The following is a 111,508-nucleotide window of genomic DNA, read 5'->3' on the forward strand; positions in this document are numbered from 1 at the left end:
CATTACCGTTGCCACCACCGTTGCCGTGACCGCCGCCATCGCCATTGCCGTGGCCACCACCGTTGCCGTGACCGCCGCCGTCACCATTGCCATGGCCACCACCGTTGCCGTGGCCACCGCCATCGCCGTTGCCATGGCCGCCACCGTCGCCGTGACCGCCGCCGTCACCATTGCCGTGACCACCGCCATCGCCATTGCCATGGCCACCACCGTCGCCGTGACCACCGCCATCGCCATTGCCGTGGCCACCACCGTTGCCGTGGCCGCCGCCATCGCCGTTGCCATGGCCGCCACCGTCGCCGTGACCGCCGCCATCGCCATTGCCGTGGCCGCCACCGTCGCCGTGACCGCCACCGTCGCCGTTGCCGTTGCCATGGCCACCACCGTTGCCGTGACCGCCGCCGTCACCATCGCCATGGCCACCACCGTTGCCGTGACCGCCACCATCACCGTCGCCATGGCCGCCGTTGCCACCGCCGTCACCGTCGCCACCACCACCGCCATGGCCACCATGTCCGCCATGACCTCCGCCGCCTGAAGTCCCACCTCCCGAAGTTCCGCCTCCCGAAGTTCCGCCACCGGAAGTTCCGCCTCCGGAAGTCCCGCCACCGGAAGTCCCGCCACCGGAAGTTCCGCCTCCGGAAGTCCCGCCTCCGGACGTTCCGCCTCCCGAAGTGCCGCCTCCCGAAGTGCCGCCTCCCGAAGAGCTACCACCCGAAGAGCCACCACCCGAAGTGCCGCCACCCGAAGTGCCGCCACCCGAAGTGCCGCCACCCGAAGTGCCGCCACCCGAAGTGCCGCCACCCGAAGTGCCGCCACCGGAAGTGCCGCCACCGGAAGTGCCGCCACCGGAAGTGCCACCACCCGAAGTGCCACCACCCCCGGAAGAACCACCACCCGAGCCCCCGCTGCCAGACGCATTGCCTCCACGGCTCGATCCACCCGTACCACCCGTGCCGCCGGATGTTCCGCTTGTCGTACCGCCGACACCAGCAGGCCCGACGGTACCGTTCCCGTTGCTACCGCTACCGTTGCCATTTCCGCTGCCGGGGCTGCCGCCGCTGCCATTGCCGCCCGAGCCTGCGCCACTTCCGCCAACGCGCCCGCTGGCGAAGACGTGCACCGCGCACGCAGCCGGATTGGCTGCGCAAGGCGAAGCGTCGTCGACCAGCGTCATGATGGCGTCCGCGCTGGCAACTGCACCGGCCGCGGCGTCCGGTGTCGCATCCTGTGCGACGGCATACGAGCAGCAACACGCGAACGCGGCTGCGGCGAACAAGGTTGCGCGATAGCGCCGTCCCGGCGTACGGAACGGTTGTTTCGTCTTGAGCATCATGGCCTCCCCATGCGCGCGATGCCTCGTCGCCGCGCGGCTATCTACGTGTGGTGCAGGGGGCCGGTAAAGGTTCGTAGTCCTGTCGGAAGCCGATCGCTTTCGGGCGGACGCTGGACGCCAGCCGCGAGCGCGGAACGGCACGCGGGCCCGCCGTGCGAATCCCTATCTGCGAGATCCGTGCCACCGGACGCTTGCGCCCGTCGCGCAAGGCGCACGCGAGCGCGCGACGGCGCATGCAACGTCTTGGGGGGAGTTTTGTTTCGGGAATGAAACGTCTGAGCTATGGTCAGCGCGCAGGCGCGTCGGCCGCGCGCTGCCAGCGGTGGAACAGGATCGACGCGATCCAGCAGACGAGGAACAGGGCGACGATGCCATAGCCGATCGAGCCGAAGCGTTCGCCGAGCGCGTCGAGCGCGTCGCGCACGGGGCCTGTCAGCGACAGCTTGTCGGCCAGCAGGCCGGCTGCCTCGATCCCGCCGATCGCCAGCGCGACGGCCGCCGACACGAACGTGATGCTCGCGTTGTAGAGCAGCTTGCGCTGCGGATCGTCCATTGCCCAGCCGTACGCGTGAATCATCAGCACGTTGTCGGTCGAGTCGATCAGCGTCATGCCGGCGGTGAAAAGCGCCGGAAACAGCATGACCGCATAGACCGGCAGCCCCTGGCTCGCCTGTGCAGCGGCGATCGCTAGCAGGCCGATTTCGGTTGCAGTATCGAAACCGAGCCCGAACAGCACGCCGACCGGATACATGTGCCAGCTCTTCGACACGAACCGGAACAGCGGACGCAGCAGCCGGGAGACGAGTCCGGCAGGGCGGTGCACATGCGCGGCATCGTGCGCGTGCCCGTGCCCGTGCGTGCCGCGATAGCGCCGCCACACGTCGCGCAGGATCACGAGGTTCACGCACGCGAGCACGAGCAGGAAGGTGGCCGACACCGCCGTGCCGATCGTGCCGCCGATCTCGCGGAATGCGTCGAACCGGTCGCGCAGCGCGAAGGCGGTCAGCGCGATGCCGAGCGTCGCGGCGATCACGATCGTCGAATGGCCGAGCGAGAAGAACAGGCCGACGCTCACCGGACGCTGGCCTTCCTGCATCAGCTTGCGCGTTGCAACGTCGATCGCGGCGATGTGGTCGGCGTCGACCGCATGACGCAGCCCGAGTCCGTATGCGATCGCCGCGGTGCCGAGCAGCAGCGGATGGTCGCGCAACACGGCGAGCGCCCACAGCCAGACGGCGGCGTTCGCGGCGATCAGGCCGGCATAGAGGATCAGCAGGCGGCGCAGGGCAGGGGTGGGCGGCATCGGGATGGTTCCATCTGACGAATCGCGATCCATTGTGGCACGCGAAAAAAACGCCTGGCGTGCCGATCAAAAGGCCGCGAGCGCCGAATGAAAAAAAGCCCGTCCGGAACCGGACGGGCCTTGCCTGCAAGCAGCAGCGCGCGAGCGCGCCGAGCTTACTTCACTTTCGCGCTGATCACGCCTTCCGACACGTTGGCCGGCGTTTCCGCGTACTGCTTGAACTCCATCGTGTAGGTCGCGCGGCCCTGCGTGGCCGAACGCAGCGACGTCGAATAGCCGAACATTTCCGCGAGCGGCACTTCGGCGCGCACGAGCTTGCCGCCGCCGCCCGCGATGTCTTCCATCCCCTGCACGATGCCGCGACGGCTCGACAGGTCGCCCATCACGTTGCCCATGAATTCCTCGGGCGTCTCTACCTCGACGGCCATCATCGGCTCGAGCAGTACGGGTTTTGCCCGGCGCATCGCCTCCTTGAACGCCATCGAGCCGGCCATCCGGAACGCGTTTTCGTTCGAGTCGACGTCGTGGTACGAGCCGAACGTCAGGTGCACCTTCACGTCGACGACCGGGTAGCCCGCAAGCACGCCGCTCTTCAGCGTCTCGGTGATGCCCTTGTCGACGGCCGGGATGAATTCGCGCGGAATCACGCCACCCTTGATCTCGTCGAGGAACTCATAGCCCTTGCCGGGGTTCGGCTCGAGCGTGATCACCGCGTGGCCGTACTGCCCGCGACCACCCGACTGCTTGACGAACTTGCCCTCGACGTCGGACGCCGTCGTGCGCACCGTCTCGCGATACGCGACCTGCGGCTTGCCGACCGTGGCCTCGACGCCGAATTCACGCTTCATCCGGTCGACCAGGATTTCGAGGTGGAGCTCGCCCATCCCCGAAATGATCGTCTGGCCGGACTCTTCGTCGGTCTGCACGCGGAACGACGGATCTTCCTGCGCGAGGCGGTTCAGCGCGAGGCCCATCTTTTCCTGGTCGGCCTTCGTCTTCGGCTCGACGGCCTGCGAGATCACCGGCTCCGGGAATTCCATCTTCTCGAGAATGATCGGCTTCGCCGGATCGCACAGCGTGTCGCCGGTGGTCGCTTCCTTCAGGCCGACGGCCGCCGCGATGTCGCCTGCGCGCACTTCCTTGATTTCCTTGCGCTCGTTCGCGTGCATCTGCAGGATCCGGCCGAGCCGTTCCTTCTTGTCCTTGGTCGCGTTGAGCACGGTGTCGCCCGATTCGACCACACCCGAATACACGCGGAAGAAGATCAGCTGGCCGACGAACGGGTCGGTCATGATCTTGAACGCGAGCGACGAGAACGGCTCGTCATCGCTCGGATGGCGTTCCGCCGGCTTTTCCGGATCGGCGAAGTCGTGGCCGAGAATTGCCGGCACGTCGACCGGCGACGGCAGGTAGTCGATCACCGCATCGAGCATCGCCTGCACGCCCTTGTTCTTGAACGCGCTGCCGCACAGCATCGGCACGATCTCGTTCGCGATCGTGCGCTTGCGCAGCGCGGCCTTGATCTCGTCCTCGGTCAGCGATTCATGGTCGTGCAGGTACTTCTCGAGCAGTTCCTCGCTCGCTTCCGCCGCGGCCTCGACCATCTTCTCGCGCCATTCGTGGGCGAGATCGACGAGGTTCGCCGGGATGTCCTCGTACGAGAACTTCACGCCCTGGCTTTCGTCGTCCCACACGATCGCCTTCATCTTCACGAGATCGACGACGCCCTGGAAATGATCTTCCGCGCCGATCGGAATCTGGATCGGCACGGCGACGCCTTTCAGGCGCTCGCCGATCTGCTTCTGCACGCGGAAGAAATCGGCGCCGATGCGGTCCATCTTGTTGACGAACGCGATGCGCGGCACCTTGTACTTGTTGGCCTGGCGCCAGACGGTTTCGGACTGCGGCTGCACGCCGCCGACCGAGTCGTAGACCATGCACGCGCCGTCGAGCACGCGCATCGAGCGCTCGACTTCAATGGTGAAGTCGACGTGCCCGGGCGTGTCGATGATGTTGATCCGATGCTCGGGGTAGTTGCCGGCCATGCCCTTCCAGAAGGCCGTGGTCGCGGCCGACGTGATCGTGATGCCGCGTTCCTGCTCCTGCTCCATCCAGTCCATCGTGGCCGCGCCGTCGTGCACTTCACCGATCTTGTGGCTCACGCCGGTGTAAAACAGGATGCGCTCGGTCGTCGTGGTTTTGCCGGCATCGATGTGAGCGCTGATCCCGATATTGCGATAGCGCTCGATGGGGGTTTTGCGGGGCACGTGAACCTCCTTAGGTTCGGATGTAAGCGGGCCGACAGTGGCGGCCCGGGCTGGTCAAGCGAGACTTAAAGCATAGCGCTTGCGCGTGGCTTTTGCAGATGCGGCCGGCAGCGGCGGAATCAAGCCGGGCGCCACCGCTGGCGGGCGAAAAAAAGCCGGCGCGCAACGGGCGGCCGGCTTCGGTCGTTGCGCGGCACGGCGCCGCGGCAATGGCCGTTACTGGGCCTTCGGCAGGCCTTCGAGCTTCATGCCGGGCTTGATGCCCTTCGCCGCGAACCAGCCCTTGCTCATTTCGAGCGCATAGACGCCGTTGTTGCGCGGGCAGTGGTTGTCGGTCGTCTCGGCCTTCATCTCGTCGATGTCGGTGATCGTGCCGTCCGCGCGGATGAACGCGATCGACAGCGGGATCAGCGTGTTCTTCATCCAGAAGCAATGCACTGCGTTCTCGTTGAACACGAACAGCATGCCTTCGTTCGGCGCGAGCTGCGAACGGTACATCAGCCCCTGTTCGCGGTCGGGGTCGTTCGCGGCGACGGCCGCGTCGATCACGTACATGCCGGCGCGCAGCTTCACACGCGGGAATTCGCTCGGCTGCTTGGCGCCGGGCGGCACTTGCGCGCTGGCGGCCTGCATGCCGAACGCCATGACGGCGAGCGCGGCGGGAAACACGGCGGCGCGCGCAAGGCGGCCGAGCGACGAGCGCAGGGAGAATTGCACAGCAAGGCTCCTATCTGGAAAACGAGACCCGCATGGTACGCGATGCGTGTCGTCGGGCACAAAAAGAAAAAGGCAGATCGCCTCGCGGTGATCTGCCTTTCAACGCCGTAAGAACGGCAAGACTGCGTGTTCTTGACTGCGTTATTTATTACAGCAAGCTTACTTAGTTCGAAGCAGCTGCCGGTGCTGCTGCGTCGCTCGCTGCAGCCTTCTTCGATGCCTTGTGGTGCTTCTTGGCAGCGTGGTGCTTCTTGGCAGCGTGCTTAGCCGGTGCCGAAGCAGCTTCAGCAGCAGCCGGAGCAGCTTCCGGAGCCGATGCTTGTGCGAAAGCAGCCGTTGCGAAGAGACCAGCGACCAGAGCAGCGATCAGTTTGTTCATGTTGTGTTCCTCAGCTTTAGTTAATTAACCAAATGACCCGGCAATAGGAGTCATGTCGTCTAACGGTGCCATCCACCTTTCGGTTGACAGACGCTTCGAGAAATTTCTCATTGCGCTGCGGGCGCCGAATCGTATTCGATAAAAACGTCGCTTTCGTGACGCAAACACGGGTTCGGCTGCCAATGCCGGATAGCTAAGGTTGGCATCTGCGTGGTTTAACGCGCGATCTTCGCAGCCGGTTGACGAAAAAGATGACGAAAAATTCGCCCGTCCCGAATTCGTCATCCGGCGGGCGCGAAACCCTCCCACGGTGCGCGTGGCGGCAGTGCAATTGTTTCTCCTGGTGCAATGCCGAGCGCGAGTATATCCAGTGCGCCGATGCCGACACGCACCAGGCGCAGCGTCGGGAAGCCGACGGCCGCCGTCATCCGGCGCACCTGACGGTTCTTGCCCTCCGTGATCGCAAGCTCGATCCACGTCGTCGGGATCGCGGCGCGGTAGCGGATCGGCGGATTGCGCGGCCATAGCGTATCGGGCGGTTCGATGAATTCGGCGCGGCACGGACGCGTCACATAGTCGCCGAGGTCGACGCCGCGCGCGAGCGCCTTCAGGTCGGCGGGGCCGGGCGCGCCCTCGACCTGCGCCCAGTAGCGCTTGACGAGCTTGTGACGCGGCTCCGCGATGCGCGCCTGCAGCGCGCCGTCGTCGGTGAGCAGCAGCAGCCCCTCGCTGTCCGCGTCCAGCCGGCCGGCCGCGTAGACGCCGGGCGTTTTTACCCAGTCGCCGAGCGACGGGCGCGTCTCGTGCGCGGAAAACTGGCAAATCGTGCCGAACGGCTTGTTGAGGGCGATCAGGTTCATGGCGGGGCGTCCGCCCGGCGCGCCGCGGGAAGCGGGGGCGGGCGGTCTATGGCAAATGGCGGAATCTTAATGCATAATACGGAACGGCAAGTCCTCTGTCTTATATAAGACATAAGTGGGGGCTTGATACGCAGTGCCGCGCTTCATGCCGAAGTGCCCGGTTGGGGCGCTAGAATAGCGGCTCGCTGTTGCCGTCACGGGGTGGCCATGCCGCGCCCCCGCCGCGCGCGCAGCTTCGACCAGCATCACCTGCTCAGCCACGTCACTGGAGTCGATCATGCCGTATCAGCACATCAAGGTTCCGGAAGGCGGTGACAAGATCACCGTCAACAAGGACTTCTCGCTCAACGTTTCCGATCAGCCGATCATTCCCTATATCGAAGGCGACGGTACGGGCTTCGATATCACGCCGGTCATGATCAAGGTGGTGGACGCGGCGGTCGCGCATGCCTACAAGGGCCAGCGCAAGATCCACTGGATGGAGATTTTCGCGGGCGAGAAGGCGACGAAGGTGTACGGTCCGGACGTGTGGCTCCCGGACGAAACGCTGCAGGTGCTCAAGGAATACGTGGTGTCGATCAAGGGGCCGCTCACGACCCCGGTCGGCGGCGGCATCCGCTCGCTGAACGTCGCGCTGCGCCAGGAACTCGACCTGTACGTGTGCCTGCGCCCGGTGCAGTACTTCAAGGGCGTGCCGTCGCCGGTGCGCGAGCCGCAAAAGATCGACATGGTGATCTTCCGCGAGAACTCGGAAGACATCTACGCGGGCATCGAATGGGCCGCGGGCTCCGAGCAGGCGAAGAAGGTGATCAAGTTCCTGCAGGACGAGATGGGCGTGAAGAAGATCCGCTTCCCGGAAACGTCGGGGATCGGCGTCAAGCCCGTGTCGACGGAAGGCACCGAGCGTCTCGTGCGCAAGGCGATCCAGTATGCGATCGACAACGATCGCAAGTCGGTCACGCTGGTGCACAAGGGCAACATCATGAAGTTCACGGAAGGCCTGTTCCGTGACGCCGGCTATGCGCTCGCGCAAAAGGAATTCGGCGGCGAGCTGATCGACGGCGGCCCGTGGATGCGCGTGAAGAACCCGAAGACGGGCAACGAGATCGTGATCAAGGATTCGATCGCCGATGCGTTCCTGCAGCAGATCCTGTTGCGCCCGGCCGAATACGACGTGATCGCCACGCTGAACCTGAACGGCGACTACATCTCCGACGCGCTGGCCGCGCAGGTCGGCGGCATCGGGATCGCGCCGGGTGCGAACCTGTCGGATTCGGTCGCGATGTTCGAAGCGACGCACGGCACCGCACCGAAGTACGCAGGCAAGGATTACGTGAACCCCGGTTCCGAGATCCTGTCCGCGGAAATGATGCTGCGCCACCTCGGCTGGACGGAAGCAGCCGATACGATCATCGCCGCGATGGAGAAGTCGATCCTGCAGAAGCGCGTCACGTACGACTTCGCGCGCCTGATGGAAGGTGCGACGCAGGTTTCGTGCTCGGGCTTCGGTGAAGTGCTGATCGAGAACATGTAAGACCCCTTCCGGGGTGGGCCGGCAGGTTGCCGGCCGCCCCGGCGCCTACTGCCGGCGCCGGAGCGTTTCGTGGATGGCAGGTTTGTTGGCAGGGCGGTCCGGCATGCGGGCCGCGGCGCCGCGATGCGGCCCGGAGCCCTTGCAAGGTAGAACATGACGGCCCTCGCAATACCACCGCCCGGCTGAGCCGGCGCGCCCCTTTCGCGACCGACCCGGTCGCTCCCCGCCGGTTACCCGCCGGCGCTCCCAGTCCAAATTTTCACGTAGCAACGCATCGACCATGTCCACTTCGCCCAAGATCATCTACACCCTCACCGACGAAGCGCCCGCGCTCGCGACCTACTCGCTGCTGCCGATCGTCAAGGCCTTCACGCGCTCGTCCGGCGTCGCCGTCGAAACGCGCGACATCTCGCTCGCCGGCCGCATCATCGCCGCATTCGCGGACATCCTGCCGCCCGAGCAGAAGGGTTCCGACGATCTGGCCGAACTGGGCCAGCTCACGCTGAAGCCGGAAGCGAACATCATCAAGCTGCCGAACATCAGCGCATCGGTGCCGCAGCTCAAGGCCGCGATCGCCGAACTGCAGGCACAGGGCTACAAGCTGCCGGCCTATCCGGAAGATCCGTCGACGGACGAAGAGAAGGCGGTCAAGGCCCGCTACGACAAGATCAAGGGCAGCGCGGTGAACCCGGTGCTGCGCGAAGGCAACTCCGACCGCCGCGCGCCGCTGTCGGTCAAGAACTACGCACGCAAGCATCCGCACAAGATGGGCGCGTGGAAGGCCACGTCGAAGGCCCACGTCGCGCACATGACCGAAGGCGACTTCTACGGCAGCGAGAAGTCGGCGCTGATCGCCGATGCCGGCAGCGTGAAGATCGAACTGACGACGACCGACGGCGCGAAGAAGGTGCTGAAGGAAAAGACGGCCGTGAAGGCCGGTGAAGTGATCGACGCGTCGGTGATGAGCCGCAACGCGCTGCGCAGCTTCATCGAAGCGCAGATCGCCGACGCGAAGGCGCAGGACGTGCTGTTCTCGGTGCACCTGAAGGCGACCATGATGAAGGTCTCGGACCCGATCCTGTTCGGTCACTTCGTGTCGGTGTTCTACAGCGACGCGCTTGCGAAGCACGCGGACGTGCTTGCGCAGGTCGGCTTCAACCCGAACAACGGCATCGGCGACCTGTACGCGCGCCTGAAGGACCTGCCGGCCGACACGCGCGAAGCGATCGAAGCCGACGTCAAGGCCGAATACGCGGTGCGTCCGCGCCTGGCGATGGTCAACTCGGACAAGGGCATCACGAACCTTCACGTGCCGAGCGACGTGATCGTCGACGCATCGATGCCGGCGATGATCCGCGATTCGGGCGGCATGTGGGGCCCGGACGGCCAGTTGTACGATGCGAAGGCCGTGATTCCGGACCGCTGCTACGCAGGCGTCTACCAGGCGGTGATCGAGGACTGCAAGCAGCATGGCGCTTTCGATCCGGTCACGATGGGCAGCGTGCCGAACGTCGGCCTGATGGCGCAGGCGGCTGAAGAATACGGTTCGCACGACAAGACGTTCCAGATCCCGGCGGATGGCGTCGTGCGTGTTACCGACGAAGCGGGCAACGTGCTGCTCGAGCATGCCGTGGAAGCGGGCGACATCTGGCGCATGTGCCAGACGAAGGACGCACCGGTGCAGGACTGGGTCAAGCTCGCGGTGAACCGCGCACGCGCGACCGGCGCACCGGCCGTATTCTGGCTCGATCCGGCTCGCGCACACGACGCGCAGATCATCGCGAAGGTCGAGCGTTACCTGAAGGATCACGACACGAACGGCCTCGACATCCGCGTGATGACGCCGGTCGACGCGACGCGTTTCTCGCTCGAGCGCATCCGCGCGGGCAAGGACACGATCTCGGTGACCGGCAACGTGTTGCGCGACTACCTGACCGACCTGTTCCCGATCATGGAACTCGGCACCAGCGCGAAGATGCTGTCGATCGTGCCGCTGATGGCCGGCGGCGGGATGTTCGAAACGGGTGCAGGCGGCTCCGCGCCGAAGCACGTGCAGCAGTTCGTCGAGGAAGGCTTCCTGCGCTGGGATTCGCTCGGCGAATTCCTCGCGCTGGCCGCGTCGCTCGAACACCTCGGCAACGCATACCAGAACCCGAAGGCGGTCGTGCTCGCGAAGACGCTCGACCAGGCGACCGGCAAGTTCCTGGACGAGAACAAGTCGCCGGCGCGCAAGGTCGGCGGGCTCGACAACCGCGGCAGCCACTTCTACCTGTGCCTGTACTGGGCGCAGGCGCTGGCCGAGCAGACCGAGGACGCGGCGCTGAAGGCACAGTTCGAAGGCGTGGCGAAGGCGCTGTCCGACAGCGAAGCGCGCATCCTGGAAGAATTGGCGGCTGCACAGGGCAAGGCGCAGGCCATCGGCGGCTACTACCGTCCGAACGTCGACCTGACGAGCCAGGCCATGCGTCCGAGCGCGACGCTGAACGGCATCGTCGACGCGGTCGCCTGACGCGGGCCGATGCGTGTGCCGGTGCGGCGGGCATTGCCGCCTGACGCTGGCCACAAAAGAAAAACGCCCCGGACGCCCGGGGCGTTTTTCGTTGCCGGCTTGTCATTCAGACGTGAACGATTTCCCATTCGGCGATTTCGTGCGGCACTTCGAGCGTTGCCGTGTCCAGTTCGGACAGTTGTTCGCAGTCGCCGCGGGAGATGTGGTCGGCTGCTACTTCGGGGCACGAGAATGCGCCGAGCAGGGCGTTGCCGAACGTCGCTTCCCAGCCGCCGTTACCCGGCAGGATGTAGAACGACCCGAGCGCTGAACCAAAGCGAAATCCCTTCATTTCCGTTCTCCCTTTCTGATCACAAGCGATTCTGTTGTGCCGCCTGCCGGCTTGGCCGGCTGTGGCCCGACTGGCTGCTTGCGCCGGGTTCCGTATCGAACGTCGTGGCGAAGCGTCAGTGCATGGAACAAAGTCTACGTCCGCGGCCCGATCGGATGGTGCATGTAGAACGCCTTCACTAAACAAAATTTCTCTTTTAAAAACAAATAATTATTTTCGTCGTTTTGTATTGCGGAACGTTTTTTGGCATCGCGAAACGGGGATTTTGTGCCCTGCACCACGAATTTTTACAACGCAGGGACTTGTTCCGCATCGTGAAATATTGACGGGTTTGCGGATCGGTGAAGTGACCGGCGAGGTGGCGGGGCCGAACGGCAGGCCCGAGGCGGCCGCCTGGGCGTTGCCTGGGGCAGGGTTGAGTGGCGCTTCGGCCATGAGCGAAGGGCCGTGCATCGCCGATCGACGATGTGTGCGGAATCAGGTGCGGCGTTGTCGCGCGCTGCGGCGTATCGCCGCCGGGCGGGCGGTGGCGCTTCCCGATTTGGGCCTGCGGTTATGATGACGCGGGCATCGGGATTTGCGTCGCGCATCGGCGCGTCAGCCGGCCGGCGCGGGCGTCGCGGCGGCCGCGCGACCCAGCATGGATAACGAGGAACGATTGATGATACGGAGAACCTTCCTGTCGCGTGCCATTGGTGTCGCGGCCGCGTCGCTGTTCACGCGTGCCGCGTGGGCGCAGCATGCCGGTCACGCCGGCATGGCCGGCATGGACTCGATGGACGACATGCCCGGCATGTCGGGCATGCCAGGGATGGCGGGTCATGGGCCGCGCGGCAAGTCCGCACCGGCCGCACTCGCGGCCGCCGACGCGCTGCCGGCCGGCGCGCCGCTCGCGGCGCTGCGCACGCTCGCGAACGAAAGCCGCGAGCCCGGCATGTTCCGGGCCACGCTGGTGGCGCAGCCGGTGGCGCGCCCGATGCTGCACGGCACGCGGCCGACCACGTTCTGGCAGTTCGGCGCGGGTACGCAGGGCCCCGTCGTCGGTCCACTGATCGACGTGCGCGAGGGCGACACGGTCGAGATCAAGTTCGTGAACAAGCTGCCGCAGCCGTCGACGATCCACTGGCACGGCCTGCCCGTGCCACCTGACCAGGACGGCAATCCGTCCGATCCGGTCGCACCCGGCGCGTCGCGCGTGTACCGCTTCACGTTGCCGAAGGGGAGCGCCGGCACGTACTGGTACCACCCGCATCCGCACATGATGACGGCCGAACAGGTCTTCCGTGGGCTCGCCGGCCCGTTCGTCGTGCGCGCCGTGGACGATCCGCTGGCGGGCTGGCCCGAGCGCAACCTGTTCGTGTCGGACCTGAAGCTTGCGCGCGACGGCACGATTGCACCGAACGACATGATGGACTGGATGAACGGCCGTGAAGGCCAGTTCGTGCTGGTCAACGGCGCCCGCCGGCCGAGGATCGATGTCGCGGGCGACGAGCGCTGGCGCGTGTGGAACGCGTGCAGCGCGCGCTATTTGCGCGTCGCGTTCGACGATGGCCGCGCGTTCGAGCACGCGGGCACCGACGGCGGGCTGTTCGACGCGCCGCGCCGCGTCACGTCGCTGTTGATCGCGCCGGGCGAACGGGCGGAGTTGTTGGTCCGCGCCGGCGACCGGGCGTCGCGCGCCGTGCTGCAGGCGGCCGAATACGACCGCCGCAAGATGTCGATGTCACACGACGACGGGCACGGCAGCCTGCCACCCGATCCGGCGCTGGCCCTGGCCGACGTCGCATTCGCGCCGGCCGCCGCACGTGCGTTGCCGGCGACCCTGCGCGCGGTGCCGTCGCTGGGCGAACCGATCGCGCACAAGGATGTGGCGTTCGGCGAAGAGATGGACATGGACGCGATGATGAAAGGCGCGGCACACGGCCGCCCGGCGGGCATGCGCTTCACGATCAACGGCGACACCTATGCGCCGCATCGCACGACGCTGACGAGCCGCCGTGGCGACGTCGAGCGCTGGACGATCCGCAACGGCACCGACATGGATCACCCGTTCCACCTGCACGGCACGCAGTTCCAGGTGATCGAGCGCGCGTCGGGCGATTCGCGCACGAGCGAACCGTTCCGTGCATGGCGCGATACGGTGAACGTGCGCAGCGGCGAAACCGTGACGATTCTCGTCACGCAAGACATGCCCGGAGAGCGCATGTTTCATTGCCACATTCTCGAACACGAGGATCTCGGCATGATGGGCACGCTGAAGGTCGTGTAACGAGGTGGTGATTATGTTTCACGCGCGGGATGAGTATTCGATCTGCGCGTGTGACAAGACAATGTGTGTTCAATTATCGGGATTGAACGAAAAGGCCGGCCAATCGATTATCGATTGGCCAGCCTCAAATAAAGAAACCCGGCGCAATACATGCGCCGGGTTTCTTCGTCTGATATCCGGTGCCTTATGCGGCCTGGATGTTCGACGCTTGCTTGCCCTTCGGTCCTTGAACGACGTCAAAGCTCACCTTCTGGCCTTCCTTCAGCGTCTTGAAGCCATTCATGGTGATAGCCGAGAAGTGCGCAAACAGATCCTCACCGCCCTCATCGGGAGTGATGAAACCGAAGCCCTTCGCGTCGTTGAACCACTTAACGATACCAGTTGCCATTTTCCTACTTCCCCTGTCACACAGTCGCTGCTACTTACCACGAGCACGCTCGAAAAGCTAAACGACCTGAAAACGCAGCCGTTCCCCCCTCACAAGCTCACCTCGGCCTCTTTCATTTTGCCAACCGGCAAATTGAAAAAAGTGCCAGCTTGATTGTTGGCGCTCTTTATTGGAGTGTCAAGTGGAATTTTTAGACGTTTAGAGGGACGTTGTAAAGAACCCATTTTCAGGGTTTTTCCGGCTTTGCTTGGCAGCACGCGGCCGAGCGCGAGGTCTTGAAAAGCCGCATAATCGGCTCATATACCAGGCTCGAGTGACACGCGTTCGAGTCGTCCCGGCTTGTGGGATACTGGATGCGGACACGACGTTCCGGTGCGGTTCCTCCTGACGGTTCGTGTTCCGCGCCACGCGTGAAAGCCGGCACCGCAGCCGGCTTTCGTATGGCGCGAAGAAGATCGCGTGTTCCGGGATTCCGGGGAGGGCGCCGGCCGGTCGGTCGGGTAATGGCAGGATTGCGGGCCTGTCCGAGTTGTTTAGAATGGGTGTATGGCGATTATCCCGGACAAGCAGGACAGCACCGTCCTGGAACGCAAGCAGCAGAAGCTCAAGCCGCCTTCGATGTACAAGGTGGTGCTGCTCAACGACGACTTCACGCCGATGGAGTTCGTCGTGATGGTGGTCCAGGAGTATTTCAAGAAGGATCGCGAGACGGCCACGCAGATCATGCTGAAGGTCCATCGCGAAGGGCGAGGGGTTTGTGGGGTCTATACGCGGGACATCGCGTCGACCAAGGTTGAGCAAGTCGTTACCCATGCGCGGCAGGCAGGGCATCCGCTGCAGTGCGTGATGGAGGAAGCATGATTGCCCAGGAATTGGAAGTCAGCCTGCACATGGCGTTCATGGAAGCACGCCAGGCGCGCCATGAGTTCATTACGGTCGAGCACCTGCTGCTGGCCCTGCTGGATAATCCGACGGCAGCCGAGGTGTTGCGCGCGTGTGCGGCCAACATCGAGGACTTGCGTCAGAACCTGCGCAATTTCATCCACGACAACACACCTACCGTCCCGGGTACCGACGATGTCGATACCCAGCCGACGCTCGGTTTCCAGCGCGTGATCCAGCGCGCGATCATGCACGTCCAGTCGACGTCGAACGGCAAGAAGGAAGTGACCGGCGCGAACGTGCTGGTCGCGATCTTCGGCGAGAAGGATTCGCATGCCGTGTACTACCTGCAGCAGCAGGGCGTCACGCGCCTCGACGTCGTGAACTTCATTTCGCACGGCATCGCGAAGACGAACAACGGCGAAGCCGCGAAGTCGTCCGACGCGAATGCGGAAAGCGAAGACGCGAATGCGCAGAAGGAAACCCCGCTCGCGCAATTCACGCAGAACCTGAACCAGATGGCGAAGGACGGCCGCATCGATCCGCTGATCGGTCGCGAGCCCGAGGTCGAGCGCGTGGTCCAGGTGCTGTGCCGCCGCCGCAAGAACAATCCGCTGCTCGTGGGCGAGGCCGGCGTCGGCAAGACCGCGATCGCGGAAGGCCTCGCCTATCGCATCACGCGCGGCGAAGTGCCGGACATCCTCGCGAACGCGCAGGTCTACTCGCTCGACATGGGCGCGTTGCTCGCGGGCACCAAGTACCGCGGCGACTTCGAGCAACGCCTGAAGACGGTGCTGAAGGAGTTGAAGGAGCGTCCGCACGCGATCCTGTTCATCGACGAGATCCACACGCTGATCGGCGCGGGCGCCGCGTCGGGCGGCACGCTCGATGCGTCGAACCTGCTGAAGCCGGCGCTGTCGTCTGGCGTGCTCAAGTGCATCGGCGCGACCACGTTCACCGAGTATCGCGGCATCTTCGAGAAGGACGCGGCGCTGTCGCGGCGCTTCCAGAAGGTCGACGTGACGGAGCCGAGCGTCGAGCAGACGGTCGCGATCCTGCGCGGGCTGAAGTCGCGCTTCGAAGAGCATCACGGCGTCAAGTATTCGTCGGGCGCACTGTCGGCCGCTGCCGAACTGTCGGCGCGCTTCATTACCGACCGTCACCTGCCGGACAAGGCGATCGATGTGATCGATGAAGCGGGCGCCGCTCAGCGCATCCTGCCGAAGTCGAAGCAGAAGAAGACGATCGGCAAGAGCGAGATCGAGGAAATCATCTCGAAGATCGCGCGCGTGCCGCCGCAGAGCGTGTCGCAGGACGACCGCAGCAAGCTGCAGACGCTCGACCGCGACCTGAAGAGCGTCGTGTTCGGCCAGGATCCGGCGATCGACGCGCTCGCAGCCTCGATCAAGATGGCGCGCGCGGGCCTCGGCAAGATGGACAAGCCGATCGGCGCGTTCCTGTTCTCCGGCCCGACGGGCGTCGGCAAGACCGAAGTGGCGCGCCAGCTCGCGTTCACGCTCGGCATCGAGCTGATCCGCTTCGACATGTCGGAATACATGGAGCGTCATGCGGTGAGCCGGCTGATCGGCGCGCCGCCGGGCTACGTCGGGTTCGACCAGGGTGGTTTGCTGACCGAAGCCGTCACGAAGAAGCCGCATTGCGTGCTGCTGCTCGACGAAATCGAGAAGGCGCATCCGGACATCTTCAACGTGCTGCTGCAGGTGATGGACCACGGCACGCTGACGGACAACAACGGCCGCAAGGCGGATTTCCGCAACGTCATCATCATCATGACGACGAACGCGGGCGCCGAGTCGATGCAGAAGGCGACGATCGGCTTCACGACGCGCCGCGAGACCGGCGACGAGATGACCGACATCAAGCGCCTGTTCACGCCGGAGTTCCGCAACCGGCTGGATTCGATCATCAGCTTCCGCTCGCTCGATGAGGAAATCATCATGCGCGTGGTCGACAAGTTCCTGATCCAGCTGGAGGAACAGCTGCACGAGAAGAAGGTCGACGCGCTCTTCACCGACGCGTTGCGCAAGCATCTCGCGAAGCACGGCTTCGACCCGCTGATGGGCGCGCGGCCGATGCAGCGGCTGATCCAGGACACGATCCGGCGCGCGCTGGCCGACGAGCTGCTGTTCGGCAAGCTCGTCAACGGCGGCCACGTGACGGTCGACGTCGACGAAAACGACAAGGTGCAGCTGTCGTTCGACAAGCTGGCGAATCCGCCGCACAAGCCGAACGAAGAGGCGGTCGAAGTCGAGTAAGCGATAATCGGGTAGTTCATGCGAACGGCGCGGGATGTTTTCCGCGCCGTTTCGTTTTATCTGGCGCCGGCGGCGCGATGGTGGTGCAGGGGAGTGGCAACGCAGTGACACAACAACAACGCACGTTCGACGACATCGTCGCGCGCGAACAGGGTTTGCGCCATGCGCTGACGTCAGGGCAGATGGCGATGATCGCGATCGGCGGCGCGATCGGCACGGGGCTGTTTCTCGGCAGCGGGTTCGCGATCGGGCTCGCCGGCCCGAGCGTGCTGGTCTCGTATGCGATCGGCGCGCTGATCGCGCTGCTGCTGATGGGCGCGCTCGCGGAAATGACTGTCGCCCATCCGACGGCCGGGTCGTTCGGCGCGTATGCCGAGCACTATGTCGGCCCGCTGGCGGGTTTCCTGGTGCGCTATGCGTACTGGTTCGCGGTCGTGTTCGCGATCGGCACCGAGATCAGCGCGATCGCCGTGTTCATGAAGTACTGGTTCCCGGCCGTGCCCGGCTGGTATTGGGTGATCGGCTTCTCCGCGCTGCTGATCGCCGTGAACCTCGCGAGCGTCACGCTGTACGGCACGGTCGAATACGCGTTCTCGCTGCTGAAGATCGCGGCGATCGTCGTGTTCATCGTACTCGGCGCCTATCTCGTCGGGTCGGCGCCGGCCGCATCGGGCATCGGTTTCGCGAACTACACCGCGCACGGCGGCTTCATGCCGAAGGGGCCGTGGGGCACCTGGGTCGCGGTGATCGTCGCGATCTTCAGCTACATGAGCATCGAAGCCGTCGCGATCGCGGCCGGCGAGGCGCGCGATCCGCAGCACGCGGTCACGCGCGCGTTCCGCTCGACCGTGTTCCGGCTCGTGCTGTTCTACTTGCTGACGCTGTCGCTGATGCTCGCGATCGTGCCGTGGACGCAGGCCGGCACCGACGAAAGCCCGTTCGTGAAGGTGATGGCCGCGACTCATGTGCCGTACGCGGCAGGCGTGATCAACTTCGTGCTGTTGATCGCGGCACTGTCGGCGATGAACAGCCAGCTTTACGTGACGACGCGGATGATGTTCAGCCTGTCGCGTGCGCGGCTCGCGCCCGCGGTGTTCGGCCGGCTCGGCACGAACGGCGTGCCGCGCGCGGCGCTGTGGATCTCGACGAGCGGCGTCGCGGTCGCGGCCGTGCTGGTCGCGCTGGCGCCCGACACCGCGTTCACCGTGATGATGGCGATCGCGATGTTCGGTGCGCTGTTCACGTGGCTGATGATCTTCGTCACGCACCTGCGCTTCCGTTCGCGCTATCGCGGCCCCGCGCTCGCGTTCCGGATGTGGGGGCACCCGTTCGGCAGCCTGCTCGGTGCGAGCCTTGTCGCGGCGATCCTGTTCACGACCGCGTTCACGCGCGAATTCCGGATGACGATGGTGGTCGGCGTCGTGTTCGTCGTGCTGCTCACACTCGCGTACGCGCTGCATTACCGGCACCAGCACGCGCGTTGATGGGCGCGGCGCGGCCCGCTCGCACCGACTCCGCATTCCCTAAGGTTCCGTTAAGCCCGCGGCGACTACATTCGATCCTGTCTGCAAGGCAGGCCGGCACGCGCCGGCCCGCCGCTTTTCTGCAAAAGGGTTCGAATGAACAAACTTCCTGAAATCACGCTCGCGTTCTGGATCATGAAGATCTGCGCGACGACGCTCGGCGAAACCGGTGGCGACCTGCTGTCGATGACGCTGAACGTCGGCTACGCGGTGAGCTCCATCCTGCTGTTCGGCTTCTTTCTCGTGACGCTGGGCGCGCAGCTCAGGACGACCCGCTATCGCCCGGCGATCTACTGGGCCGTGATCGTCGCGACGAGCACGGCCGGCACGACGATGTCCGACTTCATGGACCGCACGCTCGGCCTCGGCTATGCGGCCGGCTCGTCGATCCTCGTCGCGATCCTGCTGGCCATCTTCGCCGTGTGGCGACTCAGCGGCGAATCGCTGTCGGTCGACCTGATCCGCACGCGCAAGGTCGAGTTGCTGTACTGGATCGCGATCCTGTTCTCGAACACGCTCGGCACCGCGCTCGGCGACTTTCTCGCGGACAGCTCGGGGCTCGGCTTCGGTGGCGGCGCGCTGTTGATCGGCGGGTTGCTCGCGGTGATCGTGCTGGCGCACTATTTCACACGGATCTCCGGCGTTCTGCTGTTCTGGGCCGCGTTCGTGCTCACGCGCCCGTTCGGTGCGACGGTCGGCGACCTGCTGACCAAGCCGGTTGCGAAGGGCGGCCTCGCGCTCGGCACGATCGGCTCGTCGGCCGTGCTGCTCGGCGTGCTGGTTGCGATGGTGATCTACGCGATCGTGGCTCAATCGCGGCAGCGCGACCTGGCGCCCGAGCGGATCGCACAACCCGTCGAGGAATGACGGCGACAGAATGGAAAAAAGGGGCCGTGCGGCCCCTTATTTTGTTGCGTCGTTCAGTGACGGCCGGTGCTGCCGAAGCCGCCCTCGCCACGATCGCTTTCGGCGAAGTCGTCGACGATGTTGAACTGCGCCTGCACGACCGGCACGATCACGAGCTGGGCGAGCCGCTCGAACGGATTGAGCACGAACTCGGTCTGGCCGCGGTTCCACGTCGAGACCATCAACTGGCCCTGGTAGTCGGAATCGATCAGGCCGACGAGATTGCCGAGCACGATGCCGTGCTTGTGGCCGAGGCCTGAGCGCGGCAGGATCAGCGCCGCGTAGCCAGGATCGGCGAGATGGATCGCGAGGCCGGTCGGCACGAGCGTCGTTTCGCCCGGCTGCAGCGTGACCGGTGCATCGAGGCACGCACGCAGGTCGAGGCCCGCGCTGCCGGTGGTCGCGTAGGCGGGCAGGTAGTCGCGCATGCGCGCGTCGAGGATCTTCAGGTCGAGTTTCATGCGGTCGTCGGATGGGTCGGGAAGGGCGCGGCAGCGACGGCCGCCGCGCGGGAGATCAGATCAGGCGGTTGTCGGGCAGGCGCTTCGCGATTTCCGCGACGAGCGTGTGCGCGAGTTCGTCCTTCGGTGCGCGCGGCAGGCGCGTGAGGCCGGCGGCCTCGAACAGCACGACTTCGTTGTCGTCGCGCCCGAATGTCAGCGGGCCGAGGTTGCCGACGAGCAGCGGCACGTTCTTGCGCTTGCGCTTTTCGTCGCCGTGCACGTCGAGGTCGCCGCTTTCGGCCGCGAAGCCGACGCAGAACGGCGGGTCGGGCAGCGCCGCGACCGACGCGAGGATGTCGGGGTTCTCGACGAACGCGAGCGCGGGCACCTTGTGGTCGGCCGTCTTCTTCATCTTGTGCTCGGCCGGCTGGGCGACGCGCCAGTCGGCGACTGCCGCCACTGCGATGAAGATGTCGGCATCGGTGACGGCATGCATGACCGCATCGTACATCTGCTGCGCCGTCTGCACGTCCTGGCGGTAGACGCCCCACGGCGTGTCGAGCGCGACCGGCCCCGCGACGAGATGCACGTCGGCGCCGGCCTGCTGCGCGGCGCGCGCGAGCGCGAAGCCCATCTTGCCGCTCGAGCGGTTCGTGAGGCCGCGCACCGGATCGAGCGGTTCGAACGTCGGGCCGGCCGTGATCAGCACGCGCCGGTGCGCAAGCACCTTCGGCGCGAAGTGCGCGACGATCGCTTCGTAGATCGCCTCGGGCTCGAGCATCCGGCCGTCGCCGACTTCACCGCATGCCTGCGCGCCCGAATCCGGGCCGAGCACCGACACGCCGTCCGCGCGCAGTTGCGCCGCGTTGCGTTGCGTGGCCGGGTTCTGCCACATCTGGCGATTCATCGCGGGAACGACGAGCAGCGGGCAATCGCGCGCGACGCACAGCGTCGACAGCAGATCGTCCGCGAATCCGTGCGCGAGCTTCGCGAGGAAGTCCGTCGATGCGGGCGCGATCACGATCGCATCGGCTTCGCGCGACAGGTCGATGTGCGCCATGTTGTTGTCGACGCGCGCGTCCCACTGGCTCGTATAGACGGGCCGGCCCGACAGCGCCTGCATCGTGACGGGCGTGATGAACTGGGTAGCGGCTTCGGTCATCGCGACCTGCACGGTCGCGCCGGCCTTCACGAGCAGCCGCGTGAGCTCGGCGATCTTGTAGCAGGCGATGCCGCCCGTCAGGCCGAGAACGAGGTGTTTTCCTGCGAGTTCTGCGTGTGCCAACTCAGGCCTCCAAGGGTCAAACGGAACGGCCGGCGCGAAGCCGGCCGTCGACGCCGAGTATGCGCGCTTAGCGTGAGCCGCGCACGCGACGCAGTTCGTCGTAGATCAGCAGCACCGCGCCGACCGTGATCGCGGAATCGGCGAGATTGAACGCCGGGAAGTGCCAGGCGCCGAGATGGAAATCGAGGAAGTCGATCACGTGGCCGTAGACGAGCCGGTCGATCACGTTGCCGAGCGCGCCGCCGAGGATCATCGCGAGCGACAGGCTGAACAGCCGCTGCTGGCCGTGACGCTTCAGCAGGAAGCAGATCACGAGCGTCGCGCCGATGCCGAGCGCGGTGAACGCCCAGCGCTGCCAGCCACCCGCGGTCGACAGGAAGCCGAACGCGGCGCCGCGGTTGTACACCAGCACGAGATTGAAGAACGACGTCAGCTCGTGCTGCGCGCCGTACGCGAACGTCTTCAGGATCGCGATCTTCGACAGCTGGTCGAACAGGATCACGATCAGCGAAATGCCGAGCCAGGGCGCAAGCGCGCCGCTGGCCGGTTTCGACAGGGTTTTCGCCATAGTTAAGCAGCGCTCCGGGTTTCGCCGTTTTCGAACAGGTTGGAGAAGCAGCGGCCGCACAGCGTCGGATGATCGGCATGCGTGCCGACATCTTCACGGTAGTGCCAGCAGCGCTCGCACTTCTGGTACGTCGACGCGGCCACGTCGACGCTTTCCTGCGCTTCGTCGTCGACCTTGACGACCGTCGCAGCCGACGTGATCAGCACGAACTTGAGATCCTCGCCGAGGCTCGTGAGCGCGTCGTAGCGTGCGCCGCTCGCGTGCACGGCGACTTCGGCCTGCAGTGACGAACCGATGCGGTTCGCGGTGCGGGCTTCCTCGAGCGCCTTCGTCACGTTGCCGCGCACATCGCGCAGCAGTGCCCACTTCTCGATCAGTGCGGCGGAGCCGTCGACTTCCGGATACGCGTAGTAGGTTTCCGTGAAGATCGTGTCGCTGGCCGGCTGGAACACCTTCCACGCTTCTTCCGCCGTGAACGACAGGAACGGTGCGAGCACGCGCAGCAGGCCGTGCGTCAGGTGGTACAGCGCCGTCTGCGCGGAGCGGCGTGCGCGCGAATCGGCCGCGCTCGTGTACAGGCGGTCCTTCAGCACGTCGAGGTAGAAGCCGCCGAGATCTTCCGAGCAGTACGTCTGCAGCTTCGCGACGACCGGGTGGAATTCGTACTTTTCGTAGTGGCCGAGCAGTTCCGTCTGCAGTTGCTGCGAGAACGCGACCGCATAACGGTCGATCTCGAGCCATTCGTCGACGGGCACCGCGTGCTGCGCGAAGTCGAAGTCCGACAGGTTCGCGAGCAGGAAGCGCAGCGTGTTGCGGATGCGGCGATAGCCTTCGGTCACGCGCTTCAGGATTTCCTCGGAGATCGCGAGCTCGCCCGAATAGTCGGTCGAGGCGATCCACAGGCGGATGATTTCCGCGCCGAGGCGGTTCGCGACTTCATGCGGGTCGATGCCGTTGCCGAGCGACTTGCTCATCTTGCGGCCTTCGCCGTCGACCGTGAAGCCGTGCGTGAGCAGGCCCTTGTACGGCGCGCGGCCGTCGATCATCGATGCGGTGAGCAGCGACGAGTGGAACCAGCCGCGGTGCTGGTCCGAGCCTTCGAGGTAGAGGTCGGCCGGGAACTGCAGCTGATCCTTGTGCGAGCCGCGCAGCACGTGCCAGTGCGTCGTGCCCGAATCGAACCACACGTCGAGCGTGTCGCGGTTCTTTTCGTACAGGTTCGCGTCGTCGCCGATCAGCTCGCGCGGGTCGAGCGTCTGCCACGCCTCGATGCCCGACTGCTCGACGCGCTTCGCGACTTCCTCGAGCAGCTCGAGCGTGCGAGGATGCAGCTCGCCGGTTTCCTTGTGCACGAAGAATGCCATCGGCACGCCCCACTGGCGCTGGCGCGACAGCGTCCAGTCAGGACGGTTCGCGATCATGCTGAACAGGCGCTGCTTGCCCCAGGACGGGTAGAACGCGGTCGCGTCGACGCCTTCGAGCGCCGTTTCGCGCAGCGTCTTGCCGCCGTCGCGCGGCGTCACGTCCATCCCGGCGAACCACTGCGACGTGGCGCGGTAGATGATCGGCGTCTTGTGGCGCCAGCAGTGCATGTAGCTGTGCGTGTACTTCTCGCTGCGCAGCAGCGAGCCGGCTGCATTCAGCGCCTCGACGATCTTCGGGTTCGCGTCCCAGATCGACAGGCCGCCGAACAGCGGCAGCGATTCGATATAGCGGCCGTCGCCCATCACCGGGTTGATGAAGTCGGAGTCGGTCATCCCGTGCGCCTTGCACGACACGAAGTCCTCGATACCGTACGCGGGCGACGAGTGCACGACGCCGGTACCGGTGTCGGTCGTCACGTAGTCGCCGAGGTACACGGGCGCGGTGCGCTTGTAGCCGGGGTGAGCCGACGCGAGCGGGTGGTGGAAGCGCAGGCCCGCGAGCTTCACGCCCGGCGCGGTCGCAACGACGCGGCCGGTCAGCTTGAAGTCGGTCATGCATGCTTCGACGCGCTCTTCCGCGATGATCAGCAGCCCGCGCTCGGTGTCGACCAGCGCGTAGACGATTTCCGGATGGAGGTTCAGCGCCTGGTTCGCGGGAATCGTCCACGGCGTGGTGGTCCAGATCACGATGCCGCCTTCGGCGCGCGGCAGCGCCGGCAGGCCGAACGCCTGCGCGGTCTTTTCCGGTTCCGCGAACGCGAACATCACGTCGATCGTCGGATCGGTGCGGTCCTTGTACTCGACTTCCGCTTCGGCGAGTGCCGAGCCGCAGTCGAAGCACCAGTTCACCGGCTTCAGCCCGCGATACACGTAGCCCTTCTCGATGATCTTGCCGAGCGCGCGGATCTCTTCCGCCTCGTTCACGAAGTTCATCGTCTTGTACGGGTTGGCCCAGTCGCCGAGCACGCCAAGACGCTTGAAGCCGACCTTCTGCTTCTCGATCTGCTCGGTCGCGTACGTGCGCGCCTTGCTCATCACTTCGGCCGCCGGCAGCGACTTGCCGAACTGCTTCTCGATCTGGATCTCGATCGGCATCCCGTGGCAATCCCAGCCCGGCACGTACGGCGCGTCGAAGCCGGCCATGTTGCGCGACTTGACGACGATGTCCTTCAGGATCTTGTTGACGGCGTGGCCGAGGTGGATGTCGCCGTTCGCATACGGCGGGCCGTCGTGCAGGATGAACTTCGGACGGCCGGCGCTGGCCGCGCGGATCTTCTCGTAGATGCCGCGCTCTTCCCATTCCTTGACCCACTGCGGCTCGCGCTTGGGTAGGTCGCCGCGCATCGGGAACGGCGTGTCGAGCAGGTTGACCGGATACTTGGCCTGCGGTTTCGAATCGGCTTTCTTGTTGCTCATGATGGGATCGCTATCTAAATCTCGGGGGACGCGCGAGCGTCGTGAATCGGGTATGCGCGCGACTGGGCGGCGCGAGGGTGCGGCGCGGGGCGCCGCTGTCCGGATCAGCTAATTCGGTCGGTGGCCGACGTCGCGAAGCCCGTGGCGCGGCTGCCCGGCGCACGGTCGCGCTCGATGAAATACGCACGCGCATTCGCGACGTCCAGCGCGATCGCGCGCGACAGCGCCTCGAGATCGTCGAATTTCGCCTCGTCGCGCAGCTTCTTCAGGAATTCGACGCGGATGAGCTTGCCGTACGCATCGCCGTGCCAGTCGAGCAGGTGCACTTCGAGCAGCACGCGGCCCGAATCGTCGACGGTCGGGCGCAGGCCGAGGCTCGCGACGCCCGGCAGCGGGGCGGGGCCGAGGCCGTGCACCTGCACGACGAAGATGCCTGCGAGCGCCGGCCGCTTGTGTGCGATCGGCAGGTTCAGCGTCGGGAAGCCGAGGTCGCGGCCAAGCTTCAGCCCGTGTGCGACGTGGCCGCTGATCGCATAGCCATGGCCGAGCGCCTGCGCGGCCGCTTCGAGATCGCCGGCCGCGAGCGCGGCGCGCACGCCCGAGCTCGAAATGCGCGTGCCGTCGCTGCCGGCCACCGTACCCATCTGCTCGACCTCGAAGCCGTACTGCGCGCCGGCCGCCTGCAGCGTGTCGAAGGTGCCCGCGCGTTTTGCGCCGTAGCAGAAATCGTCGCCGACCATCATCCAGCGCGTGTGCAGCCCGTTCACCAGCGTGCGTTCGACGAACGCCTGCGGCGACTGGCTCGCGAACGTGTGGTTGAAGTGCTCGACGACCACGCGGTCGACGCCGTGATCGCGCAGCGCCTCGAGCTTGTCGCGCAGCATCGCGATGCGCGGCGGTGCGCCGGCCGGGTTGAAGAATTCGCGCGGGTGCGGCTCGAACGTCATCACGCACACGGGCAGGCCGCGCGCGTCCGCTGCCGCGCGCACGCGCGCGAGCAGGGCCTGGTGGCCGCGATGGACACCGTCGAAGTTGCCGATCGTCAGCGCGCAAGGCGCGCGGCTCTCGGCGTTGGGCAGGCCGCGGAAGACTTTCACGATAGCGGATGCAGCGTCGGGGAATGGGCGGTGGGATGCCGCAAAGCAGAAGATTATAAACGTTCGGGCGGCCCGACGGCCGAGAAGGGGGGAAACGCGGGGGCGAATGGTAAAATTCGCGGATGAAAAAACTCGTGATCCTGATTTCCGGTCGCGGCAGCAACATGGAGGCCATCGTCCGCGCGTGCGCGCAGGAACGCTGGCCGGCCGAGGTTGCGGCCGTGATCGCCAACCGGCCCGACGCGGCCGGCCTGGCATTTGCCGCGTCGCACGGGGTGGCGACGGCGGTGGTCGACCACCGGTCGTTCGACGGCCGCGACAGCTTCGACGCGGCGCTCGCCGCCGAGATCGACCGATTCGCGCCCGATCTCGTGGTCCTCGCCGGCTTCATGCGCATTCTCACGCCCGCATTCGTCAGACGATACGAAGGCCGGCTGCTGAACATCCATCCGTCGCTGCTGCCGAGCTTCAAGGGCATTCACACGCACCAGCAGGCGCTCGACGCGGGTGTCGCGCTGCATGGCGCGAGCGTGCATTTCGTGATTCCCGAGCTCGACAGCGGCGCGATCGTCGCGCAGGGCGCCGTGCCCGTGCGCGCGGGCGACGACGCGGCCGCGCTCGCGCAGCGTGTGCTGACGGTCGAGCATGTGCTGTATCCGCGCGCGGTGCGCTGGTTCATCGAGGGGCGCCTGCGCCTCGAGAACGGCCGTGCAGTGGTGGCGCCGGAAGAGGCGCGCTGGATTTTCGCGGATCAACCGCATACCGAAACGAGTGAGGGCGTATGAAACTGCACGGATTCCTGATCGGCCAGACCGAGACTTTGCTGGCCGAGGTGCTGAAGTTCGCCGGCCCCGCCGATGCGACGACGAGCCGGTTCTTCCGCGCGCATCCGAAGCTCGGGCATGCCGAGCGGGGCGTGATCGCCGAGGCCGTGTTCGCGGTGCTGCGCCGCAAGATGGAGTTTTCGCACCTCGCCGAGAGCGGCACGGGCACGCCCGCGCGGCGCCTCACGCTGCTGGGCCTGATGCAGACGGTCGGCCGCAATGCGCTGAAGCCGTTCCTGTCGGACACCGAGTCCGCATGGCTCGAACACGTGTCGAAGATCGATCCGGCGAGCCTGCCCGTACGCATTCGCACGAACCTGCCCGACTGGATCTACCAGGCGCTGTCGGCGCGTTTCGATGGTGAGGAACTCGCGCAGCTTGCCGCCGCGCTGAACTACCCGGCACCGCTCGACCTGCGCGCCAACGCGCAGAAGGCAACGCGCGACCAGGTGATCGAAGGGCTGCGCGTGAGCGGCATCGATGCGGGCGCGACGCCGTTCGCGCCGTTCGGCGTGCGCGTGGTCGGCAAGCCGGCGCTGACGCGCCTGAAGTTGTTCGAGGAAGGCGCGATCGAGGTGCAGGATGAAGGCAGCCAGCTGCTGTGCTCGCTGGTCGCGCCGCGCCGCGGCGAGATGGTCGTCGATTTCTGTGCGGGTGCGGGCGGCAAGACGCTCGCGCTGGGCGCGATGATGCGCTCGACCGGGCGCCTCTACGCGTTCGACGTGTCAGAGAAGCGCCTGGCGAAGCTGAAGCCGCGCCTTGCGCGCAGCGGGCTGTCGAACGTGAACCCCGTGCTGATCGACAGCGAACACGACGCGAAGATCAAGCGGCTCGCCGGCAAGATCGACCGCGTGCTGGTCGATGCACCGTGCAGCGGCCTGGGCACGTTGCGCCGCAACCCGGACCTGAAGTGGCGCCAGACGCGCACGGCGATCGACGAGCTGACGCCGAAGCAGGCGTCCATCCTCGCGAGCGCCGCGCGCCTGGTGAAGAAGGGCGGCCGGCTCGTCTACGCGACCTGCAGCGTGCTCGACGCCGAGAACGAACGCATCGTCGAACAGTTCCTGGCCGACCATCCCGACTTCGTGCTGGTACCGGCGCAGAAGGTGCTGGAAGACCAGCGCATCGAGCTCGAGACGGGTGACTACCTGTCGCTGTGGCCGCATCGTCACGCGACCGACGGCTTCTTCGCCGCGGTGCTCGAACGGCGCGCTGCGCAGTAACGGCGGGCCGGACGGACGATGGAGAATCTGCAGAGCCGCCTGCTGTCGCACCGGCTGGCATCGGTCATTCGTGACTTCCACCAGCCGGTGATGATCTGGCAGGCGGCGATACTCATCGGTGCGCTGTGCTTCGCATGGGTGGCCGCGCGCTTCGTGCACGGCCGGATCGACGCGCGCCGCCGGGCAGCCGGACGTGCGCCCGGCGCGGGCGCGCAAAGCCTGAAGCGCGCGTTGTTCCCGTTGTTCGGCAGCGTGTTCGTGGGCGGCGCGCAGCTCGCGTTCGACCCGTTCATGTCGACGTCGCTGCTGTCGCTCGCGCTCGTGCCCTTGTTCGGCATCGGGCTGATCTACGTGCTGTTCTTCTTTGCCCGGCGCATATTTGCGCGCGACGGCCACACGCATGCATGGCTGTCGATCGTCGAGAAGATCGTGTCGACCGTCGTGTGGGCCGCGATGGTGCTGACGGTGCTCGGCATCCAGCGCGACGTGCTCGGCTGGCTCGACAGCGTGCAGTTCCGTGTCGCCAATGCGCATCTCACGCTGCTGTCGGTGATCTCGGGCGCGCTGTGGGTGTGCGTGACGCTGATGGTCGCGATGTGGCTCGGCTCGGTGCTCGAGGATCGCCTCACGCGCGCGAGCACGCTCGACGCGAACCTGAAGGTCGTACTGTCGCGGGTCGGCCGCGCGCTGCTCGTGTTCGCGGCGATCCTGATCGGGCTGTCGCTGGTCGGCATCGACGTGACGGTGCTCGGCGTGTTCGGCGGCGCGGTCGGTGTCGGCCTCGGTTTCGGGCTGCAGAAGATCGCCAGCAACTACGTGTCGGGCTTCATCATCCTGCTCGACCGCTCGCTGCGGCTCGGCGATGCGATCAGCGTCGGCGGTCTGCAGGGCGTCGTCACGCAGATCCGCACGCGCTATACGGTCGTGCGCGGCCTCGACGGCAACGAGACGTTGATCCCGAACGAAAAGCTGATCACCGACGTCGTGCAGAACCAGTCGTCGTACCTGACGCGCGGCTACGCGAAGGTCGCGGTGCAGGTCGCGTACACGAGCGATGTCGAGCACGCGCTCACGCTGCTCGCCGAGGCAGCCAAAGGTGTGCCGCGTGTGCTGGCCGAACCGGCTCCGACCCCGTATCTGGTGAGTTTCGGGGCGGACGGGATCGACCTGGAGCTCGGGTTCTGGATCGAAGATTCGGCGAAGGGCACGTCCGGTGTGCGTTCGAGCGTGAACCGCAACATCTGGCGCCTGTTCGGCGAGCACGGGATTTCGATTCCGTTCCCGCAGCGCGAAGTGCGCGTCGTCGGGTTGCCAGACGGTTTTTCCGCTGCGGGCGCGGCTGCCGGGCTCGATCCGACCGCCGCCAACGGCGCGTCGGACGGGCGCGCACCGGCTGCATAGCGCGCGCCGGCCGCCAATCCAGTCGTATCGACCCCGCGGTCGGAACCGGATCGCGGGCCTTTTCAAGTCCGCCCGTGGACTGCGCCGGTTGCGTCAGGGCAAGAAAATGTTCATTTTTTACAAAGACTTGGAACGGTTGAAGTAAAATTCTGGTCTACACGCGGTATGCTTTCATTTTTCTGACGCTTGGCGCGGGCCGGCGTCGCTCTCATCACAGGTAACTGCCTTGTTGAATTCCCTGCTCGATTTTCTTTCCCACGGGCTCCTGCATTTTTCGTGGTGGCAGGTCGCGCTGTTCGCGCTCGCCGTCACGCACGTCACGATCATCGGCGTGACGGTCTACCTGCACCGTTGCCAGGCGCATCGCGCGCTTGAGCTGCATCCGATCGCGAGCCACTTCTTCCGCCTCTGGCTGTGGATGACCACCGGCATGCTGACCGGCCAGTGGGCCGCAATTCACCGCAAGCACCACGCGAAGTGCGAGACCGAGGAAGATCCGCACAGCCCGCAGACGCGGGGCATCTGGAAGGTGTTCCTCGAGGGCGCCGAGTTGTATCGCGCGGAAGCGAAGAACGAAGAGACGATGCGCAAGTTCGGCCACGGCACGCCGAACGACTGGGTGGAGCGCAACGTCTATTCGAAGTACCCGATTCTCGGCATCAGCCTGATGATGGTGATCGACGTCGCGCTGTTCGGCGTGATCGGCCTCACCGTGTGGGCCGTGCAGATGGTCTGGATTCCGTTCTGGGCGGCTGGCGTCGTCAACGGCTTCGGCCACTTCTGGGGCTATCGCAACTTCAACTCGGCCGACGCGAGCACGAACCTGTTCCCGTGGGGCATCGTGATCGGCGGCGAAGAGCTGCACAACAACCACCACACGTTCGCGACGTCGGCGAAGCTGTCGAACAAGTGGTACGAGTTCGACATCGGCTGGATGTACATCCGCATCATGTCGGCGTTCGGTCTCGCGAAGGTGAAGAAGGTCGCGCCGACGCCGCGTCTGAACAAGCCGAAGACGGTGCTCGACCAGGAAACGCTGCAGGCCGTGCTGTCGAACCGCTACGAAGTGATGGCGCGCTACGGCAAGGCGGTGAAGCGTGCGTACCGCCAGGAGCTCGCGCACCTGAAGGAAATCGGCGGCGAGAAATACCAGATGATGCGCGGCGCGCGCAAGTGGTTCCACAAGGACGCCGACGGCCTCGACGAGCCGCAGAAGAAGCTGCTGCCGGAAATCTTCGCGAACAGCCAGAAGCTGCAAACCTACTTCCAGCTGCGCCAGGATCTCGCTGCGATCTGGGATCGTTCGACCGCATCGCGCGAACAGCTTCTCGCGCAATTGCAGGATTGGTGCCATCGCGCAGAACAAAGCGGCATCAAGGCGCTGCAGGAATTCGCGACGCGCCTGCGCCGCTACGCCTGATTCGAAATCGATTAGAATCTAAGGACGTCAAAAACCCCGCGTTGGCGGGGTTTTTTATTTGGTCCGCCGGTTTTTGAAGGTGATCGGCAGGGCTGGATTCGTATGAGGCTTGGGGCAGCGTGGAAGTGTTGTTCCGGGGCGAACGCAGGGGATGGGATCGGAGTGGGCGCTGAGGCGCTGACGCTGATCGACCGCGAAGGATGGGACCCGAGTAAGCGCTGAAGCGCGAACGTGGGTCGACCGCGAAGCATGGGACCAGCGTAAGCGCTAAAGCGCAAACGCTGGTCGACAGGAGATATGGAGATGCAATCGACGATCAAACCCGTCGAGTACGACCGGCCCGTTGCAGCAGGGACCGTGTGCGGTGTGGGGCAGGCGTGGGCCAAGGTGCCCGATGCGCCGTCCGCCGAAGAGCGCGCTGCGCTTAAGGCGCGCATCAAGGCATTGCTCGTGCGTGAAAAGGCCGTGCTGGTCGCGCACTACTACGTCGACGCCGAGTTGCAGGAGCTCGCCGACGAAACCGGCGGCTGTGTCGCCGATTCGCTCGAAATGGCCCGCTTCGGCCGCGACCACGACGCGCAGACGCTCGTCGTTGCCGGCGTGCGCTTCATGGGCGAAACCGCGAAGATCCTGAGCCCGAACAAACGCATCCTGATGCCCGATCTCGACGCGACCTGCTCGCTCGACCTCGGCTGCCCCGTCGACGAATTCTCGGCGTTCTGCGATGCGCATCCCGACCGTACCGTCGTCGTCTACGCGAATACCAGCGCCGCCGTGAAGGCGCGCGCGGACTGGATGGTCACGTCGTCGATCGGCCTCGAGATCGTGGCCGACCTGCATGCACGCGGCGAGAAGATCATCTGGGCGCCGGATCGCCATCTCGGCAGCTACATCCAGAAGAAAACCGGCGCGGACATGCTGCTGTGGCAAGGCTCGTGCCTCGTTCATGACGAATTCAAGGGCATCGAGCTCGACCTGCTGCGCGCCGAATATCCAAACGCGAAGGTGCTCGTCCACCCCGAATCGCCGGAAAACGTTGTCGCGCAGGCCGATGTGGTCGGCTCGACCACGCAGCTGATCGACGCGGCGGTCAAGCTCGATGCGACGCACTTCATCGTCGCGACCGATCTCGGCATCCTGCACAAGATGCAGCTTGCGGCGCCCGGCAAGACCTTCATTGCCGCGCCGACGGCCGGCAACAGCGCCACCTGCAAGAGCTGCGCGCATTGCCCGTGGATGGCGATGAACGGCCTCGCGAACCTCGCCGACGTGCTCGAGCGCGGTCACAACGAGATCTTCGTCGATCCCGCGATCGGCGAGCGCGCACGCCTGCCGATCGACCGGATGCTCGATTTCGCGGCCGCGCACAAGAAACGCGTGCAGGCGAGCGGCGACCTGCAGCGCGATCAGCAATTGTTTGCAAACGTGGGGGCTGCGTAATGAATAGCCCCCACGCTCGCATTCGTTCCCTGCCCCCCGAGGGGGCGGCCACCTTCCTTGGGGGCGGCCCGGCGGAAGGCGGCGCGAACTCCGCAGTATCCCCGCTGTTCGACGTCGTCCGCGTGCAGTACGGCGCGGCATTCGACGACGCGATCGCGCGCAATGTGGCTGATGCGATCGCGGAAGACGTCGGCACCGGCGACCAGACCGGGCGGCTCGTGCCGGCCGGCGGGCGTCGCCGTGCTCGCATCATCGTGCGCGAGGAAGCCGTGCTGTGCGGCGTGCCGTGGTTCGAGGCCGTGATTGCCCGGATCGATCCGGCGATCGTCGTGCAGTGGCGTTATCGCGAAGGCGATCGTATGTCGCCCGATTCGACCGTCTGCGAACTCGAAGGGCCGGCGCGCGCGCTGCTGACGGCCGAGCGCAACGGGCTGAACTTCCTGCAACTGCTGTCGGGCGTCGCGACGGCGACGCGTCGTTACGTCGATCGCGTCGAAGGCACGCGCACGAAGATCCTCGATACGCGCAAGACGCTGCCGGGCCTGCGGCTCGCGCAGAAGTACGCGGTGCGCGTCGGCGGCGGTGAGAACCAGCGTCTCGCGCTGTACGACGGCATCCTGATCAAGGAAAACCACATCGCGGCGGCAGGCGGTGTCGGCGAGGCGCTCGACGCGGCGTTCGCGCTGGAGTCGGGCGTGCCCGTGCAGATCGAAGTGGAAACGCTTGCGCAACTCGATACGGCGCTCGCACATCGCGCGCAGTCGGTGTTGCTCGACAACTTCACGCTCGACATGATGCGTGAAGCGGTGCGCGTGGCGAACGGCAAGGCCGTGCTCGAAGTGTCGGGTGGCGTCAATTTCGATACGGTGCGGGCATTCGCGGAAACGGGGGTCGACCGTATCTCGATCGGCGCGCTGACGAAGGACGTGCGCGCGACGGATTATTCGATGCGGATCGTCGACTGACCGAACGCCGGTGATCACAAAAAAAGCCGTTGGCGCGCAAACGCCAACGGCTTTTTTCCTGTGCAGCGGCAGCCGGGAAGGGCGTGCCGCTCAGCGACGGGCGCGCGGCGTGAGTACGCTCGGCAGCGCCTTCGGCAGCGAGTTCGGCCAGTCGCGGCTGTAGTGCAGCCCGCGGCTCTCGCGGCGCGAGTGTGCGCTCTTCACGATCAGGGTCGCCACGTCGACGAGGTTGCGCAGTTCGAGCAGGTCGCGCGTCACGCGAAAGTTCGCGTAGTACTCCTGGATCTCGTCGCGCAGCAGCGACAGCCGGTGCTTCGCGCGTTCGAGGCGCTTGTCGGTGCGCACGATACCGACGTAGTTCCACATCAGGCGGCGCAGCTCGTCCCAGTTGTGCGCAACGACGACTTCCTCGTCCGCATCCGACACGCGGCTTTCGTCCCACGCGGGCAGCGTGGCTGGCGTTTCGGCATCGAAGCCGCCCGCCTCGATCGCTTCGGCCGCGGCACGGCCAATCACGAGACATTCGAGCAGCGAGTTGCTCGCGAGCCGGTTCGCGCCGTGGAGTCCCGTGTACGACGTTTCGCCTACCGCATACAGGCCCGCGAGATCGGTTCGCCCGGCGAGGTCGGTGACGACGCCGCCGCACGTGTAGTGCGCGGCCGGCACGACGGGAATCGGCTCTTTCGCGATGTCGATGCCGAATTCGAGGCAGCGCGCGTGGATCGTCGGGAAGTGTTCGCGCAGGAACGCTTCCGGCTGGTGGCTGATGTCGAGATACACGCAGTCGATCCCGCGCTTCTTGATCTCGAAGTCGATCGCGCGCGCGACGATGTCGCGCGGCGCGAGTTCGGCGCGCGGATCGTGCGCGGGCATGAAGCGCGTGCCGTCGGGCAGCTTCAACAGGCCGCCTTCGCCGCGCACGGCTTCGGAAATCAGGAACGACTTCGCGTACGGATGGAACAGGCAGGTCGGGTGGAACTGGATGAATTCCATGTTCGACACGCGGCAACCTGCGCGCCACGCCATCGCGATGCCGTCGCCGGTCGCGGTGTCGGGGTTCGTCGTGTACAGGTAGACCTTGCCGGCGCCGCCCGTTGCGAGCACCGTATGCGGCGCCTCGATCGTGATCGTGCGGTCGTTGTCGACGTCGAGCGCGTACAGGCCATGACAGCGGCGGCCGGGCAGGCCGAGCCGGTCCGACGTGATCAGGTCGATCGCGTGGTGGTTTTCGAAGAACGTGATGTTCGGGTGCTGGCGCGCACGCGCCGACAGCGTGGCGAGCACCGCATGGCCGGTCGCGTCGGCCGCGTGGATGATCCGGCGATGGCTATGGCCGCCTTCGCGCGTGAGGTGGAAGCCGAGCTCGGCCGCGTCGTCCTTCGTGAACGGCACGCCCTGCGAGATCAGCCATTCGATCGCTTCGCGGCCGTGCTCGACGATATAGCGCGTCGCGCCTTCGTCGCACAAGCCGCCACCGGCGACCAGCGTGTCGTCGACGTGGTTCTCGATGCTGTCCGCCGAATCGAGGACAGCCGCGATGCCACCTTGCGCGTTATCGCTCGCGCCCTCCATCATCGACCGTTTCGCGATCAGCGCGACACGTCGCGTGCTGGCCAGGTTGAGTGCGACCGACAGCCCTGCCAGGCCGCTGCCGACGATCGCCACGTCGAATTTCATGCTGCATCTCCATCGTTACGCTTTTGATCTTGTGCGTTCCGGCGGCCGTGGCCGCGGAAAGGGGAGAGCATACCGCGTCGCGCCGGAGCGTGCGCGCAAAACAAAAAGCCCCGCATGTGCGGGGCTTTTCGGTCGCCGTCAGGCTAGCAGAAACCGGAGATTACTTGATCTTGGTTTCTTTGTATTCAACATGCTTGCGGACGACGGGATCGAACTTCTTGATCGCCATCTTTTCCGGCATGTTGCGCTTGTTCTTCGTGGTCGTGTAGAAGTGACCCGTACCAGCGGTCGACTCAAGCTTGATCTTGTCGCGTGCGCCTTTTGCCATGATTGTGCTCCTTGGGCTTAGGCTTCGCCGCGTGCGCGCAGGTCAGCGAGCACGGAATCGATGCCGTTCTTGTCGATCAGGCGCAGGCCGGCGTTCGAGACGCGCAGGCGCACCCAGCGGTTTTCGCTCTCTACCCAGAACCGGCGGTTTTGCAGGTTCGGCAGGAAGCGGCGCTTCGTCTTGTTGTTGGCGTGGGAAACGTTGTTGCCGCTCATCGGCGCTTTCCCAGTTACTTGGCATACGCGTGCCATGAGAGCACTCCTAATACGCTAAATTCGGGGTTCGATCGCCGATGAAGGTTCCATCGTACCGCCACGTGATCCATGGCTGCACTCAGAACGCCGAAGCCCTTACAGACAAGGCCCTTCGATGGCTAGAACTGGTTGGAAAAAAGACAGACGGCGATTCTAGCAGAAAAAGTTCAGAAAAATCAAACCTAATTTCGCATCACCGTTGCGGCGCCCTTGGGCGGGCCGCAACCGCACAGTCTACATCCAACCGGCCCGTGCGAACGAAAAAGTATCACTGGTGCCGATCACGACGTGATCGAGCAGCCTGACATCGACGAGCGCGAGCGCATCGTGCAGCACCCGGGTCAGGCGGCGATCTTCCGCGCTCGGCTGCACCGCGCCCGACGGATGGTTGTGGGCAACGATCAGTGCGGCAGCGTTGTATGCCATCGCGCGGCGCACGATCTCGCGCGGGTAGACGGCCATGCGCGTCAGCGAGCCGCGTGTGATTTCCTCCATGTCGATCAGGCCGTGGCGCGCGTCGAGGTAGACTGCGGCGAACACTTCGTACGGACGCCCGCCGATCTTCAGCCGCAGATAGTCCTCGACCGCGCCGGGTGAATCGATCGGCTTCCTCTCGTGCGCTTTCTCCTTCAGCATGCGACGCGCGATCTCGATGACAGCAACCAGCCGCGCGGAGCGCGCGGGGCCGATGCCGGGGTGCGCCTCGAAATCGCCGGTGGTCGCCTCGAGCAACCCGTGCAACGACTTGAACTGCTTGACCAGGGCGCGGGCGGTGGTGAATACATCGTGCCCGGGCTTGCCCGTGCCGAGCAGCAGGGCGACCAGTTCGTCGTCGGTGAGCGCCGCCGGCCCGCGCTCCAGCAATCGCTCGCGCGGCCGCTCGGGCCGCCAGCCGCGCAGGTGGCGCTTGCGCCGGTGGATCGGGATGACGCGGCCGGGCGGATCGGCCGGCAGATCGGTGCTGTCGCGGCATTCGACGGGCGGCAAGGCTGGGCAGGGTGACAGCATGCTTGAAACTCCATTGGCGGCGGGCAGTGTGCGCGACGTCGTCGCACTTTCCGCCTTGCGCGCTCAGGTGACTTACAATATTGGTTTTGCGCCGGGCCTTTCGGCCGTATCGGGCGCCGACTGAACGAGTAATTCATGAGCCTCATCGATCTATCCGAAGTGAAGCCCGGTTCCCACGTCACATTGCATTACCGGCTGGCACTCGCCGACGGCGCCGATATCGTCAACACCTTCACCGACAAGCCGGCCACGCTGCTGCTCGGCGCGGGGCAACTGGCGCCGTCGCTGGAACAGATTCTGATCGGCCTCAGGGTCGGCGACCATTCGACTTTTCAGCTAACCCCCGAACAGGGGTTCGGTCCCCGCAATCCCGACATGCTCCAGCGCGTGACGCTGTCGACGCTGCGCGAGAACGGGATGGTCGGCGACGATTTCACGCCGGGCGAACTGATCGAGTTCAACGCGCCGGACGGCGGCCGATACGCGGGGGTGCTGAAGGAAGTCAGCGAGACCTCGGCGCTGTTCGACTTCAATCATCCGCTCGCGGGCCAAGCGCTCACGTTCGAAGTGAAAATCATCGGAATCCTGTAATCATGAGCACCACCGATACGCTGTCCGGGCAGACCGTCGCCGCCGATGCCGAAATCCTGCTGGCCCAGCCGCGCGGTTTCTGCGCGGGCGTCGATCGCGCGATCGAGATCGTCGAGCGCGCCATCGCGATGCACGGTGCGCCGATCTACGTCCGTCACGAGATCGTCCACAACAAGTACGTGGTCGAGGATCTGAAGAAGAAAGGCGCGATCTTCGTCGAGGAACTCGAGGAAGTGCCGGCCGGCAATACCGTGATCTTCAGCGCGCACGGCGTGTCGAAGGCCGTGCGCGACGAGGCCGACGTGCGCGGGTTGCGTATTTACGACGCAACCTGCCCGCTCGTCACGAAGGTGCACGTCGAAGTGGCGAAGATGCGCCAGGACGGCGTCGACATCGTCATGATCGGGCACAAGGGCCATCCGGAAGTCGAAGGCACGATGGGGCAGGTCGAGCGCGGCATGCATCTCGTCGAGAGCGTCGAGGACGTGCAGAAGCTCGAGCTCGCCGATCCCGAACGCATCGCGCTCGTCACGCAGACGACGTTGTCCGTCGACGACGCGGCCGAGATCATCGCCGCGTTGAAGGCCAAGTATCCGAAGATCCGCGAGCCGAAGAAGCAGGACATCTGCTACGCGACGCAGAACCGCCAGGACGCCGTGAAGTTCATGGCGCCGCAGTGCGATGTCGTGATCGTCGTCGGCAGCCCGAACAGCTCGAATTCGAGCCGCCTGCGTGAAGTGGCCGAGAAGCGCGGCGTGGACGCGTACATGGTCGATGCGCCTGAACAGATCGATCCGGCATGGGTCGCAGGCAAGCGTCGCATCGGCGTGACGGCCGGCGCGTCGGCCCCTGAAGTGCTCGCCCAGGCCGTGATCGCGCGGCTGCGCGAACTCGGTGTGCGCAATGTGCGCGCGCTCGACGGCATCGAGGAAAACGTATCGTTTCCGCTGCCGCGCGGGTTGAACCTGCCGCCCGCCGCCTGATTGCCGCATCGCACCCGCGGAACACCGAAGCGCGCCTTACGGCGCGCTTTTTTTTGCCTGTCGAAATCGCAATCGCAACCATTATTCGGATGAATGGTGCAACCAGGTTGCTCTGCGCGCTTCCAAGCGTCTCTCAAAATTGGTTGCAATGCAGGAAAACCCCATCGAATCAGGATTATTGGCGTCCTATAAATGGAGTTACAATGCGCCCGTTTTCAGGCCTGAATGGCTTTGAAATCGGATTTTGGCAAGGCGCGGGAGACCACTCAATGCATGTGAAGTCGGCTTACGCCATGTCCGTCGCCGCACCGGTTGCAATGCTTGCCGGCTGCAGTAAAAAGAGCGACGACGAGGCGGGGGAGGCTGCGGCGTTTGCGGCACCGCCGGCCAGCGGCGTGCGCGTCGCCGGAACCGGTCGTGCAGCACCGTTCGCGTGCCGCACCGCGCAATTGGGCAAGGACAAGGGAAACGGGGCACGTTTGGCGATCGAGGAAATCAACGCGTTTGGCCTGGCGAACGGCCAGGCTGCGGGCACGCAGGTTGCAGCACAGCAGGCCGCCGGTCGTGGCGTGACAGCGACCGTGCGCGCCGATCGACGCAGGCCGGCCAGGGTGCCCGGCGATGCGGGCAGCGTGCCGATGTCGCCGGTCCCCTTTCATTTCGATTCGACGAAACAGCGCGTTGCCGCGAGCAATGATGTCGCGGCGCGCGGTCTGGTTCGTACGATGGATTCCGACGCAGTCCTGACGAATGTCGGGTGCGGTGTTCGCGGTGCCTTGCGAGGCAACGCGGCACGGAATCCGATCTGCCCGGGTGCGGGGCTTGCCTCGCACCGGACAGGAAAAGGCACGGATGCCGGGCAACCGGACGATGGCCGTCTCGGCATGCTGCCCTACGACTTCAAGGAGGCCACGAACACCGTCCTCGATGTCGTGACGATTTAGCGACGGGACTCATGACGGCACCGGAACAGTGCGGTGCCGTTTTTGTATCCGCTCCGGCGGCAGGTCCGGCCGTACAGGCCGGGCCGCGCGCGCCGGGACGATCCACCCTTACCGGTATCGACTAGTACCCGCAGTGTCGCCGAGAAGGCGCGATTCCTCGCTTACCCGCGGGGCGCAACGTCCTCCGGCAGCACGGGCCAAGGAGCTTTAAATGGATATTTTCGTCCAGCAGGTTCTCAACGGGCTGGTGCTCGGCAGTGTCTACGCCATCATCGCGTTGGGCTACACGATGGTGTACGGCATTCTCGGCATCATCAACTTCGCGCATGGCGACGTGCTGATGATCGGCGCGATGGTCGCCCTGTCGGCCATCACCGTGCTGCAGAACCATTTCCCCGGACTCGGCAACGTCGCGACACTGACGATCGGCCTGGGTATCGCCGCAGTCGTCTGTGCATTCGTCGGCTTCACGATCGAACGGGTCGCCTACCGGCCGCTGCGTCGCGCACCGCGCCTCGCCCCGCTGATCACCGCGATCGGCGTGTCGATCCTGCTGCAGACCGCCGCGATGATCATCTGGTCGCGCAACCCGCTGCCGTTCCCGCAATTGCTGCCGACCGATCCGATCAACGTGATCAAGGCAACGGACACGACGCCCGGCGCCGTGATCTCGGTGACTGAAATCGTGATCATCGCGGTGGCGTTCATCGTGATGGGCGGCCTGCTGCTGCTCGTGCACAAGACCAAGCTCGGCCGCGCGATGCGCGCGATCGCCGAAAGCCCGAACACCGCGAGCCTGATGGGCGTGAACCCGAACTTCGTGATCTCCGCGACGTTCATGATCGGCTCCGCGCTCGCCGCGCTGGCCGGCGTGATGATTGCATCCGAATACGGCAACGTGCACTTCTACATGGGCTTCATCCCCGGCATGAAGGCATTCACGGCCGCGGTGCTGGGCGGGATCGGCAACCTCGGCGGTGCGATGGTCGGCGGCGTGCTGCTCGGCCTGATCGAGCAGCTCGGGGCCGGCTATATCGGCAACCTCACGGGCGGCGTATTCGGCAGTAACTACCAGGACGTGTTCGCCTTCGTCGTGCTGATCATCGTGCTGGTGTTCCGTCCGTCCGGCCTGCTGGGCGAACGTGTCGCGGATCGCGCGTAACGGAAGGGAGCAAACAACATGACATCCATTCAACCGATCGAATCCTCGACGTCGCTCGTCGAAGAGCGCAACACCACCAAGACCGTCATCATCGGCCTCCTGACCGCGGTCTTCGTGATCGCGGCGCCGATCATCATCGGCTCGGCCGGCGGCAACTACTGGGTCCGCGTGCTCGACTTCGCGATGCTGTACGTGATGCTCGCGCTGGGCCTGAACGTGGTGGTCGGCTTCGCCGGCCTGCTCGACCTCGGCTACATCGCGTTCTACGCGGTGGGTGCGTACACGGCGGCATTGTTGAGCTCGCCGCACCTGAGCTCGCAGTTCGAGTGGATCGCGGCGCTCGCGCCGAACGGGCTGCACATCCCGTTCCTGATCATCGTGCCGATCGCAATGGCGCTGGCGGCGACCTTCGGGATCCTGCTCGGCGCGCCGACGCTGCGCCTGCGCGGCGACTACCTGGCGATCGTGACGCTCGGCTTCGGTGAAATCGTCCGGATCTTCATGAACAACCTCGACCGTCCGGTGAACATCACCAACGGCCCGAAGGGGATCACGGGCATCGATCCGGTGCACATCGGCGACTTCAGCCTCGCGCAGACGCACTCGCTGTTCGGGATCCAGCTGCCGTCGGTCTACATGTACTACTACCTGTTCGTGCTGTGCTCGCTGCTGGTGATCTGGGTGTGTACGCGCCTGCAGCACTCGCGTATCGGCCGTGCATGGGCGGCGATCCGCGAAGACGAGATCGCGGCAAAGGCGATGGGCATCAACACCCGCAACGTGAAGCTGCTCGCATTCGCGATGGGCGCGTCGTTCGGCGGCCTGTCGGGTGCGATGTTCGGTTCGTTCCAGGGCTTCGTGTCGCCGGAATCGTTCACGTTCTGGGAATCGATCGTCGTGCTCGCATGCGTGGTGCTCGGCGGCATGGGCCACATCCCGGGCGTGATCCTGGGCGCGGTGCTGCTCGCGATCTTCCCGGAATTCCTGCGTTCGACGATGAGCCCGCTGCAGCACGCGCTGTTCGGCCACGACGTCGTCGATACGGAAGTGATCCGTCAGGCGCTGTACGGCCTCGCGATGGTGGTCATCATGCTGTACCGCTCGGAAGGCCTGTGGCCCGCGCCGAAGCATGAGGACAAGATCGCGAAACTGGCGAAGCGCGCCAGCAAGAAGCCGGTGCGCGCTTAACCTACGGACAAGGGGATACACACATGAGCGACAAACAAATCCGACTGTCCGTCAAAGGCGTGAACAAGCGCTTCGGTGGCCTGCAGGCGCTGTCCGACGTCGGCCTCGAGATCAAGGAAGGCGAGATCTATGGCCTGATCGGCCCGAACGGCGCCGGCAAGACGACGTTCTTCAACGTGATCACGGGCCTCTATACGCCGGACTCCGGCGAGTTCAAGCTCGACGGCACGGAATACAAGCCGACCGCGGTGCATCAGGTCGCGAAGACGGGCATCGCGCGCACGTTCCAGAACATCCGCCTGTTCGGCGGGATGACGGCCCTCGAGAACGTGATGGTGGGCCGCCACGTGCGTACCAAGCACGGGCTGCTCGGCGCGGTGTTCCAGACGCCGGCCGAGCGCCAGGAAGAGCGCGAGATCAAGGAACGCGCGATCGAGCTGCTCGAATACGTCGGCGTGCTGCAGTACGCCGACTACACGTCGCGCAACCTGTCGTACGGCCACCAGCGCCGTCTCGAGATCGCGCGCGCACTGGCCACCGACCCGAAGCTGCTCGCGCTCGACGAGCCGGCGGCCGGGATGAATGCGACCGAGAAGGTCGAACTCACGCGCCTGCTCGACAAGATCCGCTCGGACGGCCGCACGATTCTCCTGATCGAGCACGACGTGAAGCTCGTGATGGGGCTGTGCAACCGGATGACGGTGCTCGATTACGGCAAGGTGATCGCCGAGGGTCTGCCGCAGGACGTGCAGAAGAATCCGAAGGTGATTGAGGCATATCTCGGCGCAGGGGTGCACTGATGGCAGCGGCAATGTTGAAAATCAAGGGCTTGCAGGTCAACTACGGCGGCATCCAGGCCGTCAAGGGCGTTGACATGGAAGTCCGCCAGGGCGAACTCGTGACGCTGATCGGCGCGAACGGCGCAGGCAAGACCACGACGATGAAGGCGATCACGGGTCTCAAGGCGTATTCGGCCGGCGACATCGAGTACGAGGGCAAGTCGATCAAGGGCATGCCGACGCACGAGCTGCTCAAGCGCGGCCTCGCGATGGTGCCGGAAGGCCGCGGGATCTTCGCGCGGATGTCGATCGTCGAGAACATGCAGATGGGCGCGTACCTGCGCAACGACAGCGAGCAGATCAAGAAGGACGTCGACCGCATGTTCGGCTTCTTCCCGCGCCTGAAGGAGCGTGCGACGCAGCTCGCGGGCACGCTGTCGGGCGGCGAGCAGCAGATGCTGGCGATGTCGCGCGCGATTCTCTCGAAGCCGAAGCTGCTGCTGCTCGACGAGCCGTCGATGGGGCTGTCGCCGATCATGGTCGAGAAGATCTTCGAAGTGGTGCGTGAAATCTCGAAGGAGGGCATCACGGTGCTGCTCGTCGAGCAGAACGCCCGCCTCGCGCTGCAGGCGGCCGACCGTGGCTACGTGATGGATTCGGGCACGGTCACGATGGAAGGCGATGCGAAGCAGATGCTCGACGATCCGAAGGTGCGTGCCGCTTACCTGGGTGAATGAGTGAGTGAATGAGCGGGCCCGCGGGCGCGCGACGGCAGATGCCGGGCGCGTCGCACACGGGCTTTCGAAAGGCTGTCACGGGATGCCGTGACAGCCTTTTTTTCGTGTCATGCGATTCCGGTCGAACTTGTGCGTGCGAGCGCGACTCCATTCGACTGTCGGGCCGCATACGCGGCGCGGGAACGGTGGGGGCGGCCGCTCGTTACCGGTCGCCTGCCAACCGTCACACGGGCCGCGTAGCATCGACGGCCGATCGGCACACGGAGAGCACGCATGAGTCTGGACTACGGTTTCGTGAAGGCGAAGGTGACATCGGTGGCGAAGCTGAAGGGCTCGCCGCACGGCAGCGAGATCCAGTATCACATCCACCTGACGCTGGCGCTGCCCGGAGGCGACTGGGACGTCGCGATCAACGTCGGCACCAACGACGCGGACGACCTGCTGAACTACAAGCTCGTCTACGATTTCCACCATCCGATCACGCAGACGCTCGCGGCCGCGGCCGAAGGCTATACGGACCTGACGGGGCAGGCAGCATTGCCCGCGCTCGACTACCTGCGCAGCGACATCCTGAACGAAACGGGCGCATGGCGCCCGAGCGCCGTGATGGACGGTACGGAGCATCAGGAGCCGATACCGTCGCTGCTGCGGCTGGTGAACGCCGCACAGTCGCAGGGGCTCGACGTCGTCGTGTTCGGCCGCTCGTATTCGGAAGGCAACGGCATCCACGACACGCACATGAACCAGGGTTCGACCGGCTCGAACTATCTGCACCGTGCGGGCGACGACCACAACGATCACAACGACATCTGGCAGGACGGCGCGCTGATCGTGCGCGTGAGCGATACGCAGTGGGCCGCGTATTTCGCTGCATTCGAGCGGCAGGCCGTGCCGACCGACGCGCTCGGCAATCCGCTGCCGGGCGCTGGGCCGATCACGCGCTGAAGTGGCGGGCTGCCGGCCTCTGCTTCACGAGGCCGGCAGCGTCTTGCCGAACGAGATGCGTTCCTCGACGCGATAGCCGAGCGCCGCGTAGAAGCGGCACGCATCGTCGTTGCCGGGCAGCACCTGCAGATTGATCTTCAGGCAGCCGCGTGCGGCGAGCGCGCGTTCCGCATGCGCGATCAGCGCGCGGCCGATGCCGAGCCGGCGTGCGTCGTTTGATACGCCGAACGAGTAGAGCCAGCCGCGATGTCCGTCGAAACCCGCCATCAGCGTGCCGACCACGCGGGCGCCGCTAGTTGCGACGAAGAACAGTTCCGGCTGCGTCGCGAGCTTCAGCTCGATCGATCGCAGCGGATTGCGGTGCGGCGGCGCATCCGCGTCTTCGTACTGCGGGAACGCGTCGCGCCATACCGCGAGCACGGCATCGGTGTCGGCGCGTTCGAACGGGCGGATTGCGACAGCATCGGCGGCGGCATCCATCGGCGGGCTCTCCTTAGAGCGTGTCGAGAACCGACCGCAGCATCGCCATCATCTGGTCGATTTCCTCGGTCGTCACGTTCAGTGCGGGCATGAAGCGCAGCAGGTTCGGCCGCGCGGCGTTCAGCAGCAGGCCGTCGGGCTGCATGTCGCGCGCCTTCTCGACGATCTGCGGGCCGATGTCCTTGCCAAGCAGCAGCGCGCGCAGCAGGCCTTCGCCGCGTTCGCCTTCGAAGCCGCGCTCTTCCGACAGCTCGAGCAGCTTGCGCTTCAGGTATTCGCTGCGCGCCCGCACACCTTCGAGGAAGCCCGGTGCGACGAGCTGCGAGATCACCGAGTAGCCGACCGCCGTCATCAGCGGGTTGCCGTTGTATGTGCCGCCCTGGTCGCCGGCCTCGAACACCGCGAACTCGGCTTTCGACAGCAGCGCGCCGAGCGGGGCGCCGCCGCCGATGCCTTTCGCGAGCGTCATGACGTCCGGCTCGATGCCGGACAGCTCGTACGCGAACAGCGTGCCCGCGCGGCCGCAGCCGCTTTGCACTTCGTCGACGATCAGCAGCAGGTTGTGCTGCTTCGTCAGCGCGCGCAGCGCCTGCATGAATTCACGCGTGGCCGGAATCACGCCGCCTTCGCCCTGGATCGGCTCGAGCATCACCGCGACGGTCTTGTCGGTGATCAGCTTCTCGACCGAGTTGATGTCGTTCAGCTCGGCCTTCGGGAAGCCCGGCACCTGCGGTGCGTAGATCGTGTCCCAGCCCGGCTTGCCGCTGGCCGACATCGTCGCGAGCGTGCGGCCGTGGAAGCTGTGGTCGAACGTGATGATCTCGTACGCGCCGTTCTTGAACTTGCGGCCCCACTTGCGCGCGAGCTTGATCGCGCCTTCGTTCGCTTCCGCGCCGCTGTTCGTGAAGAACACCTTGTCGAACACGCTGTGCTGCGTGAGCAGGCCCGCGAGCTTCGCCATCGGTTCGTTGTAGAACGCGGGCGACGGGTTCAGCAGTTTTTCGGCCTGCGTCTTCAGCGCGTCGACGATGCCTTCGTTGCAGTGGCCGAGGCTGTTGACGGCCCAGCCCTGGATGAAGTCCAGATAGCGCTTGCCCGTGTGATCGTAGAGCCACGAACCCTTGCCGTGCGTAAACACGATGTCGGGGCGGTTCGTGATGTACATCAGCGAGTCGATCGGATAATCGTTCAGGGGCATGGCAGCAGACTCCAGCGGACGTTGAAAGGGAAACAGGCAACAAAAAAGCCACGGAAGGCCGTGGCTGGTGGGTCGAACAGCTTGTGCGTAACCGGTGAAGCGGTGTGGGGGTTACGCGCGAGTCCGTGACGAGCCGGCGGCATCCGGGCGGAGCGGCGAGCGGCGACGTCGAAGGGCGGACAGGAAGCGGTTCATGTGCGCAAGCATAAGGCATCCCGCGCCTCACTGTAAACCGGCGCGATGCCACGGATGTGACATCGCGGCGCGCCGTGCCGTACGCGGGTGCGCGGGCCTCAGACCGGATGCGCGAGATCGGCGGCGCTCGTGAACGAGTCCGCATAGAACTCGTCGGCCGGCAGTGCGTGGTGCTGCGTGAAGTCGCGCTGCGCGGATTCGACCATCACCGGCGCGCCGCACGCGTACACCTGGTGACCCGACAGATCGGGCAGGTCCTCGATCACCGCGCGATGGACGAAGCCGGTGCGGCCCGTCCATTGATCGCCGGCGTCCGGCTCGGAGAGCACCGGCACGTACTTGAAGTTCGGGATCTCGCGTGCCCACTGCTCGGCGAGCTCGCCGAGGTAGATGTCCTTCTTGCGGCGCGCGCCCCAGTAGAGCGTCATCGGGCGCGTGATGCCCGTGTGCTTCACGTGCTCGATGATCGCCTTGATCGGCGCGAAGCCCGTGCCCGATGCGAGCAGCACGATCGGCTTGTCGGAATCCTCACGCAGGAAGAACGTGCCGAGCGGGCCTTCGAAGCGCAGGATGTCGCGCTCCTTCATCGCGCCGAACACGTGGTCGGTGAACTTGCCGCCCGGCATGTGGCGGATGTGCAGCTCGATCGGGCCTTCCTCGTGCGGCGCATTCGCCATCGAGTAGCTGCGGCGCGAGCCGTCCTTCAGGATGAATTCGACGTACTGGCCCGCGAGATACTGCAGGCGTTCATTGGCGGGCAGTTGCAGCTTCACGACCATCACGTCGTCGGCCTTGCGCTCGAGCGCGGCGATCCGGCACGGCAGCTTCTTGACCTGCACGCCGTCGACGCCGGCGATTTCACGCACGTCGATTTCGAGATCGCATTGCGCCTTCGAGCAGCACAGCAGCGCGAGGCCGCGCGTGCGTTCGTCGTTGGACAGCGCCGACGCGGCGTGCGGGCCCTGTTCGATCTGGCCCGACACGATCTGGCCCTTGCAGGAGCCGCACGCGCCGTTCTTGCAGCCGTACGGCAGATGGACGTTCTGGCGCAGCGCGGCCGCCAGCACGGTTTCATCCGACTCGACCTGGAATTGCCGGCCGCTTTGCTTGAGAGTGACGTTGAATGCCATAGAACCAAACTAGAACAAAATGGGGGGACCGTGCATGTCGGGCACGGCAGCTACAATGCAAACCCGTTGCGCGTCGCGCAACGGTGGCTACTGATTTCGCAACCAACATGATCGCGACTCGAATCCTGCGCCGGCCGCGCGCACTGATCGTCGGCTGCGGCGACGTCGGCATGCGCTGCGTCGCGCAATGGCGCGACACGCGCCGCAACCTGCGGATCTTCGCGCTGACGAGCCACCCGGCCCGCCGCGACGAACTGCGCGCCGCGGGCGTGACGCCGATCGTCGGCGACCTCGATCGCCGGGCGACGCTTGGCCGCCTCGCGGGCCTGGCCCGCACGATCCTGCATCTCGCACCGCCGCAGTCCGATGGCCGCGACGACCGGCGCACGCGTGCGCTGATCGCCGCAACGACCGTGCCTGCGCGACGGCCACCGGTACCGCCGGCATCGGCGGTCGGCCGGCTCCGCACACTGCGGACCGCTACCCGACAGGCCGGCGCGCCCGTTCGGGCAGCGCGTATTGTACCCGACGGCCTTCGTGCGCCGAGGCTCGTCTACGCCAGTACGACGGGCGTTTACGGCGATTGCGGCGGCGCGCGCATCGACGAAACGCACCCGCTGCGCCCGGCGAATCCGCGCGCGTTCCGGCGCGTGTCGGCCGAGCGGCAACTGCGTGCCGCGACGGTGCGCGGTGTGCTGTCCGCGCGCATCGTGCGCATTCCGGGCATCTACGCGGCGAACCGCCTGCCGATCGCACGGCTCGAGCGCGGCACGCCGGCACTCGAGCCGGCCGACGACGTCTACACGAACCACATCCACGCGGACGATCTCGCGGCGATCCTGCGCCGCGCGGTCGAGCGCGGCAAGCCGGCACGCGCCGTGCACGCGTCGGACGACAGCGAACTGCGGATGGGGGAGTATTTCGACCGGGTCGCGCAGGTGCTCGGCCTGCCGAGGCCGCCGCGCGTCAGCCGCGCGGACGCCGAGCGTCAGCTCGAACCGACGCTGCTGTCGTTCATGCGCGAGTCGCGGCGCTTGTCCAACGCACGGCTCAAGGCCGAATTGTGCGTGACGTTGCGGTACCCGACCGTAGACGATTTCCTTCAAACGCTCGCGCCGGGCAGCGCATCAGGTGAGCGCCGGTAACGCTTCGATCAGCAGGAAGCACAGCAGCGCGCCGATCAGCGCGCCAATCAGGTTCGGATGATATTTGTGCTTCATGTGCATCGTGGCCAGCAGCCCGCCGATCACGATGACACCGATGACCGCGAACGCGATCATCACGGACGACAGTTCAAAAGTATGGTTGCTCATGGTGCCTCCCCCTGCATCGCTGTTCTCTTACAGCTTGTGATTTCAGTATAGCGGGGGAACATGCGGCCGAGATGCGGCGGGGCGTCGAACGGTCGTGCGGATTTTCCCTTACAGGGTTTTGACGGGATTGCGCAGCGCTGAAAGGTCGGCGTCATCGAGCCATCGCCACGCGCCGGGCGCGAGGTCGTCCGGCAGCGTGAAGCCGCCGATGCTTTCGCGATGCAGCGCTTCGACGCGGTTGCTCGCCGCCGCGACCATGCGTTTGACCTGGTGATACTTGCCTTCGAGCACGGTCAGCGCGAGTGCGTGCGGGTCGCGCGCGTAGGCGGTGACCGCCGCGATCGGCTTCGGCTCGCCGTGGAGCTGCACGCCGGTGCGCAGTGCATTCAACTGGGTGTCGTCGAGCGGGTGGCGCACGGTTGCCACGTAGGTCTTCGGCACCTTGCGTTTCGGCGACGTGTATGCGTGCACGAACTGGCCGTCGTCGGAGAGCAGCAGCAGGCCCGTGGTGTCCTGGTCGAGACGCCCGACGCACTGCACGCCGCGCGCGACGAGCGGTGCAGGCAGCAGGCTGAACACGCTTGCGTGGTGTTGCGGATCGCGCGAACACTCGTAGCCGGCCGGCTTGTTGAGCGCGAGATAGGCGCGTGCGTGGAACGGCCACGCCGTATCGTCGACCGAGAACACGAGGCCGTCGGTATCGAACGCGGCATCGGGGTCGGTCGCGCTGGCGCCCGCCACGGCGACGCGGCCCGCTTCGATCAGGCCGCGGCACTGGCGGCGCGAGCCGAAGCCCTGGGTGTAGAGAATGCTTTCGAGATCCATAGCGCGCGCATTCTATCAAGCGGCGGCGCGCGACCGGCGTGAACGCGCATGCGCTGGTAAGCTGCCGGTACGCCGCGCGGGGCGCGGCGCCCGTTCATTCTTCACGGAAAGTCCATGCCTTTTGCTTCGTTCCCGTTCGGCCGCAACGCCGCTGCCGTCATTGTTGCCGCGACCGTCTCGTCGGCGGCGTTCGCGCACGCGCACCTCGCGAAGAGCGATCCGGCGGCGGGCGCGGCGGTGGCTGCCGCACCTGCCGCCGTCACGATCGACTTCACCGAGCCGCTGGAGCCGGCGTTCAGCTCGATCGTCGTCGTCGACGGCGACGGCAAGACGGTGTCGGACGGCCGAGTGCGCATCGACGCGTCGAATCGCAAGCGGATGTCGGTCCCGCTCACGGCGGTCGGCACCGGCGCCTATACGGTGAAATGGGTAGCCGTCGCGACCGACGGGCACCGCACGCAGGGCGCGTACGGCTTCAGCGTGAAGTGACGCAACGGCGACGGCAGGCCCGTGCCAGGGCTGTCGCCGCCCCTATCCGACCGGGAGTTCCGCATGAATCCGACGACGCTCGACGCACTCGCCGATTTCCCACGTCAGCTCGAAGCCCATTTTGCAGCCGTGCCCGACGGCTACGCGCGCTGGACGCCCGACGACTGGGCCGGGATTCCGAGCGAGCATTTTTCGCCGCTCGGGCAGCTCTGCCACGTGCGCGACATCGAGATCGACGGCTATCACGTGCGGCTGCGGCGGATGCTCGACGAAGACCGGCCGCTGCTCGTGTCGATCGACGGCGACGCGCTCGCGATCGAGCGCCGCTACAACGACGCGTATGCGTCCGACGTGCTCGCGGCGATCCGCGAAGCGCGGCGCGAGACGCTGGACCTCGTGTCGCGTCTCACGCCCGAACAGCTCGCGCGCACCGGGGAATTCGACGGCTACGGGTCGCTGACCGTGCGCGGGCTCGTCCACTACCTGTGCAGCCACGACCAGCAGCATCTGGCGGGCATGCAGTGGCTGCTCGGCAAGATCGACGCGGCGTTGTACGCGCGCTGAGCAGGCACCGGCATCGGCGCCAGTCAATCGAGGGCAGATTCCGGCGCGGCTGTCGGTGCGGCAGGCTGCAGTACGGCGCTTCGATTGGATCGTTTTTCTGGATAATCCATCCAGCCGTACCCGGCTGACCGGTGCGTCGCGCATGCCTACACTCCTAGCTTCGTTCAACGAAAAAAGGAGTCAGCCGTGGCAACTCATACGCTCGCAGAGAAGGTCGTCCTGATCGCAGGTGGCGCAAAGAATCTCGGTGGTCTGATCGCGCGGGATCTGGCGAGCCACGGCGCGAAGGCCGTGGCGATTCACTACAACAGCGCCGCATCGCAGGCGCAGGCCGAGGAGACGGCCGCCGCGGTGCGTGCGGCCGGCGCGGAAGCGGCTACGTTCCAGGGCGACCTGACGACGGCCGCTGCGGTCGAGAAGCTGTTCGACGACGCGAAGCAGCGCTTCGGCAAGATCGACATCGCGATCAACACGGTCGGCAAGGTGCTGAAGAAGCCGTTCACCGAGATCAGCGAGGCCGAGTACGACGAGATGTTCGCGGTCAACAGCAAGTCGGCGTTCTTCTTCATCAAGGAAGCGGGGCGGCACCTCGAGGATCACGGCAAGCTCGTCACGCTCGTGACGTCGCTACTCGGCGCGTTCACGCCGTTCTATGCGGCGTACGAAGGGTCGAAGGCGCCGGTCGAGCATTTCACGCGCGCGGCGTCGAAGGAATACGGTGCGCGCGGGATCTCGGTGACGGCCGTCGGGCCCGGCCCGATGGACACGCCGTTCTTCTACCCGGCCGAAGGCGCCGATGCGGTCGCGTACCACAAGACGGCGGCCGCGCTGTCGCCGTTCAGCAAGACCGGTCTGACCGACATCGAGGACGTCGTGCCGTTCATCCGCCATCTCGTCACCGACGGCTGGTGGATCACCGGCCAGACGATCCTGATCAACGGCGGCTACACGACCAAGTAACCGCCCCGGTGACGGGCCGCGCGGCGCACCGCAATGGCGTGTTTGCGTGGACAATGGGCGGGCGCGCGGCCTCGTGGCTGCGTGCCCGTTTTCCCTGTGCCGCCTGACCTTGCCGCGACGCGCGACGGCTGGCGGCGGCGTTCGTCCGAATCTACGTTCCCCGCCGATGGACAAGCTGGATCAGGTCAGAATCTTCCTGCAGGTTGCCGAGATGGGCAGCTTCATCAAGGCCGCGCATGCGCTCGACGTGCCGCGTGCGACCGTGTCGGCGGCTGTCCAGCAACTGGAGACGGGGCTCGGCACGCGCCTCTTGCACCGCACGACACGCCAGGTGCAGCTGACCGCCGACGGCGCGCTGCTGCTCGAACGCGGCCGGCGCCTGCTCGCGGAGGCCGACGAACTCGACCGCCTGTTCCGCCGCCGCGACCGCGATGTAATCGGCCGGCTGAACGTCGACGTGCCGAGCCGGATCGCGCGCCGCATGGTGGCGCCCGCGCTGCCGTCGCTGTTTCACCGTTATCCGAAGCTGCAACTGTCGCTCGGCTCGACCGATCGTTCGATCGACCTGGTGCAGGAGGGCGTCGACTGTGCGATCCGCGTCGGGCGGCTCGCCGACAGCAGCCTCGTCGTGCGGCCGCTTGGGCAGTTCACGCTGATCAACTGCGCGAGCCCCGACTACCTGCGCGAATGCGGCGTGCCCGAGCATCCGGATGCGCTCCCGCACGGACACTGGGCGATCGGCTATGCGTCGCCGACGACCGGGCGCGAACTCGACTGGGAATACTGCACGGACGGCCAGCGGCACACGCTCGCGCTGCCGAGCCGCGTGATCGTCAACAACGCAGAAACCTATATCGCCAGCTGCATTGCAGGGATGGGGCTGATCCAGATTCCGCGCTTCGACGTCGAACATCTGCTCGACAGCGGCGCACTCGTCGACGTGATGCCCGGCCACCGCGCCGCACCGATGGATGTGTCGGCCGTGTATCCGCACCGGCGCCATCGTTCGCGCCGGCTCAATGCTTTCATCGAATGGTTCGGGGAACTGATGGCGAGGGCGCTGACGAACGGCGGCAACGGCGCGGCGGGCGACTGACCTGCACGGCCGGTTGTGCTTGCGTGCCGTCGTGCCTGTTTCAGGCGGGCAGCGCCGCGAACTGCCGACTGCGCCCGGTTTCCCGCACCGCGTCGATCAACGCCGCGCCGGCGCCATCCGGTTTCGCCGCGAACGCGTAGAAACGCGCGGCCGGCAGCGCCGGCAGGCCGTCGCGCAGCTGGCTGCGCGCCAGCGCGGTGACCGCGAAGCCCGCGAGCGCGGCCGACACGCAGCCGGCCATGCTGCTGCTCTCGAACAGCACGCGGAACGGCCGCAGCGCGGCGGCGAGTGCCGCGACGGCGGCTTCCCGATAGACGCACGGCTGCGGAAACAGCGCGAGCGGCACCTCGCCGCGGGCATCGAGCGTGCGATCCGACGCGAACGCCCACACGAGCGGCTCTTCCCACAGCAGTTCGCCCGGCGTGTCGACCTGCCGGCACTGCTTGCCGAACACGACGTCGAGCCGGCCGAGCGTCTGCTCGCGCAGCAGCGACGCGGTAATCCCCACCTTCAGCTCGATCGACGTGCGCGGGTGGCGGTCGCGAAACACGCGCAGCACGTGCGGCAGCCACGCGCCCGCGAAATCCTCCGAGGCGCCGACCCGCAGTGGCCCGTGCGCCGGCGCGCCGCGCAGCCTCGCGCGCACTTCGCGCTCCATGTCGACGATGTTGCGCGCGTATGCGTACAGCGTGTCGCCGGCCGGCGTGAGCGCGATGCGACGGGTGGTGCGCGCGAGCAGCACCGTGCCGGCCGCCTGTTCGAGCCGCTTGATGTGGCCGCTGACGGCGGACGGCGTCAACGCGAGCCGTTCCGCGGCCGGCGCGAACCCGCGGCTGTCGACGACTGCGAGGAAGGTGCGCAGCAGCGTGATGTCGAGGGCGGTCGACGCGGGATCGGTCAGCGGTTCCATGGATCAATTCAACGCAATACTCGATGAATTAGCAATGATACTCCGTGAATCATGATGAAAGGCCGGCCTACGATCGTGCATTCGGATCGACCAACGGAGTGCACGATGACGACCTATGCGCATGCGACGACCGCGTCGCTCGACATTGCCTATCTCGAATGGAACCCGCGCGGCGAGCGCGTGGCCGTGCTGCTGCACGGCTGGCCGGACAGCCCTGTCGGTTGGGAGCCCGTGGCGGCGGCGCTCGCCGCGCGCGGCTACCGCGTGCTCGCGCCCGCGCTGCGCGGTTTTGCGCCCACTCGCTTTCGTGACGCATCCGTGCCGCGCAGCGGCCAGCTCGCGGCGATCGGGCGCGACCTGCTCGACTTCGTCGATGCGCTCGGCATCGAGCGGCCCCTGCTGGTCGGGCACGACTGGGGTGCGCGGGCGGCCGCGAACGCGTGCGGGCTGCGCGATGGCGCCGCATCGCATCTGGTGATGCTGTCGGTCGGGTACGGCACCAACGATCCTGGGCAGCCGCTGTCGCTGCAGCAGGCGCGCAACTACTGGTATCACTGGTTCATGGCGATGCCGCGCGGCGAGCAGGCATTGCGCGACGATCGCCGCGCGTTTGCCCGCTTGATGTGGGACACGTGGTCGCCGCCGGGCTGGTATCGCGACAGCGATTTCGAGGCGGCCGCGGCCGCGTTCGACGGGCCCGACTGGATCGACGTCGTACTGCATTCGTACCGGCATCGATGGGCGTTCGCGCCGGGCACGCCGGCCTATGCCGACGACGATGCGCGGCTGAATCCCGCGCCGGTGCTGGCGCTGCCGACGCTCGTGCTGCACGGCGGCGCGGACACCTGCAATCATCCGGACAGTTCGGCCGGGCGCGAGCGGTTCTTCACGGGGCGCTATGCGCGGAACGTGCTGGACGGCGTCGGTCACTTTCCGCAGCGCGAGGCGCCGGCGGCGGTCGCCGACGCGATCCTCGGGTTCTGCGAACAAGGCTGAGGCGTGCCGGCGTGGCCGGCGCGCGGTGGATCAGCCGCTGACGCGGGCCGCGAGCAGGTCGGCGAGGCCGATGTTCCTGAACATCTCGCGGCGGATGCGATCGCCGACGCGGAACACTTCCTCCGCGCCGTCCTGCGACGGATCGACGAAGACGCGGTACGGGCGCTTGCCGGCCGGGGCGGCGACGATGTCGGCAATCGCCGTCGCGACGGTGCCGGCATCGGCGTCCGCCGGTTCGAGCGCGGCGAGGCCTTGAAGCGCCTGCTCGGCGACGCCCGCATAGGGGCCGTCGACATAGGCGGCCTGAACGGTCGCGTCGGCCGGCTTGCCTGCGTGGGCGAAGTGATTCGTGCCCTGCGTGAAGGCGCCCGGCACGACGATCGATGTCTCGATGCCCCAGCGGGCCAGTTCGGCCGCATAGGACACCGCGAGCGAGTCCATCGCGGCCTTCGCGGCGAAGTAGGGCGCGAGGAACGGCGGCGTACCGCCGCGCGCGGACGACGACGATACCCACACGAGCAGGCCGCGCCCCTGGCGGCGCAGGTGCGGCAGCGCAGCGCGGTTCACGCGCTGGGTCGACACGACGTTGATGTCGTAGAGCTGCGCGATCTGCTCCGGCGTGAACGCTTCGGCCGGACCGAACACCATGTGGCCGGCATTGTGGACGATGACGTCCAGGCGGCCGTTGTCCGCGATCACGCGGTCGATGGCGGCACCGACGGACGCGTCGTCGCCGACGTCGAGCTCGACCGTGCGCAGGTCGATGCCGTGTTCCTGCGCGTAGGTGGCGATGGCGGCGACGCGCGGTGCGTTGCGGCCGGTGCTTTCGCGCATCGACGCGTAGACGGTATGGCCGGCGCGGGCGAGCGCCTGGGCCGTCAGCAGGCCGAAGCCGCTGGACGCGCCGGTGACGAGGACGACTTCCTTCATGAGCGATCTCCTGGCGGAAAGATGGGGCAGCAGCGAGCGGTTCGTCAGCACATGCCGCCGTTGGCGCGCAGGATCTGGCCGTTGATCCACGCGCCGTCCGGGCCGGCGAGGAAGGCGACGACGCGCGCGATGTCGTCGGGCTGGCCGAGCCGCTCGAGCGGGTTCAGCTTCGCGAGCCGATCGACGAGTTCGGGGCTCTTGCCCTGCAGGAACAACTCGGTCGCGACCGGTCCCGGCGCGACGGCATTCACGCGGACGCCGCGCCCGCGCATTTCCTGCGCGAGCACCTGCGTCAGGCTTTCGACCGCGGCCTTGCTCGCGACGTACAGGCCGTAAGACGGCATGCGCATGCCGATCACGCTGGTCGACAGGTTGATGATTCGTCCGCCGTCGCGCACGTGCTTCGCCGCTTCGCGACAGACGTTGAACGTGCCTTTCACGTTGATGGCGAGCGTTTCGTCGAGCACCGCGTCATCGAACTCGGCGATCGCGGCGAGCTTCATGACGCCCGCTGAATTGACCACTACGTCGAGTCCGCCGAACGTGTCGCGCGCCGTATCGAACAGCGCGGCCACGGCGGCGGGATCGGCGACGCTCGCTTGCACCGCGATGGCATGGCCCCCGTTGGCGACGATCGCGTCGACCACTTCGCGGGCCGGGCCGGCGCTCCCGGCATAGTTGACGACGACCCGGAAGCCGTCCCGGGCGAGCTGGCGGGCGATTTCCGCGCCGATGCCGCGCGACGAACCCGTGACGAGTGCGACCTGTTCAGATGTGTTCATGTCCTGCTCCTGGTAGGGGTGAGTGCCGAGCGATCCGGCGACAGGACTAATGTAGGCTTCCTCGATCAATAAAAATAATGAATAATGATCAGATCAAGAATGACTGAAAGTATGTCTCATGGCGTTCGACAGCAGGCTTTTGAGTGGGATCGGTGTGCTCTCCGCGGTGATCGAGGCCGGTACCTTCGCGCGCGCCGGTGAGGCGATGGGGTTGACGCAGCCGGCGGTGAGCCGTGCCGTCGCCCGGCTGGAGGAGCGCGTCGGCATCCGGATCTTCAACCGCACGGCGCGCGCGATCACGCTGACCGACGAGGGGCGGCGCTTCTATGAAGCGGTCGCGCCGCTGCTGGCCGGTATCGAGGACGCGGCGCTCGACGCCGGCCAGTCGAAGGCGCGTGTCAGGGGGCGGCTGCGTGTCAACGTCGATGCGACTTTCGGCCACTACGTGCTGGCGCCGAAGATGGCCGAGTTTCTCGACCGCTTTCCCGACTTGTCCGTCGAGATCAGCGTGCGCGACCGGATGGGCGACCTCGTTGCCGACGGGTTCGACGTGGCGGTGCGGTTCGGCATTCCGGAACCGTCGTCATACCGCGCCCGGCTGCTGCTGGAAACGCGCGTGCTGACCTGCGCGTCGGCGGCCTATGTCGCGCGTCACGGCGAACCGCGGCACCCGCGGGATCTCGCGAGCGGGCATCGCTGCGTGCTGATCCGCGATCCGGTGACGGGGCGGCCGTTCGAATGGGAATTCCATCGCGGCGAGGAGGTGGTGCCGTTCGATGCCGCCGGCCGGCTGATGGTCAACGATACGGGCATGCTGCTCGGCGCGTGCCTGGGCGGCGCGGGGATTGCCCAGTTGCTGGAGCTCTATGCGCGCGACATCCTCGCCGACGGGCGGCTGGTGCCGCTGCTGCCGGAATGGGCGGACGAGACGTTTCCGCTCTACGCGTATCACCACGCGTCCAACCTCGTTTCCGCGAAAGTGCGCGTGTTCCTCGACTTCGTGCGGGCGTTGATGGCCTGAGCCTGAGCTCGGCTTGACGTGCCGACGGCGGCCTTCCCGTCCGCTCATTCGGTGCGATGCGGAATGCTGTCCGGGAACGGGTAGGGCGCGTGCGGGCCCGGCCAGTCCGGTACCGGCGGGGCGGTCAGTACGTCGCAGCCGGCCAGCATGAGCGACAGCGCCACGGCGAGCGCGCGGCGGCAGAACGGGGATGAAATCGTGCGCATGGACATGGCGTGCCTCCGTGCCGCGCATCCACATGATGCTTGGACTGTTGCGCGAGGGCACGCGTTGCGGCGCGCACGGCAAAAACAAAAAACCCGCGAAGCGGCGAGCTTGCGCGGGTTTCGGGAGCGCAGCGTTTCACGCTGCGAGAATGCTGGTGCCCAGGGCCGGAATCGAACCGGCACGCCTTGCGGCGGGGGATTTTGAGTCCCCTGCGTCTACCAATTTCACCACCTGGGCTTGATCCTGGCCGCGCATGCGATTGTGTGGATTGTGCGCGGCGAAACGCGGATTATGTCCGAAATCCTGCCGCCGGGCAAGCTGCCCGGTTACCGGCCGCGCACGTCACTGACTGAGGTAGACGAACCGGCCCTGCTTGACGATCCCCATCACGCTCGCACGCTGGTCGAGCCCCACATGATCCTTGTCGCTCGTGTTGACGACGCCGTTCGGCACGACGAGCTCGTGCGCGCGTTCCAGCTCGCGCCGCAGCGCCATGCGGAACGCGGGCGTGCCGGGCTGCGCGGCCTTCAGCGCGCGGCCGACCGCGTCGGCGAGGCGCGGGTAGACGCCCGCCGCGTCGCCCGCGAACTGCGTGACCGTGCCGGGGCCGTACTTCGCCTCGTACGCGTCGACGAATGCGAGCGCGGCCTTGCGGGCCGGATGATCGGCCGGCAGCGTGCGCGCGACGACCACCGGCTGGGTCGGGAACAGCGTGCCGTCGACGTCCTTGCCGCCCAGCTTGATGAATTCCGGCGTCGCGATTCCGTGCGTCTGGTAGACCGGGCCCTTGTAGCCGCGCTCGATCAGCGTGCGCTGCGGCAGCACGGCCGGCGTGCCGGAGCCCGCGATCAGGATCGCGTCGGGTTTCGCCGCGATCAGCTTCAGCGCCTGGCCCGTGACGCTCGCGTCGGTGCGGTTGAAGCGCTCGGTCGCGACCACGCGGATCTTGCGCAGGTCCGCGAAGCGCGTGAACTCGTTCAGCCAGCTGTCGCCGTAGCTGTCCGCGAAGCCGATGAAGCCGACCGTCTTCACGCCGTGGTTCGCCATGTAGCGCGTCATCACGTCGGCCATGGCGCGGTCGCTTTGCGCCATCTTGAACGCCCAGGTCCGCGCGCCTTCCTGCGGCTCGACGATCGCGCCGGAGCCGACCAGCGTGATCATCGGCGTCTGCCCGGCAGCCACCGCGTCGAGCGCCGCGAGCGCGGCCGGCGTGATGTTCGGTCCGACCACGACGTCGACGTGATCCTCGTCCACCAGCTTGCGGATGTTGCGCACCGCGGTGCCCGGGTCGGACGCATCGTCGAGCACCGTCACCTGCACCGGCTGCCCGGCGATCGTCTTCGGCCACATCAGGATCGCGTTCTTGCTCGTGATGCCGATCGCGGCGGCCGGGCCGGTCGACGACAGGTCGACGCCGACCTTCAGGTCGGCATGCGCGACAGCGCAGGCGAGCGCGAGGGCAACGCCGGCGGCGCGGCGCAGCAGAGCGGGAAGTCGCAACAGGGCGGGAAGCGTCATGCGGAATTCTCCGTCGGACAGCAAAAAGGGGCGCGATGTGCGCCCCCGTGTTTATACACGCCGCTCAGAGTTCGTACGATTCGGATTCGCCCTTGAGCGCCTGTTCGATCAGCTTGCGGTTCAGCGTCGGCGACAGCAGTTCGACGAGCGTATACACATAGCTGCGCAGGTAGGCGCCCTGCTTGAGCGCGACGCGCGTCACGTTGCTGCCGAACAGGTGGCCGACCGGGATCAGCCGCAGGCTGCGGTCGCGCTCGGGATTGAACGCGATGTCGGCCATGATGCCGACGCCGAGGCCGAGTTCGACGTAGGTCTTGATCACGTCGGCGTCGATCGCCTCGAGCACGATGTCCGGCGACAGCCCGCGCAGCGCGAACGCATGGTTGATCTTCTTGCGGCCCGCGAACGCATCGTCGTACGTGATCAGCGGGTACTGCGCGAGATCGTCGAGCGTGACCGGCTTGCGTTCGAGCAGCGGATGGTCCGCCGGCACGACGGCTGCGTGGTGCCACTGGAAGCAGGGCAGCGACACGAGCTCCTTGTAGTCGGAGATCGCCTCGGTGGCGATCGCGAGATCGGCCTGGTCGTGGATCACCATCTCGGCCACCTGCGTCGGGCTGCCCTGCAGGATCGACAGGTGGACCTTCGGGAAGCGCTTCTTGAACTCGGCGATCGCGGCCGGCAGCGAGTAGCGGGCCTGCGTGTGGGTCGCGGCGATGGTCAGGTTGCCCTGATCCTGCGCCGCATAATCTTTTCCGACCCTTTTAAGGCTTTCAACCTCCTGAAGAATCCGCTCGACCGACGCGAGGATGATCCGGCCCGGCTCGGTGAGCGAGCGCACGCGCTTGCCGTGCCGCGTGAAGATCTCCACGCCGAGCTCGTCCTCGAGCTCGATGATCGCCTTCGATACCCCCGGTTGCGACGTGTAGAGCGCCTTGGCGGCCTCGGTGAGGTTGAAATTCTGCCGGACGGCCTCGCGCACGAAGCGAAATTGGTGCAGGTTCATTTATAACCCTTCCGCATATCAACAGAATTTTTTAGTCGTTTGAAATATAAGGCGAGTTTATTACGATTCACCGGAGTTTTTCAAATATGGATATCTGTTTTCGTCATTAGCAATCCAGCCGGGCCGCGGAAGGCCGGCGATAGCGGCGGAACGGAGATTCGGGCGCGACGTGGCTAGGACGTCGCGCGGTCACCACGAAAACCCTGGGGTCCCCGAATGTATCAGTACGACCAATACGACCAGACGATCGTCGACGAGCGTGTCGCGCAGTACCGCGATCAGGTGCGCCGCCGGTTGTCGGGCGAGTTGAGCGAAGACGAGTTCCGTCCGCTGCGCCTGCAGAACGGCCTGTACATGCAGCGCCACGCGTACATGCACCGCATCGCGATTCCGTACGGCAACCTGCGCAGCGAGCAGCTCCGCATGCTGGCGCGCATCGCCCGCGAGCACGACCGCGGCTACGGCCACTTCTCGACCCGCTCGAACATCCAGTTCAACTGGGTCGAGCTGGAAGACACGCCCGAGATCCTCGCGAAGCTCGCGTCGGTGCAGATGCACGCGATCCAGACGTCGGGCAACTGCATCCGCAACATCACGGCCGACCAGTTCGCCGGCGTCGCGCAGGACGAAGAGATCGATCCGCGTCCGTGGTCCGAGATCCTGCGCCAGTGGTCGACGTTCCATCCCGAATTCGCATGGCTGCCGCGCAAGTTCAAGATCGCGGTGTCGGGCTCGAAGGACGACCGCGCGGCCGTGCAGATCCACGACCTCGGCGTGTACCTGAAGAAGAACGCGCAGGGCGAAGTGGTCGCGAGCATCCTCGCGGGCGGCGGCCTCGGCCGTACGCCGATCATCGGCGCGGTGATCAAGGAAGACCTGCCGTGGCAGCACCTGCTCACCTACTGCGAAGCCGTGCTGCGCGTGTACAACCGTTACGGCCGCCGCGACAACCTGTACAAGGCGCGCATCAAGATCCTCGTGAAGGCGCTGTCGCCCGCGAAGTTCGCGCAGCAGGTCGAGGAAGAGTGGCAGCACCTGAAGGACGGCCCGTCGACGCTCACGCAGGCGGAAGTCGACCGCGTGTCGCAGTACTTCCAGCCGCCCGTCTACGAGAAGCTGGCCGACACCGACGCATCGTTCGAGCAGCACCTGCTCGAGAACAAGGCGTTCGCGCGCTGGGTCGAGCGTAACGTTGCCCCGCACAAGGTGGCCGGCTATGCCGCCGTCACGCTGTCGCTGAAGGATCACCGCATTGCGCCGGGAGACGCGACCGACCAGCAGATGGATCTGGTGGCCGACTGGGCCGACGCGTACTCGTTCGGCGAGCTGCGCGTGTCGCACGAGCAGAACCTGATTCTCGCGAACGTGAAGAAGCGCGACCTGTTTGCCGTGTGGGAAAAGGCGAAGGCAGCCGGTTTCGCGACGCCGAACATCGGCCTGCTGACCGACATCATCGCGTGCCCGGGCGGCGACTTCTGCTCGCTCGCGAACGCGAAGTCGATCCCGATCGCGCTGGCGATCCAGCAGCGTTTCGACGATCTCGACTATGTGTACGACCTCGGCGACCTGTCGCTGAACATTTCCGGTTGCATGAACTCGTGCGGTCACCACCACGTCGGCAACATCGGCATCCTCGGCGTCGACAAGGACGGCGCCGAGTGGTACCAGGTGTCGCTCGGCGGCGAGCAGGGCACGGGCCGCAACGGCGCGCGCCTCGGCCGCGTGATCGGGCCGTCGTTCTCGGCGGAAGAGGTGCCCGACGTGATCGCGAAGCTGATCGACACGTTCGTCGAATCGCGCATCGACGGCGAGCGCTTCGTCGACACGTACGATCGCATCGGCATCGCGCCGTTCAAGGAGCGCGTGTATGCGGCGCGCCAGGCAGTGAACGCGTAACCAACCGGGTAGAAGGAATTAGCAGATGGCTTCGATTATCAAGAACCGCGCAGTGATCGACGATGCATGGCAGGTCGTGCGCGCGGCGGAAGACGGTGCACTGCCCGCGGTCGACGCGTTGCCGGCCGGCAAGGTGCTGGTGCCGTTCGCGTTGTGGCAGGCCGAGCGCGCGGCGCTCGTCGCCGCGAAGACGAAGGACGAGCTCGGCGTGTGGCTCGCACCGGACAGCGAGCCGGCCGATCTCGTGGCCGACTTCGGCGCTATTTCGCTGATTGCCGTCGATTTCCCGCGCTTCGCGGACGGCCGCGGCTACAGCATCGCGCGCCTGCTGCGCGAGCGCCACGGCTGGACGGGCGAACTGCGCGCGATCGGCGACGTGCTGCGCGACCAGTTGCTGTACATGTCGCGTTGCGGCTTCGACGCATATGCGGTGCGCGCCGACAAGGACATCCACGACGCGCTGAACGCGTTCACGGAATTCACGCAGCGTTACCAGGGCGCGTTCGACCAGCCCGAACCGCTGTTCCGCCGCCGCGCCGCGCCGGCAGGCGTAGCGACGCCCGACGCGAAGGTGGGCGCATGAGCACCGCGACCACCACCGCGCTGACGCCGGAGCTCGCCGCGAAGGTCGAGCGCCTCGACGCGCTGCTCGCGCAGATCGGTGCCCGTCACGAGAAGGTGAAGTTCGCGAGCAGCCTCGCGGCGGAAGACATGCTGCTCACGCATGCGATCCTGTCGAAGGGCGCGCGCATCGGCATCTTCTCGCTGAACACGGGCCGCCTGCACGCGGAAACGCTCGGCATGATCGACCGTGTGCGCGAGCGCTACGGCTACGAGATCGAGCAGCTCCATCCGCAGCAGGACGCGGTCGACCAGTATGTCGCCGAGCACGGCCTGAATGCGTTCTACGAGAGCGTCGAGCTGCGCAAGTCGTGCTGCCACATCCGCAAGGTCGAGCCGCTGAATCGCGCGCTCGCGGATGTCGGCGCATGGGTCACCGGCCAGCGCCGCGAGCAGTCGGTCACGCGTGCCGAACTGCACGAGGAAGAGCAGGACGAAGCGCGCGGGATCGCGAAGTACAATCCGCTCGCCGACTGGACCGAAAGCGACGTGTGGGCGTACCTTAAGGCGTTTGACGTGCCGGTGAACCCGCTGCATGCGCGCGGCTACCCGAGCATCGGCTGCGAGCCGTGTACGCGGGCGATCCGTCCCGGCGAGGACAGCCGAGCGGGCCGCTGGTGGTGGGAGTCGCGCGATACGAAGGAATGCGGGCTGCACATCACGACGATCACGCCGATTCCCGCGGAAGCCGTTGCTGGCACCACGCACTGAAAGCCTGACAAGAAACTGAATATTGCGCCGCCTGCGACAGCGGGCGGCACGAACCCAGAAGAGAAGGACTGAAATCATGAGCACGACGCTCGAGCAATCCGCCTTTGCCCCGCCCGCCGGTGCCGACAGCCGCATGGGCCACCTCGACTGGCTCGAAGCCGAGTCGATCCACATCCTGCGCGAACTGGTCGCCGAATGCAGCAAGCCGGCGCTGTTGTTCTCGGGCGGCAAGGATTCGGTCGTCGTGCTGCATCTGGCGCTGAAGGCATTCGGCCTCGGCGCGAACCGCAAGACGACGCTGCCGTTCCCGCTCGTGCACATCGATACGGGCCACAACTACGAGGAAGTGATCGACTTCCGTGATCGCCGCGCGAAAGAACTCGGCGCCGAGCTGGTCGTCGGCCACGTCGAGGATTCGATCAAGCGCGGCACGGTCGTGCTGCGCCGCGAAACCGATTCGCGCAATGCCGCGCAGGCCGTCACGCTGCTCGAGACGATCGAGCAGCACGGCTACACGGCGCTGATCGGCGGCGCGCGCCGCGACGAAGAGAAGGCGCGTGCGAAGGAGCGCATCTTCTCGTTCCGCGACGAATTCGGCCAGTGGGATCCGAAGGCACAGCGCCCGGAACTGTGGAGCCTGTACAACGCGCGCCTGCACAAGGGCGAGCACCTGCGCGTGTTCCCGATCTCGAACTGGACCGAGCTCGACGTGTGGCAGTACATCGCGCGCGAGAACCTCGAACTGCCGTCGATCTATTACGCGCACCAGCGCGAGATCGTGCGCCGCAACGGGCTGCTCGTGCCCGTCACGCCGCTCACGCCGATGCGTGACGGCGAGACGAGCGAGCTCGCGCAGGTGCGTTTCCGCACGGTCGGCGACATTTCCTGCACGTGCCCGGTCGAGAGCGACGCGGACGACGTCGAGAAGATCATCGCCGAGACGGCGGTGACCGAGATCACCGAGCGCGGCGCGACCCGGATGGACGACCAGGCCTCCGAAGCCGCGATGGAACAGCGCAAGAAGCAAGGTTATTTCTGAAGCACACGAGGACATTCACATCATGAGCATCATCGAGAACACCGAAGACCTCGGCGTGCTGCGCTTCATTACCGCGGGCAGCGTCGACGACGGCAAGAGCACGCTGATCGGCCGCCTGCTGTACGACAGCAAGGCCGTGCTGTCCGACCAGCTGTCCGCGCTGTCGCGTGCGAAGAACAAGCGCACGGTCGGCGACGAGCTCGATCTCGCACTGCTGACCGACGGCCTCGAAGCCGAGCGCGAGCAGGGCATCACGATCGACGTCGCGTACCGCTACTTCGCGACCGCGAAGCGCAAGTTCATCATCGCCGATACGCCGGGCCACGAGCAGTACACGCGCAACATGGTGACGGGCGCGTCGACCGCGCACGCGGCGATCGTGCTGATCGACGCGACGCGCATCACGGTCGAGAACGGCGTCGTGCAACTGCTGCCGCAGACCAAGCGCCACAGCGCGATCGTCAAGCTGCTCGGGCTGCAGCACGTGATCGTCGCGATCAACAAGATGGACCTCGTCGACTACAGCGAAGCGCGTTTCAACGAGATCCGCGATGCGTACGTCGCGCTCGCGAAGCAGCTGGGCCTGACCGACGTGCGCTTCGTGCCGGTGTCGGCGCTGAAGGGTGACAACATCGTCGGCGCGAGCGAGCGCATGCCGTGGTACGCGGGCGAGCCGCTGCTCGACGTGCTCGAATCGCTGCCGGTCGAGACGCAGGCGCATGACGCGCTGCGCTTCCCGGTGCAGTGGGTCGCGCGCCAGGACGGCAGCTCGGCGGACGATTTCCGCGGCTACATGGGCCGTATCGAGTCGGGCGAAGTGAAGGTCGGCGACGAGATCGTCGTGCTGCCGTCGAACCGCACGGCGACGATCGCCGAGATCGTCGCGCCGGTGCCGGGCGGCACTGCGTCCGTTCCGCACGCGTTCGCGGGCCAGACCGTGACGATCCGCCTCGCGGAAGACGTCGACGTGTCGCGCGGCGACATGTTCGTCACGTCCGGCGAGCCGGTCGAACCGGCGAAGAAGCTCGAAGCCGATCTGTGCTGGTTCGACGAGACGCCGCTGTCGCCGCAGCGCAAATACCTGCTGAAGCAGACCACCAGCACGGTGTTCGCGAAGATCGGCGGCGTCAAGCAGGTGCTCGACGTGCACACGCTGTCGCACGCAACCGACCGTCACGACCTGAAGATGAACGACATCGGCCGTGTCGCGCTGACGCTGCAGAAGCCGATCGTGTGCGACACGTACGACGCGCATCCGGGTACCGGTGCGTTCGTGCTGATCGACGAGGCGACGCATCACACGGTCGCCGCAGGGATGATCCGGGCGTTCTCGGCATGACCGGGCAACCGCGCCGCTTCGCGGCGGCGCGGGCCGGAGCCGACGCCCGCTGGAAGGCGAAGCGATAAACATGGGCAAGGTGTATCTGATCGGAGCAGGGCCGGGCGCGGCCGACCTCATCACGGTGCGCGGCGCGCGGCTGCTCGAGCAGGCGGACGTCGTGCTGCACGACGCGCTCGTCGAGCCCGCGATGCTCGACTACGCGCCGAATGCGCACCGGATCGCCGTCGGCAAGCGCTGCGGGCAGCGCTCGACCGCACAGCACTTCATCAACAAGCAGATCGTCGATGCGGCACGCGAGCATGCGTGCGTCGTGCGGCTGAAGGGCGGCGACCCGATGCTGTTCGGTCGCGCCGAAGAGGAGATGCGCGCGCTGGAAGCGGCCGGCATCGACTATGAGGTCGTGCCGGGCATCACCGCGGCGCTGGCCGGGGCGGCGACGCTGAAGCGTTCGCTGACGTTGCGCGGCGTGTCGCGCAGCGTCGCGTTCGCGACGCACAGCCGCGCGCCGGGCAGCGACGAGATTCGCGAAGCCGCGCGCGCCGATTCGATCGTCTATTACATGGGCCGCGACAGCGCGCCCGGCATCGCGCAGGAACTGATCGACGCGGGCCGTGCGCCGGCGACGCCCGTGGCGATCGTCGAGGCGTGCAGCACCGCGCGCGAACGCACGCTGACGCTGACGCTCGCGCAGATGGCGGCAGGCGACGCGCAGGCGTGGCTCGATCCCGCGGAACCAAGCCTGCTGATGATCGGCGATGCATTCGCCGAGCGCGCCGGGCGGGCGAAAGCCGGCGATGCGCTGCGAAGTGCGGCCTGAGCGGAACCCCGCTGGAGTTCCAAATGAAAAAAGCGCTGGCGGAAGCCGGCGCTTTTTCTTTGTGGGCCGTGACGGCGTGATTTACGCGCCGTCGCCGATCTGGTCGATGCAGTAGCGCGCGATCGCGTCGAGCACGCCGTCGTCTTCGCCGACGGCCGTCGCGCAGCGGATCTCGACACCCGGATGTACGGCGCGGCACGCGTCGACGAGTTGCGGCAGGTCGCGGCGGACATGGCCGCCCTGGCCGAAGAACACCGGTACCACGGTGATGTGCGTGCAGCCGGCCGCGACCTGCGCGGCGACCGCGTCGCCGAGCGACGGCGTCATCAGTTCGAGAAACGCGAGCGACACGTGTGCGGCGGGAGAGGGCGCGCCGCGCAGCCGCGCGGCGAGCCGCTCGAACGGCTCGGCCCAGCGCGGGTCACGCGCGCCGTGGCCGAACAGGACGATGCCGTGCGAATTCATGTCGAAGCCTCCGTCGTGACGCGGCGCTCAGTGCCGGTCGACCCACTTGAGCGCGAACAGGCCGAGCGCGAGATAGATCAAGCCCGGCGTCGCCGCGGTGAGCGGCGCGGGCCACGTGTTCAGCGTGCCGATGTGCGAGAACAGCGTGTTGAGGAGCTGGAAGCTCATGCCGAGCATGATGCCGCCGAACACCTTCACGCCGACCACGCCCGCACGCGTGTGCAGGTATGCGAACGGCAGCGACAGCACGAGCATCACGAACACCGCGAACGGATACAGCAGCTTGCGCCACAGCGCGATGTCGTAGCGCTGCGTGTCCTGCTGGTTTTCGCGCAAATGCTGGATGTAGCGGAACAGGTTGATGATCGACATGCGCTCCGGCGACACGAGCAGCACCGACAGGATCTGCGGCGTCAGGTCCGAGCGCAGCCGGTATTCGGGCAGCGAGACCTGCTGCGACCGGTACACGGGGTTCAGCGCGTCGGCGGGCTGCCCGCTGATCGGCTTGATCGGCGTCAGCTCGGTTTCGTTGACGCCCTTCAGCAGCCAGTGGCCGGGCGGCTCGTAGCGGCCCGTCTGCGCGATCCGCACGTTGCGCAGCTGGAATTTCGAATCGAATTCGTAGATGCGCACGTTGCTGATCGTCGAGTCGGGCGACAGGCTGCCGACGTTGACGAAGCGCGTGACCTGCTCGCCGTTTTCACGGGCCGCGAGCGTGTCCTTCACCCACACGCCCGACTGGAAATTCGACGACACCGACGCGCCGAGCGCCTGCAGCCGCACGCGCTCGGACAGCTGGTCGGCGTACGGGCCGACGAATTCGCCGATCAGGTAGGTGACGATCACGAGCGGCACGCCGATCTTCAGCAGCGAGCGCAGCGCCTGGTTGGTCGCGAGGCCCGACACGCGGAAGATCGTGAATTCCGAGTTCGCGGCCATCTGCGCGAACACGTAGATCGCGCTGATCAGCGCGGCGACCGGGATGATTTCGTAGAAGCGCGACGGGGTCTGCAGCGAGACGCGCAGCACCGCGTAGCCGAACTTGTAATTGCCGTGCCCGACCGAGTTCAGTTCGCTGATCAGGTCGAAGAAGAAGAACAGGCCCGAGAACGCGAACAGGATGAAGACGAACGTGACGTAGATCTGTCGCGCGAAGTACTTTTCATAGAGCCGCATCGATCATGCTCCCGAGCGGCCGAACAGCGCGCGTGTAAACAGCGGACGATTGCGCACGCGCAACCAGAAGATGAACGCGACGATCACCGCGACGACGAGATGCAGGCCAACGAGACCGACGCCGAACGACATCTTGCCCTGCTCGATCTGCGACTGCACTACGTTCAGCAGGTTCGAGTACGTGAGATAGATCAGCACGGCCATCACGAGGTTGATCGTGCGGCTGCGGCGCGGGTTCTGGTACGACAGCGGAATGCCGAGCACCATCAGGTTGATCGCGATCAGCGGCAGCCCCGCGCGCCACGCGAATTCCGCGAGGTTGTCATTCGTCGGGTTGCGCAGCAGATCCGGCGTCGGCGTGCTGCTGGTGGTCTGCACGTTGGTGACCGGGGTGCTCGTGATCTTCACGCCGTAGCGCTCGAACTCCATGATCTTGAAGTTCGGCTGGCCGGGCGTGCCGTCGTAGCGGCGGCCGTCCTCCAGGACGACGAAGCGGTTGCCGTCGCGCGTTTCCGTGTGCCCCGTCTGCGACACGACCACGTTGACCTTGCCGTTCTCGGTCGAGGTCACGAACACGTTCTGCACCTTGCTCTGGTCGGGCGTCATCTTCTCGATGAAGAACACGCGGTGGTTCGACGCCGATTCGCGGAACTGGCCGGGCGCGAGCAGCGAGATTTCGTCGCGCTGCTGGAAGCGCGCCTTGATCATCTTGCTTTGCTGGTTCGACCACGGCCAGCCGACGAACGCGAAGAAGGCGATCAGCAGGATGATCGGCGTGGCGAACACGCCGATCGGCTTGATGAGGCGCGTGAGGCTCACGCCGGACGCAAGCCACACGACCATTTCGGAGTCCCGGTACCACCGGGTCAGCACGAACAGGATCGACACGAACAGCGTGACGACGAGCATCACGGCGAGGTAGCCGATCACGGTGAGGCCGATCAGCACGAGGACGTCTCGCGGATCGATTTCACCGGACGCGGCGTAGCCGACGATGCGGATCATCATCGTCGTGAGCATGATCGTGAGCAGCACCATGAACACGGCGCCAGCCGTATACGCAAGCTCGCGCTGGAGGGAGCGTTCGAAGATCATTCTTGATGAGAAGAGGGCGGGAGGCTGCGCACGCGTGGTGGAGCGCTCGCGCCGCCACGGGAAAAATAGCGGATAATTGCGGCTTTCATCCTTAGCCCAGATTTTATCCGAGGACAAGCGCGATGGACTTTAGCATAAAAGGCTGTGATTGGAGCAAAGGCGAGGCGAAGGGGTTCCTGACCGGGAAGTCCGACTGCATCGTGCTCGGCATCTTCGAGGCGCAGACCCTGTCGGGCGCGGCGCTCGATATCGACACGGCCACCAAGGGGCTGATTTCGCGCGTGATCAAGGCCGGCGACATGGATGGCAAGCGCGGCAAGACGCTGTTCCTGCACGAAGTGTCGGGCATCGGCGCGTCGCGCGTGCTGCTCGTCGGCCTCGGCAAGCAGGATGCTTTCAATCAGAAAGCCTATAACGATGCCGCGACGGCCGCATGGCGCGCGCTGCTGGCGACCAAGGTCGTCCAGGTCACGTTCACGCTCGCGCAACTGCCGGTCGACGAGCGCAGCTCCGACTGGGGCGTGCGCGCGGCAATCCTCGCGCTGCGCAACGAGACCTACCGCTTCACGCAGATGAAGAGCAAGCCGGAGCCGGCGTCGCACACGCTCAAGCGCGTCGTGTTCAGCGTCGATCCGTCCGACGAAAAGGCCGCGAAGGTCGCGGCCAAGCAGGCCGTCGCGCTCGCGAACGGGATGGATCTCACCCGCGACCTCGGCAACCTGCCGGGCAACGTCTGCACGCCGACCTACCTCGGCAACACCGCGAAGAAGATCGCGAAGGATTGGGGTCTGAAGGCGGAAGTGCTCGGGCTCAAGCAGATCCAGGCGCTGAAGATGGGCTCGTTCCTGTCGGTCGCGCGCGCGTCGGTCGAGCCGCCGCAATTCATCGTGCTGCACTACCAGGGCGCCGCCGCGAAGGCCGCGCCGGTCGTGCTGGTCGGCAAGGGCATCACGTTCGACACGGGCGGCATCTCGCTGAAGCCGGGCGAGGGCATGGACGAGATGAAGTACGACATGTGCGGCGCGGGTTCCGTGCTGGGCACGATGCGCGCGGTCGCCGAGATGGGCCTGAAGATCAACGTCGTCGCGATCGTGCCGACCTGCGAGAACATGCCGGGCGGCAACGCGACGAAACCGGGCGACATCGTCACCAGCATGAAGGGCCTGACGATCGAGGTGCTGAACACCGACGCCGAAGGCCGTCTGATCCTGTGCGACGCGCTCACGTATGCCGAGCGCTTCAAGCCGGCTGCGGTGATCGACGTTGCCACGCTGACGGGCGCGTGCGTGATCGCGCTGGGCGGCCACAACAGCGGTCTGTTCTCGACGAACGATGCGCTCGCGGGCGAACTGCTCGACGCGTCGCGCGAAGCGAACGACCCGGCATGGCGCATGCCGCTCGACGACGAGTACCAGGACCAGCTGAAGTCGAATTTCGCGGATCTCGCGAACATCGGCGGGCGTCCGGCCGGCGCCGTGACGGCCGCGTGCTTCCTGTCGCGCTTCACCGAGAGCTATCCGTGGGCCCACCTCGACATCGCGGGCACCGCATGGAAGGGCGGTGCGGCGAAGGGCGCGACGGGCCGTCCGGTGCCGTTGCTCGCGCAGTTCCTGATCGACCGCGCCGGCCAGTGATGGCGGTGTTGACGACGCTGCGGGTGCGCGGGCAATGACGCGGATCGATTTCCACTCGAACGTCGGCGATTCGCTCGCGTACGCGTGCCGGCTGCTGCGCAAGGCCTACCTGGCCGGGCAGCCGGTCGTCGTGCTCGCCGAGCCCGCGCGCCTGCGCGCGCTCGACGAGCGGCTCTGGACGTTCTCGCCGCTCGATTTCATCCCGCATTGCGGTGTCGACAGCGAGCACGCAGCCGGCACGCCGATCGTGCTGGCCGCGGATCTCGACCGCGCGCCGCATCACCACGTGCTGCTGAACCTCGGCGCGGCCGTCCCCGCACAGTTCGCCCGCTTCGAGCGCCTGCTCGAAGTGGTCGGCAATGCGCCGGACGAGCTGGCCGCGGGCCGCGACCGCTACCGGTTCTACCGCGACCGCGGCTACGCGCTGAACAACTACAAGCAGGGCAGCTAGCCGCAACCGTCAACGGAGTGTTCCCGTGACAGAAGCCGATACATCCTCGATCCCGACGCTGACCGACGTGCTGGTGCCGGGCAAGCCGGTGCCGGCGCGCTCGCCTGCGTCTGGCGCGCCGCAGCCGCCCGCCAGCGCGGCGATTCCGGTGCTCACCGACGTGGTCGCGCCGCACGCCGCAGGTGCGGCGCCGGCCGATTCCAGTCAAAGTGAACTTGACCGCGATTCCGTCGTGGTCGAATGCGTGCCGACACCGCACGTGCCGGCGGTCGAACTGCCGGGCGACGCGGCGACGGCTGCAGCGGCAGCGATGGGCGAGACCGATGCGCCGGCCGAACCCGGCGCCGCGGAGCATGTGGTCGCCGAAGATTCAGCCGCAATGAGTGCGCCTCTGCGATCGTCGCTGGTCGGCGACGATGTGCCGCCACCCGCGTTCGCCGCGGTCTCGCATGAGGCGGTGGGGCACGCGCGTGAAGCGCACGTGCCGGAGGCCGTCGTACCAGTCGCTGCGCTGCAGCCGGAAGCGCAGGCCGCAGCCGGGCTGACGCCGGAAGATGCGCAGCACATCGCCGAGCGCCTGCGCAATCGCCTGACGAACTATCTGACCGGGGAAGGGCGCGAAGCGATCGAAGCCCGCTGTCGCGACGCGTTGCACGAGCATTCGGCCTGGCTGGTCGGCCAGATCACGCGCGAGGTGGCGCTGGCACTCGAAACCGAGGTGATGGACTGGGTTCGCGACGCGGTCGATGAAGAGATCGCACGCCGCCGCGCCGGCCATTCGAGCTAAACACGGCGTTTCGCTGAAAAACGGGGTGCGATTCCAGTAAGGGCTGGTGAAGCCGCCGGCGGGACACCGCGCGGGGTAGCCGGGCATGTCCGCCAGTCGGCGGAATCCGGCAAGTTGACCATTCGGCCGGGGCGTGCGGTTCAGCGCACCGACAGCACCCATTGCGCGAGCGTGTGGGCTTCGCTGTTCGTCAGTTGCGTATTGGCGGGCATCGGCACGCTGCTCCATACACCCACGCTGCCTTTCACGATCGATTGGGCAAGGTAGTCGACGGCATCGCCGCGCGCCGCATACTTGCCGGCGATGTCGCGGAACGACGGGCCCATCAGCGGCTTGCCGATCGCGTGGCAGGCCATGCAGTTCTTGCGCTGAGCCAGCGCGAGCCCGTCGGCCTGGTCGGCGCGCGCTGCCGCCCCGCTGCCGATCAGCAGCGTGGCGAGCAGGACGCGCAATATCGAGTGTTTCATGCGGTTCTCCGCCGGCGGGGACGGCCGGCTACATGGTCCGCGCATTATAGAAGCAAAGGGAAAGCGCGTTTTGCGCGTTTCCCCCGGCGGCCATGTTTATCGGGGTCGCATGTCTTGACGTGCCGCGATCAACCCGTGACGGCACCCTTGTTCGCCGGGCGGGCGAGTGCCGCGAATTTCGCGAGCACGCCGCGCGTGTAGCGTGGCGCCGGCTGTTGCCATGCAGCGCGGCGGCGCGCGAGTTCCGCGTCGTCGACGTTCAGTTGCAGCAGCAGTTGATGCGCGTCGATCGTGATCGAGTCGCCTTCCTGCACGAGCGCGATCGCGCCGCCGACGAACGCCTCAGGCGCGACGTGGCCGACCACCATCCCCCAGGTGCCGCCCGAGAAGCGGCCGTCCGTGATGAAGCCGACCGATTCGCCGAGCCCCTTGCCGATGATCGCGGACGTCGGCGCGAGCATTTCCGGCATGCCGGGGCCGCCCTTCGGACCCAGGTAGCGCAGCACGAGGATGTCGCCGGCGCGGATCCGGTCGCCGAGGATTGCATCCATCGCGCTCTGCTCGTCGTCGAACACGCGAGCCGGGCCCGTGATCACGGGGTTCTTCAGGCCGGTGATCTTCGCGACCGCGCCGTCTTCCGCGAGATTGCCCTTCAGGATCGCAAGGTGGCCTTCCTTGTACAGCGCGCGGTCGATCGGGAAGATCACGTCCTGGTCCGCGCGCGGCACGCTCGGCACGTCTTTCAGTTCGTCGGCGATCGTGCGGCCGGTGATCGTCATGCAGTCGCCGTGCAGCAGCCCCGCGTCGAGCAGGATCTTCAACACCTGTGGAATCCCGCCCGCCCGGTGGAGGTCTGTCGCGACGTACTTCCCCGACGGCTTCAGGTCGCAGATCACGGGCACGCGCTTGCGGATGCGCTCGAAGTCCTCGATCGTCCAGTTGACCTCGGCCGCGTGCGCGATCGCGAGATAGTGCAGCACCGCATTGGTCGAGCCGCCCGTCGCCATGATCACCGATACCGCATTCTCGATCGATTCCTTCGTGATGATGTCGCGCGGCTTGAGATCGCGCTTCACGGCCTCGACGAGCACACGTGCCGATTCGGCCGCCGAATCGACCTTCTCCTGGTCGGGGTTCGCCATCGTCGACGAGTACAGCAGCGACATCCCGAGCGCCTCGAACGACGAACTCATCGTGTTCGCCGTGTACATCCCGCCGCACGACCCGGACGTCGGGCAGGCGTTCTGCTCGACACCTTCGAAATCCTCCTGCGACATCCGGCCCGCAGTGAATTCGCCGACGGCCTCGAACGACGACACGATCGTCAGGTCCCGGCCTTTCCAGTTGCCGGGGCGGATCGTGCCGCCGTACACGTAGATGCCCGGCACGTTCAGGCGCGCGAGCGCGATCATCCCGCCCGGCATGTTCTTGTCGCAGCCGCCGACGACGACCACGCCATCCATCCATTGCCCCTGCACGCAGGTCTCGATGCAGTCGGCGATCACCTCGCGCGACACGAGCGAGTACTTCATGCCTTCGGTACCCATCGACATGCCGTCCGAAATCGTCGGCGTGCCGAAGATCTGCGGGTTCGCATCGGCCGCCTTCACGGCGGCGACGGCCGCGTCCGACAGGCGCTGCAGGCCGGAATTGCACGGCGTGATCGTCGAATGGCCATTCGCGATGCCGACCATCGGCTTGTCGAAATCGTCCTTCTGGTAGCCGAGGGCGTAATACATCGAGCGGTTCGGCGAGCGGGCCACGCCCTGCGTGATGTGCTTCGAGCGACGGTTGTAAGCCATGGGGGACTCCATCGTTGTCTGGGCAACGCCGGTGAACGGCGCGCCGGTTCGGATCGGTCAAGAATGGAGTGTCCGGATTGGGATGTCCAATATATTATTTGTCGCTTATTAAGTCATTTTGCGAATGAAAGAGGCATGGCCGATCCGACTCCCGACCTGCGCCAGTGGCGCTATTTCGTGACCGTCGCCGACGAGCGCCATTTCGGCCGCGCGGCTGAGCGCCTGTCGATGACGCAGCCGCCGCTGTCCCAGGCGATCCGTGCGCTCGAGGATGCGCTCGGCGTCGCGCTGTTCGCGCGCACCAAGCGCTCGGTGGCGCTGACGGCGGTCGGGGCGGCGCTGCTGCCCGACGTGCGCCGGCTGCTTGCCTCGGCCGATGCGCTGCCGCCGCTGGCGCGACGGCTTGCGCGCGGCGAGGCCGGCTCGCTGTCCCTCGCGTTCGTGTCGACCGCCGATTACGGGCTGCTGCCCGCGCTGCTGCGGGCGTTCGGCGCGCGCTATCCGCAGGTGCGGCTGCAACTCGCGGAGGCGACGAGCGACGTGCAGATCGACGAGCTCGTCGCGGGGCGCATCGACGCGGGGCTCGTCATTCCGCCCGTGCCGCCGCGCCACGCGGCCGGGCTGTCGTACCTGCCCGTCATGCGCGAGCCGCTGGTGGTGGCGATGCCGGCGGCAGCGAGTGATGCGCCGGAAGACGTGCCCGTCCGTCTCGCGGAGGTTGCCGCGTTGCCGCTCGTGATCTTTCCGCGTCGTCTGGCGCCCGGCTTTTATGACATCATTACGGGCTGCTACGGCGCGGCGGGGGAAACGCCGCACATCGGCCAGGAGGCGATCCAGATGCAGACGATCGTCAGCCTCGTGTCGGCCGGCATGGGCGTCGCACTGGTGCCGCAATCGCTGCGTAACCTGCGGCGCACCGGCGTGGTCTACCGGCCGCTTGCCGACCACGCGCCGGTCGTCGAGACAGGCCTCGTGTGGCGCACCGGTGACGTGAGCCCCGTGCTGGCCGGCTTCATCGACGTCGTGCGCGCGCAGGGCCTCGCCACGTGACGTGAACGATGACGCGCCGGTGCCGTCCAACGCGCGGTGCTGCGCGTGTGCGACGGCCGTACCGCATTCGAAAACTTATTCGCTAACCCATGATCATTCACCCGAATTTCGACCCCGTTGCGATCCATCTCGGGCCGCTGGCCGTGCGCTGGTACGGGCTCATGTATCTCGTCGGCTTCATCGCGGCGATCGTCGTCGGCCGGATCCGCCTGAAGTTGCCGCACGTCGCGGCGCAGGGCTGGACCGCGAAGGACATCGACGACATGATGTTCTACGGCGTGCTCGGCACCGTGCTCGGCGGCCGGCTCGGCTATGTGCTGTTCTACAAGGCCGATTTCTATTTCTCGCATCCGCTCGACGTGTTCAAGGTGTGGGAGGGCGGCATGTCGTTTCACGGCGGCTTCCTCGGCGTGACGCTCGCGATGGTGCTGTTCGCGTGGCAGCGCAAGCGCCACTGGCTGCAGGTCACCGACTTCGTCGCGCCGATGGTGCCGACGGGGCTCGCGGCCGGGCGGCTCGGCAACTTCATCAACGGTGAACTGTGGGGCCGCGTGACCGATCCGTCCGCACCGTGGGCGATGCTGTTCCCGGGCGCGATGCGCGACGATGCGGCGTGGTTGCCGAAGCATCCGGAGCTCGTCGAGAAGTGGCATCTTGCCGACGTGTTCATGCAATACCAGATGCTGCCGCGCCATCCGTCGCAGCTCTATGAAATTGCGCTCGAAGGCATCGCGCTGTTCTTGGCGCTGTTCTTCTTCGCACGCAAGTCGCGGCCGATGGGCGCCGTGTCCGCGCTGTTCCTGATCGGCTACGGCCTCGCACGCTTCACGGTCGAGTTCGCGCGCGAGCCCGACGACTTCCTCGGCCTGCTCGCGCTCGGCCTGTCGATGGGGCAGTGGCTGTCGCTGCCGATGATTCTCGCGGGCGTCGCGCTGATGGTCTGGGCGTATCGCCGCCGTGCGGCGAATGCCGCTGCGTGATGCAATGCCGATGCACGTGCGATCGGCGCGTGCATCGGCACCATGCAGGTAAACGCAAAACGCCGGCCCTCGGGCCGGCGTTTTTCATTTCGGACTGCCGTGCGCTGCGCGTTACTTCATCTGCACGGAGCCGTTGACGGTGACCGACACGGTGGCCTTGCCGCCTTCGACCGCGAGCGGTGCGCTCATCTTCGCGCTGTCCATCGGCGCCGCGGCCATCGCCATCATGCGCGGATACGGCTGCACGTTGCGGCCGCCGCCCACGTTCACGTCGCGGATCGCGTAGCTGCTGTAACCGAATGCCTTCGCGGCTTCATCGGCGCGGGCACGGAACGACTTGATCGCCTCCGTCGTCAGCTTCTGCTCGGCCGCGCGCTGCGCTTCGGGCGACAGCGAGAATTCGACGTTTGCGACCTGCATCAGGTTCGACAACTGGCCTGCAAGCTTCGACGCTGCAGCGAAATCGCGCGATTCGAGCGCGACCTCGGTGCGGCCACGCCATGCGGAGATCTTGCCGTCGCGATCGGTGCTCGGGTACACGGAGAATGCGCCCGTGTGGGCGGTGACGCCCGATACGCCCTTTGCCTGCGACAGCGCGGCGTCGGCGCGCTGGTTCAACTGCGCGGTGAGGCTGCCCGGATCCTTGGCCTGCTGCTCGTAGAACAGCGTGATGTGGATGATGTCCTGCGGCACGTCGGCGCTGGCTTGCGACGACAGCGACAGCACGCCTGCCGGCTCCGGAAAATGCGGGTTCGCGGTTTGCGCGTGCGCGGCGGGCGATGCGAGCGTCAGCGCGACGGGAACGGCGGCGGCAAGGGCGAGCGACAGCGCGAGTGCGGATTTCTTGGTCATTGTTGGACTCCTTGTGCGAGGGCGTGCACGCGGATCGCGCGTGCACGACGCGGGCGTACCGCGCGACGAAAAAAACGACAGCCGGCCTGATCGGCCGACAGCGGTTGCTTAGGCCGCGCGAAAGTGCCGCGAGTTCCGTTGCGGCAGCGCGTACTGACCAGATTTGACCTTTGGCGTGCGCCTACTTCATCAGCTTCTCGGTGATGAAGCGCCATTCGGCGCGCGTGACCGGCGTGATCGACAGCCGGTTGCCGCGCGCGAGTACGCGCATGTCGGCGAGTTCGTCGTGTTCGCGCAGCGCCGCAAGCGGCACGAGCCGCGATTTTTTCACGTAGCGAACGTCGACGAGCAGCCAGCGCGGTGCTTCCTGAGTCGACTTCGGGTCGTAATAGGGGCTTTTCGGGTCGAACTGCGTGGGGTCGGGGTAGGGCGTCGACGACACTTCGGCGAGCCCCGCGATGCCCGGTTCGGGGCAGCTCGAGTGATAGAACAGCACGCCGTCGCCGATCTTCATCGTGTCGCGCATGAAATTGCGCGCCTGATAGTTGCGCACGCCGGTCCACGGCAGCGAGCGCTGCGGTGCGTTGGCGAGATCGTCGATGCTTGCTTCGTCCGGTTCGGACTTCATCAGCCAGTATTGCATGGATCGTGATCGACGCAGAAAGAGGCTGCTACAAAAGAAAACGGCACCGGGCTTCGCCCGATGCCGTTGGATAGGCCCCCGCCTTGGCCGCTAGGCCGGCATCCTGAACCTGAGGTTCAGAATTGGTCGCAGTTAGCAGCACTTCGGGTACATCAGACAGAGTGACGCGCGCGCCCGTGCTACAAATTTCCGCAACCGTGCACATGGCATTGGTTCAAGGAATATATGACCTTGGCGAACCAGGCAGGGAAGCTGACTGAACTGTGCTTCGATGCGCCAATTTGACCACCGTTGATCGCCGAGATCAAGGGGAATCGACGCATCGATTAAAACGTTACTGCGTCTCGTGCTGTGCGAGCACCGCGCCGAGCTGTTCGTTCATCTGGTGCATTGTACGACGGATTTCTTCCGCCGGAAATGCTTCACCGTGCCGCACGCTCGTTTGCAGCCGCAGCAATTCGGACGCGAGCGACAGCGCCGCCATCACAGCGATGCGATCGGTGCCGCGTACCGAGCTGTTCGAGCGGATTTTCGACATTTCGGCGTCGACGCGCGCGACCGCTTCGAGCAGCGCCGCTTCGGTCTCGGCCGAACAGGCGAGCCGATAGGCCTGACCGAGAATCGAGACTTCGATCTGCTTGGTGCTCATGCATGTTCTCCGTGGCTGGCCGCGTCATCGCCATCCGTACGCGCCTGCGCATCCAGCAGGTCGAGCTGGTTGTCGGCTTGCTCCGCACTTTTCGAGCGCGGCAGCTTTTCGAGAATCGCGTTCAGTTTCACCTGGGCGTCGTCGATCTTTGCCGACAGCGTGTCACGCTCGGCCGCAAGTGCATTGCGTTCATCGCGCAGTTGCGCGAGTTCCGCGCGGACAGCGTCCGCATCCGCGCGCAATTGCGCGACCTGCTCCTCGAGCGCGAGCCGTTCCGAGTGATAGCGCTTGTTCAGCGAAATCAGACGGCCAATATTTTGAGATAGGGTTTCGAGTTCGTTGAGCATTTGCTGCGTCCTCTAAAGACCCAGCATTTTAGCGCGGAATAACGCGCAATCCGACATCTGTAACGTTTCCAGTCGTAACACCCCTGCTTCTTGCCGCGAATCGGCGCTTCCCGTGCGTGTCCGGACGCTTCCTTGACGCTCGCGCGACCCGCTCCTAAACTGGCGCCGCCTCGGTGCTCGCGCGTGGATCGCGCGGTTAAACGGGAAGCAGGGCGCGGGCGCCAGACGCTCGCCAACCTGCGCTGCCCCCGCAACGGTAAGCGGCCGCGTCTCGTGACGCAGGCCGGCTCGGGCGCGTTTCGTGTGCAAGTCCTGCATGCGAACGCGGGCCACTGCGCGTCATCGCGCGGGAAGGCGAGCCGGACCGCCGCCAGCCCGGATACCGGCCGAGACGGGGAGCCCGTACGGGCTTCGTGACGCGCGGCCCGCGGGGAGGCGGGGCGCGCCATGCTTCACGGAATCTTCTTCGATGCTGACCCCAATCGTCCGCGCGGCGTTCAGGTTACGACCGGCCGGCGCCCGCAAGCGGGTGCGCCGCACGTGGTGTGCGGCGCCGTGCGCGGCATGAGCGCCGCACGCGCTGCCGCGATCTGGGCCGGGCTGGCCGCCATGGTTGCGCTGCTGTTCGTCGCATCGCTGTCGATCGGCAGCGTGCCGATGTCGCCATGGCAGGCGCTCGCGTCGCTCGTGCCGCATGGCGGCGACGCGCTGTTTGCCGATATCGTCCGCACGCTGCGCCTGCCGCGCGCACTCGCCGGCTTCGCATGCGGCGCGCTGCTCGCGCTGGCCGGCGCACTGCTGCAGGTACTGTTGCGCAATCCGCTCGCGGAGCCGTACGTGCTGGGCGTGTCGGGTGGCGCGGCCGGCTTCGCGCTCGTCGCGATGATCGCGGGCGGCGCGTGGTGGCTCGTCGATGCGTCGGCGTTCGCCGGCTCGCTCGTGTCGGTCGCGCTCGTGCTCGGTCTCGCGCGCCGCGAATTGGGGCGTGGCGAGTCGCGCGATGCGTCGCCGCGGTTGCTGCTCACCGGTGTCGTGATCGCGGCGGGGTGGGGCGCACTCGTCACGCTGCTGCTTTCGCTCGCGCCCGACGCACGGCTGCGCGGGATCATCTTCTGGCTGACCGGCGACCTCAACGGCGTGACCGCGCCGTGGTTCGCGTGGGGGGCGCTGTTGCTGGCCGCCTGCGTCGCTCTGCCGGCCGCGCCGCAACTGAACGTGCTGCTGCGCGGCGACGCGACCGCGTTCGCGCTCGGCGTCCCCGTTGCGCGCGTACGCGTGCGGATCTATCTCGTCGCGTCGCTGGCCGCCGCAGCCGCGGTGACGACGGCCGGCACGATCGGCTTCGTCGGCCTCGTCGCGCCGCATGCGCTGCGGCTCGCCTTCGGCAACGACCAGCGAATGCTGCTGCCCGCCGCGATGCTCGCGGGCGGCGGCGGCGTGATGGCGGCCGACCTGCTCGCACGCACCGTGATCGCGCCCGCGCAACTGCCGGTCGGCGTGATGACCGCGTTGATCGGCGTGCCGGTGTTCCTGTGGATGTTGTTGAGGAGGCCGATGCGATGACGAGGGCCGCACTGCACGCCACGGCCGGCGACATGAGCTGCGCGGCCGTCGGCCTGACGCTGAAGGCCGGCGCGCGTACGCTGCTCGACGGCTTCACCCAGGGGTTTCGTCCCGGCGAGATCTGGTGCGTCGCCGGGCCGAACGGCGCGGGCAAGACGACGCTGCTCGCGACACTCGCGGGGCTGCAGCCGCCGGCCGGCGGACACGTCGAGATCGATGGGCGGCCGCTTGCCGCATGGCCACCTGAGCAGCTCGCGCCGCGCCGCGCGCTGATGCCGCAGCAACTGCATGACGCATTCAGCGCGACCGTGTTCGACACGGTGCTGCTCAACCGTTTTCCGTATCTCGGTGGTTGGGGCTGGGAGCGTGACGGCGATCGCGCGGCCGCGCATGACGCGCTGGCGACGTTCGACCTCGCCGCGCTGGCGTCGCGCGACGTGCTGTCGCTGTCGGGCGGCGAGCGGCAACGCGTCGCGCTCGCCGCGACGCTGTGCCAGGATGCGCCGCTGATGCTGCTCGACGAGCCGCTCGCGCATCTCGACCTGCATCATCAGATCGATTGCCTGACCGCACTGGCCGCCTGGCTCGACGCAGGCCCGCGCACGGTGTTGTTCTCGTGCCATGATCTGAATCTCGCACGGCGTTTCGCGACGCACGCACTGCTGCTCGACGGCCGCGGCCATGCATGGGCCGGCCCCGTGCACGACGTGCTGACGCCCGAGCGCGCGAGTGACGCGTTCGGCTATCCGCTCGTGCTGATCCGCGAGAACGGCCGCGATGCGCTGCTGCCGGCGTGGCCCGAGCGACAATGATCTTTCCTTTTCCGATGCGCGGCGCATGCCGCGCCAACGACACGGTTTCCTGATGACGACCCCGACCCACTTCCCGCCCGCGATCGCGCCGCTCGACGAGGTGCTGCGCAAGCGCCTGCAGCACGTGATCGACCACAAGACCAAGCCGCCCGGCAGCCTCGGCCAGCTCGAGGCGATCGCGTTGCAGATCGGCCTGATCCAGCATACCGAGCGGCCGGTCGTGCAGCGTCCCGTGATGATCGTGTTTGCCGGCGATCACGGGATTGCCGCCGAGGGCGTGAGTCCTTATCCGCAAGCGGTGACCGCACAGATGGTCGCGAACTTCCTCGCGGGCGGCGCGGCGATCAACGCATTCTCCGGCGTCGCGCAGAGTACGCTCGAGATCGTCGATGCGGGTGTTGCGTCGCCGCTGCCGCTGTCCGACCGGCTGGTGTCGCTGCCGGTCGCGCGCGGCACGCGCAACTTCGCGGCGGAGCCGGCGATGACGCGCGACGAGGCGATGACGGCGCTCGCGGCGGGCGCGGCACGCGTGCGCCTGCATGCGTCGCTCGGCACGAACGTGATCGGTTTCGGTGAGATGGGAATCGCGAACACGTCGTCGGCTGCGTGCCTGATGAGCCGCCTGCTCAGCGTGCCGATCGACGCGTGCGTCGGGCGCGGCACGGGCCTCGACGACCAGGGCCTCGCGCACAAGCGCGCGGTGCTCGGCCGTGCGCTCGTCAAGCACTCGCACGCGATTGCGCCGCTCGACGTGCTCGCGACGTTCGGCGGCTTCGAGATCGCGATGATGACGGGCGCGTATCTCGCGGCCGCGAGCGAGCGGATGACGATCCTCGTCGACGGCTTCATCGCGACGGCCGCGCTGCTGGTTGCCGAGCGCATCGCGCCCGGCGTGCGCGACTACTGCGTGTTCTCGCATGCGTCGCACGAGGCCGGGCACCGGCGCATGCTCGAGCATTTCGGCGCGAAGCCGCTGCTCGCGCTCGACCTGCGGCTCGGCGAAGGCACGGGCGCCGCGCTCGCGCTGCCGCTCGTGCGTGCGGCAGCCGCATTCCTCACGGAGATGGCGAGCTTCGAATCCGCCGGCGTCGACAATCGTGACGCCTGATCGCGCGCGCGGCGTGCGTGCCGAACTGCGTTACTTCTTCGTCGCGCTCGGCTATTTCACGCGTGTGCCCGTGCCGCGCTCGATCGGCTACGCGGCCGGCGATCTCGACCAGGCCGCGCGCTATTTCCCGCTCGTCGGCGCATGCGTCGGCGCGTGGGGCGCGCTTGTCTATCTCGCCGCGCTGCGCGTGCTGCCCCCGTCAATTGCGGTCGGGTTGTCGATGGCCGCGACGCTGCTCGCCACGGGCGCCTTTCACGAGGACGGCCTGGCCGACAGCTGCGATGCGTTCGGCGGCGGCTACACGCGCGACGACGTGCTGCGCATCATGCACGACTCGCGGATCGGTACGTTCGGTGCGGTCGCGCTCGTGATCTCGCTCGGCGTGAAATGGCAGGCGCTCGCGTCCATGCTGCCGTTGCGCGCCGCGTGGACCATGATCGCCGCGCACGCCGCGAGCCGAGCGGTGGCTGTGAGCCTGCTGATGACGCTCGACTACGTGCGGCCGGAAGGCAAGGCGAAGCCGGTCGCGCAACGGATGGGCGCACGCGCGGCGTGCGTCGCGGCACTGTTCGGATTGCCCTGGCTGTTCTGGCCCGACTGGCGCATGGGCGTCGCCGCATGCGTTGCGCTCGTGCTCGTGCGCGCGTGGGCCGCCCGCTACTTCGTGAAGCGGATCGGCGGCTATACGGGCGACTGTCTCGGCTTCACGCAGCAACTGTGCGAACTGGCGATCTATCTCGTGGTGCTCGGATGGACGTCGTCCTGATCCGTCATCCGGCCGTCGGCATCGAGCCGGGCATCTGCTATGGAGGCAGCGACGTGCCGCTCGCTGCATCTGCCGACGCCGGCGCGCAGGCCGTGCGCGCGCATCTGTCGGCACTCCGCGCGCCTCTTCCCGAACAGATCTGGACGAGCCCGCTGACGCGCTGCGCGTCGGTTGCCGAACGGCTCGCGCAGACATGCGACGTGCCGCTGCGGCGCGACGCGGACTGGCAGGAAATGGATTTCGGCGCATGGGAAATGCGGCGCTGGGACGATATCGATCGCGCGGCGCTCGATGCGTGGGCGGCCGACCTGATGCATGCGTGTGCGCATGGCGGCGAAAGCGTTGCGCGGTTTGCCGCGCGGGTCGTGGGTCGGGTCGACGCAGTGGTGCAGTTCGACCGGCCGCAGTGGGCCGTCACGCATGCAGGCGTGATCCGTGCGTTTGCATCGCATGTATTGCGCGTGCCGCTCGATACATTGCTGTCGCGACCCGTACCGACAGGGGGTGTCGTCTGGCTGCGCGCGGATGCTGCCACGCGAACGTGGGAAGTGATGCACTGGGACGAATAGGCGCGTTGGCCACTGCGTGCGAACGATGCAGCGCGCGGTCGATTCGTCTCAGGCGTCCGGCACGCGATGAACGCGCAAGTGGCCGGAAATCAGCGTGGCTGCCGCGCACGCGCGGCATCGAGATCCTCGCACAGCGCGGCCGCGCCCTGCGCGATCCGCGGCGACGGCCGTGTCAGCAGATCGCCGTCGATCGCGAACAGGTTGTTGCGTGCCACGGCCGTCAGTGCGGGCCACGTGCGCCAGCGCACCAGGCTCGGCAGCGGTTCGTCGGAGCGCGTCGTACCGGCACTGGTCGTCACGATCGCCTCCGGATTCGCCGCGAGCACGGCCTCGTCGGTGACGGTCGGCACGAGCGGCTTGAGCGACGCGAACACGTTGCGGCCGCCGCACAGCTCGATCACGTCGTTGAGCAGGTGCGCACCATTGAGCGTCATCAGCGGCCGATCCCAGACCTGGAAGAACATCGTGACGGGCGCTCGCGCCGAGTAACGCGTGCGCAGCGCCGCGATGTCGCGCGTATAGGCGGCCGCGGCCGCATCGGCAGCCGGTTGCGTGCCGAGCAGCGTGCCGAGCCGGCGCAGCGACGACGCGACGTCGTCGAGATGCTTCGGTTCGCTGAAGAACAGCGGGATGTGCAGCGCGCGCAGCGCGTCGGTCTGCCGCTCGGCGTTGCCGTGCCGCCAGACGACGATCAGGTCGGGCTTCAGCGCGGCGATCCGCTCGAGATCGAGCGCCTTGTTGTCGCCGACACGCGGTATCGCTTGCGCGGCGGGCGGATAGTCGCTGTACGTGACGGTGCCGACGAGCTTTGCGCCGCCGCCGGCCGCGTAGACGAGTTCGGTCGCGTGCGGCGCGAGGCTGATCACGCGCTGCGCGGGCGCCGGCAGCGTGACTGCGTTGCCGGCGTCGTCGCGCGTCGAGACATTGGCGTGGACGAGTGGTGCGTAAGCGAGCGCGGCCAGTTGCGCGACTGGCGCGAGCCGGCGAAGCATGCGTGGATTCATGCGGATTCCCGTTGCAGCGTCGGCACGCAGCGCGCGAGCGCGTCGCCGAGGCGCTGCCATTCCACTTCGCTCCCCGGCAGGCCGATGCGTACGCTCGACGGTATCGGGAAGTGCCGCGTCCAGACCCCGCATGCCGCGAGTGCCGCATGCAGTGCCGCAGCGCGCGGGTCGTCGGTCCAGCTGAAGAGCGGCGTCGCGCGAACCGCGAAGCCGTGCGCGCGCAGCAAGGCGGCCAGCCGCTCGCCGTCGGCCGCGAGCCGTTCGCGGGCGGCGGCCTGCCATGCGCGATCGATGAACGCCGCGGCGACCGCGTGGCGGGCCGGGCCGCCGACCGTCCACGCGCCGAGCATGTCGCGCAGCGCAACGATCTGGTCAGGACATGCGAGCACGAAGCCTGCGCGGATGCCGGCGAGCCCGAAGAACTTGCCGACCGAACGCAGCACGACGAGTCCGGGGCGATCGACGTGAGGCGCAAGCGACCGTGTCGCGCCCGTATCGGCGAACGCCTCGTCGACGATCAGCGTGCCGCCGCGCGCCGCCAGTTGCGCGTGCCAGGCGAGCAGGCGCTCGGCCGGCACGAATTCGGCGGTCGGATTATTCGGATTCCCGACGATGACGTGACGCAGCGTTACAGGCAGCGTATCCGCGTCGATGTCGAGCGCGACGACGCGATGGCCGTGGCGCGCAAAGGCGGGCGCGTATTCGCCGTACGCGAGCGCCGCGACGCCGGCGTCGCCGGCCGGCAGCAACGCGGGCAATGCGCGGATGGCAGCCTGGCTGCCGGCAACCGGCAGCACGTATGCAGGATCGGGCGCGTGGTAGTACTGCGCGGCGCAGGCCGCGAGGCCGTCGCCGTCGTCGGGCAGCCGACGCCACGCGTCGGCCGGGACGGGCGGGACCGGATAGCCGACCGGATTGATGCCGGTCGACAGGTCGAGCCACGTGTCGTACGGAATGCCGTGGCGGCGCGCGGCTTCATGCAGGTTGCCGCCGTGTGCGATGCGGGTGTCAGACATGATGGGTGGCCATGGCGAGTGCGCCGCTCGCGACCAGCAGCGCGAGCCACAGGGCGAGCGTGCGCGTGACGAGCGACAGTGCGGCGACGATGTGGACGGCGGTTGCCGCGGCGCCGGTGCCGAGCGCTGGACGATCCTCGATCGCGCCGTGATAGACGGCCGGGCCGCCGAGCTGCACGTTCAGGCTGCCGGCACCGGCGGCCATCACCGGGCCTGCGTTCGGGCTGTCCCAGTGGCGCGCCTGCGTGCGCCAGCAGCGCCATGCGGCAGCCGTGTCGCCGAGCAGCGCGTAGCTCGCAGCCGTGAGGCGCGCGGGAATCCAGTTCAACGCGTCGTCGAGGCGCGCGGCGGCCCAGCCGAAGGTCAGGAAGCGTGGCGTGCGGTAGCCCCACATCGCATCGAGCGTGTTCGCGAGCCGGAACAGCAGCGCGCCGGGGCCGCCCGCGACGACGAACCAGAACAGCGCACCGAAGATCGCGTCGTTGCCGTTCTCGAGTGCGGATTCGACGGCCGCGCGCGACAGCGCGCCTTCGTCCGCGTCGCTCGTGTCGCGCGACACGATGCGCGCGGTCAGCGCGCGGGCGGCGCCGAGGTCATGCCGCAGCAAGGCGGCAGCGATCGGCGCGACGTGGTCGGCAAGGCTTTTCGCGCCGAGCGCGAACCACAACAGCGCGATGTGCAGCGCGGCTGCGAGCGGCCACGGCAGCGCGGTCGTGAGCCATGCCGCGATGGCGACCGGCGGCACGACCGCCGCGACCCACGCGGCGACGCCGACCACGCGGCCGCGCCGGCCCGTGTTCAGCGCGCCTTCGATGCGCGCGGCGAGGCGGCCGAATGCGACGAGCGGGTGCCAGCCGGCCGGTTCGCCGATCGCGCGGTCGATGATCACGGCCGCGACCGCGAACATCGCGACGACGGGCAGCGACAGCATCAGCATGACGGGGCTCCCGTCTTGAGTTCGAGCGGCAGCCCGGCGACGAGCAGCGTCACGCGCGTCGCCAGCGCGGCGACGCGCTGGTTCAGGCGCCCGAGTTCGTCGACATAGCGCCGCGTGACCGACCCAAGCGGCACGACGCCGAGCCCGATCTCGTTGCTGACGACGATCACCTTTGCGCGCGCGCCGCGCAACGCGTGCTCGAGCCGGTCGACCTGCACTGCGTACTGCGCATCGTCGAGCGGTTCGCCGTCGGCGGGGCACAGCAGGTTCGTGAGCCACAGCGTCAGGCAGTCGACGAGCAGGCACGCGTGCGGATCGTCGAGCCGCGCGAGCGTGCCGGCGAGGTCGACGGGGGCATCGGCGAAACCCCAGTCGGCCGGCCGGCGCGCGCGATGGTGCGCGATGCGCTGCGCGAATTCGGCATCGGCGGCGGTCGCGGTCGCGATGTAGGTGACGGGGAGGCCGCTGTCGGCGGCGAGCCGCTCGGCATGTGCGCTCTTGCCCGAGCGCGCGCCGCCGAGGACGAAGGTGAGGTCGTGCGGAATCATCGCGTGATTGTAACGGCGCGGGCATGGCGGCGCGGGGGATAATGCGGCCTTTGCTTCGCGACGACCTCTACACGATGAATGCACCCGAGCCGCTGCCGCGCGGCACGCTGATGATCCAGGGCACGACGTCCGATGCCGGCAAGAGCACGCTGGTTGCCGGCCTGTGCCGGCTGGCGCGCCGCGCCGGCGCGCGCGTTGCGCCGTTCAAGCCGCAGAACATGGCGCTCAACAGCGCGGTGACGGCCGACGGCGGCGAGATCGGCCGCGCACAGGCGCTACAGGCCTTGGCCGCGGGCGTCGCGGCGCATACGGATTTCAACCCCGTGCTGCTGAAGCCGACGAGCGACCGCGGCGCGCAGGTGATCATTCACGGCAAGGCGCGCATGAACCTCAATGCGCGTGCGTATCACGACTACAAGCCGGTCGCGTTCGACGCGGTGCTCGAGTCGTATGCGCGCCTGCGCGCCGGCTACGACACGGTGATCGTCGAAGGCGCCGGCAGCCCGGCCGAGATCAACCTGCGCGACGGCGACATCGCGAACATGGGGTTTGCCGAACGCGTCGATTGCCCGGTCGTGCTCGTCGCCGACATCGACCGCGGCGGCGTGTTCGCGCACTTGGTCGGCACGCTCGCGTGCCTGTCGGACAGCGAGCGCGCACGCGTGCGCGGTTTCGTGATCAACCGCTTTCGCGGGGACTTCAAGCTGCTCGAACCGGGGCTCGACTGGCTGCGCGCGCAGACGGGCAAGCCCGTGTTCGGCGTGCTGCCGTACCTGCACGGGCTGCTGCTCGACGCCGAGGACATGCTGCCCGCACAGGCACGCAGCGCCGCCGCACGGGGCGATGCCGGCGTGCTGCGCGTGGTCGTGCCGGCGCTGCCGCGCATCAGCAACCACACCGATTTCGATCCGCTGCGTGCGCATCCGCAGGTCGAATTCACGTACTGGAAGAGCGGCCCCGTGCCCGACGCCGACCTGCTGATCCTGCCCGGTTCGAAGAGCGTGCAGCGTGACCTCGCGTGGCTGCGCGACGCGGGCTGGGACACGCTGATCCGTCGCCACCTGCGCTACGGCGGCAAGGTGATCGGCATCTGCGGCGGGATGCAGATGCTCGGCCGCACGCTCGACGATCCGCTCGGCCTCGAAGGGGCGCCCGGCAGCGTGCCGGGGCTCGGCCTGCTCGACTTCGACACGACGCTGCGGCCCGACAAGACGCTGAAGAACGTGACAGGGCATCTCGCGCTGCCGGGCGGGGCTGCCGTGCGCGGCTACGAGATCCACATGGGCGATACGCACGGGCCTGCGCTCGCGTCGCCCGCGCTGGCGCTGGCGGCCGACGCCGCGCAGGACGGCACACGCCCCGACGGCGCGGTGTCCGACGACGGCCAGATGCTCGCGACCTACGTGCACGGGCTGTTCGACTCGCCCGACGCCTGCACGGCGCTGCTTGCGTGGGCAGGGCTCGACGGCGCGGAGCGCATCGACTATCCGGCGCTGCGCGAGGCATCGCTCGAACGGCTGGCCGACACGTTCGCCAACCATCTCGACCTCGACGCGCTGTACGCCGAGTTTCGTTGACGGGGATTGGACCGTCCTCGCTTTTTCCGTCGGATCGCGTACAACACAGAGGGGCGGAGGTCCGCCTGGAGGAGTGAGACGATGAAGGCTCGATGGGGGTGGAGCGTGCTGCTCGCGGCGCTGCTGGGCGTGTCGGCGGTTGCGCACGCGTGCGATTCGTACGTACCGGGCAGCAGCCAGTCCGGTTCCGGCGACGCCACGCAAGGCAAGAGCGGTTACTGAAGCACGTTGCGGGGCATGATCGGTCATGCCCCTTTTTACGCCCCTATTAATTCCGTATTGGAATCAGTTAAAGCGAATTCGCGCGTTTATCGGGCGAATTGATTCGAATAGAGTGCAAGTCATTCACACCACTCACGAAGGAATTCGCCATGAACCCCAATCGCCTCAACGATTTCGCCGCGACCCTGCTGCGCGTCGCGCTCGGCGTGCTGTACCTCGCGCACGTCGCGCAGAAGGTGTTCGTCTTCACGCTGCCCGGCACCGCGCAGTTCTTTGCGTCGATCGGCCTGCCGGGCTGGCTCGCGTACCTGACGACGTTCGTCGAGCTGGCCGGTGGCCTCGCGCTGCTTGCGGGCTTCCGTGTGCGCGTCGCCGCACTCGTGCTGCTGCCGTTCATGCTCGGCGCAACCGCTACGCATCTGCCGAACGGCTGGAGCTTCGCGTCGCCGCACGGCGGCTGGGAATATCCGGCGTTCTGGGCCGTCACGCTCGCCGTGCAGGCGCTGCTTGGCGGCGGCGCGTTCGCGCTCGGCGCCCGGGAGGCCGCGGTTCAGCGTGCGTAAGGGGTAAGCAAGCGTACGCGGAGCGGCGCCACCCGTTCCGGTGACACCCCGTTTGCCGATATCATCGCTCCCTGTATCCGCAATCGAGCGGCGCCTGCCATGCGGCGGGCGCCGCGCGGCTTTTTCGGGGGAATTCATGACGGTGATCGTGGTGGCGAATCCGAAGGGCGGCGTGGGGAAGAGCACGCTGTCCACCAATCTTGCCGGCTATTTCGCGGCGCAGGGCGCGTGGGTCGCGCTCGCCGACCTGGACCGGCAGCAGTCCGCGCATGCGTGGCTCGACCTGCGGCCGGCCGGATTGCCGCCGATCGAGGCATGGGAACTCGACCCGGACGCGCCGACGAAGCCGCCGCGCGGCCTCGAATATGCGGTGATCGATACGCCGGCCGGCCTGCATGGCAACCGGCTCAACGTCGCGCTGCAACTGGCCGACAAGGTGATCGTGCCGCTGCAGCCGTCGATGTTCGATATCCTGGCCACGCAGCAGTTTCTGGAGCGCCTCGCCGGCGAGAAGGCCGTGCGCAAGGGCAGCGTCGAGGTCGGGATCGTCGGGATGCGGGTCGATGCGCGCACGCGCTCGTCCGACCAGCTTCACCGGTTCGTCGAAGGGCTCGGCCTGCCGGTGCTCGGCTACGTGCGCGACACGCAGAACTACGTGCAGATCGCCGCGCACGGCCTGACGCTGTGGGACGTCGCGAAGAGCCGCGTCGAGAAGGATCTCGAACAGTGGCGGCCGATCGTCGAATGGGCCGAGCGCCGGGCGCCGAAGGCAGAGAAGACGGAGAAGGCCGCCAAGGCGTCCTGATCGCGCGGCCGCCGCCGGGGCGGCGCGCGATGAAATGAGAAAGGGCCGGATGGCGTCGAGTACGCCATCCGGCCCTTCGACCACAACGGGCACCGCCGCTCCCGCGCGCGACGGCACGCGGGCAGGTGGTCAGGTCCAGTTCTGCGTCGGCACGTGATCGCGGTGGCCCTTGATCTTGTTGCCGTCGTCGATGAACACGAGCTTCGGCTTCCAGCCGGCCTGCAGCTCGGCTTCGTCGACCATCGCGAAGGCTGCGATGATCACGAGGTCGCCGAGTTGCGCGCGGCGCGCGGCCGAGCCGTTCAGCGAGATCATCCCGCTGCCGCGCTCACCCTTGATCGCGTACGTCGAGAAGCGCTCGCCGTTGTTGATGTTCCAGATGTCGATCCGTTCGTTCTCGATGATGCCCGACGCTTCGAGCAGGTCTTCGTCGATCGCGCACGAGCCTTCGTAGTGCAGCTCGCAGTGCGTGACGGCCGCACGGTGGATCTTCGATTTGAGCATGTGGCGCTGCATGGTGTCTCCGTGATGCGTGAGAGGCGCGGGCGGGGCGGCCCGTCAGATTTCCAGGTTGTCGATGAGGCGCGTCGCGCCGAGCTTCGCGGCCGCGACGACGACGAGCGGTTCACCCGCTTCGAGCTGGGCCGCGTCCGGCGCGATCAGGTTCGCGCGGCGGCGGATCGAGATGTAGTCGGGCGCCCAGCCGCGGCCGGCCAGATGCGTTTGGGCCATTTCCTCGAGCTTGCCGAGGTCGCGCTCGCCGCCGAGCACGCTTTCGCGGATGCGCTGCAGCGTTTTCGCGAGTTCGGGCGCTTCACTGCGCTCGTCGGCCGACAGGTAGCGATTGCGTGACGACAGCGCGAGGCCGTCCTCGTCGCGCACGGTTTCGGCGGCGATGATGTCGACCGGCAGCGCGAGCTGCTGGCACATGCGGCGCACGATCATCAGCTGCTGGTAGTCCTTCTTGCCGAACACGGCCACGCGCGGCTGCACGCAGGCCATCAGCTTCGCCACGACCGTGCACACGCCGGTGAAGAAGCCGGGCCGGAATTCCCCTTCGAGGATCCCGCCGAGATCGTCCGGCGGCAGCACGCGGTATTCCTGCGGTTCCGGGTACATGTCGCGCTCGGTCGGCGCGAACAGCACGTAGACGTTTTCCTTCTGCAGCTTCTCGATATCGTCCTGGAGCGTGCGCGGATACTTGTCGAAATCCTCGTTCGGGCCGAATTGCAGCCGGTTGACGAAGATGCTCGCCACGACCGGGTCGCCGTGCTGGCGCGCAAGGCGCATCAGCGACAGGTGCCCTTCGTGCAGGTTGCCCATCGTCGGCACGAACGCCGTGCGGTTCTGTCCGCGCAGCTGGTCGCGCAGTTCATGGATCGAGCTGATGACTTTCATGATCGGGTAGCGGGTTCCTCGCGCTGGCGCGCGTTGGCGCCGCAGCAGCGGCGTCGGGGTCGAAGCGGAGAACGCCGGCGCGCGGGCGGCGCATCGGGCGTCGGCGGATTGTAGAGGATTTGGCTGCCAAACGCATCGAAAAAAGAACGATCGTTCACTTTTTAATCGGGCGTGCCGGCAACCACGTGCGCGGCCGCGCCGGGCCGCGGCGTAGCGGCGAGCGTGCCGGGATGAATCGGGAGAACGGGAAGGGCGGCCGAGGGTGTTACGCGGGCAGGTACGCGAGACGCACGTAGATGGGCGCGAACGGTTCGGCCTGCGTGATCTCGAGGAGCGACTCGCGCGCGAGTTCGAGCATCGCGATGAAATTCACGACGACGACCGGCACGCCGCGCGACGTGTCGAACAGCTCGGCGAACTCCATGAAGCGCGCATTCTGCAGCCGGCGCAGGATCAGGCTCATGTGCTCGCGCACCGACAGCTCCTCGCGGGAGATCTTGTGGTGCTGGACGAGTTTCGCGCGCTTGAGCACGTCGGCCCAGGCGGCGCGCAGGTCGTCCGAATTCACGTCGGGGAAGCGCGGGGTGACGCTCTGCTCGATGTAGACCTCGGCGCGCAGGAAGTCGCGGCCGAGTTGCGGCAACTGGTCGAGCCGCTGCGCGGCGAGCTTCATCTGCTCGTATTCGAGCAGGCGGCGCACGAGTTCGGCGCGCGGATCCTCGGCTTCCTCGCCGGTATCGGCCTTCTTGACCGGCAGCAGCATCCGCGACTTGATCTCGATCAGCATCGCGGCCATCAGCAGGTACTCGGCCGCGAGCTCGAGGTTCGACGTGCGGATCTGGTCGACATAACCCAGATATTGCGCGGTGACCTGCGCCATCGGGATGTCGAGCACGTTGAAGTTCTGCTTGCGGATCAGGTAGAGCAGCAGGTCGAGCGGACCTTCGAAGGTCTCGAGGAAGACCTCGAGCGCATCGGGCGGGATGTAGAGATCCTGCGGCAGCTTGAAGAGCGGCTCGCCGTACAGGCGCGCGAATGCCGCGACACCGTCGACCGTGTCGGGCGTCGAATCGGCGCCCGCGGGCGCGGCGATCGCGTCGTCCTGCCGGGCGGCGCTGGCCTCGTCGGCGGCGCTCACGTCGTCAGAAGTTCTGGTAGTAGACGTACGACGTTTGCTTCACGCGCGATTCCTGCTGCTCGGCGCGCTCTTCGAGGTCGATCGGCTGCTTGTCCCACAGCAGGGAGCGGCCCTTGCGCTGCTCTTCCTCGAGCGTCGGCTTCTGCTGCTTGAGCTGGTTCAGGAACTGCGTGACATCGGACTGGTACGGCATGGCTGGGTTTTCCGTTTCGGGCGGCGCACGATGCGCCGGATTCACGATGGCGGGATTTTACCGCATCGCGGGAACGGCCGGCGTCAATCGCGCGTCGAATCCGCGGGCCGGCATGGGGCCGGCGCCCGGAAGCGCACCGTCACGCATGGCGCTGTGGTCCAGGTGGTTTACAAACATTAAGCTTTGGTGCCGGCACCCTGTGGTCAAATACAGGGTTTGTCCATATAACCGTGACAACCGAGGGCGAGGTCATATTTGGCGGGGCAGTCGAACCAGCAAGCACACACGGCACATGACGCGGGCCCGCGCGTGGAGCGCAATCGTGCCGGCGCCGCGGCTCGCGCCGCGCGGGTGACCCTCGCGGGTTGCCTTGCCGCGTGCTTCGCGCTGCCGGCCCACGCGAAGTACGACGTCGACATCGACGCGCCGCGCTCGATTCGCAAGCTGCTCAAGTCGCATCTCGATATCGCGCGCTTCGCGAAGCGCGACGACATCAGCGACGACCAGTTCGACTTCCTCGTGACCGCCACGCCGCAGCAGGTGCGCGACCTGACCGCGACGGCCGGCTATTTCTCGCCGGTCGTGCGCACCGACGTGCGCACGCGTGACGGCAAGCGCGACGTGCGCATCGCGGTCGATCCGGGCAAGCAGACGATCGTGTCGAGCGTCGACCTGACGTTCAAGGGGCCCATCGACACCGAGGATCCGAAGCAGGAAGCCGCGACCCGTTTCGCGTTTTCGCTGAAGCCGGGCGATCCGTTCACGCAGTCCGACTGGGACGGCGCGAAGGGCGCGGCGCTCAGGCAACTGCAATCGCACCGCTATCTCGGCGGGAAGATCGCGTCGTCCGAAGCGCGCATCGACCCGCTCACGCAGCGCGCAATGCTCGCGGTCACGTTCGACAGCGGCCCGACGTTCACGATCGGCAAGGTCGACGTCGACGGCGTGCGGCGCTATCCGGAAAAAATCGTCACGAACGTCAATCCGCTGTCGGAAGGCGAGATCTACGACGTGCAGCGCATCACCGAGCTGCAGCGGCAGTTGCAGAACACGCCGTATTACGCGAGTGTCGCGATCGACGTCGGCGACGATACGGCGAAGCCCGAGCGCACGCCCGTGCACGTGAAGGTCAGCGAGTTCCCGTACAACAACATCCGCGGCGGCGTCGGCTTTGCCACCGATACCGGGCCGCACGTGCAGGGCTCCTATACGTATCTCGACACGTTCGGCGCCGCGTGGCCGCTGACCGTGTCGGGCCGGCTCGACCAGATCCAGCAATACGGGCAGGTCCAGCTGTCGATGCCCCCGGGCCAGAAGGGCTGGACCAACAGCGTGCTCGCGTCGTACACGAACACCAACGTGTCGGACACGCGCATCTACAGCGCGCGGGTCGGCGCGCAGCGCACGCGCACCGGCCAGTTCATCGACTATTCGTATTCGCTGATGTTCTACCAGGACCGGCTCGACCAGAACGGCGCGGGGCCGACCACGAGCCGCGCGCTCGTGCCGCAATGGGCGTGGACGCGCCGCAACGTCGACGATCCGCTGTTTCCGCGTTCGGGCAACCTGATTCACGCGGAGGCAGGCTTTGCGGTCAAGGGCGTGCTGACCGACCAGTCCTTCATCCGCGGCTACGCGCGCGGCCAGCAGTATCTGCCGATCGGCAAGCGCGACCTGTTCGTGTTCCGCGCGGAGCTCGGCGGCGTGTTCACGAGCGGCAGCTCGACCGGCGTGCCGGCGTCGCTGCTGTTCCGCGCGGGCGGCTCGAACTCGGTGCGCGGCTACGGCTACCAGAGCATCGGTAACAGCGTCGACGGTTCCGTGCTGCCGACCAAGTACCTGATGACGGGCACCGCCGAATACCAGCACTGGTTCAACCGCGACTGGGGCGCCGCGACGTTCTTCGACATCGGTACCGCCACCGATGCGTGGGGCGAGCGCGTGTTCTACCCGGGTGTCGGCATCGGCGCGCGCTGGCGCAGCCCCGTCGGCCCCATCAACGTCGACGTCGCGTACGGGTTGCGCAACCATAGCGTGCGCCCGTACCTGACGCTCGGCATCGCTTTCTGACCGTACCGCTTCACCGACGACGAACCGCATGACGAAGGACCCGAACGACACGCCGCCGCCTCACGATCCGGACTCGCCCGACGGCGCGCCCGCCGCGCCGCCGCGCGCGCCGCGCCGCGGGCCCGTCGCGCGGATCGGGCGGTTCGTCGCGTGGACGCTTGCAACGGTCGTGCTGCTCGTCGTGCTGGCGGTCGGCCTCGTGCTGGCCGCGGCGACGACCGAGCACGGCACGCGGCTCGCGTGGCAGGTGGCCGAGCGTGTGCTCGGCGCGCGACTCGCGGGCACGCTCGACGGCGGCTCGCTCGCGACCGGCGTGCGGTTGCGGGGATTCGCGTGGACGAGCCCCGACGGCGCCGGCACGGAAATCCGCATCGACCGGCTCGACGGCCGCTGGGCGCTGACCCGCGCGCCGTGGCGGCTGTCCATCGCGTATCTTCGTGCCGGCACGATCGACGTGCGGATCGCGCCGGGGCCGTCGACCCCGAGTACGACGCCGCAGGACCTCAGCCTGCCGCTGCAGTTGCGGATCGACGACCTGCGCGTCGATCACCTCGCGATTCACGACGGCGGCTCGACGACGCAGCTCGACCATATCGCGCTGAACGGCCGCAGCGACGGCCGTCACCATGAACTCGTGCTCGACGGCATCGATACGCCGTACGGCGCGCTGACCGCGCGCGCGAAGCTGGACGGTGTGAAGCCGTTCGCGCTGACGGGTGACGCCACGTATGCAGGCAAGCTGTCCGACGAGCCGGTCGATGCGCGCGCGCGCGTGTCGGGCTCGCTCGAGGCGCTCGTCGCCGATGTCGACGCGAGCGGGATGAAGCTGAACGGGCGCGCGCACGTGGAGGCCGCGCCGTTCGGCGCGGTGCCGCTCACCCGCGCATCGCTCGCGTTCGATCACGTGAATCCGCAGGCATTCGCCCCCGGCGCACCGGCCGCCGATCTCGCGGTGCGCGCGGAACTCGCGCCCGTTACCGCGCCGGCCGGGGCCGAGCCCGCGAAGGGTTTCGCGGTGACGGGCCCGGTGTCGATCGTCAACGCGAAGCCCGGCACGCTCGGCGACCACCTGCTGCCGGTGATCGACGCGCACGCGAACGTGCATCTCGACGCGCACGCGCAGCGGATCGACGATCTCGCGCTGAAGCTGATCCGCGACGGCAGCGTGACGGGCAACGGCACGCTGACGGGCGGCAAGGGCCGCTTCGACCTGAAGGTCGCGAACCTCGACCTGAACGCCTTCGTCGCCGAGTTGCGGCCGATGCGTCTCGCCGGCCCGGTCGGCGTGACGCTCGCGGGCGACGTGACGACGGTCGACTTCAACCTGAACGATCCGAAGCTTGCGCTCGGCGCCCGCGCGAAGGTCGCGCTGACGCCGCAGCAGACCGTGCTGACCGACGCGCGCGTGACGGCGGGCAAGGGCCGGATCGACCTGACGGGCGTGTTCCGTCACGATGCGCATTCGAGCTACGACGCGAAGGCGACGCTGACCGCATTCGATCCGCTGCTGCTCGCCGCGATGAGCGCGCCGAAGGCGGGCGGCGGCAAGGTGCCCGCCAAGGCCGCGAAAGCGTCGGCTCCGCGCGGCGAGACGCGCGTGTCGGGCACGCTGACGGCGTCGGGCGCGTTCGCACCGCAGGTGTCGACGAAGGCGACCTTCAAGCTCGGCGATAGCCTGTACGACGGCGTGCCGCTGACCGGCGCCGGGGTCGTGCAGCTCGCCGGCTCGAGAATCCTGCCGAGCAACGCGACCCTGTCGATCGCGGGCAACCACGTGGATCTGCGCGGCAGCTTCGGCGCGCCTGGCGATCGGCTGCGCTTCGTCGTCGACGCGCCGCAGCTCGACCGGCTCGGCTTCGGCGTGGAAGGGCTCGTGCAGGCGCAGGGCGACCTGACCGGCAGCTTCGCGCACCCGAACGTGACGGCCACCTACAAGGCCGAGCGCGTCGTCGTCGGCTCGAACCGGATCGGTGCCGCGCAGGGCCGCGCGGACATCCGCGACGGCGCGCACGGTGCGCTCGTGTTCACGGCCGACGCGTCCGACATCGCGCTCGGCTCGCTGAAGCTGAAGTCGCTGCGTGCGAACCTCGACGGCACGCGCGCGAAGCACATGCTAGACGCGTCGGCGCTCGGGGTGGCCGGCGGCCGCGTGATCGACGTGACGCTCGCGGCGAACGGCGGCGTGGTCGAGAATCGCGACGGGATGCGCTGGGACGGCACCATCACGCGTCTTGCGAACCGCGGCACGCCGGCCATCGCGCTGCAGTCGCCGCTGACCGTGTCGGCCGGCGCCGGCCGCGTGACGCTTGGCTCGACGCGGCTCACGCTCGAAGGCGCGGCGATCGACCTGAAATCGTTCGTGTTCGATCACGGCCAGATGCGCTCGGCGGGCTCGGTGACCGGCGCGTCGGTCGCGCGTTTCCTCGAGGTCCGCCAGGAGCTGACGGGCCAGCGGCCGCCGGTGCGCACCGACGTCGTGCTCGACGCCGACTGGGATTTCTCGCTCGGCGCGAACGCGACGGGCTATGTGCAGGTGAAGCGCCGCGGCGGCGACGTGACGATCGAGAGCGGGCGCGGCATCGCATCGCTGGGGCTGACCGACCTGTCCGCGCGCGCGAGCTTCACGCCCGGCAACCGGCTCAACGTGACGGCGCTCGCGAAGGCGAACCGGATCGGCACGCTCGATGCGAACGTCATCGTGCCGTTTGCGCTGCGCGACGGCATGTTCGGCGTGGTCGACGATGGCCCGCTGTCGGGCCGCATCGACGCCGACATCCCGGCGCTGAAGACGACCGGCAACCTGTTCGGGCCGAGCTACCTGCTCGGCGGCCGCGCATCGCTGAAGCTGACGGTCGCGGGCACGCCGGCGAAGCCGAACCTGTCGGGGATGCTGACGGGCGACGATCTGTCCGCGACGCTCATCGACCAGGGCGTGCAGCTGAAGGACGGCATCGTGCGCGTGAAGCTGTCGGAAAACCTCGTCGAATTCCAGCAGGTCGAGTTCCACGGCGGCGACGGTACGCTGCGCGCACTCGGCCGCGTGCGCCTTGACGGCGAAGCCCCCGACCTGACCGCGAGCATCGTCGCGGACAAGCTCGAGCTGTTCGCGGCGCCGGATCGCAAGCTGTCGCTGTCGGGCAAGGCGACCGTCGCGAACGACGGGCCGCGCGGCGCGCTGTCGATCGACGGCAAGTTCGTCGTCGACCGCGTATTGTTCGACCTGCCCGAGGAATCGGCGCCGCACCTGTCGGACGATGTGGTGATCATGCAGCCGGGCGGCACGGTGCGCGGCGAGACGCCGAGCGGTTCCGCGGTCGCGAAACCGAAGCCGGTCGAGGACAAGCCGGCACCGTCGCTCGCGCCGCGCGCGAACATCGACGTCGGCCTCGGCAACAACTTCCGCTTCAAGGGCCACGGCGCGGATCTCGGGCTGCGCGGCACGATCACCGTGATGAGCGCGCCGGGCGTGCCGCTGCGCGCGGTCGGCAACGTGCGCGTGACGGAAGGGTCGACGTACACGTCGTTCGGCCGCAAGCTCGCGATCGAGAACGGCTTCTTCACGTTCAACGGCCCTGTATCGAACCCGGGCGTCAACATCCTCGCGATGCGGCGCAACCAGGAGGTCGAGGCCGGCGTGCAGGTGACGGGCACGATCCAGTCGCTGACGGTCAAGCTCGTGTCGGAGCCGAACGTGACCGACAACGAAAAGCTGTCGTGGCTGTTGTTCGGGCACGGCACGGACCAGGGCAACAACGTCGGCCAGCAGGGGGCGATGACGGCGGCGCTCGGGCTGCTCGGCAGCGTGACCGGCAAGCGCGTCGCGCAGACCTTCGGTCTCGACGAGGTCTCGGTCGGCCGCAGCGAAGTCGGCCTGACCGATCCGCAGGTCGTGCTGGTGTCGAAGGCGATCAACGAGCGCTTCGTGCTCGGCTTCGAGCAGGGGCTGCAATCGGCGGCCAACGCGTTCAAGGCGACGATCAATCTGACGCGTTTCTGGTCGGTGTCCGCGTACGGCGGCACGTTCCAGGGCGTCGACCTGAACTACACGCGTCGTTTCGATCGCTGGTTCAGCAGTGACGGCGGGCGCGGGCGGCGCGCCGAGCAGCCATGAAAAAAGCCCCGCACATCGTGCGGGGCTTTTTTCGCGCAAGCGGCAGCGCGTTCGGCTTACTTCACGCGCATGCCGGGCTTCGCGCCGCTGTGCGGCTCGAGGATGTAGAGGCCCGGCTCCGCCTTCTCGTCGGTGGCCGACGCGGCGAGCACCATCCCTTCGGACAGGCCGAACTTCATCTTGCGCGGCGCAAGGTTCGCGACCATCACGGTCAGCTTGCCGACGAGCTGCTCGGGCTGGTACGCGGACTTGATGCCCGAGAACACGTTGCGGGTCTTTTCCTCGCCGACGTCGAGCGTGAGCTGCAGCAGCTTGTCCGAACCCTCGACGGCCTGGCACGCGACGATCTTCGCGATGCGCAGGTCGATCTTCGCGAAATCGTCGATCGAGATCGGTGCGTCGTCCGCGCCGTTCACGGCAGCCTGCTTCGCGTTCGCCTTGGCGTTGCTCTTTGCCTCCTTCGCGGCGTTCGCGCTCGCGGCAGCCGCGCCGGTGGCTTCGGCCTGCAGCGAATCGCGGTTCGCGGCGAGCAGCGCTTCGATCTGCTTCGGGTCGACGCGCGTCATCAGGTGCTGGTACGCCTTGATCGGCTGTTCCGACGACAGCGGCTTCGCGGCATCGGCCCAGACGAGCGGCGCGATGCCGAAGAACGACTCGACGGCTTCGGCCACGCGCGGCATCACCGGCTTCAGCGCGAGCGACAGCAGGCGGAACGCCTCGAGGCTCACGCTGCAGGTTTCGTGCAGCGCGACTGCGTTCGCCGGATCCTTCGCGAGGTCCCACGGCTTCGCACCGTCGACGTACGCGTTCACTTCGTCCGCGAGCTCCATCGTGTGGCGCAGCGCGCGGCCGTATTCACGTGCTTCGTAGCTTGCGGCGATCTGCGGAATCGCCTCGCGCAGCTTCGCGACGAGCGGATGGTTCATCGCGCTGTCCTGCACACGGCCGTCGAAGCGCTTGATCAGGAAGCCCGCCGCGCGGCTCGCGATGTTCACGTACTTGCCGACGAGGTCGCTGTTCACACGCGCCTGGAAGTCGTCGAGGTTCAGGTCGATGTCTTCCATCGTCGCGTTCAGCTTCGCGGCGAAGTAGTAGCGCAGCCATTCGGGGTTCAGGCCCGTGTCGATGTAGCTCTGCGCGGTGATGAACGTGCCGCGCGACTTCGACATCTTCGCGCCGTCGACGGTCAGGAACCCGTGCGCGAACACGTTGGTCGGCGTGCGGTGGCCCGAAAACTCGAGCATCGCGGGCCAGAACAGCGTGTGGAAGTACAGGATGTCCTTGCCGATGAAGTGATACTGCTCGGTGGTCGATCCCGGGCGGACCCACGCATCGAAGTCGATGCCGTTTCGGTCGCACAGATTCTTGAAGCTCGCGTAGTAGCCGACCGGCGCGTCGAGCCACACGTAGAAATACTTGCCGGGCGCGCCCGGGATCTCGAAGCCGAAGTACGGCGCGTCACGCGAGATGTCCCAGTCGGCGAGCTTGGCCTCGCCGGCGTCGCCGAGCCACTCGCGCATCTTGTTGGTCGCTTCGGGCTGCGCGAGGCCGCTCACCCATTCGCGCAGGAACGATTCGCAGCGCGGGTCGGACAGGCGGAAGAAGTAGTGCTTCGAGGTCTTGCGCACCGGCGTCGCGCCCGACACGACCGAATACGGGTTCAGCAGTTCGGTCGGCAGGTACGTCGAGCCGCACACTTCGCAGCTGTCGCCGTACTGGTCCTTCGCGTGGCACTTCGGACACTCGCCCTTGATGAAGCGATCCGGCAGGAACATTTCCTTGACGGGATCGTATGCCTGCTCGATCTCGCGCTCGGCGATGAAGCCTGCGTCCTGCAGCGCGACGTAGATCTTCTCGCTCAGCACGCGGTTCTCGTCCGAATCGGTCGAGTAGAAGTTGTCGAACGACACGCCGAAGCTGTCGAAGTCGCGCTTGTGTTCGGTCCACACGCGATCGATCAGCTGCTTCGGGGTCAGGCCTTCCTTCTCCGCGCGGAGCATGATCGGCGTGCCATGCGTGTCGTCGGCACCGATGTAGTAGACCTCATGGCCATGCATTCGCAGCGTCCGCACCCAGATGTCGGTCTGGATGTACTCGACCAGGTGGCCGATGTGGATCTGCCCGTTGGCATAGGGCAGTGCGGACGTAACGAGGATCTGGCGGCCGCCTTGCGGCGCCGCAGCCTGCACGGAAGTGAGGTCGGATGCGGACATAGGGTCTGTAGAGGAACAGCGGAAAAACGACGGGAAACCGCGATTCTAGCAGGGGCGCGCGCCAGCGACGCGGGCAGGCGCCCTTGACCGGGCGCCGAAACGGGCGGGGCCGCGCAAGCGGCGTGCTCGACGGCGATGTGCTGCGATGCAGCACGAATTCTGCGGGCAAAAAAAACCGGGGCGGATACGGCCCCGGAGCAACAACGACAAGAGGAGAATGGTGACGCGCCGGCAACACCAGCCGCGTACCGTAAATACTGACCACGGCCTGCGACGGAAGTTCGAAAATTTTTTCGATTTGTTACCAGCCCCGACGGAAGCCTTGTCCGGCGGGGCTGCGCGGGCCGAGGGCCCGCGCCTTCCCCTCGTCGTGCGCTTACTGCGCCTGCGCTGCGCGCAGATAGATTTCGACGCGGCGGTTCTGTGCGCGGCCGGCCTCGGTCGCGTTGTCCGCGATCGGGTTCGATGCGCCCATGCCTTGCGCCGACAGGCGGCCGCCATTCACGCCACGCTGTGCCAGTGCGTTCACGACGCTTTGCGCGCGGTTCTGCGACAGCGTCTGGTTCAGCTGGGCCGAGCCGGTGCTGTCCGTGTAGCCGACGATCGAGGCCGTCACTTGCGGGTTCTGGTTCAGCGTCGTCGCCAGGTCGTTCAGCAGCGGCGTGAAGGCCGGCGTGATCGCGTACTGGTTCGTCGCGAACGTCACCGAGCTCGGCACGTTCAGCTTCAGCGAGCCGTCCGGCTGCTCGGTCACTTGCGTACCCGTCTGCGCGGCCGACGGCGCAAGCTTGTTCTTGATCGCCTGCCAGTTGTAACCCGTCACGCCGCCGACCAGTGCGCCGACGCCCGCGCCGATCGCCGCGCCCTTGCCGCCACCGGCCAGTGCGCCGATGCCTGCGCCCAGCGCCGCACCCGTGCCGGTACCGACGGCCGTATTGTTGCCTTGCTGCGTGGCGCAGCCTGCCAGCAGTGCGCCGGCCAATGCGAAGACGGACAAGCGGGTCGCGATTTTCATGTTCATCTTGGATTCCTCTCTTGGTTGAACGAGTCGACAACGACGACAACTACAGTTACGGCTCCCTGCGCGGGCCGCCCGAAAAAGGAGGGCAGGCCTGTGCTCGCGGCAGCCGCCGAAGTGGCTGCATGCCCTGTCCGTCAGCGTGGCTGTTCGGACAGTGCGACGCGTCAGCCTCTACAATATAGGCGGTAAGTGGCCGATTTGGCCCCATAGCATGCCGCACGCGAAGAGTGCGCCGGGTCGCGCGTTCGCGCAATGGCGTGCAACAGATTCTTTCACTTTTCCCGATTTTCGCGCCGCAATTTGATATTTTTTGACGTTTGCACGCGAGAAAAACGTTTTCACGGAGTTTCGATGAGCATTGACCGGGCACAAGTCGACGCCGCTTTGGCGGCTGTCGTCGACCCCAATACCGGCCGTCCGTATGCGGCGAACAAGGGCGTGCGCAACGTCGCGATCGACGGCGACGTCGTGGCGCTCGACGTGGTGCTCGGTTATCCCGCGCGCAGCCAGCACGATGACGTGCGCGCCCGCATCGCCGCGGCGCTCCAGGCCGTGGCCGGCGTGCGCGACGCGCGTGTCGCGGTCTCGCAGGAGATCGTCGCGCACACGGTGCAGCGTGGCGTGAAATTGCTGCCGAACGTGAAGAACATCGTCGCGGTTGCGTCGGGCAAGGGCGGGGTCGGCAAGAGCACGACGGCCGTCAACCTCGCGCTCGCGCTCGCCGCGGAAGGCGCGTCGGTCGGTATCCTAGACGCCGACATCTACGGCCCGTCGCTGCCGACGATGCTCGGCATCCACGGCCAGCGCCCCGAGTCGCCCGACAACCAGTCGATGAACCCGCTCGTCGGCCACGGGCTTCAGGCGAACTCGATCGGCTTCCTGATCGAGGAAGACAACCCGATGGTGTGGCGCGGCCCGATGGCGACTTCCGCGCTCGAGCAGTTGCTGCGCCAGACCAACTGGCGCGAGCTCGACTACCTGATCGTCGACATGCCGCCCGGCACGGGCGACATCCAGCTGACGCTCGCGCAGCGCGTGCCCGTCACGGGCGCGGTGATCGTCACGACGCCGCAGGACATCGCGCTGCTCGACGCGAAGAAGGGCCTGAAGATGTTCGAGAAGGTCGGGATTCCGATCCTCGGCATCGTCGAGAACATGAGCATCCATACCTGCTCGAACTGCGGCCACGAGGAGCACATCTTCGGCGCCGGCGGGGCCGAGCGGATGGCGAAGGAGTACGGCGTGAACGTGCTCGGCAGCCTGCCGCTCGACATCGCGATCCGTGAGCGCGCCGACAGCGGCACGCCGACGGTCGTGGCCGATTCCGACGGCGCGCTGGCGCGTCGCTATCGCGAGATTGCACGCGGCGTCGCGCTGGCGATTGCCGAGCGATCGCGCGACATGACGTCGAAGTTCCCGTCGATCGTTGTTCAAAATACGTAAAACCCTTGCGGGGCGGGGCCTCACGCTGTTTACGGCGCCGCGAGGCGCGGTATCATGGCGACTTTTCCCGGGTCCCTTTACCCGCCCGGCGCGGCCGTCGTCTCAAACGGCCGTCAGCCGGCATGAGGATCGAATGAAACAACGACATCACGGCGTGTACGCCGGCCGCGTGCGATGCGCGCTGCTGGCCGCCGCCGCGCTGGGCCTGCTGGCCGGCTGTACCTCCTTTTCCTCGTCGCACGAAAAACGGGCCGACGCGCAGCTGCAGCCGACGGTCGGTTCGCAGGCACGCGGCGCGGTGACGTTCGTCGAGCGTCCGGACGGCGTGCAGGTTACCTACAATCTTGCCGGGCTGCCGCCGAACAGCGATCACGCGTTGCAGGTACACGAACGCGGAGACTGCAACTCGGGCGACGGCTCGAGCGCCGGCCAAGTGTTCGCGCCGGCGGCCGACCGGCTGCGGGCGGGCGCCCGCGTCGCCGGCGATCTCGGCAACATCCACGCGGACGCGAATGGCGTCGCGGCCGGCTTCATCGTCGCCCCCGATCTGGCCCTCGATGGCTTGCGCTCGGCGATGAACCGCGCGGCGCTCGTGCATCGCGAGCCGAGCGATCCCGCGTTTCCGCAGCATGGCGCGGGGCCTGCGCTTGCCTGCGGCGTGATCCGTTGACGGCCGCCGCGTGCGCGGGCCGATGATCGCGTAAAATGTCGGCCTTTCCCCGGCCGCCGTCCTGAATGGCGGCCTTCGTTTCCCGTCACGCAGCGTTTCCAGGCGCCCCGAATATGCAACGACCCCAACGCTCACTTCGTTCGCTGTCCCCCGAGGGGACGGCCAGCCTCCTTGGGGCGGCCCGGCGGAGGCTGGCATGAGCATCAAGTCCGACAAATGGATTCGGCGCATGGCCGAAGAGCACAAGATGATCGAGCCGTTCGTGCCCGATCAGGTCCGCGCGTCCGAGGACGGCCGCCGGATCGTCAGCTACGGCACGTCGAGCTACGGCTACGACATCCGCTGCGCGGACGAATTCAAGATCTTCACGAACATCAACTCGACGATCGTCGATCCGAAGAACTTCGACGAGGGTTCGTTTGTCGATTTCAAGGGCGACGTGTGCATCATCCCGCCGAACTCGTTCGCGCTGGCCCGCACCGTCGAATATTTCCGCATCCCGCGGACCGTGCTGACCGTCTGCCTCGGCAAGTCGACCTATGCGCGCTGCGGGATCATCGTCAACGTGACGCCGTTCGAACCCGAGTGGGAAGGCTACGTCACGCTGGAATTCTCGAATACCACGCCGCTGCCCGCGAAGATCTACGCGAACGAAGGTGTCGCGCAGGTGCTGTTCTTCGAAAGCGACGAAGTGTGCGACGTGTCGTACGCCGATCGCGGCGGCAAGTATCAGGGTCAGCGCGGTGTCACGCTGCCGAAAACCTGATCTGGTTGCATAACGTCTCACCGGTTTCCGGGTGACCGCTGCGCGTGACGCGCCGCGGTCGTTCTTTTTGGAGAATCGCCCATGAAGTTTCGTTTCCCCGTCGTCATCATCGACGAAGATTTCCGCTCCGAGAACATCTCGGGCTCCGGCATCCGGGCGTTGGCCGAAGCGATCGAGAAGGAGGGCGTCGAAGTCCTCGGCCTCACGAGCTACGGCGATCTGACGTCGTTCGCGCAGCAGTCGAGCCGCGCGTCGTGCTTCATCCTGTCGATCGACGACGACGAACTCATGCTCGGCGAGACCGGCCAGGACGGCGAGCTGCCCGAACTCGCGACCGCGATCATCGAGCTGCGCGCGTTCGTCACCGAAGTGCGCCGCCGCAACGCGGACATCCCGATCTTCCTGTACGGCGAGACGCGCACGTCGCGCCACCTGCCGAACGACATCCTGCGCGAGCTGCACGGCTTCATCCACATGTTCGAGGACACGCCGGAGTTCGTCGCGCGCCACATCATCCGCGAGGCGAAGGTCTATCTCGACTCGCTCGCGCCGCCGTTCTTCAAGGAGCTCGTGAAGTACGCGGACGAAGGCTCGTACTCGTGGCACTGCCCGGGCCACTCGGGCGGCGTCGCGTTCCTGAAGAACCCGCTCGGCCAGATGTTCCACCAGTTCTTCGGCGAGAACATGCTGCGCGCGGACGTCTGCAACGCGGTGGACGAACTCGGCCAGCTGCTCGACCACACGGGCCCGGTCGCGGCGTCCGAGCGCAACGCGGCGCGCATCTTCAGCGCGGATCACCTGTTCTTCGTGACCAACGGCACGTCGACGTCGAACAAGATCGTCTGGCACGCGACGGTCGCCCCGGGCGACATCGTGCTGGTCGACCGCAACTGCCACAAGTCGATCCTGCACGCGATCACGATGACGGGCGCGATTCCCGTGTTCCTCACGCCGACGCGCAACCATTTCGGCATCATCGGGCCGATCCCGCGCGACGAATTCAAGCCGGAGAACATCCGCAAGAAGATCGAGGCGAATCCGTTCGCACGTGAAGCGATGCGCGAGAACCCGGACCTGAAGCCGCGCATCCTGACGATCACGCAGAGCACGTACGACGGCGTCGTCTACAACGTCGAGATGATCAAGGACCTGCTCGGCGACCTGCTCGACACGCTGCACTTCGACGAAGCATGGCTGCCGCATGCGACGTTCCACGACTTCTACCGCGACATGCACGCGATCGGCGACGGCCGTCCGCGCACCGGCGCGCTCGTGTTCGCGACGCACTCGACGCACAAGCTGCTCGCGGGCATCTCGCAGGCATCGCAGATCGTCGTGCAGGATTCGGAGAACCGCACGTTCGACAAGCACCGCTTCAACGAGGCGTACCTGATGCACACGTCGACGAGCCCGCAGTACGCGATCATCGCGTCGTGCGACGTCGCGGCCGCGATGATGGAGCCGCCAGGCGGCACCGCGCTCGTCGAGGAATCGATCGCCGAGGCGATCGACTTCCGCCGCGCGATGCGCAAGGTCGACGCCGAATACGGCGACGACTGGTTCTTCAGCGTATGGGGCCCGGACAACCTGTCGGAAGAGGGCATTGGCTCGCGCGAAGACTGGATGCTGAAGCCGAACGACCACTGGCACGGCTTCGGCCCGCTGGCGGAAGGTTTCAACATGCTCGACCCGATCAAGGCGACGATCATCACGCCGGGGCTCGACGTCGACGGCGAATTCGGCGAAACCGGCATTCCGGCCGCGATCGTCACGAAGTACCTTGCCGAGCACGGGATCATCGTCGAGAAGACCGGCCTGTACTCGTTCTTCATCATGTTCACGATCGGCATCACGAAGGGCCGCTGGAACTCGATGGTGACCGAGCTGCAGCAGTTCAAGGACGACTACGACAACAACCAGCCGCTGTGGCGCGTGCTGCCGGAATTCGTTGCGCAGCATCCGCGCTACGAGCGCGTCGGCCTGCGCGACCTGTGCACGCAGATCCACGACGTGTACCGCGCGAACGACATCGCCCGCCTGACGACCGAGATGTACCTGTCGGACATGGAACCGGCGATGAAGCCGTCGGACGCGTTCGCGAAGCTCGCGCACCGCAAGATCGACCGCGTGCCGCTCGACGAGCTCGAAGGCCGCGTGACGAGCATCCTGCTCACGCCGTACCCGCCGGGCATCCCGCTGCTGATCCCGGGCGAGCGCTTCAACAAGACGATCGTGAACTACCTGCGGTTCGCGCGCGACTTCAACGAGCGCTTCCCGGGCTTCCACACCGACATCCACGGCCTCGTCGCGGAAGAGGTGAACGGCCGCGTCGAGTACTTCGTCGACTGCGTGCGCGACTGATGGCGACGCACGGACGAACCCAGGCGATGCGTGCGGCGCTGGCCGCGCTCGTCGTCTGGGCGGCAGGATTGACGGGGCTCGCGGGCGCGGGTGTCGTCCACGCGGAAGTCGCGGCGGCCGACCCGATCGACGTCGCGATGCGGCAATGCCTCGCGCGGCGCGACCGGTCGTCGCCGGCCGGGCAGATCCAGTGCATGGGCGAAGCGCAGCAGCAGTGGCAGGCAGTGATGGATGGCGCGTACCAGCGCCTGTTGAAGGACGCGCCGGCCGATGCGAGGCGCGGCTGGCAGGACAGCCAGCGCCATTGGCTCACGTGGCGCAAGGATGAAGTGCATCTGCTGAAGGCCGTGTACGACACCACGCGCGGCACGTCGTACGCGATGTCGAGTGCCGATCTGCAACTGCAGCCCGTGCGCGATCGCGCGCTGGCGCTGCGCGCTGCGGCCGATCGCTATGCGCCGGCGCCGGCGCCCGCGGCCGTGCCGGTCGCGGCTACGAGCGGCGCGCAGGGCAGCGCGGGTGATGCCCCGAGCGCGGCCCAGGGTGCGGCCAAACCGAACGGCAAGCCTGCGAACGCGCCGCGCGATCCCGCCGTGCGCCGCGTGCGGCCGTGCGAACAGGACGCCGCGTGCGAACACGCGCTGTTCGACCTGAACCGCTATTACCAGAAGTTGCGCCGCAAGATGCCCGCGCATTCGGCCGCGACGCTCGTCCGCGCACAGCGCGCGTGGGTCGGGTTCCGCGATGCGACGGCGCCGCTCGTCGGCGAGGACGGCCGTGTCGACCTGATCGGTGCGCGCATCGCGACGATGAAGCGCCTGTCGGAAACGGCCGGCAACAAGTAAGCGCAATGGCGATGCCGAGGGTTCGGCGATACGGCAAAAAGCAAAACGGGCACCCAAGGTGCCCGTTTTTCATTTGGCGGCCGCGATTCAGGCGGGCCATTGCTCATCGAGCCCGCCGAACCACGACGGCACGAGCGCGACCGCATCGTCGAGCGACGCGAGCACGTGCAGGCTCAGCGCGATGATTTCGGGCGTCGGCGCCTTCAGGTCGGGCACGGTGACGACCGAGGCGCCCGCGCCGGCGGCCGATTGTGCGCCGAAGTCGCTGTCCTCGAACGCGACGCAGGCGTGGGCCGGCACGCCGAGGCGTTCGGCCGCGAGCCGGTAGACGGCCGGATCGGGCTTGCCGCGCGAGACTTCGTCGCCGCCGGCGATCGCGCGGAAGAACGGCAGCACGCCGACCGCGTCGAGCCGCGCGCGGATGACCTCGCACGCGGACGACGACGCGACCGCGCACGGAATGCCGGCTTGCGCGAGCGCGTCGAGCAGCGCGAACGCGCCGGGCTTCAGCGGAAACTTCGGATGCGGTTCGGGCGCCGCGAGCTGCTCGCGCACGCGGATGCGCACCGCGTCGAACGTATCGGGGTTGCCGATCAGCCGTGCCAGGATGACCTGGCCTTCGGCGAACGAGCGGCCGACGATCTGCAGGTAGTCGGTGGTGGTCAGCGTGACGCCGTGCGCATTCGACACGTCGATCCACGTGTTCATGATGGTCCGCTCGGAATCGACGAGCAGGCCGTCCATGTCGAAGAGCGCGGCGGAAAAGGTCATCGGCGGCATTCGGGAAGCAGGGAGGGCGATGGGCGGCGCGGCGGCCGCCCGAATGAAAAACGGACGCCGAAGGCGTCCGTCCGGAACAGCGGGCTTACTGGCCGAGCGCGGCGCGCGCAGCCTTGACCGCCGCACGCACCTGGTCGGGCGCGGTGCCGCCCGGGTGGTTGCGGCTCGCGACCGAGCCCTCGAGCGTCAGGTAGCCGAACACGTCTTCGCCGATCAGGTGCGCGACGTTCGGCAGTTCCTGCTTCATCTCGTCGAGCGTCAGGTCGGCCAGGTCGATGCCGCGGTCGTCGCAGATCTTCACGGCGTGCGCGACGGCTTCGTGCGCATCGCGGAACGGCAGGCCGCGCTTCACCAGGTAGTCGGCGAGGTCGGTGGCGGTCGAGAAGCCCTGCAGCGCGGCCGCACGCATCGCGTCCGGCTTCACGGTGATGCCGGCAACCATCTCGGCGAAGATCCGCAGCGTGTCGGCAACGGTATCGACCGTGTCGAACAGCGGTTCCTTGTCTTCCTGGTTGTCCTTGTTGTACGCGAGCGGCTGGCCCTTCATCAGCGTTAGCAGTGCCATCAGGTGGCCGTTCACGCGGCCCGTCTTGCCGCGCGCGAGCTCGGGCACGTCCGGGTTCTTCTTCTGCGGCATGATCGAGCTGCCGGTGCAGAAGCGATCGGCGATGTCGATGAAGCCGACGCGCGGGCTCATCCACAGCACGAGTTCTTCGGAGAAGCGCGACACGTGCGTCATCACGAGCGCGGAGGCGGCCGTGAATTCGATCGCGAAGTCGCGATCCGACACCGCGTCGAGCGAGTTCGCGCAGATGCCGTCGAAGCCGAGCGTCTTCGCCACGGCGTGACGATCGATCGGGTAGCTCGTGCCGGCGAGCGCGGCCGCGCCGAGCGGCAGGCGGTTCACGCGGGTGCGGCAGTCGCGCATCCGCTCCGCGTCGCGCGAGAACATCTCGACGTACGCGAGCAGGTGGTGGCCGAACGTGACGGGCTGCGCGACCTGCAGGTGCGTGAAGCCCGGCATGATCGTGTCGGCATTCTGTTCCGCGAGGTCGAGCAGCGCGCCGCGCAGGTCGTTCAGCAGGCCACCGATGCGGTCGATCTCGCCGCGCAGCCACAGGCGGATGTCGGTCGCGACCTGGTCGTTACGCGAGCGGCCCGTGTGCAGGCGCTTGCCGGCATCGCCGATCAGCGCGGTCAGGCGCGCCTCGATGTTCAGGTGGACGTCTTCCAGGTCGAGCTGCCATTCGAATTCGCCGCGCTCGATTTCACCCTTGATCTGCGCCATCCCGCGTTCGATCGCGGCCAGGTCGTCGGCGCTGATGATCTTCTGCGCGGCGAGCATGTTCGCGTGCGCGAGCGAGCCGGCGATGTCGACGAGCGCGAGGCGCTTGTCGAAAAATACCGACGACGTGTAGCGCTTGACCAGCTCGGACATCGGTTCCGAGAAGCGGGCCGACCAGGCCTCGCCCTTTTTGTGCAGTTGGGACGTCATGGCGATTCTTCGAAGGGGATGTTTGGGCGGCGTGCGCCGCCGAGGGAATCCCGCGATTCTAACATTCGCGGGCCTGCCCGCCGCGGCGCGCGGCCGTTCGGCGGCCTGCCGGACGTAGCCTGCGCAGGCCGGCCCGTTCAGTCGCGCACCAGCACGACCAGCTTCAGGTCCTCGCGATGCGCGGGCTTCAGCGTGATCTGCTGGTACACGAGGCGGCCGTCGGCCGGATGATCGAATTCGCGCAGGCCGCCTTCGCGTTCGAACACGTCCTGCGATGCCCAGTACTGCGCGAACGCGTCGCTGCCGGCGGTCAGCGCGTCGATCAGTGCACGCGTGGGCGCATCGGTCAGGTGGCGGATCGAATCGGCGCGGAATTCGGCCGCGAGCCGCCGCGCGCGGGTTTCCCAGTCGACGATCAGCGTGCGTGCCGTCGGCGACATGAACGTGAAGCGCAGCAGGTTGCGGTCGTGCTCGCCGTCGAGCCAGCCGGAAAAGAGCGCGGCGGCCGGCGCGTTCCATGCGAGTGCGTTCCATTGCCGGTCGAGCACGTACGCGGGCGTCGCGATTGCCGCGACGGTCGCGGCGAGCGTCGGCGGCAGGTCGCCGCCCGCGACGTCGGGTTCGGCCGGGTCGCGCTGCGCGGCCAGCTCGAACAGGTAGGCGCGCTCGGCTTTCGACAGTTGCAGCGCGACGGCGATCCGCGCGAGCGCGTCGGCGGATGCCGAAACCGGGCGGCCCTGTTCGATCCACGTGTACCAGGTCGGGCTGACGCCGCACAGCTGCGCGACTTCCTCGCGCCGCAGCCCCGGCGTGCGGCGGCGCGGGCCGGGCGGCAGGCCGACGGCCTGCGGCGACAGCCGCTCGCGGTGGGCGCGGATGAATTCGCCGAGCGCACGGGCGGGCGTGGCGTCGAGCGGTGGGACGGGAGCGGAGGACGGATGGTTCATGCGGAGACGGCGAAATGGAAACGGGGGCGCGGCAACGATCAGACGGGTGTATCGAATACCAGAATAACTGCTTAGCTTGTACTGGTACAAACGCAGGCCTATTGTAGCGGCTCGCGCGCTGCCAGGGCAGCGGGCGTCCCACAAAACGCGTGCATGGGGCCGGAGCAGATGCCGAGGCGTCTGTCGCACCGGCAACGGTACAAAGGAGCGAACGATGAAACACCACGACCAGGTCGCCGACGCATTCGGCACGACGGCCGCCGCCTATCTGACGAGCACGGTCCACGCGACGGGCGCCGATCTGCAGACGCTCGCGGACGCGGTGCGCGCAACGCCCGATGCCGCGGTGCTCGATCTCGGCTGTGGCGCCGGCCATGCAAGCTTCGCCGTCGCGCCGCACGTGCGCGACGTGGTCGCCTACGATCTCGCCGCGCAGATGCTCGCGACCGTCGACGCCGCCGCGCGCGAACGCGGGCTCGCGAACATCCGTACGCAGCAGGGGCCGGCCGAGCGACTGCCGTTCGAGACGGCGACGTTCGAC

107 protein-coding genes, 1 tRNA gene, 1 other RNA gene and 1 riboswitch (2 of these 110 cut by a window edge) are annotated in these 111,508 nt (G+C 66.9%); of the genes, 57 read left to right on the forward strand and 52 right to left on the reverse strand.

Translation table 11 applies throughout. From position 1 onward, the window contains the following. The 6 genes from C5O79_RS38525 to C5O79_RS08760 form a co-directional block, all read right to left on the reverse strand. Positions 1-1,333 carry the 5' portion of a hypothetical protein gene (locus C5O79_RS38525; RefSeq protein WP_240687906.1) on the reverse strand. 251 nt of this gene lie to the left of the window's left edge, so only the first 1,333 of its 1,584 coding nucleotides appear in the window; its start codon is at positions 1,331-1,333; the stop codon falls past the left edge of the window. A gap of 289 nt (positions 1,334-1,622) precedes the next feature. Continuing rightward, the gene (locus C5O79_RS08740) at positions 1,623-2,639 is read right to left on the reverse strand and encodes a HoxN/HupN/NixA family nickel/cobalt transporter (RefSeq protein ID WP_174242107.1); all 1,017 of its coding nucleotides are present in this window, start codon (positions 2,637-2,639) and stop codon (positions 1,623-1,625) included. A 155-nt stretch (positions 2,640-2,794) separates the two neighbouring features. Then, the gene (gene fusA / locus C5O79_RS08745; RefSeq protein WP_039368218.1) at positions 2,795-4,906 is read right to left on the reverse strand and encodes an elongation factor G; all 2,112 of its coding nucleotides are present in this window, start codon (positions 4,904-4,906) and stop codon (positions 2,795-2,797) included. 216 nt (positions 4,907-5,122) lie between these two features. Next, complete coding sequence (locus C5O79_RS08750) at positions 5,123-5,623, reverse strand: DUF192 domain-containing protein (protein ID WP_039368216.1); 501 nt, start codon at positions 5,621-5,623, stop codon at positions 5,123-5,125. Between the two features lie 163 nt (positions 5,624-5,786). After that, on the reverse strand, positions 5,787-6,002 hold the full coding sequence (locus tag C5O79_RS08755) for a hypothetical protein (protein ID WP_011352970.1): 216 nt from the start codon (positions 6,000-6,002) through the stop codon (positions 5,787-5,789). Positions 6,003-6,283: 281 nt separating this feature from the next. Further along, complete coding sequence (locus C5O79_RS08760; RefSeq protein ID WP_047852546.1) at positions 6,284-6,862, reverse strand: pseudouridine synthase; 579 nt, start codon at positions 6,860-6,862, stop codon at positions 6,284-6,286. Between the two features lie 277 nt (positions 6,863-7,139). On the opposite strand from C5O79_RS08760, the gene icd reads away from it, so the two are divergent. After that, on the forward strand, positions 7,140-8,396 hold the full coding sequence (gene icd / locus C5O79_RS08765) for an NADP-dependent isocitrate dehydrogenase (protein WP_039368210.1): 1,257 nt from the start codon (positions 7,140-7,142) through the stop codon (positions 8,394-8,396). A 280-nt stretch (positions 8,397-8,676) separates the two neighbouring features. Continuing rightward, positions 8,677-10,905 carry an NADP-dependent isocitrate dehydrogenase gene (locus C5O79_RS08770; protein ID WP_046544583.1) on the forward strand — a complete coding sequence of 743 codons (2,229 nt, stop codon included), beginning with the start codon at positions 8,677-8,679 and terminating at the stop codon, positions 10,903-10,905. Positions 10,906-11,011: 106 nt separating this feature from the next. Here C5O79_RS08770 and C5O79_RS08775 read toward each other — a convergent pair whose 3' ends face one another. After that, complete coding sequence (locus tag C5O79_RS08775) at positions 11,012-11,236, reverse strand: hypothetical protein (RefSeq protein WP_006490888.1); 225 nt, start codon at positions 11,234-11,236, stop codon at positions 11,012-11,014. A 661-nt stretch (positions 11,237-11,897) separates the two neighbouring features. Here C5O79_RS08775 and C5O79_RS08780 point away from each other — a divergent pair. Then, entirely contained in the window at positions 11,898-13,505 is a 1,608-nt protein-coding gene (locus C5O79_RS08780; RefSeq protein WP_122474579.1) for a multicopper oxidase family protein, read from the forward strand. Positions 13,506-13,689: 184 nt separating this feature from the next. Here C5O79_RS08780 and C5O79_RS08785 read toward each other — a convergent pair whose 3' ends face one another. Next, positions 13,690-13,893, reverse strand: a complete 204-nt coding sequence (locus tag C5O79_RS08785; RefSeq protein WP_006478030.1) for a cold-shock protein — start codon at positions 13,891-13,893, stop codon at positions 13,690-13,692. A 546-nt stretch (positions 13,894-14,439) separates the two neighbouring features. Between C5O79_RS08785 and clpS the strand changes: the two genes are divergently transcribed. The 4 genes from clpS to C5O79_RS08810 all read left to right on the forward strand — a co-directional run bounded on the left by clpS (position 14,440) and on the right by C5O79_RS08810 (position 19,441). Continuing rightward, the gene (gene clpS, locus C5O79_RS08795) at positions 14,440-14,754 is read left to right on the forward strand and encodes an ATP-dependent Clp protease adapter ClpS (protein WP_006398529.1); all 315 of its coding nucleotides are present in this window, start codon (positions 14,440-14,442) and stop codon (positions 14,752-14,754) included. Then, positions 14,751-17,051 carry an ATP-dependent Clp protease ATP-binding subunit ClpA gene (clpA, locus tag C5O79_RS08800; protein ID WP_047852544.1) on the forward strand — a complete coding sequence of 767 codons (2,301 nt, stop codon included), beginning with the start codon at positions 14,751-14,753 and terminating at the stop codon, positions 17,049-17,051. Before clpS ends, clpA begins: the two co-directional genes overlap by 4 nt. 104 nt (positions 17,052-17,155) lie before the next feature. Then, positions 17,156-18,535, forward strand: a complete 1,380-nt coding sequence (locus tag C5O79_RS08805; RefSeq protein WP_046546253.1) for an amino acid permease — start codon at positions 17,156-17,158, stop codon at positions 18,533-18,535. Positions 18,536-18,670: 135 nt separating this feature from the next. After that, on the forward strand, positions 18,671-19,441 hold the full coding sequence (locus C5O79_RS08810; protein ID WP_046544585.1) for a membrane protein: 771 nt from the start codon (positions 18,671-18,673) through the stop codon (positions 19,439-19,441). Positions 19,442-19,494: 53 nt separating this feature from the next. On the opposite strand, the gene dut is transcribed toward C5O79_RS08810, so the two are convergent. The 5 genes from dut to C5O79_RS08835 all read right to left on the reverse strand — a co-directional run bounded on the left by dut (position 19,495) and on the right by C5O79_RS08835 (position 25,713). Continuing rightward, the gene (gene dut, locus C5O79_RS08815) at positions 19,495-19,941 is read right to left on the reverse strand and encodes a dUTP diphosphatase (RefSeq protein ID WP_021160741.1); all 447 of its coding nucleotides are present in this window, start codon (positions 19,939-19,941) and stop codon (positions 19,495-19,497) included. Between the two features lie 55 nt (positions 19,942-19,996). Further along, a complete protein-coding gene (gene coaBC, locus C5O79_RS08820) occupies positions 19,997-21,208 on the reverse strand; it encodes a bifunctional phosphopantothenoylcysteine decarboxylase/phosphopantothenate--cysteine ligase CoaBC (RefSeq protein WP_122474265.1) in 1,212 nt (403 codons plus the stop codon). Positions 21,209-21,275: 67 nt separating this feature from the next. Further along, entirely contained in the window at positions 21,276-21,776 is a 501-nt protein-coding gene (gene lspA / locus C5O79_RS08825; RefSeq protein ID WP_039368190.1) for a signal peptidase II, read from the reverse strand. A gap of 2 nt (positions 21,777-21,778) precedes the next feature. After that, positions 21,779-24,616, reverse strand: coding sequence for an isoleucine--tRNA ligase (gene ileS, locus C5O79_RS08830; RefSeq protein ID WP_122474264.1), 2,838 nt, complete (start codon positions 24,614-24,616; stop codon positions 21,779-21,781). 104 nt (positions 24,617-24,720) lie between these two features. Further along, positions 24,721-25,713, reverse strand: coding sequence for a bifunctional riboflavin kinase/FAD synthetase (locus C5O79_RS08835; protein WP_039368185.1), 993 nt, complete (start codon positions 25,711-25,713; stop codon positions 24,721-24,723). 122 nt (positions 25,714-25,835) lie between these two features. Between C5O79_RS08835 and purN the strand changes: the two genes are divergently transcribed. The 6 genes from purN (at position 25,836) to nadC (ending at position 32,986) form a co-directional block, all read left to right on the forward strand. After that, entirely contained in the window at positions 25,836-26,498 is a 663-nt protein-coding gene (gene purN, locus C5O79_RS08840) for a phosphoribosylglycinamide formyltransferase (protein ID WP_039368183.1), read from the forward strand. Further along, positions 26,495-27,760, forward strand: coding sequence for an RsmB/NOP family class I SAM-dependent RNA methyltransferase (locus C5O79_RS08845; RefSeq protein ID WP_046544589.1), 1,266 nt, complete (start codon positions 26,495-26,497; stop codon positions 27,758-27,760). Before purN ends, C5O79_RS08845 begins: the two co-directional genes overlap by 4 nt. A gap of 18 nt (positions 27,761-27,778) precedes the next feature. Next, positions 27,779-29,161 carry a mechanosensitive ion channel domain-containing protein gene (locus C5O79_RS08850; protein WP_122474263.1) on the forward strand — a complete coding sequence of 461 codons (1,383 nt, stop codon included), beginning with the start codon at positions 27,779-27,781 and terminating at the stop codon, positions 29,159-29,161. Between the two features lie 226 nt (positions 29,162-29,387). Next, positions 29,388-30,581: an acyl-CoA desaturase gene (locus tag C5O79_RS08855; RefSeq protein WP_039368179.1), complete on the forward strand. Its 1,194-nt coding sequence runs from the start codon at positions 29,388-29,390 to the stop codon at positions 30,579-30,581. 303 nt (positions 30,582-30,884) lie between these two features. After that, entirely contained in the window at positions 30,885-32,021 is a 1,137-nt protein-coding gene (nadA, locus tag C5O79_RS08860; RefSeq protein ID WP_122474578.1) for a quinolinate synthase NadA, read from the forward strand. After that, on the forward strand, positions 32,021-32,986 hold the full coding sequence (gene nadC / locus C5O79_RS08865) for a carboxylating nicotinate-nucleotide diphosphorylase (RefSeq protein WP_236862299.1): 966 nt from the start codon (positions 32,021-32,023) through the stop codon (positions 32,984-32,986). The genes nadA and nadC overlap by 1 nt, the downstream gene beginning before the upstream one ends. A 90-nt stretch (positions 32,987-33,076) precedes the next feature. Here the strand turns inward: nadC and nadB are convergent, their stop codons facing one another. The 4 genes from nadB to radC form a co-directional block, all read right to left on the reverse strand. Further along, complete coding sequence (gene nadB, locus C5O79_RS08870; protein ID WP_122474262.1) at positions 33,077-34,663, reverse strand: L-aspartate oxidase; 1,587 nt, start codon at positions 34,661-34,663, stop codon at positions 33,077-33,079. A gap of 160 nt (positions 34,664-34,823) precedes the next feature. Continuing rightward, positions 34,824-34,991, reverse strand: a complete 168-nt coding sequence (rpmG, locus tag C5O79_RS08875; RefSeq protein WP_006478046.1) for a 50S ribosomal protein L33 — start codon at positions 34,989-34,991, stop codon at positions 34,824-34,826. A 17-nt stretch (positions 34,992-35,008) separates the two neighbouring features. Beyond that, positions 35,009-35,242 (reverse strand): 50S ribosomal protein L28, encoded by a 234-nt coding sequence (gene rpmB / locus C5O79_RS08880; protein WP_004186391.1) that lies wholly within the window; start codon positions 35,240-35,242, stop codon positions 35,009-35,011. Positions 35,243-35,479: 237 nt separating this feature from the next. Beyond that, positions 35,480-36,253, reverse strand: coding sequence for a DNA repair protein RadC (radC, locus tag C5O79_RS08885; protein WP_122474261.1), 774 nt, complete (start codon positions 36,251-36,253; stop codon positions 35,480-35,482). Here radC and C5O79_RS38800 point away from each other — a divergent pair. From C5O79_RS38800 to C5O79_RS08925, 9 genes are all read left to right on the forward strand, one after another. Next, complete coding sequence (locus C5O79_RS38800; RefSeq protein ID WP_256093565.1) at positions 36,252-36,377, forward strand: hypothetical protein; 126 nt, start codon at positions 36,252-36,254, stop codon at positions 36,375-36,377. The genes radC and C5O79_RS38800 overlap by 2 nt on opposite strands. Positions 36,378-36,388: 11 nt before the next feature. Next, on the forward strand, positions 36,389-36,844 hold the full coding sequence (locus tag C5O79_RS08890) for a peptidylprolyl isomerase (protein ID WP_027786673.1): 456 nt from the start codon (positions 36,389-36,391) through the stop codon (positions 36,842-36,844). A gap of 2 nt (positions 36,845-36,846) precedes the next feature. After that, the gene (gene ispH, locus C5O79_RS08895; protein ID WP_046544594.1) at positions 36,847-37,827 is read left to right on the forward strand and encodes a 4-hydroxy-3-methylbut-2-enyl diphosphate reductase; all 981 of its coding nucleotides are present in this window, start codon (positions 36,847-36,849) and stop codon (positions 37,825-37,827) included. 269 nt (positions 37,828-38,096) lie between these two features. Further along, positions 38,097-38,771 carry an amino acid-binding protein gene (locus C5O79_RS08900; RefSeq protein ID WP_046544595.1) on the forward strand — a complete coding sequence of 225 codons (675 nt, stop codon included), beginning with the start codon at positions 38,097-38,099 and terminating at the stop codon, positions 38,769-38,771. Between the two features lie 211 nt (positions 38,772-38,982). Then, the gene (locus C5O79_RS08905) at positions 38,983-39,933 is read left to right on the forward strand and encodes a branched-chain amino acid ABC transporter permease (protein WP_006478051.1); all 951 of its coding nucleotides are present in this window, start codon (positions 38,983-38,985) and stop codon (positions 39,931-39,933) included. Positions 39,934-39,951: 18 nt separating this feature from the next. Beyond that, positions 39,952-41,121 (forward strand): ABC transporter ATP-binding protein, encoded by a 1,170-nt coding sequence (locus tag C5O79_RS08910; protein ID WP_039368160.1) that lies wholly within the window; start codon positions 39,952-39,954, stop codon positions 41,119-41,121. Between the two features lie 23 nt (positions 41,122-41,144). After that, a complete protein-coding gene (locus tag C5O79_RS08915) occupies positions 41,145-41,921 on the forward strand; it encodes an ABC transporter ATP-binding protein (protein WP_011352945.1) in 777 nt (258 codons plus the stop codon). Next, positions 41,921-42,637 carry an ABC transporter ATP-binding protein gene (locus C5O79_RS08920; RefSeq protein WP_122474260.1) on the forward strand — a complete coding sequence of 239 codons (717 nt, stop codon included), beginning with the start codon at positions 41,921-41,923 and terminating at the stop codon, positions 42,635-42,637. Before C5O79_RS08915 ends, C5O79_RS08920 begins: the two co-directional genes overlap by 1 nt. Positions 42,638-42,910: 273 nt before the next feature. Then, the gene (locus tag C5O79_RS08925; RefSeq protein ID WP_047852536.1) at positions 42,911-43,582 is read left to right on the forward strand and encodes a DUF2278 family protein; all 672 of its coding nucleotides are present in this window, start codon (positions 42,911-42,913) and stop codon (positions 43,580-43,582) included. Between the two features lie 24 nt (positions 43,583-43,606). Here C5O79_RS08925 and C5O79_RS08930 read toward each other — a convergent pair whose 3' ends face one another. The 3 genes from C5O79_RS08930 to C5O79_RS08940 all read right to left on the reverse strand — a co-directional run bounded on the left by C5O79_RS08930 (position 43,607) and on the right by C5O79_RS08940 (position 46,585). Then, entirely contained in the window at positions 43,607-44,062 is a 456-nt protein-coding gene (locus C5O79_RS08930) for a GNAT family acetyltransferase (protein WP_122474259.1), read from the reverse strand. A gap of 13 nt (positions 44,063-44,075) precedes the next feature. Next, on the reverse strand, positions 44,076-45,260 hold the full coding sequence (locus C5O79_RS08935; protein ID WP_071334868.1) for an acetylornithine transaminase: 1,185 nt from the start codon (positions 45,258-45,260) through the stop codon (positions 44,076-44,078). 293 nt (positions 45,261-45,553) lie between these two features. After that, entirely contained in the window at positions 45,554-46,585 is a 1,032-nt protein-coding gene (locus tag C5O79_RS08940) for a CDP-6-deoxy-delta-3,4-glucoseen reductase (RefSeq protein WP_039368138.1), read from the reverse strand. 107 nt (positions 46,586-46,692) lie between these two features. Between C5O79_RS08940 and C5O79_RS08945 the strand changes: the two genes are divergently transcribed. Next, positions 46,693-47,730, forward strand: a complete 1,038-nt coding sequence (locus C5O79_RS08945; protein ID WP_122474257.1) for an NAD-dependent epimerase/dehydratase family protein — start codon at positions 46,693-46,695, stop codon at positions 47,728-47,730. On the opposite strand, the gene C5O79_RS08950 is transcribed toward C5O79_RS08945, so the two are convergent. Further along, on the reverse strand, positions 47,713-47,898 hold the full coding sequence (locus C5O79_RS08950) for a hypothetical protein (RefSeq protein ID WP_047852533.1): 186 nt from the start codon (positions 47,896-47,898) through the stop codon (positions 47,713-47,715). The two genes, C5O79_RS08945 and C5O79_RS08950, sit on opposite strands and share 18 nt — an antisense overlap. Before the next feature lie 108 nt (positions 47,899-48,006). Then, a complete protein-coding gene (locus C5O79_RS08955; RefSeq protein WP_046544602.1) occupies positions 48,007-48,723 on the reverse strand; it encodes a 16S rRNA pseudouridine(516) synthase in 717 nt (238 codons plus the stop codon). A 114-nt stretch (positions 48,724-48,837) separates the two neighbouring features. On the opposite strand from C5O79_RS08955, the gene copC reads away from it, so the two are divergent. The 4 genes from copC to C5O79_RS08975 all read left to right on the forward strand — a co-directional run bounded on the left by copC (position 48,838) and on the right by C5O79_RS08975 (position 51,832). Continuing rightward, positions 48,838-49,212, forward strand: a complete 375-nt coding sequence (gene copC / locus C5O79_RS08960) for a copper homeostasis periplasmic binding protein CopC (RefSeq protein ID WP_047852532.1) — start codon at positions 48,838-48,840, stop codon at positions 49,210-49,212. Between the two features lie 63 nt (positions 49,213-49,275). Then, positions 49,276-49,776: a DinB family protein gene (locus C5O79_RS08965; protein WP_047852531.1), complete on the forward strand. Its 501-nt coding sequence runs from the start codon at positions 49,276-49,278 to the stop codon at positions 49,774-49,776. Positions 49,777-49,962: 186 nt separating this feature from the next. Then, positions 49,963-50,736 carry an SDR family oxidoreductase gene (locus tag C5O79_RS08970; protein ID WP_046544605.1) on the forward strand — a complete coding sequence of 258 codons (774 nt, stop codon included), beginning with the start codon at positions 49,963-49,965 and terminating at the stop codon, positions 50,734-50,736. A gap of 166 nt (positions 50,737-50,902) precedes the next feature. Continuing rightward, a complete protein-coding gene (locus C5O79_RS08975) occupies positions 50,903-51,832 on the forward strand; it encodes a LysR family transcriptional regulator (RefSeq protein ID WP_122474256.1) in 930 nt (309 codons plus the stop codon). Positions 51,833-51,872: 40 nt separating this feature from the next. Here C5O79_RS08975 and C5O79_RS08980 read toward each other — a convergent pair whose 3' ends face one another. Further along, on the reverse strand, positions 51,873-52,742 hold the full coding sequence (locus C5O79_RS08980; protein ID WP_122474255.1) for a LysR family transcriptional regulator: 870 nt from the start codon (positions 52,740-52,742) through the stop codon (positions 51,873-51,875). A 105-nt stretch (positions 52,743-52,847) separates the two neighbouring features. Here C5O79_RS08980 and C5O79_RS08985 point away from each other — a divergent pair, with 105 nt between their 5' ends. Then, positions 52,848-53,738 carry an alpha/beta hydrolase gene (locus C5O79_RS08985; protein ID WP_122474254.1) on the forward strand — a complete coding sequence of 297 codons (891 nt, stop codon included), beginning with the start codon at positions 52,848-52,850 and terminating at the stop codon, positions 53,736-53,738. A 30-nt stretch (positions 53,739-53,768) separates the two neighbouring features. On the opposite strand, the gene C5O79_RS08990 is transcribed toward C5O79_RS08985, so the two are convergent. Continuing rightward, positions 53,769-54,668 carry an SDR family oxidoreductase gene (locus tag C5O79_RS08990; RefSeq protein ID WP_047852528.1) on the reverse strand — a complete coding sequence of 300 codons (900 nt, stop codon included), beginning with the start codon at positions 54,666-54,668 and terminating at the stop codon, positions 53,769-53,771. A gap of 44 nt (positions 54,669-54,712) precedes the next feature. Continuing rightward, positions 54,713-55,450: an SDR family oxidoreductase gene (locus C5O79_RS08995; protein WP_122474253.1), complete on the reverse strand. Its 738-nt coding sequence runs from the start codon at positions 55,448-55,450 to the stop codon at positions 54,713-54,715. Positions 55,451-55,568: 118 nt separating this feature from the next. On the opposite strand from C5O79_RS08995, the gene C5O79_RS09000 reads away from it, so the two are divergent. Continuing rightward, entirely contained in the window at positions 55,569-56,471 is a 903-nt protein-coding gene (locus C5O79_RS09000; protein ID WP_046544611.1) for a LysR family transcriptional regulator, read from the forward strand. Positions 56,472-56,515: 44 nt separating this feature from the next. On the opposite strand, the gene C5O79_RS38065 is transcribed toward C5O79_RS09000, so the two are convergent. The 4 genes from C5O79_RS38065 to C5O79_RS09015 form a co-directional block, all read right to left on the reverse strand. Further along, a complete protein-coding gene (locus C5O79_RS38065) occupies positions 56,516-56,683 on the reverse strand; it encodes a hypothetical protein (protein WP_163008982.1) in 168 nt (55 codons plus the stop codon). A gap of 147 nt (positions 56,684-56,830) precedes the next feature. Beyond that, positions 56,831-56,915 (reverse strand) — tRNA-Leu (locus C5O79_RS09005). A gap of 105 nt (positions 56,916-57,020) precedes the next feature. Then, positions 57,021-58,178, reverse strand: coding sequence for an ABC transporter substrate-binding protein (locus C5O79_RS09010; protein WP_046546256.1), 1,158 nt, complete (start codon positions 58,176-58,178; stop codon positions 57,021-57,023). 82 nt (positions 58,179-58,260) lie between these two features. After that, entirely contained in the window at positions 58,261-59,202 is a 942-nt protein-coding gene (locus tag C5O79_RS09015) for a CysB family HTH-type transcriptional regulator (RefSeq protein ID WP_046544612.1), read from the reverse strand. 216 nt (positions 59,203-59,418) lie between these two features. Between C5O79_RS09015 and C5O79_RS09020 the strand changes: the two genes are divergently transcribed. The 6 genes from C5O79_RS09020 to cobA all read left to right on the forward strand — a co-directional run bounded on the left by C5O79_RS09020 (position 59,419) and on the right by cobA (position 65,628). Beyond that, complete coding sequence (locus C5O79_RS09020; RefSeq protein ID WP_047852526.1) at positions 59,419-61,098, forward strand: nitrite/sulfite reductase; 1,680 nt, start codon at positions 59,419-59,421, stop codon at positions 61,096-61,098. 25 nt (positions 61,099-61,123) lie between these two features. Further along, positions 61,124-61,681: a DUF934 domain-containing protein gene (locus C5O79_RS09025; RefSeq protein WP_071334855.1), complete on the forward strand. Its 558-nt coding sequence runs from the start codon at positions 61,124-61,126 to the stop codon at positions 61,679-61,681. Further along, the gene (locus tag C5O79_RS09030) at positions 61,678-62,430 is read left to right on the forward strand and encodes a phosphoadenylyl-sulfate reductase (RefSeq protein WP_122474252.1); all 753 of its coding nucleotides are present in this window, start codon (positions 61,678-61,680) and stop codon (positions 62,428-62,430) included. Before C5O79_RS09025 ends, C5O79_RS09030 begins: the two co-directional genes overlap by 4 nt. A gap of 76 nt (positions 62,431-62,506) precedes the next feature. Further along, positions 62,507-63,469: a sulfate adenylyltransferase subunit CysD gene (gene cysD, locus C5O79_RS09035; protein ID WP_046544616.1), complete on the forward strand. Its 963-nt coding sequence runs from the start codon at positions 62,507-62,509 to the stop codon at positions 63,467-63,469. Between the two features lie 22 nt (positions 63,470-63,491). Next, positions 63,492-64,808 carry a sulfate adenylyltransferase subunit 1 gene (locus C5O79_RS09040; RefSeq protein ID WP_039368088.1) on the forward strand — a complete coding sequence of 439 codons (1,317 nt, stop codon included), beginning with the start codon at positions 63,492-63,494 and terminating at the stop codon, positions 64,806-64,808. 70 nt (positions 64,809-64,878) lie between these two features. After that, positions 64,879-65,628, forward strand: coding sequence for a uroporphyrinogen-III C-methyltransferase (cobA, locus tag C5O79_RS09045; RefSeq protein WP_046544617.1), 750 nt, complete (start codon positions 64,879-64,881; stop codon positions 65,626-65,628). Positions 65,629-65,709: 81 nt separating this feature from the next. On the opposite strand, the gene C5O79_RS09050 is transcribed toward cobA, so the two are convergent. Genes C5O79_RS09050 through lptF form a run of 3 tightly spaced genes read right to left on the reverse strand, consistent with a single transcriptional unit; the run spans position 65,710 to position 68,364 of the window. Further along, positions 65,710-66,093, reverse strand: coding sequence for a CbiX/SirB N-terminal domain-containing protein (locus C5O79_RS09050; protein ID WP_046544618.1), 384 nt, complete (start codon positions 66,091-66,093; stop codon positions 65,710-65,712). 27 nt (positions 66,094-66,120) lie between these two features. Next, positions 66,121-67,269, reverse strand: coding sequence for an LPS export ABC transporter permease LptG (gene lptG, locus C5O79_RS09055; protein WP_046544619.1), 1,149 nt, complete (start codon positions 67,267-67,269; stop codon positions 66,121-66,123). A gap of 3 nt (positions 67,270-67,272) precedes the next feature. Then, positions 67,273-68,364: an LPS export ABC transporter permease LptF gene (lptF, locus tag C5O79_RS09060; RefSeq protein ID WP_046544620.1), complete on the reverse strand. Its 1,092-nt coding sequence runs from the start codon at positions 68,362-68,364 to the stop codon at positions 67,273-67,275. Between the two features lie 122 nt (positions 68,365-68,486). On the opposite strand from lptF, the gene C5O79_RS09065 reads away from it, so the two are divergent. Genes C5O79_RS09065 through C5O79_RS09075 form a run of 3 tightly spaced genes read left to right on the forward strand, consistent with a single transcriptional unit; the run spans position 68,487 to position 71,236 of the window. Continuing rightward, the gene (locus C5O79_RS09065; protein WP_047852524.1) at positions 68,487-69,998 is read left to right on the forward strand and encodes a leucyl aminopeptidase; all 1,512 of its coding nucleotides are present in this window, start codon (positions 68,487-68,489) and stop codon (positions 69,996-69,998) included. Positions 69,999-70,032: 34 nt separating this feature from the next. Further along, the gene (locus C5O79_RS09070; RefSeq protein ID WP_039368072.1) at positions 70,033-70,449 is read left to right on the forward strand and encodes a DNA polymerase III subunit chi; all 417 of its coding nucleotides are present in this window, start codon (positions 70,033-70,035) and stop codon (positions 70,447-70,449) included. A 25-nt stretch (positions 70,450-70,474) separates the two neighbouring features. Beyond that, positions 70,475-71,236: a DUF2486 family protein gene (locus tag C5O79_RS09075; protein ID WP_122474251.1), complete on the forward strand. Its 762-nt coding sequence runs from the start codon at positions 70,475-70,477 to the stop codon at positions 71,234-71,236. Between the two features lie 140 nt (positions 71,237-71,376). Here the strand turns inward: C5O79_RS09075 and C5O79_RS09080 are convergent, their stop codons facing one another. Beyond that, on the reverse strand, positions 71,377-71,703 hold the full coding sequence (locus tag C5O79_RS09080; RefSeq protein ID WP_122474250.1) for a c-type cytochrome: 327 nt from the start codon (positions 71,701-71,703) through the stop codon (positions 71,377-71,379). Positions 71,704-71,831: 128 nt separating this feature from the next. After that, entirely contained in the window at positions 71,832-73,505 is a 1,674-nt protein-coding gene (ilvD, locus tag C5O79_RS09085; RefSeq protein ID WP_122474249.1) for a dihydroxy-acid dehydratase, read from the reverse strand. Positions 73,506-73,640: 135 nt separating this feature from the next. Here ilvD and C5O79_RS09090 point away from each other — a divergent pair, with 135 nt between their 5' ends. Together C5O79_RS09090 and lgt are read left to right on the forward strand one after the other, a co-directional pair. Beyond that, on the forward strand, positions 73,641-74,555 hold the full coding sequence (locus C5O79_RS09090) for a LysR substrate-binding domain-containing protein (RefSeq protein WP_046544625.1): 915 nt from the start codon (positions 73,641-73,643) through the stop codon (positions 74,553-74,555). Between the two features lie 89 nt (positions 74,556-74,644). Beyond that, positions 74,645-75,535, forward strand: a complete 891-nt coding sequence (gene lgt, locus C5O79_RS09095; RefSeq protein ID WP_046544626.1) for a prolipoprotein diacylglyceryl transferase — start codon at positions 74,645-74,647, stop codon at positions 75,533-75,535. Positions 75,536-75,646: 111 nt separating this feature from the next. Here the strand turns inward: lgt and C5O79_RS09100 are convergent, their stop codons facing one another. From C5O79_RS09100 to C5O79_RS09120, 5 genes are all read right to left on the reverse strand, one after another. After that, on the reverse strand, positions 75,647-76,387 hold the full coding sequence (locus C5O79_RS09100) for an SIMPL domain-containing protein (protein WP_122474248.1): 741 nt from the start codon (positions 76,385-76,387) through the stop codon (positions 75,647-75,649). 181 nt (positions 76,388-76,568) lie between these two features. Further along, positions 76,569-77,030, reverse strand: a complete 462-nt coding sequence (locus C5O79_RS09105; RefSeq protein ID WP_122474247.1) for an EVE domain-containing protein — start codon at positions 77,028-77,030, stop codon at positions 76,569-76,571. Positions 77,031-77,101: 71 nt separating this feature from the next. Beyond that, a non-coding RNA gene (gene ssrS / locus C5O79_RS09110) (6S RNA) lies at positions 77,102-77,283 on the reverse strand. Positions 77,284-77,364: 81 nt separating this feature from the next. Further along, positions 77,365-77,679 carry a cell division protein ZapA gene (locus tag C5O79_RS09115; RefSeq protein ID WP_011352906.1) on the reverse strand — a complete coding sequence of 105 codons (315 nt, stop codon included), beginning with the start codon at positions 77,677-77,679 and terminating at the stop codon, positions 77,365-77,367. Next, complete coding sequence (locus C5O79_RS09120; RefSeq protein WP_046544627.1) at positions 77,676-78,026, reverse strand: ATPase; 351 nt, start codon at positions 78,024-78,026, stop codon at positions 77,676-77,678. The genes C5O79_RS09115 and C5O79_RS09120 overlap by 4 nt, the downstream gene beginning before the upstream one ends. A 154-nt stretch (positions 78,027-78,180) precedes the next feature. Then, positions 78,181-78,432, forward strand: a riboswitch (cobalamin riboswitch). Positions 78,433-78,590: 158 nt separating this feature from the next. On the opposite strand from C5O79_RS09120, the gene C5O79_RS09125 reads away from it, so the two are divergent. From C5O79_RS09125 to cobC, 5 genes are read left to right on the forward strand one after another with little or no spacing between them, the layout of a single operon-like run. Further along, positions 78,591-79,589, forward strand: coding sequence for an iron ABC transporter permease (locus C5O79_RS09125; protein ID WP_174242102.1), 999 nt, complete (start codon positions 78,591-78,593; stop codon positions 79,587-79,589). Next, the gene (locus C5O79_RS09130) at positions 79,586-80,401 is read left to right on the forward strand and encodes an ABC transporter ATP-binding protein (protein WP_122474245.1); all 816 of its coding nucleotides are present in this window, start codon (positions 79,586-79,588) and stop codon (positions 80,399-80,401) included. The genes C5O79_RS09125 and C5O79_RS09130 overlap by 4 nt, the downstream gene beginning before the upstream one ends. Positions 80,402-80,453: 52 nt before the next feature. After that, positions 80,454-81,509, forward strand: a complete 1,056-nt coding sequence (gene cobT, locus C5O79_RS09135) for a nicotinate-nucleotide--dimethylbenzimidazole phosphoribosyltransferase (protein ID WP_122474576.1) — start codon at positions 80,454-80,456, stop codon at positions 81,507-81,509. Continuing rightward, on the forward strand, positions 81,499-82,275 hold the full coding sequence (locus C5O79_RS09140; RefSeq protein WP_046544630.1) for an adenosylcobinamide-GDP ribazoletransferase: 777 nt from the start codon (positions 81,499-81,501) through the stop codon (positions 82,273-82,275). Before cobT ends, C5O79_RS09140 begins: the two co-directional genes overlap by 11 nt. Continuing rightward, positions 82,260-82,844 carry an alpha-ribazole phosphatase gene (gene cobC, locus C5O79_RS09145; protein WP_122474244.1) on the forward strand — a complete coding sequence of 195 codons (585 nt, stop codon included), beginning with the start codon at positions 82,260-82,262 and terminating at the stop codon, positions 82,842-82,844. Before C5O79_RS09140 ends, cobC begins: the two co-directional genes overlap by 16 nt. Positions 82,845-82,933: 89 nt before the next feature. Here the strand turns inward: cobC and C5O79_RS09150 are convergent, their stop codons facing one another. Genes C5O79_RS09150 through cobU form a run of 4 tightly spaced genes read right to left on the reverse strand, consistent with a single transcriptional unit; the run spans position 82,934 to position 86,349 of the window. Beyond that, entirely contained in the window at positions 82,934-83,848 is a 915-nt protein-coding gene (locus tag C5O79_RS09150) for a cobalamin-binding protein (protein ID WP_122474243.1), read from the reverse strand. Continuing rightward, positions 83,845-84,864, reverse strand: coding sequence for a threonine-phosphate decarboxylase CobD (gene cobD, locus C5O79_RS09155; RefSeq protein WP_122474242.1), 1,020 nt, complete (start codon positions 84,862-84,864; stop codon positions 83,845-83,847). Before cobD ends, C5O79_RS09150 begins: the two co-directional genes overlap by 4 nt. Continuing rightward, complete coding sequence (gene cbiB, locus C5O79_RS09160) at positions 84,857-85,801, reverse strand: adenosylcobinamide-phosphate synthase CbiB (RefSeq protein ID WP_122474241.1); 945 nt, start codon at positions 85,799-85,801, stop codon at positions 84,857-84,859. The genes cobD and cbiB overlap by 8 nt, the downstream gene beginning before the upstream one ends. Beyond that, the gene (gene cobU, locus C5O79_RS09165; protein WP_039368034.1) at positions 85,795-86,349 is read right to left on the reverse strand and encodes a bifunctional adenosylcobinamide kinase/adenosylcobinamide-phosphate guanylyltransferase; all 555 of its coding nucleotides are present in this window, start codon (positions 86,347-86,349) and stop codon (positions 85,795-85,797) included. Before cobU ends, cbiB begins: the two co-directional genes overlap by 7 nt. A 74-nt stretch (positions 86,350-86,423) precedes the next feature. Here cobU and C5O79_RS09170 point away from each other — a divergent pair, with 74 nt between their 5' ends. The 4 genes from C5O79_RS09170 (at position 86,424) to C5O79_RS09180 (ending at position 89,516) form a co-directional block, all read left to right on the forward strand. Then, entirely contained in the window at positions 86,424-87,926 is a 1,503-nt protein-coding gene (locus C5O79_RS09170; protein ID WP_047852722.1) for a cobyric acid synthase, read from the forward strand. Between the two features lie 81 nt (positions 87,927-88,007). Further along, positions 88,008-88,148, forward strand: a complete 141-nt coding sequence (locus tag C5O79_RS38070) for a hypothetical protein (protein WP_163008981.1) — start codon at positions 88,008-88,010, stop codon at positions 88,146-88,148. A gap of 149 nt (positions 88,149-88,297) precedes the next feature. Further along, positions 88,298-88,711, forward strand: a complete 414-nt coding sequence (locus C5O79_RS09175) for a DoxX family protein (RefSeq protein WP_039368031.1) — start codon at positions 88,298-88,300, stop codon at positions 88,709-88,711. A gap of 136 nt (positions 88,712-88,847) precedes the next feature. Beyond that, complete coding sequence (locus tag C5O79_RS09180) at positions 88,848-89,516, forward strand: ParA family protein (protein WP_122474240.1); 669 nt, start codon at positions 88,848-88,850, stop codon at positions 89,514-89,516. Between the two features lie 129 nt (positions 89,517-89,645). Here the strand turns inward: C5O79_RS09180 and panD are convergent, their stop codons facing one another. From panD to C5O79_RS09200, 4 genes are all read right to left on the reverse strand, one after another. After that, a complete protein-coding gene (gene panD, locus C5O79_RS09185) occupies positions 89,646-90,032 on the reverse strand; it encodes an aspartate 1-decarboxylase (RefSeq protein ID WP_039368025.1) in 387 nt (128 codons plus the stop codon). Positions 90,033-90,074: 42 nt separating this feature from the next. Continuing rightward, on the reverse strand, positions 90,075-90,914 hold the full coding sequence (gene panC / locus C5O79_RS09190; RefSeq protein ID WP_046544636.1) for a pantoate--beta-alanine ligase: 840 nt from the start codon (positions 90,912-90,914) through the stop codon (positions 90,075-90,077). Positions 90,915-91,179: 265 nt separating this feature from the next. After that, entirely contained in the window at positions 91,180-92,052 is an 873-nt protein-coding gene (locus tag C5O79_RS09195; RefSeq protein WP_021164248.1) for a ScpA family protein, read from the reverse strand. 4 nt (positions 92,053-92,056) lie between these two features. After that, a complete protein-coding gene (locus C5O79_RS09200) occupies positions 92,057-92,245 on the reverse strand; it encodes a DUF3460 family protein (protein WP_006478107.1) in 189 nt (62 codons plus the stop codon). Positions 92,246-92,500: 255 nt separating this feature from the next. Between C5O79_RS09200 and C5O79_RS09205 the strand changes: the two genes are divergently transcribed. Beyond that, a complete protein-coding gene (locus C5O79_RS09205) occupies positions 92,501-94,315 on the forward strand; it encodes an autotransporter assembly complex family protein (protein ID WP_046544637.1) in 1,815 nt (604 codons plus the stop codon). 28 nt (positions 94,316-94,343) lie between these two features. Further along, on the forward strand, positions 94,344-98,426 hold the full coding sequence (locus C5O79_RS09210) for a translocation/assembly module TamB domain-containing protein (RefSeq protein ID WP_131931338.1): 4,083 nt from the start codon (positions 94,344-94,346) through the stop codon (positions 98,424-98,426). 56 nt (positions 98,427-98,482) lie between these two features. Here the strand turns inward: C5O79_RS09210 and metG are convergent, their stop codons facing one another. Further along, the gene (gene metG / locus C5O79_RS09215; RefSeq protein WP_122474238.1) at positions 98,483-100,639 is read right to left on the reverse strand and encodes a methionine--tRNA ligase; all 2,157 of its coding nucleotides are present in this window, start codon (positions 100,637-100,639) and stop codon (positions 98,483-98,485) included. A 376-nt stretch (positions 100,640-101,015) separates the two neighbouring features. Further along, entirely contained in the window at positions 101,016-101,660 is a 645-nt protein-coding gene (locus tag C5O79_RS09225) for an OmpA family protein (RefSeq protein ID WP_046544640.1), read from the reverse strand. Positions 101,661-102,011: 351 nt separating this feature from the next. Here C5O79_RS09225 and apbC point away from each other — a divergent pair, with 351 nt between their 5' ends. From apbC to C5O79_RS09250, 5 genes are all read left to right on the forward strand, one after another. Further along, positions 102,012-103,103, forward strand: a complete 1,092-nt coding sequence (gene apbC, locus C5O79_RS09230) for an iron-sulfur cluster carrier protein ApbC (protein ID WP_046544641.1) — start codon at positions 102,012-102,014, stop codon at positions 103,101-103,103. A 133-nt stretch (positions 103,104-103,236) separates the two neighbouring features. Then, the gene (gene sodC / locus C5O79_RS09235; RefSeq protein WP_046544642.1) at positions 103,237-103,773 is read left to right on the forward strand and encodes a superoxide dismutase [Cu-Zn]; all 537 of its coding nucleotides are present in this window, start codon (positions 103,237-103,239) and stop codon (positions 103,771-103,773) included. Positions 103,774-103,969: 196 nt separating this feature from the next. Next, positions 103,970-104,539 (forward strand): dCTP deaminase, encoded by a 570-nt coding sequence (dcd, locus tag C5O79_RS09240; protein WP_006398615.1) that lies wholly within the window; start codon positions 103,970-103,972, stop codon positions 104,537-104,539. Between the two features lie 81 nt (positions 104,540-104,620). Further along, entirely contained in the window at positions 104,621-106,900 is a 2,280-nt protein-coding gene (locus tag C5O79_RS09245) for an arginine/lysine/ornithine decarboxylase (protein WP_046544643.1), read from the forward strand. Further along, a complete protein-coding gene (locus C5O79_RS09250; protein WP_047852511.1) occupies positions 106,900-107,745 on the forward strand; it encodes a lysozyme inhibitor LprI family protein in 846 nt (281 codons plus the stop codon). Before C5O79_RS09245 ends, C5O79_RS09250 begins: the two co-directional genes overlap by 1 nt. Before the next feature lie 87 nt (positions 107,746-107,832). Here C5O79_RS09250 and C5O79_RS09255 read toward each other — a convergent pair whose 3' ends face one another. The 3 genes from C5O79_RS09255 to C5O79_RS09265 form a co-directional block, all read right to left on the reverse strand. Next, positions 107,833-108,516, reverse strand: a complete 684-nt coding sequence (locus C5O79_RS09255) for an HAD family phosphatase (protein ID WP_122474575.1) — start codon at positions 108,514-108,516, stop codon at positions 107,833-107,835. A 94-nt stretch (positions 108,517-108,610) separates the two neighbouring features. Next, positions 108,611-110,020 (reverse strand): argininosuccinate lyase, encoded by a 1,410-nt coding sequence (argH, locus tag C5O79_RS09260; RefSeq protein ID WP_046544646.1) that lies wholly within the window; start codon positions 110,018-110,020, stop codon positions 108,611-108,613. Between the two features lie 137 nt (positions 110,021-110,157). Beyond that, positions 110,158-110,967, reverse strand: a complete 810-nt coding sequence (locus tag C5O79_RS09265; protein WP_122474237.1) for a helix-turn-helix transcriptional regulator — start codon at positions 110,965-110,967, stop codon at positions 110,158-110,160. Positions 110,968-111,181: 214 nt separating this feature from the next. Between C5O79_RS09265 and C5O79_RS09270 the strand changes: the two genes are divergently transcribed. Beyond that, positions 111,182-111,508, forward strand: the beginning of a protein-coding gene (locus C5O79_RS09270; protein ID WP_122474236.1) for a class I SAM-dependent methyltransferase. The gene runs 426 nt beyond the window's last position; the window shows 327 of its 753 coding nt (coding positions 1-327); its start codon is at positions 111,182-111,184; its stop codon lies off the right edge, out of view.

The organism is Burkholderia sp. SRS-25, from assembly GCF_004343765.1.
GTDB lineage: Bacteria > Pseudomonadota > Gammaproteobacteria > Burkholderiales > Burkholderiaceae > Burkholderia > Burkholderia contaminans.

What these genes read in the sequence shown, in the direction of transcription:
- C5O79_RS08740 (WP_174242107.1), bottom strand. Translation starts at nt 2,639, where the DNA reads ATGCCGCCCACCCCTGCCCTGCGCCGCCTGCTGATCCTCTATGCCGGC.
- C5O79_RS08755 (WP_011352970.1), bottom strand. Translation starts at nt 6,002, where the DNA reads ATGAACAAACTGATCGCTGCTCTGGTCGCTGGTCTCTTCGCAACGGCT.
- C5O79_RS08760 (WP_047852546.1), bottom strand. Translation starts at nt 6,862, where the DNA reads ATGAACCTGATCGCCCTCAACAAGCCGTTCGGCACGATTTGCCAGTTT.
- icd (WP_039368210.1), top strand. Translation starts at nt 7,140, where the DNA reads ATGCCGTATCAGCACATCAAGGTTCCGGAAGGCGGTGACAAGATCACC.
- C5O79_RS08770 (WP_046544583.1), top strand. Translation starts at nt 8,677, where the DNA reads ATGTCCACTTCGCCCAAGATCATCTACACCCTCACCGACGAAGCGCCC.
- C5O79_RS08775 (WP_006490888.1), bottom strand. Translation starts at nt 11,236, where the DNA reads ATGAAGGGATTTCGCTTTGGTTCAGCGCTCGGGTCGTTCTACATCCTG.
- C5O79_RS08780 (WP_122474579.1), top strand. Translation starts at nt 11,898, where the DNA reads ATGATACGGAGAACCTTCCTGTCGCGTGCCATTGGTGTCGCGGCCGCG.
- C5O79_RS08785 (WP_006478030.1), bottom strand. Translation starts at nt 13,893, where the DNA reads ATGGCAACTGGTATCGTTAAGTGGTTCAACGACGCGAAGGGCTTCGGT.
- clpS (WP_006398529.1), top strand. Translation starts at nt 14,440, where the DNA reads ATGGCGATTATCCCGGACAAGCAGGACAGCACCGTCCTGGAACGCAAG.
- clpA (WP_047852544.1), top strand. Translation starts at nt 14,751, where the DNA reads ATGATTGCCCAGGAATTGGAAGTCAGCCTGCACATGGCGTTCATGGAA.
- C5O79_RS08810 (WP_046544585.1), top strand. Translation starts at nt 18,671, where the DNA reads ATGAACAAACTTCCTGAAATCACGCTCGCGTTCTGGATCATGAAGATC.
- dut (WP_021160741.1), bottom strand. Translation starts at nt 19,941, where the DNA reads ATGAAACTCGACCTGAAGATCCTCGACGCGCGCATGCGCGACTACCTG.
- lspA (WP_039368190.1), bottom strand. Translation starts at nt 21,776, where the DNA reads ATGGCGAAAACCCTGTCGAAACCGGCCAGCGGCGCGCTTGCGCCCTGG.
- ileS (WP_122474264.1), bottom strand. Translation starts at nt 24,616, where the DNA reads ATGAGCAACAAGAAAGCCGATTCGAAACCGCAGGCCAAGTATCCGGTC.
- purN (WP_039368183.1), top strand. Translation starts at nt 25,836, where the DNA reads ATGAAAAAACTCGTGATCCTGATTTCCGGTCGCGGCAGCAACATGGAG.
- C5O79_RS08845 (WP_046544589.1), top strand. Translation starts at nt 26,495, where the DNA reads ATGAAACTGCACGGATTCCTGATCGGCCAGACCGAGACTTTGCTGGCC.
- C5O79_RS08850 (WP_122474263.1), top strand. Translation starts at nt 27,779, where the DNA reads ATGGAGAATCTGCAGAGCCGCCTGCTGTCGCACCGGCTGGCATCGGTC.
- nadA (WP_122474578.1), top strand. Translation starts at nt 30,885, where the DNA reads ATGCAATCGACGATCAAACCCGTCGAGTACGACCGGCCCGTTGCAGCA.
- nadC (WP_236862299.1), top strand. Translation starts at nt 32,021, where the DNA reads ATGAATAGCCCCCACGCTCGCATTCGTTCCCTGCCCCCCGAGGGGGCG.
- nadB (WP_122474262.1), bottom strand. Translation starts at nt 34,663, where the DNA reads ATGAAATTCGACGTGGCGATCGTCGGCAGCGGCCTGGCAGGGCTGTCG.
- rpmG (WP_006478046.1), bottom strand. Translation starts at nt 34,991, where the DNA reads ATGGCAAAAGGCGCACGCGACAAGATCAAGCTTGAGTCGACCGCTGGT.
- rpmB (WP_004186391.1), bottom strand. Translation starts at nt 35,242, where the DNA reads ATGGCACGCGTATGCCAAGTAACTGGGAAAGCGCCGATGAGCGGCAAC.
- C5O79_RS38800 (WP_256093565.1), top strand. Translation starts at nt 36,252, where the DNA reads ATGCTTGAAACTCCATTGGCGGCGGGCAGTGTGCGCGACGTCGTCGCA.
- radC (WP_122474261.1), bottom strand. Translation starts at nt 36,253, where the DNA reads ATGCTGTCACCCTGCCCAGCCTTGCCGCCCGTCGAATGCCGCGACAGC.
- C5O79_RS08890 (WP_027786673.1), top strand. Translation starts at nt 36,389, where the DNA reads ATGAGCCTCATCGATCTATCCGAAGTGAAGCCCGGTTCCCACGTCACA.
- ispH (WP_046544594.1), top strand. Translation starts at nt 36,847, where the DNA reads ATGAGCACCACCGATACGCTGTCCGGGCAGACCGTCGCCGCCGATGCC.
- C5O79_RS08900 (WP_046544595.1), top strand. Translation starts at nt 38,097, where the DNA reads ATGCATGTGAAGTCGGCTTACGCCATGTCCGTCGCCGCACCGGTTGCA.
- C5O79_RS08905 (WP_006478051.1), top strand. Translation starts at nt 38,983, where the DNA reads ATGGATATTTTCGTCCAGCAGGTTCTCAACGGGCTGGTGCTCGGCAGT.
- C5O79_RS08910 (WP_039368160.1), top strand. Translation starts at nt 39,952, where the DNA reads ATGACATCCATTCAACCGATCGAATCCTCGACGTCGCTCGTCGAAGAG.
- C5O79_RS08915 (WP_011352945.1), top strand. Translation starts at nt 41,145, where the DNA reads ATGAGCGACAAACAAATCCGACTGTCCGTCAAAGGCGTGAACAAGCGC.
- C5O79_RS08920 (WP_122474260.1), top strand. Translation starts at nt 41,921, where the DNA reads ATGGCAGCGGCAATGTTGAAAATCAAGGGCTTGCAGGTCAACTACGGC.
- C5O79_RS08925 (WP_047852536.1), top strand. Translation starts at nt 42,911, where the DNA reads ATGAGTCTGGACTACGGTTTCGTGAAGGCGAAGGTGACATCGGTGGCG.
- C5O79_RS08930 (WP_122474259.1), bottom strand. Translation starts at nt 44,062, where the DNA reads ATGGATGCCGCCGCCGATGCTGTCGCAATCCGCCCGTTCGAACGCGCC.
- C5O79_RS08935 (WP_071334868.1), bottom strand. Translation starts at nt 45,260, where the DNA reads ATGCCCCTGAACGATTATCCGATCGACTCGCTGATGTACATCACGAAC.
- C5O79_RS08940 (WP_039368138.1), bottom strand. Translation starts at nt 46,585, where the DNA reads ATGGCATTCAACGTCACTCTCAAGCAAAGCGGCCGGCAATTCCAGGTC.
- C5O79_RS08945 (WP_122474257.1), top strand. Translation starts at nt 46,693, where the DNA reads ATGATCGCGACTCGAATCCTGCGCCGGCCGCGCGCACTGATCGTCGGC.
- C5O79_RS08950 (WP_047852533.1), bottom strand. Translation starts at nt 47,898, where the DNA reads ATGAGCAACCATACTTTTGAACTGTCGTCCGTGATGATCGCGTTCGCG.
- C5O79_RS08955 (WP_046544602.1), bottom strand. Translation starts at nt 48,723, where the DNA reads ATGGATCTCGAAAGCATTCTCTACACCCAGGGCTTCGGCTCGCGCCGC.
- copC (WP_047852532.1), top strand. Translation starts at nt 48,838, where the DNA reads ATGCCTTTTGCTTCGTTCCCGTTCGGCCGCAACGCCGCTGCCGTCATT.
- C5O79_RS08965 (WP_047852531.1), top strand. Translation starts at nt 49,276, where the DNA reads ATGAATCCGACGACGCTCGACGCACTCGCCGATTTCCCACGTCAGCTC.
- C5O79_RS08975 (WP_122474256.1), top strand. Translation starts at nt 50,903, where the DNA reads ATGGACAAGCTGGATCAGGTCAGAATCTTCCTGCAGGTTGCCGAGATG.
- C5O79_RS08980 (WP_122474255.1), bottom strand. Translation starts at nt 52,742, where the DNA reads ATGGAACCGCTGACCGATCCCGCGTCGACCGCCCTCGACATCACGCTG.
- C5O79_RS08985 (WP_122474254.1), top strand. Translation starts at nt 52,848, where the DNA reads ATGACGACCTATGCGCATGCGACGACCGCGTCGCTCGACATTGCCTAT.
- C5O79_RS08990 (WP_047852528.1), bottom strand. Translation starts at nt 54,668, where the DNA reads ATGAAGGAAGTCGTCCTCGTCACCGGCGCGTCCAGCGGCTTCGGCCTG.
- C5O79_RS08995 (WP_122474253.1), bottom strand. Translation starts at nt 55,450, where the DNA reads ATGAACACATCTGAACAGGTCGCACTCGTCACGGGTTCGTCGCGCGGC.
- C5O79_RS09000 (WP_046544611.1), top strand. Translation starts at nt 55,569, where the DNA reads ATGGCGTTCGACAGCAGGCTTTTGAGTGGGATCGGTGTGCTCTCCGCG.
- C5O79_RS38065 (WP_163008982.1), bottom strand. Translation starts at nt 56,683, where the DNA reads ATGTCCATGCGCACGATTTCATCCCCGTTCTGCCGCCGCGCGCTCGCC.
- C5O79_RS09015 (WP_046544612.1), bottom strand. Translation starts at nt 59,202, where the DNA reads ATGAACCTGCACCAATTTCGCTTCGTGCGCGAGGCCGTCCGGCAGAAT.
- C5O79_RS09020 (WP_047852526.1), top strand. Translation starts at nt 59,419, where the DNA reads ATGTATCAGTACGACCAATACGACCAGACGATCGTCGACGAGCGTGTC.
- C5O79_RS09025 (WP_071334855.1), top strand. Translation starts at nt 61,124, where the DNA reads ATGGCTTCGATTATCAAGAACCGCGCAGTGATCGACGATGCATGGCAG.
- C5O79_RS09030 (WP_122474252.1), top strand. Translation starts at nt 61,678, where the DNA reads ATGAGCACCGCGACCACCACCGCGCTGACGCCGGAGCTCGCCGCGAAG.
- cysD (WP_046544616.1), top strand. Translation starts at nt 62,507, where the DNA reads ATGAGCACGACGCTCGAGCAATCCGCCTTTGCCCCGCCCGCCGGTGCC.
- C5O79_RS09040 (WP_039368088.1), top strand. Translation starts at nt 63,492, where the DNA reads ATGAGCATCATCGAGAACACCGAAGACCTCGGCGTGCTGCGCTTCATT.
- cobA (WP_046544617.1), top strand. Translation starts at nt 64,879, where the DNA reads ATGGGCAAGGTGTATCTGATCGGAGCAGGGCCGGGCGCGGCCGACCTC.
- C5O79_RS09050 (WP_046544618.1), bottom strand. Translation starts at nt 66,093, where the DNA reads ATGAATTCGCACGGCATCGTCCTGTTCGGCCACGGCGCGCGTGACCCG.
- lptG (WP_046544619.1), bottom strand. Translation starts at nt 67,269, where the DNA reads ATGCGGCTCTATGAAAAGTACTTCGCGCGACAGATCTACGTCACGTTC.
- lptF (WP_046544620.1), bottom strand. Translation starts at nt 68,364, where the DNA reads ATGATCTTCGAACGCTCCCTCCAGCGCGAGCTTGCGTATACGGCTGGC.
- C5O79_RS09065 (WP_047852524.1), top strand. Translation starts at nt 68,487, where the DNA reads ATGGACTTTAGCATAAAAGGCTGTGATTGGAGCAAAGGCGAGGCGAAG.
- C5O79_RS09070 (WP_039368072.1), top strand. Translation starts at nt 70,033, where the DNA reads ATGACGCGGATCGATTTCCACTCGAACGTCGGCGATTCGCTCGCGTAC.
- C5O79_RS09080 (WP_122474250.1), bottom strand. Translation starts at nt 71,703, where the DNA reads ATGAAACACTCGATATTGCGCGTCCTGCTCGCCACGCTGCTGATCGGC.
- ilvD (WP_122474249.1), bottom strand. Translation starts at nt 73,505, where the DNA reads ATGGCTTACAACCGTCGCTCGAAGCACATCACGCAGGGCGTGGCCCGC.
- C5O79_RS09090 (WP_046544625.1), top strand. Translation starts at nt 73,641, where the DNA reads ATGGCCGATCCGACTCCCGACCTGCGCCAGTGGCGCTATTTCGTGACC.
- lgt (WP_046544626.1), top strand. Translation starts at nt 74,645, where the DNA reads ATGATCATTCACCCGAATTTCGACCCCGTTGCGATCCATCTCGGGCCG.
- C5O79_RS09100 (WP_122474248.1), bottom strand. Translation starts at nt 76,387, where the DNA reads ATGACCAAGAAATCCGCACTCGCGCTGTCGCTCGCCCTTGCCGCCGCC.
- C5O79_RS09105 (WP_122474247.1), bottom strand. Translation starts at nt 77,030, where the DNA reads ATGCAATACTGGCTGATGAAGTCCGAACCGGACGAAGCAAGCATCGAC.
- C5O79_RS09115 (WP_011352906.1), bottom strand. Translation starts at nt 77,679, where the DNA reads ATGAGCACCAAGCAGATCGAAGTCTCGATTCTCGGTCAGGCCTATCGG.
- C5O79_RS09120 (WP_046544627.1), bottom strand. Translation starts at nt 78,026, where the DNA reads ATGCTCAACGAACTCGAAACCCTATCTCAAAATATTGGCCGTCTGATT.
- C5O79_RS09125 (WP_174242102.1), top strand. Translation starts at nt 78,591, where the DNA reads ATGAGCGCCGCACGCGCTGCCGCGATCTGGGCCGGGCTGGCCGCCATG.
- C5O79_RS09130 (WP_122474245.1), top strand. Translation starts at nt 79,586, where the DNA reads ATGACGAGGGCCGCACTGCACGCCACGGCCGGCGACATGAGCTGCGCG.
- cobT (WP_122474576.1), top strand. Translation starts at nt 80,454, where the DNA reads ATGACGACCCCGACCCACTTCCCGCCCGCGATCGCGCCGCTCGACGAG.
- cobC (WP_122474244.1), top strand. Translation starts at nt 82,260, where the DNA reads ATGGACGTCGTCCTGATCCGTCATCCGGCCGTCGGCATCGAGCCGGGC.
- C5O79_RS09150 (WP_122474243.1), bottom strand. Translation starts at nt 83,848, where the DNA reads ATGAATCCACGCATGCTTCGCCGGCTCGCGCCAGTCGCGCAACTGGCC.
- cobD (WP_122474242.1), bottom strand. Translation starts at nt 84,864, where the DNA reads ATGTCTGACACCCGCATCGCACACGGCGGCAACCTGCATGAAGCCGCG.
- cbiB (WP_122474241.1), bottom strand. Translation starts at nt 85,801, where the DNA reads ATGCTGATGCTGTCGCTGCCCGTCGTCGCGATGTTCGCGGTCGCGGCC.
- cobU (WP_039368034.1), bottom strand. Translation starts at nt 86,349, where the DNA reads ATGATTCCGCACGACCTCACCTTCGTCCTCGGCGGCGCGCGCTCGGGC.
- C5O79_RS09170 (WP_047852722.1), top strand. Translation starts at nt 86,424, where the DNA reads ATGAATGCACCCGAGCCGCTGCCGCGCGGCACGCTGATGATCCAGGGC.
- C5O79_RS38070 (WP_163008981.1), top strand. Translation starts at nt 88,008, where the DNA reads ATGAAGGCTCGATGGGGGTGGAGCGTGCTGCTCGCGGCGCTGCTGGGC.
- C5O79_RS09175 (WP_039368031.1), top strand. Translation starts at nt 88,298, where the DNA reads ATGAACCCCAATCGCCTCAACGATTTCGCCGCGACCCTGCTGCGCGTC.
- C5O79_RS09180 (WP_122474240.1), top strand. Translation starts at nt 88,848, where the DNA reads ATGACGGTGATCGTGGTGGCGAATCCGAAGGGCGGCGTGGGGAAGAGC.
- panD (WP_039368025.1), bottom strand. Translation starts at nt 90,032, where the DNA reads ATGCAGCGCCACATGCTCAAATCGAAGATCCACCGTGCGGCCGTCACG.
- panC (WP_046544636.1), bottom strand. Translation starts at nt 90,914, where the DNA reads ATGAAAGTCATCAGCTCGATCCATGAACTGCGCGACCAGCTGCGCGGA.
- C5O79_RS09200 (WP_006478107.1), bottom strand. Translation starts at nt 92,245, where the DNA reads ATGCCGTACCAGTCCGATGTCACGCAGTTCCTGAACCAGCTCAAGCAG.
- C5O79_RS09210 (WP_131931338.1), top strand. Translation starts at nt 94,344, where the DNA reads ATGACGAAGGACCCGAACGACACGCCGCCGCCTCACGATCCGGACTCG.
- metG (WP_122474238.1), bottom strand. Translation starts at nt 100,639, where the DNA reads ATGTCCGCATCCGACCTCACTTCCGTGCAGGCTGCGGCGCCGCAAGGC.
- C5O79_RS09225 (WP_046544640.1), bottom strand. Translation starts at nt 101,660, where the DNA reads ATGAACATGAAAATCGCGACCCGCTTGTCCGTCTTCGCATTGGCCGGC.
- apbC (WP_046544641.1), top strand. Translation starts at nt 102,012, where the DNA reads ATGAGCATTGACCGGGCACAAGTCGACGCCGCTTTGGCGGCTGTCGTC.
- sodC (WP_046544642.1), top strand. Translation starts at nt 103,237, where the DNA reads ATGAAACAACGACATCACGGCGTGTACGCCGGCCGCGTGCGATGCGCG.
- dcd (WP_006398615.1), top strand. Translation starts at nt 103,970, where the DNA reads ATGAGCATCAAGTCCGACAAATGGATTCGGCGCATGGCCGAAGAGCAC.
- C5O79_RS09245 (WP_046544643.1), top strand. Translation starts at nt 104,621, where the DNA reads ATGAAGTTTCGTTTCCCCGTCGTCATCATCGACGAAGATTTCCGCTCC.
- C5O79_RS09250 (WP_047852511.1), top strand. Translation starts at nt 106,900, where the DNA reads ATGGCGACGCACGGACGAACCCAGGCGATGCGTGCGGCGCTGGCCGCG.
- C5O79_RS09255 (WP_122474575.1), bottom strand. Translation starts at nt 108,516, where the DNA reads ATGACCTTTTCCGCCGCGCTCTTCGACATGGACGGCCTGCTCGTCGAT.
- argH (WP_046544646.1), bottom strand. Translation starts at nt 110,020, where the DNA reads ATGACGTCCCAACTGCACAAAAAGGGCGAGGCCTGGTCGGCCCGCTTC.
- C5O79_RS09265 (WP_122474237.1), bottom strand. Translation starts at nt 110,967, where the DNA reads ATGAACCATCCGTCCTCCGCTCCCGTCCCACCGCTCGACGCCACGCCC.